We start from the raw sequence: 94225 nt of genomic DNA, 5'->3' as shown, positions 1-94225 counted from the left end.
CTGCTCCCGGCGGATCGGCCCGGACGGCCAGTCTACATCCAAAGGCCGCCACGACCCCCACAAGGGTACAGGGTGGGCAAAGCAACGAGACGCGCAAGGCGCGGCTCGTCGCGTGCCCACCATGCCAGCCGCGATCGTGGAGAGATGGTGGGCACGGCGCAAGGGCGCCTTTGCCCACCCTACGAGATCAGACATCGCGGCTACGAGCTACGGCGGACCGGTCGCTTTACCCACCCGACCCGCTCCGCGGCATGGTGACATCATGCCCCTGTTTTGCCCGACGAGTCAAACGGGCTTCGTAAAATCCGCATCGACAATGACGGACCTGCAAGCCATTGATTCCGCTAGGCTCGGCTACTGTGCATGGGGTTGTTTTCGCGTTTCTTGTCCATGGACGGCTCAGCCGCCTAGAGAAACATGTGCGCCAGGTCGACCGTCGAGGACTTTCCGATCTGGTCGAAGTTTCGCGCCAGCCAGCTTCGCGCCGCCTCGCGGCCCTCATCGCGCAGGCGGCACAACAGGCTCCATTCGGGGTGAAACTGCGTGGCCGTGCCGAGCTGCGACATCAAATCGTCGTTGCCGATCCAATGCATGTACATGCGGCTATGCCGGTCGCTGTCGAGTTCGCCGTCGTCGATCAGCCGGGTGGCGAAGGCGATCGCGCGCATCTCGCGCATCAATGACGAATTGAAGCTGATCTCGTTGATGCGGTGGAGGACATCGGCTGCACTGGTCGGCAGCTCGTTGCGCCGGATCGCCGTGACCTGCACGATGATGACGTCGTGACTGCCCTTGCGGTAGATCAGCGGATAGATCGCGGGATTGCCGAGATAGCCGCCATCCCAATAGTGCTCGCCGTCGATCTCGACGGCCTGGAAATAGGGCGGCAGGCAGGCCGAGGCGAGCACGGTATCCGCCGTGAGACGCGGGCTCTGGAACACCTTGATCTTGCCGGTGCGGACGTTGGTGGCGTTGAGAAACAGCTGCGGCGCCTCGGGCGAGGAGTTGAGCCGGTCGAAATCGACCACGCGCTGCAGCAGCGCGCGGAGCGGATTGAAATGAAAGGGATTGAGCAGGCCAGGCGGCAGCGTGTGCGTCAGCGTGTGGATGATGGCGTGGACCGGATGATATTCCGGCGGCAGCCTCATGGCCTGGATCCACTGGTTCAGCGGCGACATCAGATCGTACGCCACGTCCATGCGCGACACTTCGTACCAGAATGCGTACAGGCTTTCCCGCGCGGCCTCCGCGCCTCCATGCGCCATGCCGGAGGCCATCGCCACCGCATTCATGGCGCCGGCACTGGTGGCGCTGACCGCCTCGATCGCGAGCCTGCCGTCTTCGAGCACCTGGTCGAGCACGCCCCAGACGAAGGCGCCGTGCGCGCCGCCGCCCTGGAGCGCGAAGTTGACGGTCTTGCGGTCGGAGATCGGGTTGGCTGTCACGTTGCTTGCTTCTTGCCTCCCGTCCCCTCCTTCTCCAGCGCCTTGCGCACTTGCTCGAACTCCTCCAGCGAGGCCTTGTCGGCGCGGGGGAAGCGCAGGTCGAGCTTTTCGAGCGCTGCATTGATCACCGAGCCGATCACGACGCGGGCGAACCATTTGTGATCGGCGGGCACGACGTACCAGGGCGCATGGGAGGTCGCGGTGTGGCGGACGATGTCCTGGTAGACCGCCTGGTAGCGCGGCCACAGCGCGCGCTCCTTGATGTCGTCCATGGAGAACTTCCACTGCTTGGCCGGATCCTCCAGCCGCTCGAGAAAGCGCTCGCGCTGCTCTTCCTTGGACACGTTCAGGAAGAACTTCAGCACCACGGTGCCGTTGCGGCAGAGATAGCGCTCGAAGGCGGATATGTCCTCGAACCGCTCCTTCCAGATGTTCTTGGTCACGAGCTTTGGCGGCAGCTTCTCCTTGGCGAGAATCTCCGGGTGCACACGCGTCACCAGGCATTCCTCGTAGTGCGAGCGGTTGAAGATGCCGATACGCCCGCGCTCGGGCAGTGCGATCACGTGGCGCCAGAGAAAGTCGTGGTCGAGCTCCTTGCTACTCGGCGCCTTGAAGGCCGTGACTTCGCAGCCCTGCGGATTGATGCCCTCGAAGATCGCCTTGATCGCACTGTCCTTGCCGGCGGCGTCCATGGCCTGGAACACGATCAGGAGCGACCAGCGGTCCTGCGCGTAAAGCTTCTCCTGATACTCGATCAGCCGCTTCTTGTTGGCGTCGAGAATCGCCAGCGCTCTCTCCTTGTCGAGGTCGCCCTTCTCGTCGGTCTTATGGTCCTCGAGATGAAACTTGCCCGAGCCATCGTAGCGGAATGGCGTGATGTAGCGGTCAAGCTCCTGGGCGAGCGACTTGGACGGCTTCTTGTTCATGAGCGCGGGGCACCTTGCGTTGCGGCTTCAATCGGTCGAGCAAGCTACCAAGGATGCCCTTGGGAAGGAATATGATGAAAAGCACGAGCAGCACGCCGTAGACGAGGTTGTCCCAGCCGACCGCCTGGGTGCCGAAGCCGATGCGCAGCGTCTCGGCCAGCAGAATGGTGATGATCGCGCCGACAGTCGGGCCGAGCGAGACGAACAGGCCGCCGACGATGGCAGCGAACACCATCTGCAGCGACACCGCGATGCCGCTGACGGTGTCCGGCGTGATGAACATCTGGTACTGGCAATAGATCGCACCGGCCAGCGCCGTCATCAGCGCGCTGAGCAGCGTGATCTTCAGCTTCTCGGCGGTGACGTCGACACCGGCCGCGGCCGCGGCGTCCTCGTCCTCCGAGATCGCCTCCAGCGCATAGCGGGCCATGCTGCGGTCGACCCAGTGCCAGACCACGATGCCGAACAGCCAGACTCCGAGCGCGATCAGGTACCAGGTCGTCTTGTCATCGAATTGCAGCGCCAGCAGCTTGTTGCCCGAGGTCCGGTTCGGCGTGTAGCCGAGCGAGCCACCGGTATAGTCACGTGTCGCGGTGATGACCTGGAGCACGATGCCCGACAGCGCCAGCGTCACCAGCACGAAATAGTGCCCGGTGATGCGGAAGCGGAAGCAGGGATAGCCGACGATCAGCGCCAGCGCGCCGGCCGCCGCCATGCTGATGGGAATGCCGATCCAGGGCGACAGTCCCAGGTGATTCCACAACAGCGCGGTGACGTAGGCACCAATGCCCATGAAGCCGCCATGCCCGAGCGAGACGAGGCCAAACCGCCCCATCATCGACCAGGAGGTGTAGGCGAACGACCAGATCAGGATCAGCACCAAAATGTGCAGGTGATAGGGATCGCGATAGACGAAGGGCAGCGCAACCAGCGCCGCCAACCCCAGCCCCCATGCCGCAAGCCGTCCCCGCCCCATCATCGCCGCCTCGCGAGCAGGCCCGCGGGCCGGATGAACATCATGACGATGAAGAAGGCGAAGGCGAGCACATAGCCCCATTCGAGGTCGGAGAACAGGCCACCGAGCGAGATGATCTCCGCGAACACGAAGGCCGCGATGAAGCCGCCGATGAAATTGCCGAGACCCCCGAGCACGCAGATCAGGAAGGTGATCGGCCCGAAGGAGAGGCCGACGAAGGGATGCACGTCGTATTGCAGCACCAGCAGGCAGGCCGCGAGGCCGGCGAGTGCGCCGCCGAGCGCGGAGGTGATGAGGTAGATCCGCTTGGTATCGACCCCCATCAGCGCCATGATCTGCCGGTCCTGCGAGATGGCGCGGATCGCGGTGCCGGTGAAGGTGCGCGTCATGAACAGATAGACCGCGACCATGCCGACCAGCGCGGCGACGAACGAGAGCAGTCGCGCATAGCTGAAATTCATGTCGCCGAAGGCGAGCACCGGCAGGCGGATGCCGAGATTGCGGAAGTCGATGCCGAAGGCGACCGTGGCAAAGCTCTGCAGCACGAACAGCACCCCGCCGGTCGCGAGCAGCTGGTTGATCGGCGGCGCCGTGAGCAGCGGCGCGATCACGAGGTAGTGCAGCGCCGCGCCAAGCACGGCGACGAGCAGGATGGTGAGCGGGGCGGCAACGAAATAGCTGATGCCGTAATACTGCACCATGAAATACATGCCGTACATGCCGATCATCACGAGTTCGGCGTAGCAGATCCAGGTCACGTCGATGACGCCGAAGATCAGGTTGAGCCCGAGCGCCAGCAGCGCCAGCACGCCGCCGAGCAGGATGCCGTTGATCACGGCCTCCAGCAGGTAGATGTCGAAAACGTCCAGCAACGCCTGCATGCCCATCACACCCCGAGATAAGCTTCCTTGACCGTGTCGCTCGCCAGCATCTCGGCCGAGGTGCCGGACGCGCGGATCGTGCCCGCCTCGATCAGATAGGCGCGGTCGACCACCTTCAGCACCTGCTGCACGTTCTGCTCGACGATCAGCACCGTCAGCCCGCTGGCGCGGATCCGTTTCACCAGCTCGAACACCTGCTGCACGACCACGGGCGCCAGCCCCGCCGAGGGTTCGTCGAGCAGCAACAGTTTCGGATTGGACATCAGCGCGCGGCCGATGGCGCACATCTGCTGCTCGCCGCCGGACATGGTGCCGGCCATCTGGTGCCGCCGCTCCTTCAGGCGCGGAAACAGGTCGAACACGACGTCGAGCCGCTCGGCATAATGCCCGCGGGCCTCCTTCATGAAGGCACCCATCTTGAGATTGTCGTCCACCGTGAGCTGCGGGAACAGCCGCCGGTTCTCCGGCACATGCGCAATGCCGAGGCTGACGATCTTGTGCGGCGGGGTCGCGACGACATCGACGCCCTCCATCTTGATCGATCCGCGCGAGGGACGGATCAGGCCGGAGATGACGCGCATCAAGGTGGTCTTGCCGGCGCCGTTGGGACCGATGACGCCGACGGCTTCGCCGGCCCTCACGTCGAGATTGACGTCGAACAGTGCCTGGAAGGTGCCATAGCCGGCATTGACGCCGCGAAGCTCCAGCATCGCCTAGCCTCCCGCCCGGCGGCGCGCTTCGGCGGCCGCGGCCTGCGTGGTCTCGGCATCGGTGCCGAGATAGACCTCGATGACGCGCGGATCGCCCGCGACCGCGCTCGGCAGGCCTTCCGAGATCTTCTCGCCGTGATCGAGCACCATGACGCGATCGACGACGCGCATCAACACGCCCATGATGTGCTCGACCCAGATGATGGTGATGCCGAGCTCGTCGCGGATGTTGCGCAGCATGTCCGCGGCCTGGTCCATCTCGGCCTCGTCGAGACCGCCGAGGCTCTCGTCGGCGAGCAGCAGCTTCGGCGCGGTGGCGAGCGCTTTCGCAAGCTCCAGCTTCTTCAGCCCCGCTGCGCCGAGCCCATCGACGCTGGCATGGCGGTCGGTCGGCAGCCCGACCATCGCCAGCGAGCGCTCGGCCGCCTCCTCGGCCTTGGCGCGGCTGTGGCGGCCCTGGCCGTAGAAGCCGGCGAGCGCGACGTTCTCGAAGATGGTCAGGCGACGGAAGGGACGCGGAATCTGGAAGGTGCGGCCGATGCCGCGGTTGATGATCCGGTGCGGCGCAAGGCCTGCGATCTCGTGCCCGGCGAACAGGATCGATCCGGAGGTCGGCGCCAGCGTGCCGGAGAGCATGTTGAAGATCGTGCTCTTGCCCGAGCCGTTGGGGCCGATCAGGCCGAGGATCTCGCCCTGGTCGACCCGGAACGACACGTTGTTCACGGCGGTGAAGCCGCCAAACCGCTTCACCAGTCCGCTGACTTCCAACACCGGAGGACTCCGCTACTGGTTGCTGTAGGTGGTGCCCTTGGGCAGCGGCAGCACAGCCTCGCGCTGCGCCTGACTCTTGGGCCACACCACATAGGACTTGTCGTCGACGTACTGGATCACGACGGGGAACGAGCGCTCGTTCTGGCCGGCCATTGGCAAGCCCTCACCGTGGAATTTGACGCCGAAGCCGAGCATGGTGCCGCCTTCGGGTATGTCGGTGTCCAGTGCCGCCTTGCGCAGGGAGTCGGGATCTACGCCGCCATATTTCTTGATTGCTCGCGGCAGCACGTCGGTCAGGAACAAGTAGGTGTTGGACGCAGCCATGCCGACATGGGCCGAACGGATGGCGACGCCCGGCTTGCGCTTGTCGAACTCCTCGCCAACCGCCTTGATGACCGGCGGCAGCTTCGGATCCATGCTCTTCTGGTTGGCGAGCCAGATCGAGATCGGATCGGTGTTGAAGACGTAGTTGGCATCGGCGCCCAGGCCTTCCTTGAGCTTCTCATAGACCCCGTAGCCGGCGCCATGTCCTACCAGTGCGCCGAACTTCAGCCCCTGCTCGCGGGCTTGCCGGAGCAACAGGGTGATGTCGGGATTGTAGCCGGTGTGGAAGACCACATCCGGCTTGGCCCGCTTCAGCTTGGTGACCAGCGCAGACAAATCCGGGGCCGTCGCCGAATAGCCCTCTCTGAGCACGATGTTGAAACCGGCCTTCTTGGCGCCGGCCTCATTGCCTTTGGCAACGTCGACGCCGTAGGCGCCGTCCTCGTGGATGATGGCGACCCGCAGGTCCTTCGGGTCCTTGCCGAGCTTCTCCTTGGCATTCTGCGCGATGAAATCCATCGTCATCATGCCGAACTGGTCGCCGGAGGCCTGCGGCCGGAAGACGTATTTGTAGTTCTTGTTCTCCAGCACCGCGGACGAAATGCAGGTCGTGATCCACATGAACTTCTTCAGCTGCTCGACGCGCGCTGCCACCGGCACGCATTGCGCCGAGGAGAAGAAGCCGAGCAGCATGTCGACCTTTTCCTGCTCGATCAAACGGATCGCTTCATTGATGGCGACATCCGGCTTGCTCTGAGCATCGGCATAGATCGCCTCGATCTTGTAGCCTTCGACGCCTTTCGCGCTGTACTGATCCAGCATGATCCTTGCGCCGGTATATTGCAGCTCCGAACCGCCGCCGGCGAGCGGGCCCGTCAGATCATAGATGACCCCGATCTTGAGCTTCTTCTCTTGAGCCTTGTCTTGGGCCTCGGCCGCAGCCGTCAAGCCCGTCGCTGATATCGCGACCAACAGCCCACGTACCAAGCGGGCAGCCATGCGCAGGCGCATCTAAACCTCCCTGGACGATTGTGCATTGCATTCTTGTTGCTTTGCTTTTTTGCCCATCACATGGGCTGCGCGCGGCGATGTCAAGCCTCGCGCTCAGCGCGAGGCGAACTGCTGCGCAATAAAGGCCGTGACAAATCGCGGCATGGTCGGCGTAAGATCGCTCATCCCGCGCACGAGATGAATGGCCGACAATTCGGGCTCGGCCTCGCGCGCGAGATTGGCTTCGATCCGGACGCGGGCTTCATCGCCCGGCATGTCCAGATTGAGGACCTGAATCATCGCGATCGCGCGGCCGGAGACGACGCAATGCCAGTCCGACTCCGCCGCGTAGTCCTCGGCGGTCAGCCCGGTCTCTTCCGCGATCTCGCGGACGACGCTGCCGGGAACGTCGAGGGTACCATCTCTGACGTCGTCGAGGTCGGGCGTGCCCGAAGGGAAATAGATGCGGCCCGCATTGGCGGTGTGCTGCGCCATCTCGCCCATCACGAAGGCGCCGTCGGAGGTGCGCAGCGCGCCCATGCCGAAGCCGTTGAACACGGCCGGATCAGGAAAGCCCCAGTCGCGCCAGGCGAGGAAGCTGGCGAAATCGGTCTCGAAATAGGTCGCGGCGAGATGGCCGCCCGCGAACACGGCATCGCGCCCGAGCAGGACGGGGCCGTTCCAGATCTTCGGCAGCTCGCGCTGCTTCTCGGCGAAATGCGCCGCGATCTCGGCGCGGCGCTCCTCGGCGAACGGCCACGGGATCGGCCGCACGGCAAGATCAAGCGTCGTGACGCGATGAATGACCGGTGACGTCATGACGCCTGATTACTATGCCTTCGCGTCAGCTATTTGGCATTCCCCGTCGTCTTCTTGGCCTGGTCGACGAATTTGTTGGTGAAGGTCTTGCTGACGTCGATCTTGGCGTTCGCCACCTCGGGCGAACCGACGCTGAACACGGCGAGCACGGCGTCGGCGCCCTTCGGGTCCATCTTGCCGGTCTCGGAATACATCGGAATCGTGTTCTTCAGTGCGGCGAGATAGAGATCCTTGTTCTTGCCGACCGTCCCCTCCGGCATCTTGGCCATGATCTCCTCGGGCGAATGCGAATGGATCCAGGCGAGCGTGGCGAGGATCGCATTGGTGAGCGCCTGCGTTTCCTTCTCGTGGCCATTGACCCAGGCCGCCGTCGAATACAGCGCTCCGCCCGGATATTCGCCGCCAAATGTCTCGAGCGTATCCTTCTGGGTACGGGTATCGCTGAGGATGCGCAGATCCTTGTGGCTGCCCTGGAGCACGGTCACCGAAGGATCGAGCATCACGGCCGCGTCGATCTGCCCCTGCTCCATCGCGGCCACGGCGGTAGCGCCAAGGCCAACGCCGATCACGGCGGCGCTGGTGGGATCGAGCCCGTTCTTCTTGAGCATATATTTGAGGAAGAAGTCGGTGGAGGAGCCGGGCGCACTGACGCCGACCTTCTTGCCGGCAAGGTCCTTGACCGACTTGATGTCATTGGTGCGCGAGGGCGCGACCACCAGCACGAGGCCGGGATAGCGGTCATAGACCACGAAGGACTGCAGCTCCTGCTTCTTGGCCGCAAGATTGACGCAATGGTCGAAATAGCCGGAGACGACGTCGGCACTGCCGCCGAGCACGGCCTTGAGCGCGTCCGAGCCGCCCTTGAGGTCGACCAGCTCGACATTGAGGCCGGCCTTCTCGTATTCGCCGAGCTGCTTGGCCAGCACCGTTGGCAGATAGCACAGGCAGGAGCCGCCGCCGACCGCGATGGTGACCTTGCTTTGCGCCGCGGCAAGCGAGGTGGTGAGCATCAGCGCGAGCAGCGCGCCGGCGAGCCTGGCAATCGTGTTCTTCATTGGTTTCCTCCGTTCGGCCGGCGGCACCATAGAGCAGCAGGACTGGCTTGAGAAGCACCGCCTGGGTGGGCTGGCCATCGGCCTTTCGGCACAATAAACATGCCCAGAGGCACCTCGGATCGCATCGACGCAATCAAATCGACTTGCTTCCTAACCACGCCCGTCCGACGCGGTCGGCCGCCACACCAACAAGCGCCGCTCGACCAGCGTCACGCCATAGTCGATCAGGATGACGAAGGCCGACAGCACGAACATGCCGGCGAACACGCCGGCAACGTCGAACACGCCTTCGGCCTGCTGGATGAGATAACCGAGCCCCGCCGCCGATCCCAGATATTCGCCGACCACCGCGCCGACCACCGCGAAGCCGACCGACGTGTGCAGCGAGGAGAACATCCAGGACAGCGCCGATGGCCAATAGACGTGCTGCATCAACTGCCGCTCGCTCATGCCGAGCATGCGGCCGTTGTCGAGCACGGTGCGGCTGACCTCCTTCACACCCTGATAGACGTTGAAGAACACGATGAAGAACACCAGCGTCACGCCGAGCGCAACCTTGGACCAGATGCCAAGCCCGAGCCACAGCGCGAAGATCGGTGCCAGCACCACGCGCGGCAGCGCGTTGACCATTTTCACGTAAGGATCGAACACGGCGGCGACCAGCGGCTGGCGCGCGAACCAGAAGCCGACCAGCACGCCGCCGAGCGATCCGATCACGAAGGCCAGGATCGATTCGGCCAGCGTGATGCCGAGATGCTTCCAGATCACGCCGGAGGCGAACCACTTCACGATCTGGCTGAACACGTCGAACGGGTTGGAGAAGAAGAATGGCGGCAGCAGGATCTTGCCGAACACGGGGACGGTCGACAGCACTTGCCACAGCACGATGCAGACGACCGCGACCAGGACTTGCAGCGCAAACAGCGTCGGGCGCGACATCAGACCGCCTCCGCCGCGTGGGTGGACTGCGCGTATCCCTTCATCACCTCATCCTTGAGCACGCTCCAGATCTCGCGATGGAGCGCATGGAACTCCTTGTCGAGGCGCACCTCGAAGATGTCGCGCGGGCGCGGCAAGCTGACGCGCCAGTCGCCGATGATGCGCGAGGACGGTCCCGCGGACATGATCACCACGCGGTCCGCGAGCGCGATCGCCTCTTCCAGATCATGTGTCACGAACAGCACCGCTTTGCGGTCGGCGTTCCACAAGTCGAGCAGGAGGTTGCCCATGACCTGGCGCGTTTGTGCATCGAGCGGCCCGAATGGCTCGTCCATCAAGAGGATCTTGGGATCGCGGATCAATACCTGCGCCAGCGCCACGCGCTTGCGCTGGCCGCCGGAGAGCATGTGCGGGTAGCGGCCCGCGAAGGCGCCGAGGCCGACGGAGGTCAGCCATTTCTGCGCCTGCGGCAGCGCTTCGGTGCGCGGCGTGCCTTTGATCTCGAGTCCGATCGCGACGTTGTCGAGCGCGGTCTTCCAGGGGAACAGCGCGTCGGCCTGGAACAGATAGCCGGCATCCCGGTTCAGCCCCGCGAGCGGCCGGTCGAATATCCTGACGCCGCCCGCCGCCGGCTTCAGCAGGCCGGCCGCGACATTGAGCAGCGTCGATTTCCCACAGCCGGTCGGGCCGACGATGGCGACGAACTCGCCCTGCGCGACCGCAAGATGCGCCTTCTCCACCGCCGTATAGACCCGGCCGTCCCCCAGCCGGAACGCGACCTTGGCATCTTCCAGCGCCACTGCCGTGGGCGTCGTCATGTGCTTCCTCCGAACTCAGGCCGATGCCTTAGCCGCTCGCGCGGCCAAGTTCAATCAAGCCGCCAAGCGTGCTACGCATGGGGACACTTCCTTCACCCTCCCCTGGAGGGGGAGGGTCGGTGCGCATGAAGCGAAGCGGAATGCGGACCGGGGTGGGGTGACGGTCTCTCCGCGTCGAACACTGCCCGTGTTGAGAAATCACCCCACCCCGCCCGCGCTTCGCGCGAGCGACCCTCCCCCTCCAGGGGAGGGTAAGCAAGAGCGAGAGTCCGCAGCTAATGTCTTCAGCGATCAGCTACCAAGAGGTCACCAAGAGCTTCGGCTCCCTTAGGGCTGTGGACGATGTGTCGCTCGACATCGCCGAGGGCGAGTTTGTGGCGATCGTCGGCGGCTCGGGCTCAGGCAAGACCACATTGCTGCGGCTCGCCAACCGGCTGATCGAGGCCGATGGCGGCACCATCACGATCGAGGGCGAGGGCGTGAGAGATGTCGATCCGGTCGCGCTGCGGCGCCGGATCGGCTACGTCTTCCAAAGCGGCGGGCTGTTTCCGCATCTGAGCGTCGCCGACAATATCGGAATCACGCCAAAACTGCTGGGCGAACCGGCAGCGGCGATCGCGACGCGCGTCGATGAGCTGCTCGAGCTCGTGCAGCTCGACCGCGCCGCGCATCGCGATCGGCTTCCGCAGGCGCTCTCCGGCGGTCAGCGCCAGCGCGTCGGCGTGGCGCGGGCGCTCGCGGCAAAACCCCGCATCGTGCTGATGGACGAGCCCTTCGGCGCGCTCGATCCCCTCACCCGCGATGCGCTGGGTGACGACTATCGCACGCTGCACCGCAAGCTCGGCCTGACCACGGTGATGATCACCCATGACATGACGGAGGCGATTCTGCTCGCCGACCGCATCGCAGTGATGCGCAGCGGGAAGCTGCTCGCGCAGGGTACACCCGCGGAGCTCTCGAAGAGCAGCGACGCCTACGTGCTGGAGCTGCTGCGCACGCCGCGCCGCCAGGTGGAGCGATTGAGCACGCTGCTGCCGCAGAGCGGTGCGGCATGAGCCTCTTCACCGATCCGCGCTGGGGCGAGGCGCTGGCGCATCTGCCCGATTATCTCGGCAACCATGTGCGGGTAAGCCTCGCCGCGCTTGCGCTCGGCCTTGCCGTGAGCCTGCCGCTGGCGATCCTGACGCGCAACCGTCCGGCGCCGCGCGGCATCCTGCTCGCGTTCGCCAGCATCGTGCAGACCGTACCCGGGCTGGCGCTGCTTGCGCTGTTCTATCCGCTGCTGCTGCTGGCTGCTTCCGTCACGCTGGCCTGGTTCGGCCTTTCCTTCTCCGCGTTCGGCTTCCTGCCGGCGATGCTGGCGCTGGCGCTCTATTCGATGCTGCCGGTGCTGCGCAACGGCATCACCGGCCTCAACGGCATCGATCCCGCGCTGATCGAGGCTGCCAAGGGTGTCGGCATGACCGCACGGCAATCGCTGCTCATGGTCGAGCTGCCGCTGGCGCTGCCGGTGATGATGGCGGGCATCCGCACCGCCGCGGTGTGGGTGATCGGCACCGCGACGCTCTCGACGCCGATCGGGCAGACCAGCCTCGGCAATTACATCTTCGCCGGGCTCCAGACCCAGAACTGGGTGTTCGTGCTGTTCGGCTGCCTGGCCTCGGCCTTGCTGGCACTCGCCGTCGACCAGTTGCTCGGTCAGATCGAGGGCGGTCTGCGCCAGCGCAGCCGGGCGCGCGCTGGCCTCGGCGCGGTCGGAATCGCGGCGCTGGTCGCCGCTACGCTGGTGCCGACCATGGGACGCTCGTCGTCAGGCTATGTGGTCGGCGCAAAGACCTTCGCCGAGCAATATGTGCTGTCAGCGTTGATGAGGGACCGCCTCCAGGTGGCGGGCCTCTCGGCCACGGCGCGCTCCGGCCTCGGCTCCAGCGTGATCTTCGAGGCGCTGAAGGCGGGCGACATCGATCTCTATGTCGACTATTCCGGCACGCTCTGGGCCAACCAGCTCCATCGCACCGACATCAGGCCGCGCGCCGAGCTGGTCGCCGAGCTGAAGACGGCGCTCGCGAAGGACGATATCACCCTTCTCGGCGAGCTCGGTTTCGAGAACGCCTATGCGCTGGTGATGCCGAGACGGCGCGCCGAGGCGCTAGGCATCCGCACCATCGCCGACCTCAGCGCACATGCCTCGACACTGTCGATTGCCGGCGACTACGAATTCTTCTCCCGTCCCGAATGGGCGGCCCTGCAAAAGGCCTATGGACTCCAGTTCCGCGCCCAGCGCCAGATGCAGCCGGATTTCATGTATGCGGCGGTCGCCAGCGGCGAGGTCGACGTCATCGCGGGCTACACCAGCGACGGCCTGATCGCGAAATACGATCTCGTTGCGCTCGACGATCCCCGCCATGCGATCCCGCCCTATGATGCGATCCTGCTGCTGGCGCCGAAACGCGCCGGCGACGAGCGGCTCAAGACGGCGCTGAGGCCGCTGCTCGGCAAGATCGACATCGCCACCATGCGCGAGGCGAACCTGCGCGCCAGCGGCAATGATGCGAATTCATCGCCCGATGCTGTGGCGAAGTGGTTGTGGGAGAAGGTGGGCGGGCGATAAGGTGAGATTTCGTAGGGTGGGCAAAGGCGCGTAAGCGCCGTGCCCAGGGTCTCTGGATGCGTGTGAGAGGTGGTGGGCACGCTTCGCTTTGCCCACCCCACGGATCCTCAGGATGACGGTAAGGGCTACAGCCCCCGGATCATCCCCGCATCGATCAGCAGCCGGTTCAGCCGCCGTGCCTCGGCGCCGTCCTTGCAGCCGTAGAAGATGCCCTTGCAGCGGAGCATGATCGCCTTCTGCTCGGCGAAGGACGGGTCGAGCGGGATGCCGGCAGCTTCCTGGATCACCAGCGGCAGGTAGGGGCCGTCGATCGTGTCCATCACGGCCGCGCTTCTGACGGGTTCGAAGTTGACGGCGTCGATGGCGTAATAGGTCGCGTAGAGGCGCGGATCGTAGGCGTCGAGCTTCTTGCCGATCGCGCCTTCATCGAGCCCGGGCTCGAGCAGGTTCGGCGCAAATTCGGGCTGATGATCGCCATAGCGCACGATCAGGAAAGGCTCGCCGGGAAAGGTCTTCTTCAAGCCGGCAACGAACGTCTTGTACTGCTCGGCGCTCATGGCCTGCCGGCGCAGATATTCGTCGATCGACGGCACATTGCCCGGCGCGCGCCAGTTCGGCAGCAGGTCGGGACGGAAGCGAGTCTCCCAGGGGAAATGATTGGCTCCGAGATAGATGAAGGTGAACAGCGGCCTGTTCGGCGGCTGCTGCCCCATCAGCTGAAGCGCCTTGCCGTAGAAGAAGCTGTCGGGCTCCACATCCTTGGCGCCGAGATCCCTGGAGTCGAGGAAGCGCTCGATGCCGGTCGTCATCTGGAAGCTGCGCGCGCCCATGAAGCCGCCATGGGCGGGATAGAGCGACAGCGTGTCGTAGCCGCAGCGGCGCAGCGCCAGCGGCAGGCCACGCTCGACGCGGCTCGAGGCGATGCGCGTCACGAAATAGGCGAAGCGACCGAACGAGCGCGAGGAGAGCCCTGCGAGCACGTTGTATTCGGTGAACCAGCTCGGCCCGCCATTGCTCTCGGCGAGGAAGGTGCGCTGCTTGCCGTCCCACGATTTGAAATGATCGCCATAGCGCGGCGGCACCTTGATGCCCTGTGCGGCGCGGATATCGAAGCTGGATTCATCATGGATCATGATGATGTTCGGCCGGCGGCCCGCAGGGTGGCAGGCATCGACGAGAGGCATGTTGAGCCGCTCGTTGGTCGCCGCGGCCGATTCCATGAAGCCGTATTGCGCGAAGTCGGAGACGGCGGTGACGCCCGAGCGGAAGAACTTCGAAAGATAGCCGTCGTCGTAATAGCCGCGCCAGGCCTCGTCCGGATGATAGAGCGAATAGCCGACCAGGGCGGCAAGGCAGGCGAGCTTGCAGGCGAGCGCCGGCAGGCGGCGGATGCGGAACGGATCGAGCCACCATAGCGCGTACATCAGCGGCAGCGTGACGAGGCCGGCCAGAATCACCGACCAGCGCAGATTCGGAAAGATCGTGAACAGGAACGCGACGGTGTCGCGGTCGATCATCATCAGGTCGATGAAGTTGACCGTCATCTGCACGACATCGTGCTTCAGCCGCGACAGCAGCATCAGCACGACGACCATGGTCAGCGACAGCGCGCCTGACAGCGCCGGCCGCCGCAGCAGCGTGATCCAGAAGAAGTTGAGGATGCCCCAGGCCAGTGCGAAGGACAGGCGCGAGCCGAAATCGATCTCGGTCTCGTACATCAGGGCGAGCGCTGCCAGATGCGGCGCCGCAACGGCGAGCAGCCGCCAGATGCCGAGCGCGGCGACGCTCGCCAATACGGCGGTGGTGGCAGAAGGACCTGGATTGGGCGCGGACGCCATCGACGACACGCAACTCTGGTCCGGCGCGGTGATGCCAAGCCGTCTGGCCTGAAAACGGCCAGGGCGTCCGGGGCAGCCGGAAGCCTGCACCGTGTCATAAAACTGTAACGGAACGGTCAAGGACAGGCAACGCGCGGTGCGGTCCAACCTTCGCTTATTGTGAGTGGGCTGCGCCGCAAGGCATCGACCGGAGCCGCTCGCCCGCTAGGGCTTTGCGATCCCCGCGATGAACAGGTCGAGCACCCCTTCCGCCATCCGCTCGATCTCACCCTCCTCGACGCCCCAGCGCGGAAGGTGGCCGTCGAGATTCATCCGGGCGAAACCGTAGACCAGGGCGCGGCCGGCGATCTGGATGCGCTTGAGGTCGGCCGACCGCAGCAGGCCTTGCTCTGCCGCATCAACCAGCATCTGCTCCGTCAGCGCGATCAGCTCGGCATTGTCTCGTGTCAGCTCCGGCGAGCCGCCATGGGCGAAATAGCGCCCCGTCGAGATGATCTCGAAATGCGCGGGGTTGCGCAGGGCCCAGCGGAGATAGGCCAGGCCGAAGGCACGGAAGCGGGCGAGCGGGCCAGCGGCCGGAGACTCGCCTAGCGCCGCCTCGATCTCGGCACGAAAACGTCGCTGCGCCTCCTCTGCCACGGCCGCCATCAGGGCATCGCGGTTGGGGAAGTGCCGGAATGGCGCTCCCGGCGACACCGCGGCGCGGCGGGCGGCCTCACGGACAGAAACTTCGGCCCCCTCCGCCGCAAGTTGCAGCGCAGCGTCGATCAACACGCGGCGGAGGTCGCCGTGATGATACGGCCGGGCTTCGGCTGCGGGGCGACGGGTGCGCGGCTTGGACGGCTGGCGGACAGGCATGGAGCTTTCTAGCCTCACCCGAACGTGAATGTAAGCGATGATTACACCATTGACGATCGCGCCTGCCCCTAATGTAATCGATGATTACATAGAAGGGGGATCGCCCATGTCACAACGTCAAAGCTGGTTCGAAGGCTGGCGGCTGCTTGCCGCCCTCTGCCTGAGCCTGGTCGCGCTGAGCCTATGGATCGCCTCGATGCGGCAGTTCGAGGTCGAGGGTGTCCGCATGGTGATCCGCTTCACGGCGCGAAGCTCGCTCCTGTTGTTCTGCCTGGCCTTCAGCGCCGCGGCGCCGGCGCGGCTCTGGCCCAATGCCTGGACGCGCTGGCAGAAGCGCAACCGCCGCTATCTCGGCTTGAGCTTCGCGGTCTCCCACGCCATCCACGCGGTGGCGATCGTCACGTTTGCCAGGATGGATCCGGCCGGATTTGCCGAGGCGACCTCGGCGGCCTCCTACATCTTCGGCGGCATCGGCTATGGCTTCATCATTGCCATGAGCGCGACGTCGTTCGACCGCGCCGCCGCGCTGATCGGACCGCGCGCCTGGCGGGCGCTGCACCTTGTGGGCGGCTATTACCTCTGGCTCCAGTTCATGGTGTCGTTCGGCAAGCGTGTGCCGGCGATGCCGCTCTATGCCGCGTTCCTCCTTCCGCTCCTGATCGTGATGGCGCTGCGTATCATCGCGATGGCCCGCCACCCGCGTGGGCAGACCGTCCCGGCGGGCTGATGCGACGCCGTACTTGGCAGGAGCCGAGTCGCTCAACTGCTTCAGGTCGCGGAAAGAATGAGAGAGCAATGTCTCGCCGAGATGAAAAGAGCGAGACCGCGGTTTGCGATCTCGCTCGACCATAGTCGCCAAGGTCTAAGATTTGGCTTGGCGAGCGAAGCTTGAATTTCGCTCGTCATTCCGGGGCGCGCGTTAAGCGCGAACTCAGGTGCGCAATTGCGCACCCGAGAATCTCGATCAACAACCTCTGGATTCCGGGTTGCGCTTCGCGCCCCCGGAATGACGGCGCAGACGTCAGTTCTTGCTCTTGTCGACCAGCGCGCCCTTCTTGATCCAGGGCATCATGTCGCGGAGTTTCGCGCCGACTTCCTCGATCGGGTGCGCGGCGAGCTTGGCACGGGTCGCCTTGAACGAGGTCTGGTTGACCTTGTTCTCGAGCATCCAGTCGCGGGCGAACTTGCCGCCCTGGATGTCGGCCAGAACCTTGCGCATCTCCTTCTTGGTCTCGTCGGTGATGATGCGCGGACCGGTGACGTACTCGCCGTACTCGGCGGTGTTGGAGATCGAGTAGTTCATGTTGGCGATGCCGCCTTCATAGATCAGGTCGACGATCAGCTTCACTTCGTGCAGGCACTCGAAATAGGCCATCTCCGGCGCGTAGCCGGCTTCGACCAGGGTCTCGTAGCCGCCCTTGATCAGCTCGACCAGGCCGCCGCAGAGCACCACCTGCTCGCCGAACAGGTCGGTCTCGCACTCTTCCTTGAAGGTGGTCTCGATGATGCCGGCACGGCCGCCGCCGATGGCGGAGGCGTAGGACAGGCCGAGGTCATGGGCGTTGCCCGAGACGTCCTTGGCGATCGCGATCAGGCAGGGCACGCCGCCGCCGCGCTGATACTCCGAGCGCACGGTGTGGCCGGGGCCCTTCGGCGCGATCATCAGCACGTCGAGGTCGGCGCGCGGATCGAGCAGGTTGAAGTGGACGTTGAGGCCGTGCGCGAACACGAGGGCGGCGCCCTTCTTCATGTTGTCGTGCAGGTGCTCGCGATAGATGTCGCCCTGGAGCTCGTCCGGGGTCAGCATCATGACGAGGTCGGCCCATTTGGCGGCTTCGGCGACTTCCAGCACCTTGAAGCCGGCAGCTTCCGCCTTCTTGGCCGAGGCCGAACCCTTGCGCAGCGCAATGGCGACTTCCTTGACGCCGGAATCCTTCAGGTTGAGCGCATGGGCGTGGCCCTGGCTGCCGTAGCCGACGATGGCGACCTTCTTGCCCTTGATCAGGTTCAGGTCGGCGTCGCGATCGTAATAAACACGCATAGTCGTTTCCTCGTTCAGGGCCGAAAATCGGCCAATGGTCAGTGTCCGAAGGGTGAAATTTGCGGATTTCGGGGGCTGTCTAGAGCATTTTCAGCCCTGAGGGAAACCCGTTTCTGCATGGAAATCCGCGACATCATGCATCCATGAAAACGGGGTAGAGGGAAGCGAGCAGCAGGATCGCCATCAGAATGTTGAAGGCGCGCACCAGCCGCTCGGAGGTCAGCACCGGCCGTAGTGCAGTGCCGAACAGGGCCCAGACCACGGTCGAGACCGTGCCGACGATGAGGCTGATCACGGTCTGGATAGCGATGTTGAGCGGGAATTGGGCGATCGCAGCATAGGCGGTGATGGTACCGATCACGATCACCCAGCCCTTGGCATTGATCCACTGGAACATGGCCGCGCCCCAGAAGGTCATCGGGCCGCGGGCCTTCTCCTCGCCCGGCTGGGCCGGACCGGACATGGCGATCACGGCGGCCAGGTAAATCAGGTAGGCGGCGCCGGCATATTTCAAGACGGTCTGAAGGATCGGATAGGCCAGGAACACGGTGCCAAGCCCGAGGCCGACCGCAGCAACCATGAAGGCAAAGCCGATGACGATGCCGACGATGTGCGGGATGGTGCGGCGGAAGCCGTAGGTCAGGCCCGAGGACAACAGCATGATGTTGTTCGGCCCGGGCGTGAAGTACATCACGACCATGAAGGCGAGGAAGGCATAGAATAGCGAGTAGGTCATATCCACCTCACGCAGTCTTCGACAGAACTTGCGGGCGCTTCGCCAGCACCATCACGGCGATACCGCCGATCACGGTCAGCATGCCGGCAAGGCGAAGCGGTCCGAACCGCTCGCCGAACACGATGCTGGAGGCGGCCGAGCCGACGAACGGCACCAGCAGTGCGAACGGCACCACCTGGGCTACGGGATAGTCACGCAAGAGGCGGCCCCACAGCCAATAGGCGACGCTGGTGGAGACGCCGCCGAGCATCAGCATGCAGAGCGCCGATGCGAGCGACATGTGCGTCAGCGACGTCCAGGTCGGCGCCGGCCCGTTGGCGATCAGCGCCAGCACAAACAGCGGCACGGCCGAGGCGAAGCACAGCCAGGCGAACAGGTCGAACATCGGCACGCCGCGGGCGCCGCGCAGCAGAAGATTGCCGACGGCAAAGCTGACCGGTGAGATCATCAGCACCGCAAAGGCGGCAACGCTGAAATCATAGCCGACGGTGCCGCAGATCATCAAAAGGCCGGCCGCGGCGATAACGGTGCCCAGAGTCTGCATCGGCGTCGGCCGCTCGCCGAACGCAAGCGCGGCGAAGCCGATCGTGAACAGCGCCTGGCTCTGCACGACGACGCTGGTCAGGCCCACCGGCACCCCGTGGGCGATGCCGTAGGCTTGCGACAGGAACTGACCAAGGAACAACGTGAAGCTGATCGCGATCAGCAGCGACCAGGCGATCTTCGGCTTGGGAATGAACAGGCACGGCACCGCGGCGACCGTAAAGCGCAACGCCGTCATCAGTTCCGGCGAAAGCTCGTCGAGCGCGATCCGGCTCGCCACGAAGGCAAGCCCCCAGATGATCGCCACCATGACGGCGATGAGGATGTCGGCCGGCTTCATTGTTGTTTCCGGTCCTGCCCTGTCAGGCAGCCCTGTTGTTGTTCAGCCTTGCTCGCCGGCTTTCGGTTTCCGCAGCAGATAGGTGCCGTGCATCGGTGCGTGGTAGTCGGCCGAGACCAGCGTGAAGCCGACGTCGGTCAGCATCCGCTCCATCACCCAGCCGAAGGTGGAATATTCGTCGCGCATATGCGTCACCACGCCCTCGCGCGAGAAATCGTGGTTCTTGATCTGGAAGTCGGCCCATTGCTCGACGTCGCGCTCGATGGCGTCAGGCATCGACACATAGACGATGTCGCGCAAGTAAAAGCTCGCACCCGGCTTCAGGGCGCGATAGATCCGCGACATCGCCACCGCCTTCCAGAAATCGGGCAGATGGTGCAGCGTGAACTCGCTGACGATCAGGTCGTAGGATTCCGGCCGGTAGGCGAAGCTGAGCAGGCCGGCGGACTCGGTGCGAACCGGCGCCTTGCGGTCACGGGCGTAGATCTCGGCGAGCGCCAGCATCGCGGGCGAGATGTCGATGGCGTCGGCCTCGGCGCCCATCAGCGCCGCTTCGGTGGCGAGCACGCCGTTGCCGCAGCCGATGTCGGCGATGCGCCAGCCGCGCTGGACCCCGAGCATTTTCAGCGCGGCGCGCGCCCGCAGATCGGCATCGTCATGATTGTCGTAGATCGACGCCACCGCGGGCTCGATCCCCATCCGGTTCCGCTCGTTGTAGTACCAGTCGCGCGCCAGCATGGTTCACATTCCTTCAGGCCCGCGACCGATCGCGGCAACACCCGTGCGCGACACCTCGACAAGGCCGAGCGGGCGCATCAGATCGATATATTGATTGATCTTGTCCGTATTGCCTGTGATCTCGAACACAAAGCTCTCGGTGGTGGCGTCGATCACGCGGGCGCGGAACGCGTCCGCCAGCCTCAGCGCCTCGACCCGATGCTCGCCCTGCCCGCGCACCTTCACCATCGCCAGCTCGCGCTCGATCGAGCGCTTGGTCTGGGTCATGTCGACGACGCGGTAGACCGGGATCATGCGGTCGAGCTGGTGCTTGATCTGCTCGATCACCATCGGCGTGCCTGTCGTGACGATGGTGATGCGCGACAGATGCTTCTGGGCCTCGGTCTCCGAGACCGTGAGGCTCTCGATGTTGTAGCCGCGCCCCGAGAACAGGCCGATGACGCGCGCGAGCACGCCCGGCTCGTTCTGCACGAGCACCGCGAGCGTGTGCGTCTCGTTGGGATCGTGACGGTCCTCGATGAAATAGGCGGATGCGGGCTGGTTCATTGTCGTCCCCTCTATTCTTTGTTGTCATGCCCCGCGAAGGGGCATCCAGTAGTCACCGGCGTCGAGATTCCCACCAGGGCCGCGGCGTGCTGGATCGTCCGGTCCCGTCTACGCCAAGGCTTCGACGGGGTTTGCGGATTCAGGCGCGCCGAAGCTTTAGCGGAGGCGGCAAGCCGGACGATGACAGCGGTGTATTTGGCGGGCGCTCGCGCAATCATGCGACCACCCATCGCTTGAACAGATCGAAATCGATGTTGCCTCCGGACAGCACGAGACCGACGCGCTTGCCCTTCAGCTTGCTCTTTTCTTGCAGAGCCGCGGCGAGCGCGGCGGCGCCGGCGCCTTCGGCGAGGTTGTGCGTATCGGTCCAGTAGGCGCGGATCGCGGCCGCGACCTCGTGGTCGGTGACCTCCACGATGCGCGAGGCGCCCTTGCGGATCAGCGCGAACGCATCCGCGTCCGGAATGCGCGTCGCCATGCCGTCGGCGCGCGTGTTGCTGGTTTCGGTCGTCACGATCTTGCCGGCGGCGAACGACAGCGCGTAGGACGGCGCTTCCGTCGACTGCACGCCGACGATCTCGGTCTTCAGGCCGAGCAGGTCGCGCGCCATGATGCAGCCGCAGATGCCGGAGCCCTGCCCGATCGGCACGTAGAGGACGTCGAGATCGGGCGCCGACCTGAACAACTCGAGCGCATAGGTGGCGACGCCGAGCACGAGATCGGGATGGAACGACGGCACCATGTGCAGGCCGGTAAATTGGGCGCGCCGCCGGGCCTCTTCGGCTGCCGCCTGAAAGTCCTCGCCATGCTCGACCAGCTCGGCGCCGAAGGCCTTCATCGCGCGGTTCTTCTCGACCGAGTTGCCGCGCGGCACATAGATCACCGCCGGCACGCCGTGGCGTCCCGCGGCAAAGGCCAGGCTCTGACCGTGGTTGCCGCGCGTCGCCGAGATGATGCCTGATGTGCTCGGCCGCTCGCGCTTCAGCCGTTCGAGATAGACGAGCCCGCCGCGCACCTTGAAGGCGCCGATCGGGGTGTGGTTCTCGTGCTTGACTACGACCTCGGTGCCGAGACGCTCGGCGAGCAGCGGCCAGGCATGCGCCGGTGTTGCCGGCACCGCCTGCCCCACGATCGCATGTGCGCGCTCGAGCTCCTTCAGGTCGAACATTGTGGTCCTTCCATCGACCATCTCATGCAGCTGTCATCCCCGCCACCGGGTCTCGCCTTCGGCGAGCCCCATGACAGGCTCCGGCGGGGATCCAGTATTCCAGAGCCCCCTGAGATTGATCGAGAGGCCGCGGCGTACTGGATCGCCCGGTCAAGCCGGGCGATGACAGCGGAGTTTGTGACCATCGCGCTCACACCAGCGCCTTGCCGGCGGCGAACGCCTTGGCGGTGGCTTCGTCGTTGGCCTGCTCCGGCAGCAGCATCTCGTTGTGCGCCTTGCCGGAGGGGATCATCGGGAAGCAGTTTTCGAGCGCCGCGACGCGGCAGTCGAACAGCACCGGACGCTTGACCGAGATCATTTCCTTGATGGCGCCCTCGAGATCCGCAGGCTTGTACACCTGGAGACCGACGGCGCCATAGGCTTCCGCGAGCTTGACGAAGTCCGGCAGCGCCTCCGAGTAGGAATGCGACAAGCGGTTGCCGTGCAGCAGCTGCTGCCACTGCCGCACCATGCCCATGTACTGGTTGTTCAGGATGAAGATCTTGATCGGCAGCTCGTACTGCACGGCCGTCGACATCTCCTGCATCGTCATCTGCACCGAGGCATCGCCCGCAATGTCGATGACGAGGCTATCGGGATGGGCAACCTGCACGCCGACCGCGGCCGGCAGCCCATAACCCATGGTGCCGAGACCACCCGACGTCATCCAGCGATGCGGCTCCTCGAAGCCGTAGAACTGCGCCGCCCACATCTGATGCTGGCCGACCTCGGTCGTGATGTACGTATCCTTGCCGCGCGTCGCCTCGAACAGGCTCTGGATCGCGTGCTGCGGCAGGATGACGTCGTCGCTCTTCTTGTAGTAGAGCGAGTTGCGGGCGCGCCATTGCGCGATCTGCTGCCACCACGACTTGACGTCGGGCTTCTTCGCCTCCGCCTTGAACACCTGGAGGATGTCGCCGAGGATGTTGCCGCAATCGCCGATGATCGGCACGTCGACCCGGATGTTCTTGTTGATCGAGGACGGATCGATGTCGATGTGGATCTTCTTCGAGCCCGGGGAGAACGCATCGACGCGGCCGGTGATACGGTCGTCGAAGCGCGCGCCGACGCACAGCATGACGTCGCAATCATGCATGGTCATGTTGGCCTCGTAGGTGCCGTGCATGCCGAGCATGCCGAGCCAGTTCTTGCCAGACGCCGGATAAGCGCCGAGGCCCATCAGCGTCGAGGTGATCGGGAATCCGGTGACCTCGACCAGTTCGCGCAGCAGCTTGGTTGCCTCGGGGCCGGAATTGATCACGCCGCCGCCGCTGTAGATCACGGGGCGCTTGGCGTTCGCGAGCAGCGAGACGGCCTTGCGGATCTGCGTCGCATCGCCCTTCACGCGCGGCGCGTAGGACCGGTGCACGTCGGACTTGCGCGGCGGATGATAGGTGCCGGTCGCGAACTGCACGTCCTTGGGAACGTCGACCAGCACCGGCCCGGGACGGCCGGAGGTTGCGACGTAGAAGGCTTCGTGCAGCACCTTGGCGAGATCGTTGACGTCGCGCACCAGCCAATTGTGCTTGGTGCAGGGACGCGTGATGCCGACGGTGTCGCATTCCTGGAAGGCGTCGTTGCCGATCAGATGCGTCGGCACCTGGCCGGAGATGCAGACCAGCGGAATGGAGTCCATCAGCGCATCGGTGAGCGGCGTCACCATGTTGGTGGCGCCGGGGCCGGAGGTCACCAGCGCAACGCCGGGCTTGCCGGTCGAACGCGCATAACCCTCGGCGGCGTGGCCCGCGCCCTGCTCGTGGCGGACCAGGATGTGCTGGACCTCGCTCTGCTGGAAGATCTCGTCGTAGATCGGAAGCACGGCGCCGCCGGGATAGCCGAAAATGTCGGTCACGCCGTGATCGATGAGCGCGCGGACGATCATCGCGGCGCCGGTCATCTGGTTCGGATCGTGGCTCTTGTCGCTCATTGGCTTGCTCCGGATGCGCTGTTGCCAGCGGCTTCATTCGTGTCGGGTTCGGGAAATAAAAAAGGCCCCGAAGAGGGCCCATGCACACCGCCTGTCTTGTGGATGGCAGCTAGCCATCCCCGGCGGTGTGCCTGGGTACGACGGCGATAAGGAGTTTGGTAATAATGTTACGCATGGCAGGCGCTCGGCTTCCCAAAGGTTGCGCGAAACATAGCGGCCAAAGCCCGGATGTCAAGGCAATGCGGCCGCTTCCGCGCGATTTTGGCAGTGTAGCGGTGTTCCCGGGGTTCGGCGAGGGGTAAATTCCCGGAACCGCGCACAAAAGCGCGTCAACCCGGGTCCGCCGCATTCACGATCGCCGCGAGCCATCCCCTCGCCGCATCCGGCTTCACCCATTCGAACTCTGGCAATTGGTGCCGGAACCAGGTGAATTGCCGCTTGGCGTAATGGCGGGTGTCGGCGCACCCAATGCTGGCGGCCTCCTCCAGGCTGAACTCGCCGCGCAGATGGCGGATCAAGGCGGGCACGCCATGGGCTTTCATCGCCGGCAGCAGCGGATCGAGGTATCTGGCGGCGAGCCGCTCGACTTCCCTGAGCGCACCGGCACCCAGCATGGCATCGAAGCGGGCATCGATGCGGGCATACAGCTCGTCGCGTTCGGGGGCGAGAAACACCGCGCGAAAACTGTCCTTCGGCAGCAGCGGTGGCTGCCCCTCCCGGTGCCAGTCGAGCAGCGAACGCCCGGTTGCCTCGATCACCTCGAGCGCGCGCGCAATCCGGGTGCGGTCGCGCAGGTTCAATCGCTCGGCCGCGCGCGGATCGCGGCGCGCGAGTTCCGCGTGCAGCGCCTCGACGCCGTTCCGTTCCAGCCGCGCGCGCACATCGTCGCGCACCTCGGCAGGAATCGGCGGCACCACGGAGAGGCCGGCCGTCAGCGCCTTGAAATAAAGCCCGGTGCCGCCGATGAAGATCGGCAGACGGCCCTGGGTCCTTGCTTCATCGAGCGCCTTCGCCGCGTCACTTACCCAGGCTCCAGCCGAGAAGTTCACGGCGGCATCGACATGGCCATAGAGACGATGCGGCACGAGCGCCTCATCCGCCGCTGTCGGCCGCGCCGTGATGATGCGGAGGTCGCGGTAGACCTGCATGGAATCGGCATTGATGACGACACCGTTGGTGGCGAGCGCGAGCTCGAGCGCCAGTGCCGACTTGCCGCTGGCGGTCGGGCCTGCGATAAGCACGGCCTTGCCTGAATGCCCCTCGCTCACGAAAACCTCAAATGTCCCTCGTTGCCACGCTGATCTGCAACCCTGACAATCCCGCGCTCGACTCGACCATCGTCGACGGCGCCCGCGCCGTGCTGCCTCAGGCAGCTCCCGCGCGCTGGCTGTTCGACGGGGTTGCGGTCGACATTCCCTTCGGCGCCGACAGTAACCTCGAAGGCGACCGCCACGCCATCGAGCAGCGGTTGCGCGAGCTCCGCGGCGACCTGCCCATCGACATCGTCGTGCAGCCAGTCGGCTTCCGGCGCAAGAAGCTTTTTCTCGCCGACATGGATTCCACCATGATCGGCCAGGAATGCATCGACGAGCTCGCCGACCTGGTCGGGATGAAGGCCCATGTCGCAGGCATCACCGAACGCGCGATGCGCGGCGAGATCGAGTTCGAGCCGGCGCTGCGCGAGCGCGTCGCGCTGCTGAAGGATCTTCCCGCCAGCGTCGTCGACGAGGTGCTGGACAAGCGCATCACGCTGACGTCCGGCGGCCGTGAGCTGGTCGCGACCATGCGCGCGAACGGCGCCTATACCTGCCTCGTCTCCGGCGGTTTTACCGTGTTCACGAGCGCGGTCGCCGCCAAGATCGGCTTCCAGGAGAACCGCGCCAACGAGCTCGTCGTGCGCGACGGCAAGTTCACCGGCGAGGTGAAGGAGCCGATCCTCGGCCGCGCCGCGAAGCTGGCGACGCTGGTGGATTTGATGGAGTCGTTCGATCTCGACGACATCGACTCGGTCGTGGTCGGCGACGGCGCCAACGATCTCGCGATGATCCAGGCGGCGGGGCTGGGTGTGGCCTATCACGCCAAGCCGGCCGTTGCGGCCGCCGCTGCGGCGCGGATCGATCATGGCGATCTCACCGCGTTGCTCTATGCGCAGGGGTATCGGCGGGACGAGTTCGTGGAGGGGTAAAGCCTCCCCGTCATGCCACGCGAAGGCGGGGCATCCAGTACGCCGCGGCTTCTCCGTATCCCGCACTGGCTCTGGAATACTGGATCACCGCCCCTGTGCGCAATTGCGCACTAGGCGGGTGATGACAGTGAGTGTGGCGCGAACAGCTCCCCTTACTGCACGCTCAGCGCGACGAAGCGCAGCTCGCCCTCGCCGTTCGAGACCAGCAGCAGCACCGATTTCTTGCCGTCCTTCTTGAGCTGATCGACGCGCTTCTGGATGTCGGAGCCGCTCGACACCGCCTCCTGCGCCACCTCGACGATGACATCGCCGGCAGACAGGCGCTTCTCGGCGGCGTCCGAATTGGCGTCGACGTTGGTGACGACCACGCCTTTGACGCTGTCCTTGATCTTGTAGCGCGTGCGCAGATCCTTGCTCAGCGTTGCGAGATCGAGGCCAAGCGCCTTCTGAGTCACCGGCTTCTCGGGCGCCGGCTCGTCGGTCTTCACCGCGGCCTGCACCTTTTCCGGATCCTGCAGGCGGCCGAGCGTGACCTTCTTGGTCTCTTCCTGGCCCTTGCGGATGATGACGACATCGACCTCCTTGCCGACCGCCGTATCGGCGACGACGCGGGACAGGTCCTTCGGGTCCTTGACGTCCTTGCCGTCGAACTTGACGACGACGTCGCCGGGCTCGATGCCGGCGGGCTTGGCCGGGCCCTTGTCGTCGACGCCGGCGACCAGCGCACCGCGCGCGGGCTTGATGTTGAGGCTCTCGGCGATCTCGTCGGTGACGCTCTGGATACGCACGCCAAGCCAGCCGCGGCGCAGCTCGCCGAACTGGCGGAGCTGGTCGACGACGCCCACTACCGTCTTCGACGGCACGGCGAAGCCGATGCCGATGGAGCCGCCGGAGGGCGAGATGATCAGCGTGTTGACGCCGATGACGTCGCCGTCGAGGTTGAACAGCGGACCGCCGGAATTGCCGCGATTAATGGAGGCGTCGGTCTGGATGTAGCTGTCATACGGCCCTGAGGAGATGTCGCGGTTCTTGGCCGAGACGATGCCGGCGGTCACCGTGCCGCCCAGGCTGAAGGGGTTGCCGATCGCGACCACCCAGTCGCCGAGGCGCAGCTTGTCGCTATCGCCGAACTTCACCGCGACCAGCGGCTTCGGCGGCTTGATCTTGAGCACGGCGAGATCGGTCTTCTTGTCGACGCCGACCAGCTCGGCCTTGATCTTGGTTCCGTCGTTGAGGATGACGTGGATCTCGTCGGCATCCGCAATGACGTGGTTGTTGGTGACGACGACGCCTGACGTGTCGATGATGAAGCCGGAACCGAGCGAGTTGGTCTTGCGCGGCGGGTTGTTGTCGCCGCGCTCGCCGCCCTTGCTGCCGCCACCGGGACCCCGGCGGTTCTTGAAGAAGTCGTCGAAGAACTCCTCGAACGGCGAGCCGGGCGGCAGTTGCGGCATGGTGTTGCTGCCGCCGCCCTTGGTCTCGAGCGTCTGCGAGGTCGAGATGTTGACGACCGCGTCGATCACCTTCTCGGCGACGTCGGCGATGCCATCCGGTCCGCGCGCATGGGTCGGCGTGCCGAATGCGCTGAAAGCACCGACGGCGAGCGCGGCCAGCCCAATTCGCACACCAAGTCGCACGCAACGGCGCGAGCGGGACGGGGCAGTGGTGGCAGCGGTCATTGTGATCTCCAGACAAAGGGATTCGGCGCCAGACTGCGCTCGAACGGGGGCACGGCGCAAGCGCGGAGCTTAACGGGCCTCAAGAACCCGATAATAGGGCGAAAACCAGTCTGGCGCCTTCACTTTGGCGTTGGGCTCGATGCCTAAATCGGGCGCCGCATAACCCAGATCAGGACCAGACCGGCCACGGCCGAGCCGATCCCGACCGCCCGCAGGATGTTGTCCGGCGTGGCGATGGCGCTCTTCATCGCTTTGCGCATCCAGTTGGGACTGGCCGCGAACATCAAGCCTTCCAGCACGAACAGGATGCCCAGGCCGATGAGGAAGTCGGCGAACGCAATGGACCTCATCGGAATGGAACCTCCCGGTACACTGTTCTTGTCTGGACAAAGGGCGGCCAGACCGGCCGCCCTTGTCTGGCTTACGGCTTCGCCGGCGTCTCGGTCGCCATCTTGCCGGACGGATTACTGAAGTACCGGAAGAAATCCGAGTCCGGCCGCAGCAGGAAGCGGGTGTCGTTCGAACGCAGCCCGTTCTCATAGGCCGTCATCGACCGGTAGAAGGCGAAGAAGTCGGCGTCCTTGCTGTACGCTTCCGCAAACAGGCGGTTGCGCTCGGCATCGCCTGCACCGCGGGTCTGCTCGGCCTGCGAATTGGCCTCTGCGACGATGACGGTGGCCTCGCGGTCGGCCTTGGACTTGATCTCCTGCGCCTTCTGTCCACCCTGTGCACGGAACTCGGCGGCCTCGCGCTCACGCTCGGTCTTCATGCGCAGATAGACCGCCTGGCTGTTCTGCTCCGGCAGGTCGGCACGGCGGATCCGGACGTCGACGACCTCGATGCCGTAGCCGTCCGCCTCGCGATCCAGCTGGTCGCGGATGCGCAGCATCAGCTTCTCGCGGTCGTCGCGCACCACGTTGATGAAGGTGACCTCGCCGAGCACGCGGCGCAGCGCCGCGTTCAGGAGCGTGGTGAGCTGGATGTTGGCAGCCTGGATCGAGCCGATGCTTTGATAGAAGCGCAGCGCATCCTTGATGCGGTAGCGTGCGAAGGCGTCGACGACGAGCCGCTTCTGGTCGGACGCGATCGCTTCCTGCGACGGATTCTCCAGGTCGAGGATCCGCTTGTCGATGTTGATCACCGAATTCCACGGCGCCTTGAAATGCAGGCCGGGCGCGGTGACGACGTCGACGGGCCGGCCGAACTGGAGCACGATGGTCTGCTCGGTCTGCTGTACCGTGAACAGCGACATGTAGCCGACGATCAGGACCAGGAGCAGCCCGAGCAGCGTGACGAAACCTGTAACCGGAGACCTCATCGGCTGCCTCCGCTCGACTGCGGACCGGTGGTAGGCGGCCGCTTGGTCGTCAGTTCGGGAAGCGGCAGATAGGGCACGATGCCCTGCCCCGAGGCGCCGCCGTCATAGACGAGCTTGTCGGCGCCGCCGAGGACGCGCTCCATCGTCTCAAGATAGATCCGTTCACGCGTCACGTCGGGCGCCTTCTTGTATTCCTCGTAAACTTTCAGAAAGCGCGCGCTCTGGCCCTTGGCCTCGGCGACCGCCTGCTCCTTGTAGCCTTCGGCGGCCTGAAGGATCTGCGCTGCACGTCCGCGCGCTTGCGGCACCACCTGGTTGGCGTAGGTCTGCGCTTCGTTCTGCAGCTGCTCGAGATTGGCGCGCGCCGCCTGCACGTCGCGGAAGGCGTCGATCACCTGCGCCGGCGGATCCACCTTCTGCATCTGCACCTGGCTGATTTGAATGCCCGCGCCGTAGCTGTCCAGGGTCCTCTGGATCAGTTCATGCACGTTCTGCTCGGTGACGTTCCGCGCGCCGGTCAGGATCGGCTGGATCTGCGAGCGGCCGATCACCTCGCGCATCGCGCTCTCGGCGACCGCCTTCACGGTGCCTTCGGGATTCTGGATGTTGAAGAGGAAATCGCCGACGCCGTCCGGCTTGATGCGCCAGAGCACGGTGAAGTCGACGTCGACGATGTTCTCGTCGCCGGTCAGCATCAGGCTCTCTTCCGGCACGTCACGAACTGAGCGGCCGCGCCGCGCCGGATCGTCGATCAGCGTCATGCCGATGGAGATGGTGTTGACGCGCAGCGCCTTGGGCAGCAGCACTGTCTCGATCGGATAAGGCAGATGGTAGTTCAGGCCCGGCTGCACGGTGCGGACATGCTTGCCGAAGCGCAGCACGACGCCGAGCTCTTCGGACTGCACGCGGAAGAAGCCCGACAGCAGCCAGAATGCAACGATCAGCAGGATGATCAGCGTGATGCCGACACCGGAGAAATAGCCGCCCGGCATGATCTGCTGGAGGCGGTCCTGGCCGCGCCGCAGAAGGTCCTCCAGATCCGGCGGCCTCGGCCCGACCGGTTGCGGACCTGAGCCCCATGGTCCCTTTGGACCCGAGCCCCACGGGCCACCGCCCTGATTCTTCCACGGCATTCGACGCTCTCCTCGGCAGGGTGGAATTGCCCCCCGCCCGCTTTGTCCGGTCCGGCTTTATAGGGGACAGGCAGGTCCCTTACAACGCAGCCTGGGTCGTCTTCCGAGCTATGCTCGGGCACGAAAAAGTCAATGTAAACATTGACGAATGCGGTTAATGGCGGGGCCGCCGACGATATGTCACATAGGAGTAGTCAGCGCTGTCGCCGGGTCCGGCAGGATGGCGGATGCGCTCAATCTCGTCCCAATCAGCCTTGTCGATGTCGAAATGCGTGTCGCCTTCGGGCCGCGCATGCACTTCGGTGATCTCGAGGCGATCGGCACGATCGAGCCATTGCCGAAAGATCTCGGCGCCGCCGATCACCGCGATCTCAGTGACCGAACGCCGCAGGGCATCGCCGCGCGCAACCGCGTCCGCATCCACCGCCGACGTCGTGACGATGGCACCTGCGGCGCGATAGGCCGCATCGCGCGTGATGACGATGTTGGTGCGGCTCGGCAGCGGACGGCGGGGCAGGGATTCGAAGGTCCTGCGGCCCATGATCACCGGCTTGCCGATCGTGAGCGACTTGAAGCGGGCCATGTCGGATTTCAACCGCCACGGAATGGCGTTGCCGGCGCCGATGACGCCGTTCTCCGCGATGGCGACGACGAAGACGATCTCCATCAGGGCGCGCTCCCGGCAAGCCGCGTCAGCGCAGGCCCGGTGACGCGGCACAGCGTCCAGTCGTCCATCATGACCGCGCCGAGCGATTTGTAGAACGCGATCGACGGTGCGTTCCAGTCCAGCACCGCCCATTGCAGGCGCGACCAACCGTTCTCGACGCATTCCCGGGCGAGATAGACCAGCAGCGCCTTGCCGAGGCCCCTGCCCCGATGCGACGGCCGCACATAGAGATCTTCGAGATAGATGCCATGGCGGCCGCTGAAGGTGGAGAAATTCGCAAACCACACCGCGAAGCCGACCGGCTCGCCGTTCCACTCCGCGATCGCGCAATAGAGCTGCGGCCTCTCGCCGAACAGCGCGTCGGCGATGTCAGCCTCGGTCGCCTCGACCTCGTGCGAAAGCTTTTCGTACTCGGCGAGCTCACGGATGAAGGACAGAACGAGCCCGGCTTCTCCAGGCTGCGCACGACGGATGGTGAGCGACATAGGGCGCTAGACCGCGACTTCCGCCTTGATGTGCGGATGCGGATCGTAGCCGACGAGCTCGAAGTCCTCGTAGCGGAAGGAGAAGATGTCCTTTACCTCAGGGTTGATCCGCATCACCGGCAGCGCACGCGGCGCGCGGCTGAGCTGAAGCCGCGCCTGCTCCAGATGGTTGGAGTAGAGATGAGTGTCGCCGAGCGAGTGCACGAAGTCGCCGGGCTTCAGGCCTGTGACCTGCGCGACCATCATGGTGAGCAGCGCGTAGGAGGCGATGTTGAAGGGCACGCCGAGAAACACGTCGGCCGAGCGCTGATAGAGCTGGCACGACAGTTTGCCGTTCGCGACATAGAACTGGAACAGCAGGTGGCAGGGCGGCAGCGCCATCTTCTCGACGTCGGCCGGATTCCAGGCGGTGACGATCAGCCGGCGGGAATCGGGAGTGCGCTTGATCATGTCGATGACATTGGCGATCTGGTCGATGCTGCGCCCGTCGGCCGTGGGCCAGGAGCGCCATTGATGGCCGTACACCGGGCCGAGATCACCATTGGTGTCCGCCCATTCGTCCCAGATGGTGACGCCGTTGTCGCGCAGATATTTGATGTTGGTGTCGCCCTTCAGGAACCAGAGCAGCTCGTGCACGATCGCCTTCAGCGGCAGCCGCTTGGTGGTCAGCATCGGGAAGCCGGCGGACAGATTGAAGCGCATCTGATGGCCGAACACCGAGAGCGTGCCGGTGCCGGTCCGGTCGGTCTTCTCGGCGCCGTCTGAAAGAATCCGCTCGAGCAGGTCCTGATACTGGTGCATGTGCCAAAAACCTTAGGAAACGGCAGCCTTCGGGGAGGTGGCGAACTTAACGGCCACCTCTGCGCTCCGACAGCAGCGATTCGCTGCTCCCGTCGATTATACCCGGAAAAATGAGTGTTCCCGGCACAAACGACAAGGGCGGAACTGACGTCCCGCCCTTCTGCCTATCAGCTTGATTGCATTGCCTAAGTTGCCGGCTTGAGCACCGGGGTCCATTTCGCGATCTCGTTCTTGACCAGCGTGGCCAGCGATTCCGGCGTCCGCTCGGCGGGACCCGGGATGACGCTGCCGAGCTCGAGCAGGCGCTTCTTCACCGTCTCGTCGTCGAGCGCCTTGATGGCGGCGGCGTTCACGCTTGCCACGATCGCAGGCGAGGTGCCCTTGGGGGCGAATATCGCGTTCCAGGCCTGGGCCTGGAACTTCGGCAAACCCGCTTCCGCCGTGGTCGGCACGTTCGGCAGCGACGGGTTGCGCTCGGCCGTGGCGATCGCATAGGCCTTGATGGTGCCGGCATTGATCTGCGGGACGGCGTTGACGATCTGGTCGCACATGTAGTCGACCTGGCCCGCCACCAGCGCGTTCATCGCGGGGCCCGTGCCGTTGAAGGGCACGCCGACAGGCTTGATGTCGAGGATCGAGTGCAGAAGCTCGCATGAGACGTGCGAGACCGAGCCGACACCGGCATGCGCGGCGTTCACCTTCTCGGCATTCGCCTTCACATAGGTGACGAACTCCTTGAGGTCCTTCGGCGGAAAGTCCTTGCGCGCCAGGATCAGGATCGGCGTGCCGGCGAGCAGTGCGATCGGCTCGAAGTCTTTCTCGGGGTGATAGGCCAGCTTCGGATAGAGCGGCACGGAGGCGGCATGCGTGCCCATATGCCCGGTGATCAGCGTATAGCCGTCATTGGCCGCACGCGCTGCACGCGTCGTGGCGGTGGTGCCGCCGGCGCCGACCACGTTCTCGATGATGATGCTCTGCCCCAGTGTCTGCGCCATGTGCCCGGTGACTATGCGTGAGATCACGTCAGTCGGCCCGCCGGCCGCGAAGGGCACGATCATGGTAATGCTGCGCGTCGGATAAGTCTGCGCCTCGGCCATTGCGATGAAGGCGCCCAGCGATGCTACCGCTGCTGCGCATGCGCCTGTGAGCGCGCGAACGAACGTCATGGCGATCCCCCTTTGGACACAACAAAATGCCGGCCCAAAGGCCGGCATTTCCATTTCACGAAGCCGTAACACAAGTCGATTCGACTTCCGAATGCGGCGCGCCGACGCAGGACCGAGCCGACTCGGGCGCGGGCGACCTCAGTTCTCGGACTCGGTGAACACCTCGTCGCGCTTGGCGCGCAACACCGGTAGCACCGTAAGGACGAGCAGGCTCGCCGCGACCGCAAGCAGCACCGCCGACAACGGACGCGTCAGGAACACGCTCCAGTCGCCGCGCGAGATCAGCAGCGCCCGGCGCAGGTTCTCTTCCATCAGCGGTCCGAGCACCATGCCGAGCAGCAACGGCGCCGGCTCGAAATCGTGCTTGATGAGCCAATAGCCGACGAGGCCAAACACACCGGCGAGGATGACGTCGACCGGCGCGTTGTTCACCGAATAGATGCCGATCGCGCAGAAGATCACGATCGAAGGGAACATCAGCCGGTACGGCACGCGCAAGAGCCGCACCCAGATTCCGACCAGCGGCAGGTTGATGATGATCAGCATCAGATTGCCGATCCACATCGAAGCGATCATGCCCCAGACGAGATCCGGCTGCTTCTGCATCACCTGCGGACCGGGCACGATGCCATGGATGGTCATCGCGCCCACCATCAGCGCCATCACCGCGTTCGGCGGGATGCCGAGGGTGAGCAGCGGGATGAACGAGGTCTGGGCCGCGGCATTGTTGGCACTCTCCGGCCCCGCCACGCCCTCGATCGCGCCGCGGCCGAACCGCGACGGGTTCCTGGCGAGCTTCTTCTCGAGCGTATAGGCCGCGAACGACGCGATCACCGCGCCGCCGCCGGGCAGGATGCCGAGGATCGAGCCGAGCACGGTGCCGCGAAGGATCGGCGGCGTCGAGTCGGCGAGGTCCTTCCTGGTCGGCATCAGGCCGGTGATCTTCTGCTGCACGAGGTCGCGGTTCATCTCGGCGCCATGGTCGAGATTGCGGATGATCTCGGCGAAACCGAACACACCCATCGCCACGGTCGCAAAGCCGAGACCGTCGGCGAGTTCCGGAATGTTGAAGGCCATGCGCGAGGCGCCGGTCTCGATGTCCGAGCCGACCATCGACAGCAGCAGGCCGAACACGATCATCGCGATCGCCTTCAGCACCGAGCCCTTGGCCAGCACGACCGCGAAGATCAGGCCGAGCACCATCAGCGAGAAATACTCGGCCGGGCCGAACGCCAGCGCGAGCTTCGTCAGGGGTGCGCCGAGCAGAGCGATCAAGACGGTCGCGACGCAGCCGGCGAAGAACGAGCCAATCGCGGCGATCGCCAGCGCCGGGCCGGCGCGGCCCTGCTTGGCCATCTGGTGACCGTCGATGGCGGTAACGACCGAGGTCGCCTCACCGGGTATGTTGACCAGGATCGACGTGGTCGAGCCGCCATATTGGGCACCGTAATAGATGCCGGCGAGCATGATCAGCGCGCCGACTGGCGGTAGTCCGAAGGTGATCGGCAGCAGCATCGCGACGGTCGCGATGGTGCCGATGCCCGGGAGAACGCCGACCAGCGTGCCGACCAGGGCGCCGATCAGGCACATCAGGAGGTTGATGGGAGAGAACGCGACGGCGAAGCCGTGAGCGAGGTTGGCAAAGATATCCATCACGCCCTCACTGGTTCAGGAAACGCGGATACATCGGCATGGGCAGCCCGAGCACGTACGGGAACAGGATTGCGCAGCCGAGCGTCAGGCAGGCGCCGACGATGACCGCTTCCAGCCAGCGCGTCTCGTGCGAGCCCGTCGCCGCGATCATGAAGCTGGTGAAGGCCGTGACCACAAGGCCGAGCGACCGGATCGTAAGCGCGAAGAAGAGGATCGCCGCCATCACGAACAGCGGTCCGCGCCAGGAATAGTGGGCGAGCGCCGCTCCCTCCGTCATGAGGCCCGTCAACGCGATGCCGGCAGACAGGGCAACCAAGAGCCCACCGAACATGCGTGGCGCGGTGCCCGCACCGAAGGAGAAGCCACGCATGCCCTGCAGGTCGCTCGACGCCCACAGCGCGAACAGGGCAACAGCCATCAGGACAACGCCGCCGACATAATCTTGCGCCGACCGGATCGTCATGAACAGTGTGAGGATCGCCACCGCGAACAGCGGATAGGAATAGATCAGCGCCAGAAGCGCCTCGGACGACGCCTTCTTGGTGCCGCCGCCGAACGATCCGAATATGGCACTGGGCGCGCCGGCGAGCAGCGCCGTCGCGTGGCCGGTGACGACCGCCGCCGGGCCGCGGCCGGCGCCCCAGCCGAAGATCGTCCCGATCGACCAGATCAATTCGAAAATCTGCGGCGCAATCGCCAGCAGACAAAAGCCGAGCGCCACCTGGGTGTTTCGGGTGGCTGTCGCTGAGTGGCCCATCGTGTCGGCCATGCCTGTCTCCTCCGCGACCCGTAAGTCACGAGCACTGTTGTTCTAAATCGGCTGGATAGGGATCCCCGCCCGGATCACTGCCTAGCGATTTTCATCACACAATGCCAGCAAAACCCAACACGCCTCCGGCGAGGAGAAGCCAGAGTGGATCGATGCGCGCGGCCGTGGTGATCACCGCAACCGTTGGTCAGGAGCAGTGCAGCAATTGCGCGATCGGTTGATTGGGCCAGGATCAGGGCACTCGCCGCCATCAAACCGATCCAGAGCGGAACCAGTGCAGCCTGAATCAGGCCGGGCCAGCGCGATTGGCTGGGGCGGCTCAGGCGCCGGCTGACATAATAGGCAAGCAGCGCCGTCGGCAGGCACATCGCCGGCGTTGCGGCCAGCGCGCCGGGGATGCCCGCGACGGCATAGCCGATTAACGCCACGATAAGCACGTTCGGACCTGGCGAGAGCTGCGCGATCGCAGAGGCTGCCTGCCAGTGACCGCGATCCGGTGCATCTCGGGCGCCGCCGCCGCGGCTCCCCCGACGGCGACATCGGACCGCAGGTCGAGATCAGCGCCCGGACCGGGCTGTGGCCGGTCATGCTGCTACTTTCCGCCGCAGGAAATTAAGTGACGCCGACACTGGCGGGGATCGCGACCAGCAGCACCGCCTGGAGCGGCAGGCGAAACAAACCGATGGCGAGGAACAACGGTCCCGAACCTATCCAAAGGGAACCGCAGGATCGCCCTTCCAACCCTCTGTTTTTTGGGAGCTTTGCCCCCTATATTGGGGGTGCCGGTTCGCCGGCTATGGAAATAAACGGTCGTCGCAATAAACCATTCGGACCCGGGGGCGGTACCCGGCGCCTCCACCAAAGCCCAGTAGCGGGCGAGCTCTGAAGCTGAGCTTTGGCGGGGGCGAAATAGGATCGACGAGGGCGTAAAGGGCGTGCTTTTTCCCGGTATTGTTCCGCCGTTATCGGGCTACTGCAATAGTTGCCAACGACAACTTTGCTCCGGTTGCTCAGGCTGCGTAACGCAGTTTGAAAGACCACTCTAAAGTCCTAGCGGGTTAAGCTCCGCTAGGCGGGGTTCGGAGGCACCTGGCAACAGAAGCCTCCACTTCACTCTTTGATTTCTTCCCCCGCGGGGACTCCTGCTCACCCCTCAGGCGCGGTACTATTGCGGCTTGGCGAGTCGGGCCGGCAGGGTCCGGCTTCGGGGATGCAACAGGACCACCATGGCGACCGATCATATCCGATACGATGTGCTGGCCCGCGATGCGCTGCGCGGCGTGCTGCGGAAGGTGCTGACCGATGCCGCGGCCCATGGCCTGCCGGGCGAGCACCATTTCTTCATCACCTTCGTGTCGAAAGCCGAGGGCGTGAAGCTGTCGCCGCGGCTGCTGGCACAATATCCGGAAGAAATGACGATCATCCTGCAGCACCAGTTCTGGGACCTGACCGTGCACGAGGACCGCTTCGAGGTCGGCCTGTCCTTCGGCGGCATTCCGGAGCGGCTGGTGGTGCCGTTCGGCGCCATCAAGAGCTTCCTCGATCCGTCCGTGAAGTTCGGCCTCCAGTTCGACACCTCCGACGTCGCCGAGGTCGCGCCCGAGAACTTGCCGGCTGCGCCCGCGCCATCGGCCGTATCGGTCCCGGCCCCTGCCACGGAAAAGGCAGAAGCTGCCGACGAACCGCCTCCACCGAGCCAGGGCGGCGCCGAAGTCGTGCGGCTCGATCGTTTCCGCAAGAAATGATCTAGGTTGGGCCCGAGCCCGTCGCACACAGCCAAACTCTCTATATAGAGAAGCACATGAAAAGACCGTGCGGCGTTTCGCGCGGCAGAATGGATGTGCTCATGGCCAAGACGACCGCCAAGACGACCCGCCCCTCACGCTCCGCGACCCGCATCGAAACCGACAGCTTTGGTCCCATCGAAGTCCCAGCCGACCGCTATTGGGGGGCCCAGACCGAGCGCTCGCGGCAGAACTTTCGCATCGGCACCGACCGTATGCCGATTGCGCTGGTGCATGCGCTCGGCATCGTCAAGCTGGCGGCCGCACAGTCCAACCTCGAGCTCGGCCTGCTCGACCAGCGCCGCGCCAAGGCCATCATCCGCGCCGCGCGCGAGGTGATCGAGGGCAGACTGGACGACCATTTCCCGCTTGTCGTGTGGCAGACCGGCTCGGGCACGCAGAGCAACATGAACCTCAACGAGGTGATCGCCAACCGCGCCAATGAGCTGCTCGGCGGCGAGCTCGGCGCCAAGAAGCCGGTGCATCCCAACGATCACGTCAACATGAGCCAGTCGTCGAACGACTCGTTCCCGACCGCGATGCACATCGCGGCGGCGAGCCGCATCAATGCCGATCTCGTCCCTGCCCTCGGCGAACTGCTGCGCGCGCTGCGCAAGAAGGAGAAGGAGTTTTCGAAGATCGTGAAGATCGGCCGCACCCATACCCAGGATGCGACGCCGCTGACGTTGGGTCAGGAATTTTCCGGCTATGCCGCGCAGGTCGAAAGCGGCATCGCCCGGCTCAAGATCGCGGTGAAGGACCTCTATCCGCTGGCGCAGGGCGGCACCGCCGTCGGCACCGGCCTCAACTCGAAGCCGCGCTTTGCCAAGCTGTTCGCAAAGCACGTTGCCGGGATTACGAAGCTCCCCTTCACCAGCGCCGCCAACAAATTCGAGGCACTGGCCTCGAACGACGCCTATGTGCTCGCGCACGGCGCCATCAATTCGGTCGCGACCGGCCTGTTCAAGATCGCCAACGACATCCGCCTGCTAGGATCGGGTCCCCGCTCGGGGCTGGGCGAATTGATCCTGCCGGAGAACGAGCCGGGCTCCTCGATCATGCCGGGCAAGGTCAACCCGACGCAGTGCGAGGCCATGACCATGGTGTGCTGCCAGGTGTTCGGCAATCACACCGCGATCACGGTTGCCGGCAGCCAGGGCCATTTCGAGCTCAACGTCTACAAGCCCGTGCTGGCCTACAACATGCTGCACTCGATCCGCCTGATGGCGGATGCCGCGCGCTCCTTCACCGAACATTGCGTCAGCGGCATCCGCGCCGACCAAAAGCGCATCAAGGAGCTGATGGAGCGCTCGCTGATGCTGGTGACGGCGCTGGCCCCGAAGATCGGCTATGACAACGCTGCCAAGGTGGCCAAGACGGCGCATGCCAACGGCACCACGCTGAAGCAGGAGGCGCTGCGGCTCGGCTTCGTCTCGGCCGACGAGTTCGACCGGCTGGTACGCCCCGAGAAGATGACCAGCCCGGGATAAATTCCGAATTCCGATAGTCCTCCGTAATGATACGGACGCTCGGCGCCCAAAAATATGCGGCTTTGAGGGCGGGATTTGATTACCGTCAATGTTGCGGCGGGACGGCGTGTTACGCAGCTCTTCTGCCCTCGACGGGGCGAAATTCATCGTTTGATGGCCCAAGGGGCCGATTGACGAGGACGAGCGAATGGCGATCAAGTCTTGTAGGGCGCAATGCGGCACCCTGTTTCTGAATGTTTCATCCTGCCTGAAGAGGAGCGGATGATGGAGACGCGGCATGGGGAACGTCATCAACCTGAATCGTTTCAGGAAGCGCGCCGAGCGGGAAGCCTCGGCGAAGCAGGCCGACGTCAACCGGGCGAAGTTCGGTCGCACGAAGGCGGAACGGTCGGCGGAGGAGAAGCGGGCGGACCAGGCCAAGGAGCATCTGGACCAGCACCGGATCGATCGCGAGGAGCAGCCATGAAGTCGCCGGTCGTGAAACGGTCGATCGTCGTCGCCGGTCACAAGACCAGCGTCAGCCTGGAAGAGGCGTTCTGGAACGGCATGAAGGAAATCTCCGGCCTGCGCAACATGACGTTGTCCGAGCTGGTCGGCGAGATCGACAACAACCGCCAGCAGGGCAATCTGTCGTCGGCGATCCGTCTCTTCGTCCTGGACTACTTCAAGAGCCGCGCCATGGCAGCCCAGCCGGACAAGGTCCCGGCCCAATAGCCGTCGGGAACGCCCTCGACGGCGCCCCGGCCTGTGCACTTTAAAATCACTCTAAGGTGCACCTTCGGCGGGCGCGTGCGCTTGACCTCAATGCCCTGCGTTGAAAATACAGGGCATGACCGACACCACCGACACGCCTTCGCACATGCCGCTGGGTCTGGCCCAGCGTGGCTTTACCGGCGTCATCCAGCACCTTGCCGCCAACCGGGCGGGCTCGGCGCTCTCCGACGTCGAGCTCGAGAGCCGCCTGATCGAACTCGGCTTCGTCGAGGGCGCCCGGGTCGAGATCTTGCATGAGGGGCTGGTCGGGCGCGATCCGATCGCCGTGCGGGTCGACAGCATCACCATCGCGGTCCGCCGTCGCGAAGCCATGGCCATCATCGTCGCCTAGATTGCGACGGGACGCTTCATCACAAGCCGTTTGCCGGGCCCTTGATCACATGGAACTACCCCTGCTGCATCTCGCCCTGGTCGGCACGCCAAACAGCGGCAAGACCTCGCTGTTCAACGCCCTGACCGGCAGCCGGCAGAAGGTCGCGAACTATCCCGGCGTCACCGTCGAGCGCAAGGAAGGCTTCTTCGTCACCCCGGTGGGACGCCAGGTCTCGGTGGTCGACCTGCCCGGCACCTATTCGCTGCGCGGCCGCAGCCCGGACGAGGAGATCACCCGCGACTTCGTGCTCGGCAAGGCCACCGGCGAGACGGTGCCCGATCTCGTGCTGTGCGTCGCCGATTCCACCAATCTGCGCCTGACCATCCGCCTGCTGCTCGAGCTCAAGCGCACCGGACGGCCGATGATCCTCGTCCTCAACATGTTCGACATCGCGAACCGCCGCGGCATCACTGTCGACGTGGAGCGGCTCGCCAAGGAGCTCGGCGTGCCCGTGGTCACCTCGATCGCGGTGCGCAAGGGCGGCACCGCCGATCTGTTGGCACTGACCGACGAGATCTCGGCCAAGCTCGCCGCTGGGCCTCAGAAGAACAGCTGGCGTGCGCTCAGCGTCAGCGAATTGCGCGCCACCCAGCGCGAGGCCGACCGCATCATCGCCGACTGCGTCAGCCTGCCTGCGAGCCCCGACACCTGGACGGCTCGGATCGACGCGATCGTGCTGCACCCCGTAGGCGGCCTCATCGTGCTGGCGCTGATCCTGTTCGTGATGTTCCAGGCGGTGTTCGCCTGGGCGCAGCCGCTGATGGAGCTGCTCAACTCCGGCTTCGACGCGCTGGGCGAGCTCGTCCACAACACCCTGCCCGCCGGCCTGTTGCAGAGTTTCCTTCAGAACGGCGTGATCTCGGGCGTCGGCAGCGTCATCGTGTTCCTGCCGCAGATCATCATCATCTTCCTGTTCATCCTGCTCCTTGAAGATTTCGGCTACATGGCGCGCGCCGCGTTCCTGATGGACCGCATCATGGGCGGCGCCGGCCTGCACGGCCGCGCTTTCATTCCGCTGCTGTCGAGCTTTGCCTGTGCCATTCCCGGCATCATGGCGACGCGCGTCATCGACAACAAGCGCGACCGGCTGACCACGATCCTGATCGCGCCGCTGATGACCTGTTCGGCGCGCATTCCGGTCTACACGCTGATCATCTCCGCCTTCATTCCGGCCAGGGACGTCTGGGGCTTCATCAACCTCCAGGGCCTCGTGATGTTCGGCCTCTACGCCACCGGCATCGTCAGCGCGCTTGCCGTCTCGTTCCTGATCAAGTTCTTCATGCTGCGCGACTTTGCGCCGGCGCCGTTCATGCTGGAGCTGCCGGACTACAAGATGCCGCGGCTGAAGTCGATCGCGATCGGGGTCTATACGCGGGCCAAGATGTTCCTGCACCGCGCCGGCACCACGATCTTCTCGATGATGGTGCTGATCTGGTTCCTGGCCTCGTTCCCGCAGCCGCCGGCGGGCGCGACCGAGCCGGCGATCGATTTCAGCCTGGCGGCGATCATCGGCAAGGCGCTCGAGCCGCTGCTCGCCCCGGTCGGCTTCAACTGGCAGATCGCGGTCGCGCTGATCCCCGGCATGGCGGCCCGCGAGGTCGCGGTCGCAGCCCTCGGCACCGTCTATGCGATCGAAGGCGGCAAGGAAGCGGCCGAGCAGATCGGCCAGGTGCTGGCGACGAAATGGTCGCTCGCAACCGCCCTGTCGATGCTGGCCTGGTACATCTTCGCCCCGCAATGCGCCTCGACGCTCGCCGTGATCCGGCGCGAGACCGGGAGCTGGACCTGGATGGGCGTAACCTTCACCTACATGCTGGTGCTGGCCTATGCGGCGAGTTTCGTGACGTACAACGTCGCGGTGGCGCTCGGGGCGGGCTAGCCCTTCTCAAAACAAAAACTGCGAAAACAACCCCATGCACAGTAGACGGGGGTTGTGAAATCAATGGGTTACGCGAGCGCGAGTCCGTGGCCCGGATGGAGCGCAGCGAAATCCGGGATTCTCGCCCAAAGCACCACCGCCCGGGATTACGCTGCGCTCCATCCGATCTACGAGCCATGGCCGGTTGCGCCGTCGGGCAAAACACTGGCATGATGGTATGATCAGCCCGCGGCGATAGCAGCATGAACGACGACACGCCACAGAAGCGGCGATCGGTCTTCACGGATCACTTCAGCACCGACAGGCTGACCGCCGAGCGACTGAGCCAGGATCACCTCGCCGACCTCGTTGCATTGCATCTCGATGCCGAGGTCTCCCGCTATCTCGGCGGGGTGCGGACGCCCGAGGTCACGAGGGCCTATCTCGCGACCAACATGGCCCATTGGGACCAGCACGGCTTCGGACTCTGGACACTGCGAACGAAAGACGGGGCCTTCGCCGGACGGGCGGGCATCCGGCACATTCTCGTGGACGATGCCGACGAGATCGAGATTGCCTACGCGTTCCAACGCGAATTCTGGGGCCAGGGATTTGCAAGCGAGATCGCGACTGCGCTGACGGACATCGGGCTGTCACAGCTCGCGCTGCCGTCCCTCATCGGCATTGTGTATGTCGGGAACGGTGCATCGCGCCGCGTGCTGGAGAAATCGAACTATCTCCTCGAGCGGAGCACGATAAGTCGCGGCGAGGACGTCGTGATCTACCGCATCCGGCCGTGAGCGAGACAACCGTCCGTCATTGCGAGCGCGAAGGACGAGCCTTACCTGAAATATCCCAGCACGAGATCGAGATCCGAGCTGCCGGCGACCGTGCCGTTCAGCTCCGCGTCGATGACGCGGCGACAGGCTTCGATCGCGGCGTGGTCGCCGAGATCGTTGGCGGCCTCGAGCACGAGCCAGGCGGCGTCCACCGACGCCTTGTCCGGTGCTCCACCGCCGAGATCGGCGGTGACGGCATTGCTGAGATTCTTCTTGCGAACGGCGGTGCCGAATTGAGGCAACATTGAAAATACTCCCCTTCGGATTCCGGGATGATGCTCAGTGCACCCGACTAGTGGACCTGGAGCTCGGGCTGACGGCCCGTAACGGTCTCGACACCCGCGCTATTCTTGCGCGACTGGTAGAACTTCAAGATGCTGCGCGAGGTCGCGATCTTGAGCCGGCCGTACTCGCGCTCGTTGTCCTGGAGCTCGCGCGCCGTGATCAGATGATCCTTGGCGCCGAGGAACAGGAGCGACATCGTCGTGTCCCAGGAGAAGTCGAGCGCCTTGCACAAGACCAGGATCATCTCGCGATTGCGGTCCATCAGCGCGCGCTCGATCACGTCGACAGGCAGTGACGACAGCAGCGACAGGCCGATCTGCACCTCGTCGAAACGGTGCTGGCGCGCATAGTTCGAGATGGAGTCCTGATTGAGGTTGCCCTGCCGGTACTGCGTCGTGACCACGCGCTTGGCGACGAAATAGCTGCGCGAGGACGGGCCGAACTTGGACTGGAGATCGCCGGTGACCTCGGTCACCGAGCTCTGGATCTGCGCCATCATCTCGGGCCGCTCGGTCTCGAGGCGGCGGCGGACGTCTTCCGACGCCTTCGAAATGAGCTGCTGGAAGATGTGGCGCGGCACGTCCTTGCGCAGGCCGAGCTGTTCAGCGAGAATCGAATCGCCCTCGGCGCGGCGGACCATGTGCAACAGGCCCGATCCGGAGAAGCGCGCGCCCTCGTTCTTCGCAACCGACGTCACGACCTCCTGGTTGCCGCGCTTGACCAGCACGTCGGTCACGGCCTCGCCGAGCGACTGGCGCTGGGAAATCGCGAGCAGATGCGCCTGGCCCTTGGTCATGGCGCTCTCGACCAGCATCTTCTCGTCGATGCGATTGGAGTTGCGCAGCACCGGGCCTGCGACCTCGATCTCATCGGCGAGGGCGAGCTTTTCGATCACGTTGAGCGGGGCGTGATCGCACGCCGACATGACCTCAGAGAGCTGCGCGCGCGCAGCAACCTCGATCTCGTCGGCGAGCCGGCCGATGACCTCGCCGAACATGCTGATCTCGTCGTCGCTGTAGCGGCCGGTGATCAGAATATCGGTCGCATGCCACAACGCCTTTGCCCTGCTTTCGTCGGTGCCGCGCGCGATCGCGTCGTCCAGATCCTGTAGAAGCGATTTCGCCCCGTTCATCTCGATCACCCCAATTCTTGGTAGCCCTTTGGCGAACCGTCTCGCGCCGCTCGCGGCGAGACGCCAAATTCCTCTGGGAACCGATGCTAGAGATGAAACGCGAGAATTCAGTAAAACCGGCAAATCAGTTTTGCCGACGAAAATTCATTCAAATGCGAGGGAATGGGTTAAGAGGCGGGGCAGAGATCGCTCCGAACAGGCTTGAAGCACTGATGCCTCTCCGGCGTCATGGCCGGGCTTGTCCCGGCCATCCACGCCTTGCCACGAAGGAGAAAGAACGTGGATGCCCGGGACAAGCCCGGGCATGACGGGGCCCTTTACGGATTCTGCGGGGTCAGCACCAGCGGCGGCTTTGGCCTGGGCTTGGGAGGCGGCGGGCCCGGGGCGGGCTTCACCTCGATCGGCGGCGGCAGCGGCGCGGCCTGCTGGCTTGCGAGCGGCGGGCTCGGCGCGGCCGGAGCTGCTTGCGGAGCCTTCGGCGTCGGCGCAACCTTCGGCTTTGACGGCGCACGGCGCGGATCCTGGCCCGGCAGCGGCACATGGGCGGGCGCCTGCTCGGGCGCAGCATCCGGAGACACCAGCGTCGGCAGCGCGGCCGTTGCCGGCGGCGGCTCGCCGCGCTCGATGGCGTCTAACCGCCGCGTCTCGCGATCGATCGTGCGCACCGCAAGCCATGACGACAGCGGCGCGAGGTCGATGGTGCGGCTCAGCCTGTCGGGGGGGCCTGCCGCGAACAGCTGGATCTCCGGCGGGGCACCGGAGAGCCCCGTCATGATCGGCGTCAGGCTGGCGCGGATGTCGGCCTGGTCGGCGGGAATGTCGTAGCCGCCGGAGACGATGGCGCGGGCGTTCTTCGCTTCCAGCGGCGTTGCGCCGACCCGCAGGCGGCCGTCGCGGATCGTGAACGGGATCTGCGCCGAGGGCACCGCAATGCGACCCGCCGACAGCGCCGGCTCGACGAGCTGCCGCAGCCGGTTGTCGTCATTGACCTGGCCGCCGTCGCTGGCGCGGATGGCGATCTCGAACGCGCGGGGATTGAGGCCGGCGATCTCGGCGGATTCGAGCGTCACCGTCCCGTTGCCGGCGAGCGCACCGGTCAAGGCCGCGACGCTGCGGCCCTGGCTGGTCAGCGCCATCTGCACCGAGGCGCGCCCCTTGGGCAGCGCGAGGTCGCGATAGCGCAGTGCCGCCGCATCGACATTGCCGAGCTCGATGCGCGCGTTCAGCGCAAGACCACCCGCGCCATTGCGCGCGTCGAGGCTCGCAGACATCTCGCCGCCACCGACGCCGCCCTTGAGCGCATCGAGCGCGAGCGACTGGCCGTCGCTCCGGATCGTGCCGCCGAAGGGGCGCAGCTCGATGCCGCCGGGCAACGTCCCGCGCAAGGCCTGGAAGGCAATGCGGCCGCGCCAGCCGCTGACGAGTCCTGCAGCGAGCGGCTCGCCGGACTCATGTCCGGCCGCGCCGATGGCGATCGCGAGCGCCGGCGCCAGATCGAGCGAGTCGAGACCGACCTCGCCGTCGACGCTCTTCTCCTGATCGAGCGTGACCGCGAGACGCCCGCGCAGATGCGAGCCAGCCGCGCTGCCGTCGAGATCGTTGAAGGTCAGGCGGTTGCCGGAGAGCGTGAGGCGCGAGGACAGGCTAACGCCCTGCATGGACTTGTCGGCCGTGCCGGTCCCCAACAGCGGCGCGAGGTTGACGTTGCGCACGCGCAAATTCACGCTGCCTTTGGGCTCCGACAGTTCGACGCTGCCTTGCGCGTCCGCATCGAGCCCGCCGCCGCTGAGCTTTGCGTTCAATTGCACTGGACGGCGCCAGGCGCCGCTCAACCGGCCTTCGAATTGCGAAGCGCCCTCGCCCGCGGCCACCACGCGGTCGAGCCCCAGCAGCGCCAGCAGGGCGCCAGCCTGCGGCGCCGAGACTTTCGAGTCCAGCGTGAAGTCGCTGTTGCGGAGGCGGTCGAGGTCGATGCCGCCGATGGCGGCGGACGGCGTCTGCGCGACCAGCGTCGCGGTGGCCTTGAGCTGCGGTGCGTCGAGGTCGAGCACGATTCGGGCATTGCTGCGATCGGCATGCTCGGCGTTCTTGTCGAGGTTGAGATCGAGCTTCAGACGCGTCGCGCCTGATAATGACGGGAGGGCATCGAGGCGCGCGCGCACCGCGGGCGCAAGCGGCTCGATCAGCGCGGTGAGCTCACGCAGCGAGCTGCCTGCGGATTTCAGCGCGAGCTTGCCGGTGGCCTTGGTGCGGTCGAAGCTGCCGCTCGCCTCCGTGGTCACGCCGCCGGCCTGGCCGAAGCGCAACTGCTCCAGCGACAGCGATGCGGGGCTGTAGGCGAGCTTGGCCGCGAACGGCCGCAGCTCCTGGCCGGCGGAGATGGCGCGGCCGATATCGAGCGAGAGCTTTGCTTCCTCCGGCCATTCGCCCTGCGGCCCGGCAAGCGCGCGCACGAAACTTGCGGCGGCATCGAGGTCGAGCCGGTCGGCCCTGAGCTCCGCATCGATCCGCGAGCCCTTGCTCGCGCCTGATTGCACGAAGGCGATCCGGCCCTCCACCGCGCCGCCTTCGATGTCGGCCTTCAGCCTGTCGATGGCGAGATGATTGGCGGCGATCGTCACGTCACCGGCGAGGCGCAGCGGCCGCGTGCTGCGGCGGTTGATCTCGCTGCGGCCCTGCAGCCAGGCGACCAGCGTGTCGGGGTCCGAGGACTCGACGCTGAGCCGGCCGCTGAAACTGTCGGCGCCGGGAGCCGCGCCATTGAGCGAGAGCTGCGTCATGCCGGGCGCGCGCAGCTCGAGCCGCCGGAAGGTCCAGGATCGACCGTCGGTCGCAAGCTCGGTCGCGATGTTCTGGAGCGGACGGCCGCCGAGCATGATCTGATCGGCATTGAACTCGATCTGCGCCGGGATCGGCACCTGCGGGATCGCCGCCAGCCCTGCGCGTAGCGCCGGCAGGACGCGCTGCGGATCGGCATCGTCCCTGGCGGTCAGCCTGTCGGCATCGACCTGCCGCGCCGACAGCACCGCGCGCAGCAACGGCGAGGCGCCGAACCTGAGATCGCCGACGCCGCCGAGCTTCAGCGCGGCGTCCTCCGTGCCGAAGCTCGCATCGATCTGATCGAATTTCGCGCCGGCCGGATCCGCCTTGAGCCTGGTCGCGAGCTTCCAGGGCGTCGGCCCCGCCTCGCCCGCCTTCTTGGTCGCGGGCACGGCGAGCGTCAGCGCGCCGTCGAATTTCGGCTGGCGATTGTCGAAGGCGAGCACGCCTTCGAGATCGGCGAGGATGGCGCGCTCGCCGGGATCGATGTTGAGGTGGAGACGGGTCGCGCTGCCGTCGGCGCTGGGGCCGGAGGAGACGCGGAACGGGTAGCGCACTCCGCCAGCGGTGAAGCTGCCGTCGCCGCGCACCGAGCCTGCAAGCGAGCGCACGTCGCCGGAGAAGGCGATGTCGCTCAATTCCAGCGTCGAGCGGCTGGCAGCATCGTGCAAGGCGATGCGGCCGGTGAGGTTCAGCCGCTCGATGGCGAGGGACGCCAGGTTGAAGGTGCCGCTCGCGGTGGACGGCAAATCGACCCGCCCGCGCGCGTCCAGGCCAAGATCGACCGCCATGCCGCCCACCGAAAGCTCGGTGGCACGCCATTCGCCGCGCATCAGCGAGCCCAGGCTGAACTCGACGTCGAGCTTGTCGGCGCGCAGGCGGCCGAGATCGTTGTTGCCGCCGAAGGTGACCTGGCGCAGCCGCAGCGTCGGCGCCGGCAACAGCCGCGCATCGAGCTCGCCCGCCACCCGCACCGGCACGCCGATGATCTTGCCAGCCTCCGCCTCGAACTGGGGCCTGAACTGGTTCCAGTCGATGTAGTAAGGCCCGATCAGCGCGGCCAGCAGCGCAATGATGAAGGCAATCGCCAATCCGAGCAGCGTCGTCTGCACGGGTCTCCCCTCGGCCAAACCGGCCCGGGCCGAACCTGAGGGCCTCAGGCGCGCCGGAACAGCCCCTTATATAAGGGGAAGTGTGGCGAAGTCACAGCGACTGTTGCGCGCGGAGGTTAACGCGCGCCCCTCACCAGCTCGCCGGCAGCCGCTTCAGCCCGCGCAGCACGAAGGTCGGCCGCCATTCCGGGTTTGCGACGTCGTCGATGCGCAAATCCGGCAGCCGCCGCAGCAACGTGGCGATGGCGATCTCGGCCTCGATGCGCGCCAGCTGGGCACCCAGGCAGAAATGGATGCCGCCGCCGAACGACAGCGGCTTGACGTTCTGACGGGTGACGTCCAGCCGGTCGGGCCTGTCAGGGTAGACCGCGGGATCGCGGTTGGCCGAGCCGAGCAGGCACAGCACGGTCTCGCCCTTGGGAATTTTCACGCCGCCGAGATCGTCGATATCCTCCAGCGCGACACGCCCGGTCATCTGCACCGAGGAATCGTAGCGCAGGAATTCCTCGATCGCGTTCGTCATCAACTCCGGCCGCGCCTTGAGCAGCGCGAGCTGGTCCGGATTGCGGTGGAGCGCCAGGAGGCCGTTGCCGATCAGATTGACGGTGGTCTCGTGACCGGCCACGAAAAGCAACATGATGTTCGCGGTCAATTCCTCGTTGGTGAGCTTGTCGCCGTCCTCCTCGGCCAGCACGAGCTGGGTCGTGAGGTCGTCTCCCGGATTGCGGCGCCGCAGTTCGAACAACTGCTGGAAATACATCTGCGCCATCAGGTTGCGTGCGTTGCCCTGCTTGATCTCGTCCGGCGTCATGGGGACAGGATCCAAGATTCGCACGCCATCGCTCGAGCCCTTGTGGAACCCCTCGCGGTGCTCTTCCGGGATACCAAGCATATCGCAGATGATCGTGACCGGTAGACGGAACGCGAAATCCCCGATCAGGTCCATCTGACCGCGCTCGATCACGGCATCGATGGCCTGATCGACGACCTCCTGGATTCGCGGCCGCATGTCCTCCACGCGCCGCGCAGTAAAGGCCTTGACCACGAGGCCGCGCAAACGGGTGTGATCCGGCGGGTCGGCCTGCAGCATCGTGTGGCCCAAATTCCGAAAGACGGGCTCGTCCATGATCCTGTCGCTGTAGCGGCGCTTGGAGCGCTCGACGAAATCCTTGCCGAAGCGCTTGTCGCGCATCACGAGGCTGACATCGGCGTGGCGGCTGGCGACGAACTGGCCGAACGGCGTCACATGGATCGGATAGATCGCGCGCAGCCGGTCATAGTGCGGATAGGGATCGCGGATGAAGTCCGGCGACAGCGGATTGAACAGCGGATCAGCGCCGGCGCCGTGCACATGCTCATTCATGGTGACCTCGGATCGGTTGCCGCATGACACACGCAAGGCTGCCCCAAAGCCTGGCGTAACCATCCCTGAAATTATCAACTCGATACATTATTGTATCGAGTTGCAGTTTGCCCTAACCTGCGCCGATGTCAAGGGTGAGAACCAGACCGACCAGGGACGACACGCGCGACAAGCTGTTCGAGGCGGCCGCGCGCGTGTTCGAAGAGGACGGCATCGGCGGCGCCAGCATCGAGGCGATCGCGGCGGCGGCGGGCTTCACCCGCGGCGCATTCTATTCGAACTTCAAGAGCAAGGACGAATTGATCATCGCCATGATCGAGGACCATGTCGCGCAGTCGATCCGGCGCAACATGGACATCCTCGCGCAGCACGACAATCTCGACGATTTCATCGCGGCGCTGAAGGCGATGGATCGCAGCCGGCAGGATCCGCTGGGACGCTCGCCCCTGCTCCACATGGAGATGATCCTGTTCGTCGCGCGCGCCGAGAAGCGCCGCCCGGAGCTCGCCAAACGCCTGCGTGCGCGGCGCAAGCTGGTCGCCGACATCGTCGAGGCGACATCGAAGAGCAACGGGCGCAACGTCAATCTGAACCCGCCCTGGATAGCTTCCGTCGTGCTCGCGCTGGAGGACGGCTTTCGCCTGCACCGGCTGATCGATCCGGAGACGACGCCGGCCGACAGTTTTTTGCGCGCGATCACGGATCTCAGGCGCAGGACGGGGCTGGCCTCCGCCTAGCGAAGAGCGACCTGAGCCGCCGAGCTGCGGGATTTGTCGCAGGATCGGACAAGGCATGTCCGCTTTGGGAAAGACGCTTCGATCCGCGCCGCGCCACAAACGACCCCCATCGTTCGAAGCCAGGGTTCCGTCCTGCCAGAGTTCCGGAGCGGCGCAGCCACGCCGGTGTCCCTTGTCGAGGCCCTGAGGGCGGTTGCCGGCCTTCCGCCAAAGGCGCGGGCGAGCTTTTGCTGGGGCCGATGCGTTCGCGGCACCTACGCCCCCTCGGATCGGGCCAAGGAGATCACCAGGTCCCGCAACTTCACCATGCCGTCCCGGGTGCTGGCGCGCTTCTCGGCGGACTGCGACAGCCCGAACGCGGACGACACGCACGGGTGCTCGCTGCGCGGCTTCAGCTTCCGGCTCGGCCGCGGCCATCAGCGCTCCGAGATTCTCACCCAGAGCGCCCCGGTTCATTTCGCCAGAACGCCCGACCAGATGCTGGCTTTCCTGCAGGCACGCATGCCGGGACCGGACGGCAAGCCGGACATGGCGCAAGTCGCGGCATTCTCCGCCGCCAATCCCGAAACGCTGCGTCAGGCAAGCTACCTTGCCGCAAATCCGCCGCCCGCAAGCCTTGCCCGCACGACCTATTGGGGCGTGCACGCCTTTCCCGCAACGAACGCCGGGAGTGAGACACGGTTCATCAAGTTCAAGGTCGTGCCGGTCGGCCAGGAACGCAGGCCGGCCGAGGACGCGGCCAAGGACGCGGCCAAGTCCACCGGCTTGTTGCGCGATCTCGAATCCCGGATTGCGGCGCGCGATGTCAGGTTCAGCGTGATGGCGCTGCTGGACCGTCCCGGCGACCCCGTCATGGACGTGACCATCCGTTGGCCCGACGAGGATGGCCGCGAAGCGGTGCGCCTCGGAACGATCGTGATAACAGGCCCTGAATCAAGCGAGGCGTGCGACGCGGCCGCGTTCAATCCAGCCAATCTTGCCGAAGGCATCGGCCATCCGCCGGACGAGATGTTCGCGGCACGGTGCGCCGCCTACGTCATCTCCCAGGCCGGGCGACGCTGAGCGCAAAGCTCAGGTTTCGCTATCCAGCACGCCCTGCGCCTCACGGCGCCACATTCCCGGGCTGATGCCGACCACCGAGGAGAACACCCGGGTGAAGTGGCTTTGATTGGCGAACCCGGCCGATATCGCAATCTCCGCCAGCGACAGGTCGCGCACCGTCATCAACTGCTTGGCCGTGTCCACACGCTGGCGCAGCAGCCATTGGTGCGGCGGCAGGCCGGTCGAGACGCGAAATGCGCGCGAAAAATGACTGACGGAGAGATCGAACTCGGCTGCGATCCTCTCCAGCGAAAGCTTGCCGCGGAGATCGGACTCCAGCCTTTCGCAAGCCCGCTTGACCTGCCAGGGGGCAAGGCCGCCGCGCGCCGGCTCGGCGGCGCGCCGCAATCCGCCGTAGGTCGTCGCGACATGTGCGGTGAGCGCGAGCATCATGTGGTCGATGAAGAGCTGGTTGGCCTCTTCAGGCTGCCGCAACGCCGCCAGGAACGATGCGCCGAGATGGCGGATCGTCACATCGTCATGGCCGACGCCGGGCTGATAGGCGAGCTCACCGATCCGCGGCGCGCCGCTTTGTCTCGCCATGTCGTCCAGCGCCGAACGGGGCAGATGGAAGAACAGGGAATGGAAGGGCTTGTCGATCACGTAGCGCGGATCGCGTTTCAGATCGTACAGATATGTGGCGCCGGCGCGGATATCGCTCTTGACCACGCATCGGCCGCGCTCCCAGCACTCGCAATCGGCGAAATCGCGGAATTTGAGGCTGACGAGATAGGCGTCCTCCGCAGGCATCGACTCGGAAAGGCGCGCGATGGGATGGTCATCCCGGGTTTCGGTGACGGCGAGCTCGGCGCTGCGCAGCGAACGCGTGACCAGCGTCGGCGGCGCATCCTTCAAATGCAAAAATCGTTCGAGCTTCTGCGCGAAGGCGCCCGCCTGTGTCATGGGAGTGCATCTCGGACGTGAAAAAATGGAGAGCGAAGGCGCCACCGCCAAATCACGTGCCATTATCCGACATCGGCAAACGACGGTCCAGACTTGCGCGCTGGAACCGTAGCCGTGTGACCCCTCGCCGCATCCATTGTCACAGAACGTTTTCACAAGAGATCTCAACGGATTTTGACGCCTGTCACGCGATCTCGCTCAACATCTCCGCAACTCGTCGCCCGCCCATCGTGCGTTTGTGAAAACGCGCGCATGCATGGCGCATTCGCCTGCGCCCATCGCCGCTTCATGCCGAGCGACAGGAGCGATGCACGCGTCGACGTCGACTTGGGCCCTCTCACCGTCTGTTCGGTCTCGGCTGCTCGCTACTTCTTCTTTGCAGGTCCGAAGTCCGGCTGCCAGGCTGCTTCCTTGCGGGACGGGGCCGCGGCGATCACCTTGGCCTTGTCCTTCTTCGGCTTCTTGGCTTCGCGGTTGCCGCGTTGCTGGCCCTTTGCCATGTCGCTCTCCTTTGCCGGTTTGAGTTCGTCGAATTCATTCGGCTGCAGGACCCGGCCGCGCGGGGTGCAGACCCTGACGTCCATGTAGCCCTCGCGCAGCAGTTTTTCCGCAAGGCGTAGTGCGACCGTCGCAGTTCCGCGGCCGAGATTGGAGCTGCCGTATTCGTTGGTCCCGCTGACCAGATACGGCACGCGTGTTGTCCTAGCCATTGAGGACTGCGGCTCCGCATACGAGAAGCAGAAGAAACAGCGGAACGATCACCGGCGGCACGATCCATTCCGAAATGCGAACACGCGACATCGAACGCTCCTGCGCAGCCGTCGGCGGGAGCACACGTGCCCTCAGTCACCGATCGAAGCCGTCGAGACGCGCGGTGATGGCAACGAGCCTACGCTCGCGCCGAACCAATAGCGAGCGTTAAGTGCCTCTTGCCGCCGCACCGCGACATTATCGTTTGCCGGTACGGAGAGGATAGTGCTGGCTATTGCCGTGCCAAGGGCGCATGCTCGCGGCAGCCGGCACCGGTTGGGGCTTCACTTGCGAAAGGCAGGCGTGCATGACCATCCGCTCGCGGCGAAAATCCGTCTCTTGCGAATGCGCAAGCTGCAGACGCGAGCATCGCCGATGACTGACCAGCCGGTCGATCTCGACAGGCACCGTGGCATGGCCGCGCAGAAGGCCACCGATCTGCGCCGCGCGCTGGCCGAGGTCGAGGCCCATGTCAGGGAGCTGCGCGAGCGCGAGGCCGATCTCGAGCACCGCATGATGACGGTGCCCGCTGCATCCTGGCCGGAGGCCGCGGTGAAGGCGCGCCATCTGCTCAACCTCTATGCTGCGAGTCTTCCGGCAGAGGACACGCGCCACCGCGCGCTTGTGTCGGCGCTGTTCGACGATTTCGCGCGGCTGTCCGGGGACGGCTGAGGCGAGCGACGGCCGCCTGCATTCTCGACACGTGCATGCTCGGCACGAGCCGGGAAGCGGGCGCGCGGTCCCGGTCAATGATTGGATGGCGCGAACTCGCCGGGAAGCGAACACGTAACGGAGTGAGCCATGACCCTGACCAGCGGCCGCTTTATTGGCCACGAATACGACCGGATGATCGTCCGGTTCTCGATGCATGACGGCGCCAAGGAGATTCCTTGTGCGATCTCGACCTCCGCGATGGACGCTCTCGAGCAGGGCCCGCAAGTCAGGCCCGAGCAGCGGGAAGCCCAATTCGTCCGTCTACGGGATCGCATCGAAGCATGCGCTGCGGGCAAGTATCGCGCCACGGAATTCGAAGGCACTCCGCCGGGCATCGTGCTGCGAGGCATCGATTTCAGGCCATAGGATTTCAGCCCATAAGGAAGACAGCTCGCGACGGTTTGGCCAGGCTTTTCTGCGGCGTCACGGGTGACGCAGCATGGCGCAAGATCCGGAAGCAGATCGTTTCTACTCCGACCTTGCTTTGATCTCCGGCAAAGGCGGCTTGCGCTCGAAAGGCTTCTTTTTCGGTGGCGCGGGCAGCAATCCCTCCCTGATCGCCTGCTTCCGGGCGAGCTTGCGGGCGCGGCGAATGGCCTCGGATTTCTCGCGGGTCTTTCTCTCGGACGGCTTTTCGTAGGACCGGCGCTGCTTCATTTCCCGGAAGACGCCCTCGCGCTGCATCTTCTTCTTGAGAACGCGAAGTGCCTGCTCAACATTGTTGTCTCTGACGAGTACGTGCAAATGATCCTCCTGGCTCGGGCTGCGAATGCGAGACGTCCTGCAGGGCAGCCAATTGCGCAGGAGCTTCATTGCGATTGTTGAGGATAGCAGCGGCGACATTCGTCGCGGCTTCGGACGAGCCGATCTGCTTGTCAAAGCGAGCAGCTTGGTGGCGTCAACGTGACCATTGTCGCGCTGCACTGTCAATCGATAACGTCCTGCCTGCAGGTCGACGGACACACGCAAGGCGCCTCGATCGGAACACAAGACCTGCCTCGCGGAAAACAAACTGGCCTCGCTCCTTGCAAAAACGTGAAAGTCATATATATTGAACTCGTTCGATTAGCCGCTGTGCCTTGTTGAATGCGCCCGCGGGCTCCTTTTCCAAAGACATGGACGAAGTTGAAGATAGCCGCGTGATTGTCGCGCGGGATGCGCTTGCGCGCTTTGGAGAAGAAAATGACGACAGGTACAGTCAAGTGGTTCAATGGCCAAAAGGGCTTCGGTTTCATCCAGCCGAGCGACGGCGGCAACGACGTGTTCGTTCACATCAGCGCCGTTGAAAGGGCTGGTCTTGCAGGTCTCGCAGAGGGCCAAAAGGTCAATTTCGAGATCAAGACCGACAAGATGCGAGGCAAAGTCAGCGCTGAGAACCTCTCGCTGGCTTGATATCGTGGCGCCGTTTCACGGATGTACTGAAACGGTTGCTTTGCCCGCTCAATCCCGGGATTGAGCGGGTTTAGTCGTTGTGGATCCGGGTGAACGATGAGCACCAAGAAACCCGCAGAGCCGTCACCCGAAAGCATCGCGCGTTCCGATCGCAGGCGCCTGGCCGCTGAAGAGGGCGCGCGGGCATTGGCCGACGTCGAAAGGCAAGCCATCGAGGTTCGCAAGAACATGGCGCGGCTCCGAGAGGTACGCGAGGCGAAGGAAGCGGCTGATGAAGCCGTTCGGGCAGATTTGCCAGCGCCTGCGCTCAGGAAGCGTTCAAGGAAGCCGGCGCGATAGTCGTCTTCAACGCCGCCGGCGAAATCTGAAGTGCCGATCACATGCCGGAGAGTGCAGATCGTGCCTAAAATCAAGCCAGACCAAGGGACCATCACCTTCTTTCTCGCGTCCGGCTCGGATCGGCAGATGTGCCGGCTTGCCACGACCTTCAACACGCAGAAGCAGGCCTTCAGCTATCTCCAGAAGCATCGAACGGAGTTCGAGCGTATGGCGCGGGCGCGCCTGGCTTCAGGCGAGCTCGAGGACGGCATTGTCGTGCTTTCGATGCTCAGTGCGGAGACATGAGCGAGAGCACTTTTGGCGGTCTCAATCGGCCCGTCGAACTCTTTGGTCGACGAATGTCGCTCTCAAGACCGGGCCGCTCGCATCCCGAACATTGATGGCGATGCCATCGCTGCTGGCGAACGGCTCGAGCTGTTTGGCAATGTCGGCAAGCGACAGCGCCGCCTCGACCTCCGCTGCTCGCCGGCTGGCCAAATCCAGGCCTTCTTCGTCTACGACGAGCGCTTCACCATCCCAGATGTCAAAGTAGAATTGCGACACTAGGTCTTCCTCTCTGACTGGCCTCGTCGTTCAGCCTCCCTCGCCAGCCGTTCAGCCTTCAGTCGCTCCCGATTGGCGTGGAAAGCCTGCTCTGCTTTCTCGTAATCGGTCACCGGTTTCGTCGCGGTCTTCCTGAAGAGGTTGTTCGCCTCCTTCTCTGCGTGCGATTGGGAATGCCGTCTCATTGCTTGTCCTCCCTGTCTCCGGCGATTCGAAGTCCGCCGGTGTCTGCGGCTTCCTGGCGTTCGGCAGGACATGGCGCGGTGCCCCTCCGGCGGACGTCGAAGACCAAACCGCCAGTTGCCGATGCGTTCCTACCGGCCGGGAATATCGCTCAAAGGCGGCTACGCCGACCGCTTCACCGCAACTCTACCCGCCGCCACAAGGTCGAGCCGCCCCAGCATCGCCCTCGCCTGCTCGGCGCAATGCTCGATCAGCCAGCGCTCGAAGGCAACCGGAGGCAGCGCGGGTGCGTAAAGGAAGCCCTGGACGATGTCGCAGCCGAGCGCGGCCAGCGTCCTGCACTGGCCCTCGGTCTCGACGCCCTCGGCGACCACGCTCATGCCGAGGCCGTGGCCGACGCGGACCACCGCGGTGGCGATCGCGAGCGCGCCTGCGTCTTTCTCGATGTCGCGCATGAAGCTGCGGTCGATCTTGAGTTCGCGGATCGGCAGATGCGCGAGCCGGCTGAGGCTGGAATAGCCGGTGCCGAAATCGTCCACCGAGAGCCCGACGCCGAGCTCGCGGATCGCATTCATCGTCTCCAGCGCGGCGACGCCGTCCTGCATGAACGCGCCTTCGGTAATCTCCAGCATCAGCGCGTGCGGCGGCAGATCGTATTCGGCCAGGATGTCCTTGAGCCGCGCCGCCAGCGTGACGTTGCGGAAATTGATCGGCGACAGGTTCACCGAGACGGAGGGAATGTTGAGCCCGGCGCGGCGCCAGCTCGCCATCTGCCGGCAGGCCACGCGCACGGACCAGAGGCCGATCTGCTCGATCAGGCCGCATTCCTCGGCGAGCGGGATGAATTTTGCCGGCGAGACGTCGCCGAGCACGGCATCACGCCAGCGCGCCAGCGCTTCGACGCCGTGGATCGCGCCATCGCAGCTGCGGATCTGCGGCTGGTAGCTGAGGCTCAGTGCGCCCTCCGCGACCGCGCGGCGCAACGCCGCGATCAGCGCCAACCGCTGCTCGGCGAGCACGTTCATCTCGGCACTGAAGATGCGATGGGTCGAGCGTCCGGCCTGCTTGGCCATGTACATGGCAGCGTCCGCCTGCTGCATCAAGGTGTCGATGTCGGTGGCGTGATCGGGATAGAGGCTGATACCGATGCTGGCGGACATCGGCATCAGCTTCGATCCGAGCCGGAGCGGCCGCGCCAGCGCTTCGGTGATTTCAGCTGCGACGCGTTCTGCGCTCTCGGCGTTACGTTGCGGCAGCAGAATGACGAATTCGTCGCCGCCGAGCCGCCCCAGCATGTCCCCGGGGCCGATATGCTCGCGCAGGCGCTGCGCGAGCTGGACCAGGAGCTCGTCGCCGGCGGCGTGACCGAGCGTGTCGTTGACGTCCTTGAAATGATCGACGTCGAGGAAGGCCAGTGCGACATGGCTGCCGGTCGGGCAGGCATCGATGGCCGTGGTGATCAGGTGCCGCAGCTGGGCGCGGTTCGGCAGGCCGGTAAGGATGTCGTGATAGGCGAGCCGCGCGATCTCGGCGCGCGCCTCCTTGCGCTCGATCGCAAAGGCGCCGAGATTGACGCAGGCCTCGACGATGCGCCGGTGCCAATTGCTCGGTGCGCGCGGTTCCCGATAGTAGAAGGCGAAGGTCGCGATGACGCGGCCGTCCTTGGCCTTGACCGGGGTCGACCAGCAGGCGCGCAGGCCAATTGCGAGCGGCATCGCCTTGTAAGGCTGCCAGCGCGGATCGGTGTCGAGATCCTCGGCCAGAACCGGCGCGCCGTAGAAGGCTGCGGTGCCGCAGGAGCCGACATCGGGGCCGATCGCAATGCCGTCCAACGCGCGGGAATAGTCCTCGGGCAGGCTGGGACCGCCGAGCGGATGGATCAATCCGGCGGCATCGACGTGAAGCAGCGAACAGACGACGTCGGGCGCAATCTCCTCGACGCGGCGGCAGAGCCGGTCGGCGATCTCGCCGATCGGCACCTCGTCGGCGAGCGCGCTCATGATGAGTTGCTGAAGCGAGCGCAGCTGCCTGGTCTCGGTGATGTCCTCGAACAGCGCGAGGATGTGCTTGACCCGGCCCTTGCCGTCGCGGAAGGCATCGATCCGGGCGGAGACCCAGATCTCCTCGCCGTCCTTGTCGTAGACGAGCACCTCGACCTCGCCGCGGTGGCCACCACGCATCAGGCGCTTGACGAGCTTGGCGACCGCCTTGCGATCGGTGTGGCGACCGGCAACGAGCTCGCCGGCGCGGCGGCCTTCGGCCTCCTCGCTGGTATAGCCGAACAGCGCCGTGAACGCCGAATTGACGAAGACGATGTTCTGCTCGATGTCGGTGACGATCACCGCGCGGTTGGTCTGGTCGGCGACGGCGTGGAGCAGCCCGGTCCTGACGCGGCGCTCCGCATCAAGGCTGACGTCGCGTGCGAACACGATGCGATGGGTCGCGCCGTCGACCGTCGCCGACGACATCGCGACCTGCGCCTTGATACGGCTGCCGTCGCGCCGCACGAGGCTGATCTCCTCGCGGAGACCCGCGGTCGCACCGGCCTTAAGACATTTGAGGGTGAGGACGGCGGCATCGCGGCCGAGCACCTCGGCGGCGGCGAGCTTCCAGATCCGCTCCGCGGCGGGGTTGAAATGGGTAATGCGATGCGCCTCATCGACGATGACGATGCCGTCGTCGGCGCGTTCGAGCGCGGCGCGCAGCACGTCAGGAATTTCTGTCACAAGGCGATCGGAGGCGGGCATCGTCTGAACCAGCGGCATCGGGAAATGCGGCAATCGGCGAGAGGTTAACGCTCCGATGGTGTCCAAGGCGTTCTTGCACTTCTCTCGCGCTGCGCCAAAACGCGACATGCTTAACGTTCGGCGAAAGCCGAAGGTATCTCGATGCGTACGAGACCTATTCGGATCCCGCTTTGAGCTTGTGCAGCCGGCCAGCCACGGCCCGCACCTTGCCCGGCGCGGCCTGCCAGATCGCGAGCGCCGACAATCCGCTCACGATCATTGCGACGGTGAAAGCCAGCGTGTAGTCCCCGGCGCGATCATAGAGGAAGCCGGTTACCCACGGTCCGGCCGCACCACCCGCCAGCGCCGCCAGCATGATCGTGCCGAAGATGCTGCCCTGGTGCCTGCCCTGGAAAATCTCGAACACCACCGCGCCCATGATCGAGGTGAGGCCGTAGCCGAGCGCACCTTGCGTGAACACCATGAGATAAACCAGCCAGAGCGACGATTGATACTTCAGCGCGATCAGCGCGGCGAAGCAGACGACAAAACCTGCGCAGCTGATCGCCCAGACCCACTCCCGGCCAATGCGGTCGGAGACATGCCCCAGCACGATCTGGCCGGGAATGCCGAGCAGGCTGACGATGCCGAGTGCCCACACCGCAACGCTGGGGCTGAAGCCGATGTCGAGCAGGAATTTGGTCTGGTGCACCTGCACCGCGTACCAGATGTAAAGGCCGCAGAAATAGCCCAGCGCGATCCACCAGAAACGCGCTGTCGCGACGGCGCGTCGCAGCGTCCATTCGGTGCCGACCCAGGCGGGATCGACGATGTTGGAGACGGATTTCGCGGCGCCTGCGGCCGGCGCGGCATCGCCGTCCGGCTGAAGGCCGATGTCCTCGGGGCGCTTGCGCAGCAACAGATTGATCGGCGCCAGCGCGATCAGGACGAGCAGTCCCATCGCGGTGCAGGCGGTGCGCCACCCGGTTTGCTCGATCAGGTGCTGCACCCACGGCAGCAGCGTCACCGAGCCGATGCCGACGCCGGCGAAGGCGATGCCGATGGCGAAGCCGCGCTTGCGGATGAACCAGTTCGGCAGGAACAGCGATTGGCCGGAATAGCCGAGACAGACGCTGCCGGCACCGACCATGACGCCGATGGTCACATAGAGATGCCAGGGCGCGCTGGTCAGCGGTGCCAGCAGCAGCCCGCCGCCCATCAGCACGACACCGAGCTCCATCACCGCGCGCGGACCGGCGCGATCCATCAGGCGGCCGATCAACGGGCTGACCACGCCCGACACCACGAAGCCGAAGGAGAAGGCGCCCGCGGTGACGCCGCGCTCCCAGCCGAACTCGGAGATGATGGGCGGAAAGAACAATGAAAAGGCGGTGCGCGCGTTGACGCCGATGGCCATGGTGACGAAGGTCACGGCGACCACGACCCAGCCGTAGAAGAACGGAAGCCGCATGTTTGTTTGTTTCATCCCTGGACGGGTCCTAACGACCATCCGGGGATGACCGGGTCAAGCGCTTTTCGCGCATGCCCCTTCGGCGCGCTCAGGCGGCGTCGAGCTCCGAGGAGTTGACCGGCGCGTCGAACAGGATCCGCTCGATCGGCTGCGGCCGGCCGAACAGATAGCCTTGCGCAAAATTGACGCCGAGCGCCTTCAGCCGCTCGAATTCCTCGCGGGTCTCGACGCCCTCGGCGGTGACCGACATGTCCAGCCCGCGCGCCAGCGTCACGATCGAGGAGATGATGGCGGATGAGCGCGGCTGATGCGTGAGGTTGCGGATGAACGACTTGTCGATCTTGATCTTGTCGAACGGAAACGCGGTCAGGTAGCTGAGCGACGAATAGCCGGTGCCGAAATCGTCGAGCGCGAGCTCGATGCCGAGGTGCTTCAGCCGCTCCATGAAGGCGTGGTTCTCGACGGCGCGCTCCAGCAGCACGGATTCCGTGATCTCGATCTCCAGCCGCTGCGGCGGCAGGCCGGCATCGGCGAGCGCCGCGCAGATCATTTCGAACAGCTCGGCTTCCTTGAACTGGATCGGCGACAAATTGACGGCGACCATGAGACCGGAAGGCCAGCCGGCGGCGTCCGCGCAGGCGCGCCGCAGCACGAATTCGCCGAGCGGCACGATCAGCCCGGTCTCCTCCGCGAGCGCAATGAACTGGTCCGGCGGGATCAGTCCGCGCGCCGGATGTCGCCAGCGCACCAACGCCTCGAAGCCGCGTCGCTCGCCGCTGAGGGCGTCGACGAACGGCTGGTAGTGCACCTCCAGCTGGCAGCGCGCGATGGCGTCGCGCAGATCTCCTTCCAGCGTGTTGCGGGCCTCCAGCTCGGCCGACATCGCCTCGTCGTAGATGGTGAAGCAGTTGCGGCCGGCCGATTTCGAACGATAGAGCGCGAGATCCGCCTTCTTCAGGAGCTGCTCTTGATCGCTGCCGTGATCCGGGGCGATCGCAATCCCGATGCTGGTGCCGATCTCGACGCGGTGTCCGGGCAGCAGGAACGGTTCGCTCACGAGCTTGGCGATCCGCGCCGCCAGCTCGGTCGAGCAGGCGCGCTGATCCTCGCCGGCTTCCTGGATGATGGCGAATTCGTCGCCGCCGAGCCGCGCCAGCACGTCGTTGGCGCGCACTGCGGATTTCAGCCGCTGCGCCACCTGGCGCAGCAGCGCATCGCCGGCTGCATGACCGAGGGAGTCGTTGACGTTCTTGAAGCGGTCGAGGTCGAGCATCAGGATCGAGAAGGGCAGGCCCCTCACGCTCAACTGGTTGTTCATCTCGTCGAGCCGGGTGAGGAAGAAGGCGCGGTTCGGCAATCCGGTGAGGATGTCGGTCTGGGCAAGCTCGAGCACCCGCCGGTTCGCCAGCGACAGCCGCCGCGAATTGCGGCTTGCAAGCGTCAGATAGGTCGATAGCGATAGCGTCAGCAGCATGCCGACGATGAGCACCGCAACCGCGCGATCGTAAGTCGTCGCCAGCGGACCGCCGGCGGTAGGAACCGCCCGCACCTGCCAATCGGTGTCCCCGATCCTGAGACTGCCCGACCAGTGCACGACCCGTGCGATGTCGCGCATCGACCGCAGCGCGGAGGCGGCCGACGAATAATCCGGCAGCGTTTCCTCCAGGCTGACGATCTGCGCCGTGAAGGGCGGGAAGACGTTCATGCTGACCGCGGGGCTTGCTCCGGTGGTCACGCGAATGGACTGGATCAGCAGCGGCAGGTCGAAGATGCCGACCACGAAGCCGGCGAGATTGCGGCGCCGGTCCGCGATCTCCTCGCGCGAGGTTCCCTTGGCGTAGACGGGAATGGCGACGAGGACGTCGGGCGGCCGGCCGCCCTCCTTCGGCTCGACCAGGCGCGTGCGAATGGCCGCGACGCGATCGTTGTCGCGCGCGCGGTCCAGCACCGCATGGCGCTCCGGAACCGTCGTGTAGTCCATGCCATAGACCGACGAGGTCTTCGGCTGAGTCGAGTAGAACACCGGAAAATATTCGTCGCTCTGCGGCGCGGTGACGAAGTTCTCGCCCTGCAGCGACTTGATGCGATAGCTGGCAACGCCGTCCCTGATCGCGGCGCTCTCGTATTCGGCGCGCTCCTTGCGGTTGACGCGCGGCAACCAGGCAATGCGCAGCATGCCGGGATGGCGCTCGAACAGGCGGGCGCTGAAGGTCTCGAATTCGCTGCGGGTGACTTCGTCGCTGGTCGATTCGAACAGCGTGCGCAACGCGAGAAGCCTCGATATGTACTCGTTCATGCCGTTCTGCATGACGATCGCCTGGGTCTCGGCCGCGTTCTCGAACTCGATCCTGTTGACGCGATCTTCCCATCGCGCCACGGCGGCAGCGCCCACGACCGAGAACAGGAGGCCGACGCCGACGGCGACGAGCGCAGGGCGATAGAGCCCGAGCAGCGGCGCGGCACGCCACCATCCGGTCATGCGCTTCCGATCCTGATCGTTCTGATCGCGACCGCCCATCTCGAAGCCGCCGTCCCTATTCCCACGAACCGAACCTCTGGTTGAGGTACCGGCGCCGCTATCGGAACAAGACGGCGGTTAAGAACTGCACAATTTCGGAACCCGATCGTTTTGCAATGCGGAAATTAGTTAACGAAGTCTGCGAACGAGCCGGCATTGTGGAAACAAGTTGCCGGTTCTACCCGGAGTACTACGGTCCTTCGACACGGTGCCGCTTAGCGAGCTGTTCAGGCTCGCGACGGTATTTTGCTTGAGATTTCTTCCAACGATCCGGCAAAACCTCCCGATGCATCGATTTCGAGCAGCGAGCTCCGTCGTCCTGACCGTCGTGCTCCTCGCCGCGACCACGCTCGCAGCCAGCGGCGACGAGGCCGGCGTCAGCGAGGATGCGATCCTGTTCGGCCAGGCCGCCGCGCTGGAAGGCCCCTCCTCCGCGCTCGGACAGCGCATGCGGCAAGGCATCGTCGCGGCGTTCACCGAGATCAACGCCAAGGGCGGCGTCCACGGCCGCAAGCTCCAGCTCGTCAGCCGCGACGACGGCTACGACCCGGACCGTTCCGTGGCGCAGACGCTGCGCCTGATCGGGGACGACAAGGTGTTCGCGCTGATCGGCGCGGTGGGCACGCCGACCGCCATGGCGACGATTCCGATCACCAGTGCCAAGAACATTCCTTTCATCGGCCCCTTCAGCGGCGCCGAGTTCCTGCGCGACCTCGAGCTTCCGAACGTCGTCAACATCCGCGCGAGCTACGGCGCGGAGGCGGAGGCCTGGATCAAGCATCTCACCGAGGATCGCAAGTTCACCCGCATCGGCATCTTCTACCAGGACGATTCCTTCGGCCGCGACGGTCTCCTTGGCGTGAAGCGTGCGCTTGCCAGGCGCGGCCTCGAGCTTGCCGCCGAAGGCACCTTCGAGCGCAACACCCGCGCGGTCGCCGCGGCCTGGCGGGCGATCAAGCGCGCCGAACCAGAGGCCATCGTGATGGTCGGGACCTACGGACCCTGTGCGGAGTTCATCAAGCTCGCGCACCGCAGCGGCTTCTATCCGACCTTCGTCAACATCTCCTTCGTCGGCGCCAATGCGCTCGCCACCGAGCTCGGCCCTGAGGGCGAAGGCGTCGTCGTCTCGCAGGTCGTGCCGTTTCCCTGGGACCGCTCGCTCAAGCTCGTCGCCGACTACCAGGCGGCGCAGACGGCGTTCGATCCGGCGCTGACGCCGGATTTCGTGTCGCTGGAAGGCTATCTCTCCGGCCGCCTCGCGGCCGCGGCGCTGGAAAAGGCAGGCCCCAACCCGACGCGCGCGAGCCTGCTGCGCGCCATCAACGACATCGGCCGTTTCGACATCAGCGGCAGCACCGTCACCGTCGGCACGCGGATGATCGACACGCCGCCGAAGGTGTTCTTGACGGTGATCCAGAAGGACGGGACGTTCAAGGCGGTGGACCGGCTCTAGGGCCGCCGTACCGGGCGCCCGGCATTGACTGGGCCTGCCCCATTTTGCCGCGGGCTGCGTGATCCAGCGCACAGACGGCCTCATGGCGCGGGCCTAGAAAAAGTGACATCATCGCGCGCATTGCCGATGGAGGTGACATCATGCGCCGTCCAACCTTATCCAATTTTCTGATTGCTTCCGGCCTTCTCGCACTCACCCAACTGACGACGCCAACGGAGGCCGCCGCGGAAGCGCGGCTTGCGCTGGTGATCGGCCAATCGGCCTATCGCACCGTGCCGGAGCTGCCCAACGCCGCCAACGACGCCAAGGGCATGACCGAGCTGCTCGGCAGTGCCGGCTTCACCGTCACCACGGCGGCCAATTTGGCGCAGACCGAGATGCGCGCGGCGATCTCGGACTTCGCCGGCAAGGTCGGCGCCAGCGGTGCCGACACCGTCGCGCTGGTGTTCTATGCCGGCCACGGCCTTCAGATCGACGGCGAGAACTATCTGGTGCCTGTCGATCTCGACCCCAAGCGCGAGGCCGACATTCCGCTGCAGGGCGTGCGGCTGAACGATCTGCTCAACACGCTCGGCGCGCTGCCGACGCGGGCGCGCATCTTCATGCTCGATGCCTGCCGCAACAATCCGTTCCCGGCGCTCAGCGGCGCCGGCCACGGACTTGCGATCGTCGACACCAAGGCCGGCGCGCCCGGCTCCTTCATCTCCTATTCGACCTCGCCCGGCGCCGAGGCCGAGGACGGCAACGGCATCGACAGCCCCTACACCACGGCTGCACTGACCATCGCCAAGCAGCCCAATCTGCCGATCGAGGAAGTCTTCAAGCGCATCCGCGTCGCCGTGGCGCAATCGACCGACGGGCGGCAGATCCCCTGGGAAAGCTCCTCGCTGACCACCGACTTCAAGTTCTTCGGCGAGAGCAGCGGCAGCACGCCCGCTCTTCCCGGCGCATCCGCGATGGCGCTCGCCGGCGGCACGCGCAGCGTCGAGGAATGGCGCAAGACGTTGCAGGGCAAGCCGGCCATGGCCGCCTATGAGCTCGTGATCACCGAGGACAGCGTGGAGGCGTATCAGGCCTATATCGAGCTGTACGCTCAGGACACCCGTACGCCGCGCCTGCGCACGGTGCTGGAGCGGCGTCGCCAGATGCTGGCGTGGGAGCGTGCCACCGCCATCAACACCCGCGCCTCGTTCGAGGCTTATCTCGCGAACTGGGACAACAGCGATCTCGCGGCAACCGCGCGCCGGCTGCTGCTGCGCGTGCAGAACCGCAACTACGCCCTGCCCGTGGCCGCCGCGGCGACGCCCGTCGCGGTCGCGATGGCTCCGACCTGCCCGTGCTCGGCGCCCGCGACACCGGCAACGCCGGTCAACCCATCGGTCTCGCCCGTGATCAAGAAGCGCGTCGACGAGGCCCCGCCGAAGCGCAAGGTGGTCGAGACGCCGCCCAAGCGACGACCGCCGTCCGACCAGGTGGTCTACGAGCGCGCGCCGCCGCCGGACCGCGGCCCGCCGCCCGAGGCTGTGATGCAGGGCATCGGCATCGGCGTTGGGATCGGCCTCGGCATGGGAATGGGCGGCCGCGGCGGAGACAATTATGGGGGCGGGCACCGCAGATACTGAGCCAGTCCGGCACAAGCACGACATCCGCGCTCGCGCCAACCGCGCGAGCCGGATCTACTGCGACAGAGTCGGATAGTCCCGCTGGACAGCCTCCCGGATCCAGGCTGCCTGGATTGCACGTGACAATATCTGGGCGGTCTTGATGTCGTCGGCCTTCATGCAGAGATCGACGATGCGGCGGACGGCGTCGTCGCGGATCAGATCGTCGGAGATCTTCATCGCGATCTCCATCGCGGTGCGGGCCGCGCGTTCATAGCGCTCGCGCGTGCCGGTCTGCGCTGAAGCTCCGGCGGCTTCGGCGATCGCCCGCGCAGCCTGGCAGATATTGCGAATTCGGTCGGCTGCTTCGATATCGCCGATCGGCCGCCCGATTGGCTCGTCCCAGATGTCGGCCGGTGCCGGCCTTGCGAACCATTTCATTGCCCACCCGTGGTCTTCGATTGCTCGCGGCGTTCAGGAGATGCGGCGCGGGCCGATCGCCTCGAACTGCGCCTTCTGCTCGTCGTTCAGCGTGGCGTAGAAATCGTCGAGCGCCGCGCGCACCGACTTGATCCCGTCCAGCATCACGTCGAGCCGCTTGCGGATCGCGGCCATGCGCGCCGGCGGCGTCATCACCTCATTGGGCTCGCAGGCCGCCTTGAGCGATGCGCTGACTTTGGCGCTGGTGTCCTGGAGCACCTGGAGCGCCGCGCGCTGGGTGTCGTTGGGACGAAGTCTTTCTTCGATCGTGGCGGAAGGCCAATCGAACGCGGCGGACGCGCTGCAATTCTGCACCGACGATCCGCCCGCATTGTTCGATGCCGTGGCACGACGCTGATCGTCGGCCAGCGCATTGAAGCGCGCCTTCTGCTCGTCGTTAAGCGAACCATAGAACGTGTCGAGCGCGGGCTGGACCAGATCGACGGCCTTCTGCATGGCTTCGACACGCTGCTGCATCGCCGCGAGCCGCCCCGGGGCGGTCGCTGCGGCTTGCGTCGGACAGGATGTGCGGATCAAAGCTGCCGCGTCGATCGAGGCGTTGCCGAGCGCATCGAGAGCGGCGCCTTGCGCATCCGTCGGCTGCACCGCGGCTGCGATCTGATCGATCGGCAGGCCGACAATGGCGCGGCGGTCGCTGCCGCAGAGCTGATCGAGCGGCGCGCTGCGCGCCCGCCTTCGTCCTTGCGGCTGCTGCGGCAGATAGGCTGACAGGCGATCATAGCCATAGGGGCCGAAAATGCCGGCATAGATGTCCGGATAGCCATAGCCCCAGAAGCCGAGCCCGTCGCCCCAGATCGCGTAATCGTAGAGATCGTTATAGGCGAACGGCCAGAACAGCGGTCCGACCCAGCCATAGCCGCCACCCGGATGTTGCCACCATCCGCTGCTTGCGCCGCTCCAGCCGGCGAGTGCGGCCGCCGCGGCGATCTGCGCGCGCGCCGCCGGGTTGCTGATCAGACGGCCGTTGCGCAATGCGCTGGCGTTCAGCGCATTGCGGAAGTTCGCCGGCCGTATCGCGGCATTGCGGATCTGACCGAAATTCGGACCGCCACGCCGGGCGCCGGTTGTGAACCGCATTCCGCGATGATGCCCGCCGCCATGCGCTTGCCCGCCGCCGTGCCCACGGAAATGGCCGCCGCCGTGATGACCACCGCCGTGCCCGCCTCCATGGCCACCGCCATGGCCACCTCCGTGTCCGCCCTTCGCCAGCGCCGCACCCGCCAGCATGCAGGCAAAGGCCACCGCGGCAATTCCAACGACCGGTCGCACCATCGCACCCTCCCGCGCACAGCCCTGCCATTGAGGCATCGGAGCTTGGCGGGAATTGGAACCGGCAAGATTGCCTAAAGTTCCGGATTCCTGGCTGCGCAGGCCTTAAGCCTCCGGCACGATCTTGCCGGGGTTGAAGATGTTGAGCGGATCGAGCGCCTGCTTCAGGGCCCGCATCGCATCGAGCGCTTCGGGGCCGAGCTCGGCCTTGAGATATTTCTGCTTGCCCTGGCCGATGCCGTGCTCGCCGGTACAGGTGCCGTCCATCGCCTGCGCGCGCTCGACCAGGCGATGCATGAACTCCTCGCCGCGCGCCATCTCCTCGGCATCGTTGGTGTCGCAGACCAGCGAGCAGTGGAAATTGCCGTCGCCGACATGACCGACGATCGGCGACAGCAAATTGAGGCGCTTGAGATCCTCCTCGGTCTCGCTGACGCAGTCGGCGAGCCGCGAGATCGGCACGCAGACGTCGGTCGCGACCACGCCGATGCTGTCGCCGGGCCGCAGCGCCTTCACCGACCAATAGGCGTCGTGCCGCGCCTGCCACAGCTTGGTGCGGTCCTCCGGCTTGGTGGTCCAGGAGAAATCGCCGCCGCCGCACTCCTTTGCGATCTCGCCGAAGGCCTTCGACTGCTCGGCGACCTCGATCTCGCTGCCGTGGAATTCCAGCAGCAGCAGCGGCGTTTCCGGCAGCGTCAGCTTCGAGTAGGCATTGCAGGCCTTCACCTGTGCCGCATTGAGCAGCTCGATGCGCGCGACGGGAATGCCGGTCTGGATCGCCAGGATGACGGCCTGACAGGCGCCGTGCACGGTCTCGAACGAGACCGCGCCGGCCGCGATGGTCTCGGGAATGCCGCGCAGGCGGATGGTCAATTCCGAGATGATGCCGAGCGTGCCTTCGGCGCCGACGAACAGATGCGTCAGGTCGTAGCCCGCCGCGGATTTCTTTGCGCGCGTGCCTGTGGTAATGATCTCGCCGTCGCCGCGCACCACCTTGAGCGCCAGCACGCTGTCGCGCATGGTGCCGTAGCGCACCGCGTTGGTGCCGGAGGCGCGGGTCGAGGCCATGCCGCCGAGCGAGGCATCCGCGCCGGGATCGATCGGGAAGAACAGGCCCTGGTCGCGCAGATGCTCGTTCAGCGCCTTGCGGGTGACGCCGGGCTGGATCACGCAGTCGAGGTCCTCGGCATGCACCGCGAGCACCTTGTTCATGTCGCGCAGGTCGATCGAGATGCCGCCGGCGGGCGCGTTGACCTGGCCCTCCAGCGAGGTGCCGGTGCCGAAGGCGATGACGGGCACGCGGTTCTTCGCGCAGATCCGCACCACGTCCTGGATGTCGGCGGTCTCCTGCGCCATCACCACGCCATCAGGCGGCTGGTTGGGGATCCATGTGGTGGTATGGCCGTGCTGCTCGCGGACGGCCTGCGAGGTGATGAGGCGGTTGCCGAAGCGTGCGGCAAGCTGCTCCAGTGCGCTTGCGAGGGCTTTCGGCGCCGGCCGCGGCGGATTATTGGTGATGGTCGTACCCACGGAATTCCTCCCGACAGAACAACCGTGGCAAAGGACATATAACCGGTCAAGTCAAGGGACCGGACGCATAGCTTGGGAAGGACACATGCCGGAGACTGCCGCCACAGCGCCCATCGCAGGGCCGTTCCGCTCCTCGATCATGCAGGTCGAGCCGCAATGGATCGACTATAACGGCCATCTCAACATGGCCTATTACAACGTCATGTTCGACCGGGCCATCGACGAGTTCTGGCTCGAGCTCGGGATGGGGCCGGCCTACATGAAGGAGCGAGGCGGCTCGAGCTTCACCGCCGAATGCCATGTGCGGTATCTGCGCGAGATCCATCTCGGCGATCCCGTGCAGATCCTGGTCTGGTTGCTGGAGGCCGACGACAAGCGGCTGCACACGTTCGAGGAGATGCGGCACGGCGCCGAGGGCTGGCTGTCGGCGACGTCCGAAAACATGTCGCTGCACATGGACATGAACGCGCGGCGCGTTGCGCCGCTTCCGCCCGACATCCAGCAGCGCATTGCTGGCATCGCCAGAGCACACAGCGCCCTGGTGCGCCCCGAAGGCATCGGCCGCAGCGTGGCGATGCCCGCGAAGCGGTAAGTTCAGCGAGATCGCTTACGGCGTTAGTTAGCAGCAGCTGAGCGCGCGCCTCGTCCTTCGAGACGACCGCGGAGCCTGTCATCGGGCCGCGCTTTGCGCGGACCCGGTGGCGGTCCCTCAAGATGAGGCTAAGCGGCATCTGTGCCCGTTGAAACTGCTGTCCCACACTCCGCCCTCATCCTGAGGGCCCGCCGGAGGCGGGCGTCTCGAAGGATGGCCGCAGGGAAGCACCTACACCCTGGTGCGGCCGCGGGCGAGGCCGACCACGGCCGAGACCAGGAACAGGACAACGGCGATGAAGAAGATGATCTTGGCGATCTCGATCGAAGCGCCGGCGACGCCGCCGAAGCCCAGGATGCCGGCGATCAGTGCGATAACCAGAAACGTCACAACCCAGCCTAGCATGGTCAAACCCTCGTCTTGATGTTGTCTGCGTCGACGCGGCTGGCCGCGCCACCTGCCCTGACAATCTCGACGCGGGAACGATGGTTCCGGCCCGCGCGGGGCCGAAATTCGCGGCCTTCGCAGGAACAAATCGGCCTGCCGCGCACGTGGAAAACCTGTCCCGGCGCCCCATATAGGCACCAATCCCTGTTATGAAGGCTCCCTTCCGTCACCCCGCGGTGCCATCGTGGGGCCAATGATTCGCATGACCGAGCCGAGCAAGATCACAGGCGTACCCAACCACCAGCCCGCAGCCGGCGGCATCGCCGCGCGTGCGCGCGCCTCGGTGGGCCCAAAATACCTCTCCGGGCTCAATCCGGAGCAGCGCGACGCCGTGGAGACATTGGACGGCCCGGTCCTGGTGCTGGCCGGCGCCGGCACCGGCAAGACACGGGTGCTGACCACGCGCATCGCCCATATCCTGAGTCAGGGCCGCGCCCGCCCCGCCGAGATCCTGTCGGTGACCTTCACCAACAAGGCCGCGCGCGAGATGAAGCACCGGCTCGGACAGATGCTCGGCCACGCGGTCGAAGGCATGCCGTGGCTCGGCACCTTCCACTCCATCGGCGGCCGCATCCTGCGTTTCCATGCCGAGCTGGCGCAGCTCAAGTCGAACTTCACCGTGCTCGATGTCGACGACCAGGTCCGGCTGCTCAAGCAGCTGCTGCAGGCCGAGAACATCGACGACAAGCGCTGGCCGGCGCGCATGCTGGCCGGCCTGATCGACGGCTGGAAGAACCGCGGCCTGAGCCCAGCGCAGGTGCCATCGGGCGAGGCTGCTGTCTTCGCCAATGGCAAAGGCGGCAAGCTCTATGCGAGCTACCAGGAGCGGCTGAAGATTCTGAACGCGGCCGATTTCGGCGATCTCCTGCTGGAGAACATCCGGATCTTCCGCGAGCATCCTGACATCCTCAGGCAGTACCAGCAGCGCTTCAAGTTCATCCTGGTGGACGAGTACCAAGACACCAACGTCGCGCAATATCTGTGGCTGCGGCTGCTGTCGCAGGCGCCGTCGTCTCCGTCCTTCGCCTCTCCCCGCTTGCGGGGAGAGGCCGACGCGCAAAGCGCGGCGGGTGAGGGGGACTCTCCGCAGACCGCGCTCTTGGAGAGAGCCTCTCACCCCGACCCTCTCCCCGTGAAGGACGGGGAGATGGAGAAGAACCACGTCAAAAACATCTGCTGCGTCGGCGACGACGACCAGTCGATCTATGGCTGGCGCGGCGCCGAGGTCGACAACATCCTGCGCTTCGACCATGATTTCCCCGGCGCCAAGGTCATTCGCCTCGAGCGCAATTACCGCTCGACCGGCCACATCCTCGCCGCCGCCTCGCATCTGATCGCGCACAATGAAGGCCGGCTCGGCAAGACGCTGCGCACCGAGGACCAGGACGGCGAGAAGGTCACGGTCACGGGCTCCTGGGATTCGGAAGAGGAAGCGCGCGGCATCGGCGAGGAGATCGAGCAGCTGCAGCGCCAGGGCGAGAAGCTCAACGAGATCGCCATTCTCGTGCGCGCCTCCTACCAGATGCGCGAGTTCGAAGACCGCTTCGTCACGCTCGGCCTGCCCTACCGCGTCATCGGCGGCCCGCGCTTCTACGAGCGCGCCGAGATCCGCGACGCGCTGGCTTATCTGCGCGTCATCAATTCGCCGGCCGACGATCTCGCCTTCGAGCGCATCGTCAATACGCCCAAGCGCGGGCTTGGCGATGCCACCGTGCAGATGCTGCACGACCACGCCCGCAAGCGCCGCATTCCCTTGTTCGAGGCGGCGCGCGCCGTGGTCGAGACCGACGAGCTGAAGCCGAAGGCGCGCGGTTCCTTGCGCGACCTCGTCGCCCAGTTCGACCGCTGGCGCGCCCAGCGCGAGGTCACCGCGCATACCGACCTCGCCCAGATCGTGCTCGACGAGAGCGGCTATACCGAGATGTGGCAGAAGGACCGTTCGGCGGACGCCGCGGGCCGGCTGGAGAACCTGAAAGAGCTCGTGCGCTCGATGGAGGAGTTCGAGAACCTGCAAGGGTTTTTGGAGCACATCTCGCTGGTGATGGACCGCGAGGGCGGCGCCGAGGACGACGCCGTGTCGCTGATGACGCTGCATTCGGCCAAGGGGCTCGAATTCGACAACGTGTTCCTGCCGGGCTGGGAGGAAGGCCTGTTCCCGAGCCAGCGCACGCTGGACGAACAGGGCCGCGCCGGCCTGGAAGAAGAGCGCCGGCTCGGCCATGTCGGCCTGACCCGGGCGCGCCGCCGCGCAAAAATCTATTTTGCCACCAACCGCCGGATTCACGGCACCTGGTCGACCACGATCCCGTCGCGCTTCCTCGATGAATTGCCGGCAGCCAATGTCGAGATCACGGAATCCAAGGGCGGCTCGGCCTGGGGCGGCACCGGCGGCTACGGCGCCTCGCGCTTCGACGACATGGAAGCCTTCGGCTCCAGCTATTCGACGCCGGGCTGGCAGCGCGCGCAGGCTAACCGAAATCGTGGCGGCGGCAGAAGCGGCGGCTTCGAGGAAGAAGCCGCGACGTTCTCATCCTCCTCATCATCAGGCCCCGATTTCGGCAGCTTCTCCTCGCGCCGCCGCGGTCCCCTGACCATCGAGGGCGAGCTGGTCGCCAAATCGACCGGCACCACCTCGGAGTTCTCACTGTCCGACCGCGTGTTCCATCAGAAATTCGGCTACGGCCGCGTCACCAAGATCGACGGCAACAAGCTCACCATCGCCTTCGACAAGGCCGGCGAGAAGAAGGTCGTGGACAGTTTCGTGCAGCGGGCGTGAGGCGCGATATGGCTCAGTACGTTGCCGTCATCGAGGACGCCGGCCCGGACGAGGCCGTCGGCTTGTGGTTTCCCGACCTGCCGGGTTGCATCTCCGGTGGCGACGATTTCGACGAAGCCCTGGAGAACGCGTCCGAGGCACTTGCGCTCTACGCGCAGGACCTGATCGCGGACGGTCGCCAGCTTCCCCCGCCACGGACATTGGACCAGCTCAAGGCCGACCCTGATGTGGCCGACGACCTCAGGAACCATACCGTCGCCCTGATCGACTGGCCGCCCCTCACTGAGACCGAGTGAGGACTGTTCGCCGCACTCGCCGGACTCTCGACAGTTCTCCCCCGAACGCCCCTTGACCACCGCGAACTTCCCCGTATCAGATAATCCCATGGTCCGGGGCTCCATCACATTGATCGTGCTTGCATTGGGGATGCCGTCGCTCGCGGCGGCGGAGACCATGAGCTTTGGCGATTCGATCGGAAAACTGGCGGCGAGCTGCGGCGCGGAAATCGTCGCCAATTGCCGCGGCGTCAACCCGGACTCGACCCGCCTGAAGGAGTGCCTGTCGCGCAACCGCGATGTGCTGTCGCCGCAATGCGCGAGCGACTATTTCGGCGTCTTCGACGCCATCCAGAAGCGCGTCGCCGCGCGCGTAACCGTGGCGAACGCCTGCCAGCGCGAGATCGTCAAGGTCTGCGGCGGCTCGACCAAGGAGACCAGCAAGTCGGTCCCCTGCCTGGTCTCGACACCCAAGGGCATCAGCAACAACTGCCTCAAGGCCGTCGACGACGCGGGGTATCGCTGATGCGCGCGAAGGGGCTCTTCACCGCAGGACTAGGCATCGCGCTCGGTCTCGCCCTGCTCGCGGGCGCCGCACGCGCACAGACGGCAGCGCCGACCCGCGACGACATCGTCGGCAAGCTGAACCATTTCGAAGAAGCCGCCGAGATCGATCTGCCCGCGCTGAAGCAGCAGGTGATGGAGCGCGCCAAGACCAGGATCAAGAACGATCCGGGCCCCGTGAACCGGCCGCTGATCGCGCCTGAGCTTGCCAAGCTGCCGGCCTTCAACGCGCAGATCCAGTTCGATGCCGACACGCCGATCATCCAGCCGGCCTCCTATCAGACCGTCGGCCGTATCGCCGACGCGCTGGTGCATTCCTCGCTGCTGCCCTACACCTTCCTGATCGTCGGCCACATCGAATCCAATTCGAAGACGCGCGAGGCCAACGCGATCCTGAGCCAGCGCCGGGCAGATGCGATCCGCGACGTGCTGGTGAACACCTTCAAGATCTCGACCAAGCGGCTGCATCCGATCGGCCTCGGCGAGGAGCAGCTGCTCGACCGGGCCAAGCCGACCTCCGCCGTCAACGGCCAGCTGCAGATCCTGACCTATGCCAAGCTGCCGGAGGAGGCGCCGCGTCAGGCTGCGGCACCTGCGCCCGCGGCGAAAAAGCCCGCCAAGAAGCGGTAAGCAGACGCTCCTCGGCGTGCGACGGAACCCTTTGAAGTCCTGACCGTTTTGTGATCTGTCCCACAGCGCGACGGTATGGCCTTGCGCGACAATAGTGCCGGTTTGTGCACCGCTCTATCCGGTGCTATAGGCTTTTTTCGTCCTTCCCCGACCCTGTGCTGCACGAGACCAAGATGGGTGGCTTTTTTCAACGCCAACTTGCCGTTTATGTCGAGTACCATCGCGATCCCCGGAACACGGCGATGCATGTGGTGGGCATCCTTCTGCTGTTCACGGGCGCGGTGCTGCCGCTGACGCTGGTGAAGGTCCCGCTGTTCGGGTTCGAGTTCAGCCTGGCGGTGATCCTTGCCTTGCCGGTTCTGATCTACTGGCTGCTGCTCGATGTGGCGCTCGGGGCCGGCATTCTGGCCGTCTCCATCGTGCTGTTCTCGATCGCGTCGACCATTGCGGCGCAGGTCAGCACCATGACGATGTGGGCGATTTTCGCCGCGCTGGTCGTGCTCGGCCTCGCCGCACAGACCATCGGCCACAAGGTTTTCGAGGGCCGCGAGGCCTCGTTGTTCACGTTCCCCTCGCATCTTTTGCTGGGACCGATGTTCGTGATGGCAAAATTATTCATTGCACTGGGCTTCCGTCGCGACCTTGCCGCGATTCTGGCGCCTCTTCCGGCCAATTCCCTTTCGACCCGATAACTCCAAAAGCGAAACAGCAACCTTCTGCATGGCTCTCGTCCTGGTTACCGGTGGCAGTGGCTTCATCGGACATCACCTCGTAGAAGCGCTCCGCGCCCGTGGGCAGCGGGTCCGTGTTCTCGATGTCCGTGCGCCGACCGCGGCGAACGCGGACGTCGAGCACGTCCACGGCTCGGTGCTGGACGGCGCCGCGGTCGATGCAGCGATCGCCGGCGTCGATCAGGTCTATCACCTCGCGGGCCTGCCCGGCATGTGGGTCGCCAACAAGCAGGACTTCCACGACGTCAATTGCCGCGGCACCGAAATCGTGCTCGCGGCGGCAATGAAGCGCGGCGTATCGCGCTTCCTGCACTGCTCGACCGAATCGATCCTGTTCCCCTATTGCGACCTCAAGGGCGTTCCCGCCGAAGAGGCGCTGCAGCCGGCCGACGCGATGCCCGGCGCCTATACCCGATCGAAATCGCTCGCCGAGCATCATGCCGCCAAGGCGGCGGCCGCGGGCTTCCCTCTCGTGATCGGCACGCCGACCATGCCGATCGGCGCTGCCGACCACAATCTGACGCCGCCGACCGCGATGCTCTGGTACTTCCTCCAGAAGAAAGTGCAGCCGCATCTCGACTTCCTGGTCAATCTCGTCGACGTCCGCGACGTCGCCATGGGCCTCGTGCTGACCATGGAACGCGGCCGCCTCGGCCAGCGCTACATCCTCGGCGGCGACTGCGTCCCGCTCGGGCGCATCCTGCGCATGATGTCGGCGATGAGCGGCCGCCGGCAATTTCCGGTCGTCGTGCCCGGCAAGATCGCCGAGCTCTCCGCCATCATGCTCGAATTCATCGCCGATCACGTCACGCGCCGGCCGCCCAACGGCACCGCCGAGGGCGTGCGCATCGCGCTCGCCGCGAGCGACCTCTCGATCGCCAAGGCGCGCACCGAGCTCGGCTATGCGCCGCGTCCGATCGAGCCGGTGTTGCGCGAAACCATCACCCATCTGCTCGCCCGCAACGGCCAGCAGCCCTCCGGCGCCATCGAGCATCACGCGCTCTCCTCGCGCGCGGGCTAAAGCCGCCGCCTAACGCAAAGAACCTTCATGTCCTTCGATTTCAGCAAGATTCTCTCTGTCGCCTGGGGTGGCTGGACCACGACCTGGCCGACGCAGCTGCTCGCCCTGATCTGGCTCGCCTGGCTCGCCAGCTGGGTCGGCGCCTCGTTCTGGCAGGGGCGCACGCAAAAGCAGGTGATGACGCTGGAGTCCGGCCGCTATCGCATCCCGATCCTGGTCGGCGGCATCCTGTTCACGCCGTGGACCGCGGAGATCCTGAACGAGAAGCCGCTCTGGGTGTTCAGCAACCTCGGTGTCTACATCACCGCGCTGATCGTGCTGGCCGGCATCTCCTTCACCTGGTGGGGCCGGCTGCATCTCGGCAAGTTCTGGTCCAACACCATCACCCACAAGGAAGACCATCGCGTCATCGATACCGGCCCCTACGGGATCGTGCGCCATCCGATCTACACCGGCCTGATCGCGGGCATGCTCGCGACCGGCATCGCGGTCGGCACGGTGACGGCGATCCTCGGCGCCATCCTGATCTCGCTCGGCATGTGGCAGAAGGGCCGGATGGAAGAGGTGTTCCTGTCGAAAGAGCTCGGCGAGGACGCCTACGGCGCCTATTGCCGCCGCGTGCCGATGATCATTCCGTTCACGTCGCCGCGGTGAGGCGTAGCATCTCGCCTCACCCTCGTGTCCCGGACGCGCTGCAGCGTGCAACGCTGCTGCGCAGAGCCGGGACCCATAGCGACTTATGCGTGCCGGTGAGATGGGCCCCGGCCCTGCAGCGCACCGCGAAGACGCGCTGCGCTGCGTCCGGGGCACGAGCGTACGGCTGGAGCGGCAGATCGGTCGCTGATCACCGAGCTAAGCTCATCGGCGTTCGTCCCATGCAAATTCGATCGGCTGCCATTCCACGGGAATAGGCCCCGGCGGCGTGCCGCACAGGTTGACGTGTGCTCCGTCAGCCAGTTGGATGCGCGCGCAAACAGGGGCTTCTCATGACCTTTTCCAGCATGTTCGCGCAGTTCGTCGCATTCATCGGCGGCATCGCGCTGCAATGGCGCAAGCTCTCGGGCACCGAGCCCGCGCCCGCGTGGGGAGAGAAGCCGGCCATTCCCGAGGCAAAGCCGCAAGGCGCGATTCCGACGCTGAAGATGCCGAGCGCGCGCGGCTGGAGCGAGGGCCAGAAGCCGATGGTCGCGCCCGGGCTCAAGGTCAATGCGTTCGCGACCGGCCTCGACCATCCGCGCTGGATCGAGGTGCTGCCCAATGGCGACGTGCTGATCGCGGAAGCGACGCAGATCGCAGGCCCCCCGCGCACCGTGTTCCACTACGCGATGCAGGCGACGATGCGGCGCGCCGCGGCGCTCGGCGTCTCCGCCAACCGCATCACCCTGCTGCGCGACAAGGACGGCGACGGCGCCGCCGAAGTGCGTGGCGCCTTCATGGAGAACCTCAGCCAGCCGTTCGGCATGGCGCTGGTCGGCGACACCTTCTATGTCGGCAACACCGACGGCGTGATGGCGTTTCCTTACGCCGCGGGTGCCGACCGCATCACCGCCCCGGGCAAGCGGCTCACGACGTTCAAGCCGGGCGGACACTGGACGCGCAGCCTGCTCGCCAGCCCCGATGGCAAGAAGCTCTATGCCGGCGTCGGCTCACTCAGCAACATCGCCGAGATGGGCATGGAGGTCGAGCAAGGCCGCGCCGCGGTCTACGAGCTCGATCTCGTCGCCGGCACGCATCGCATCTTCGGTGCCGGCCTGCGCAACCCGGTCGGCCTCGCCTGGGAGCCGAACACAAACGTGCTCTGGACCGTCGTCAACGAGCGCGACGGCCTCGGCGACGAGACGCCACCGGACTATCTCACCTCGGTGCGCGATGGCGGCTTCTATGGCTGGCCCTATTGCTACTGGGGCAAGACGGTGGACGATCGCGTGCCGCAGGATCCGGCGATGGTCGCCAAGGCGATTCAACCGGACTACGCGCTCGGCGGCCACACCGCCTCGCTCGGCCTGTGCTGGATGCCCGCAGGGACCCTGCCCGGCTTCGGAGACGGCATGGTGATCGGCCAGCACGGCTCGTGGAATCGCAGCAAGCTGTCCGGCTACAAGCTGGTGTTCATCCCGTTCGAGAACGGCAAGCCCTCCGGCCCCGGCCGCGACATCCTGTCGGGCTTCCTGTCGCCGGACGAGAAGGAATCCTACGGCCGTCCGGTCGGCGTCGTGATCGGCCCCGACAAGAAGTCGCTGCTGATGGCCGACGACGTCGGCAACGTGATCTGGCGCGTGACGGGGGCGTAAAGCGCGACGCCATCGGGTTCGCGTAACCTCTCCCGCTTGCGGGAGAGGGAGCGCACCGCCCTCTGGGCTAATGCAATCTCACCCCATCACGTCCCCATGCAGAGCGTGGCGCGCTGCTTGCGGAGCAGCGCGATCACCGACAGTGCGGTGATCAGGCCCGTCTTGGGATTTTCGGACGGGATGTTCTCGATGCCCATCGAGAACCGCGCCGAATCCGCCTCGACCTCGATGCGATGAACATTACGCGTCACGGTGGGGTCGGCCCAAACCTGAATCTGGGTGCGATCGGGTCCGATGCCCGCCAGCGACAGCGCAACAGCGACATTGACGTTGGCCGGAAAGCCTTTCGCCGCTTCGCGCGCGCTGCCCTCGAACAGTTTCAGCGGCTCGCGCAGATTGTCGATGTCGATGTTGTTCTGGACGATGAACGGCGCGCCCTTCAGCCCGTCGATCGGCTTGCGCGTGACCATCTTCACGGAATGAATAGTGCCGACCGCGGCGGCGTTGACGGCATCGAGGCCGATCAGCGCGCCGGTCGGCACGAGGATGCGGCCGCCATTGGCGCGGGCGAGATCGACGAGATCGAAATTGTCGAGCAGCCCGCCGACGCTGACCACGACCGCGGACTTGCCGCGCCTCACCGCAGGCTCGACGATCGCGCGCAGCTGGCTGCTCGGCGCGCATTCGACCACGATGTCGGCGGCCTCGCCAAGCTGGTCGATCGGCAGGATTTGCGGCGGGCGGCGCAGGCCGGCGAGAAAGGCCTGATGCTTGGCAGGATCGCGCACCGCGACGGCGGACAGCGCCAGACCTTCGATGCCCTGGTCGAGCGCAGTCGCGATCTTGGTGCCGATCGAGCCCAGCCCTGCAATGGCTACCCGCAATGCGTTCGAAGCCTTCTGATCCGTCATCGCCATCCCTCTGTCCTGGCCGATGTCATAGCCGCTCACGCCTCCCGCGCATAGCTGCGCAGCCGGGCCTCCAGCACGGCCAGCATGGCGTCGCGGGCCGGATCGCGCGAGCCGCGCAGCCAGACGGCGGCGAGCGGCAGGCGGCCGGGGCCGGTCTGCTTCGGTCGGAGCGGCACGAAGCGCACGCCCGAGACTGCCATCCGCGCGGTCCAGCGCGGCACGATCGCGACCCCGAGCTTGGTTGCCACCAGATTGATGATGGTCTGCTTCTCGTCGGCGACCTGCACGATACGCGGTGTCAGGCCGGCCTGCTCGAACAGCTTGACCGTGAGGTCATGGCTATGCGGCCGCGAGCGGCGGTCCGGCACCAGCATCGCCTCGTCGGCGATCTCGGCCAGCGTGACCGATTTGCGCCCGGCCAGCGCGTGCCGCCGCGGGAACGCCACGATGGCGGTCTCCTGGAGCAGGTCGCGAAATTCGAGCCTCTTGTCGGCGCGACCGGGCGGGCGGACGAAGGCGAGATCGAGCGCGCCGGTCAAGATCTTCGGCAGCAGCCGGACGGTCTTGTCCTCGAGGAGCTGCACCGCAATCTCAGGGTGCCTGGCGCGGAAATCGCGCAGGAGCGGCGGCAGCAGCCCCGCTGCCGCGCTGTCGATGGCACCGACACGCAGCCGCCGTGCAGCCCCCGCGCGCGAGCGGTTGCGAAGGTTACTCTCGACCGCCTCGACCTTGGCGAGGATGGCGCGGGCATCGCGCAGCAGCGTCGCGCCGTCCTCGGTGAGCGACACCGCGCGCGTGGTCCGCGCAAACAGCCGCGTGCCCAGGTCTTCCTCCAGCAGCCGGATCTGCCGGCCGAGCGCAGAGGGCAGCATCTGGAGATGCTGCGCCGCGCGGCCGAAATGCAGCTGCTCGGCCGCCGCCACGAAGCATCGGAGCTGATGCAACTCCATCCCGCAAATCCTTTCGTCTCGCCGAGACGATTATATCATTTTTTTGTATAAACCAGCGCCGATTGAATTCGGCCTGCACTCCCATCTAGATTCGCCGCCGACGCAGACGGTCAGACAGGCCGGCGCGATCTCTCACACGGAGCCTTCCCCATGCGCACCCATTCGATCGCAGCCATTCCCGCCGACGGCATCGGCCCCGAGGTGATCTCGGCCGGTCTCCGCGTGCTGGAGGCGCTCGCAAAGCGCAGCGGCGATCTCGCCTTCAACGTCAAGACGTTCGACTGGGGCTCGGACTATTACAGGAAGCACGGCGTGATGATGCCGGCCGACGGCCTCAGCGAACTGAAAAAGTTCGACGCGATCTATTTCGGCGCGGTCGGCGCCCCCGATGTGCCCGACCACATCACGCTGTGGGGCCTGCGGCTGCCGATCTGCCAGGGCTTCGACCAATACGCCAATGTGCGGCCGACGAAGATCCTGCCGGGCGTGGCCTCGCCGCTGCGCAATGTCGGCGTCGGCGATCTCGACTGGGTGATCGTGCGCGAGAATTCGGAAGGCGAATATGCCGGCATGGGCGGCCGCGCCCATAGGGGCCTGCCGGAGGAGGTCGGCACCGAAGTCGCCGTCTTCACCCGCGTCGGCGTCACCCGCATCATGCGCTACGCGTTCCAGCTCGCGCAGTCGCGCCCGCGCAAGCTGCTGACCGTCGTGACCAAGTCGAACGCACAGCGCCACGGCATGGTGATGTGGGACGAGATTGCGGCCGAGGTCGCCGGTGAATTCCCTGATGTCAGCTGGGACAAGATGCTGGTCGACGCCATGACGGTGCGCATGACGCTGCATCCGAAGAGCCTCGACACCATCGTCGCGACCAACCTCCATGCCGACATTCTCTCCGATCTCGCCGGCGCGCTGGCGGGAAGCCTCGGCGTCGCGCCGACCGGCAACATCGATCCGCAGCGCCGCTTTCCCTCGATGTTCGAGCCGATCCACGGCTCGGCCTTCGACATCACCGGCAAGGGCATCGCCAACCCGGTCGCGACGTTCTGGACCGGCGCGCAGATGCTCGAGCATCTCGGCGAGAAGGACGCGGCCTCGCGGCTCATGGCCGCCGTCGAGCGCGTCTGCGCGGCCGGCGTGCTGACGCCGGATGTCGGCGGCAAGGCGACGACGAAGGACGTGACCGATGCCGTGATCGATGCGATCCAGGGGTCGAATGTTTGATCACGGCTCTACGTCATGGCCGGGCTTGTCCCGGCCATCCACGATCTTTCGTCCCGTACCAAGAACGTGGATGCCCGGGACAAGCCCGGGCATGACGAGTTTGCGGAACGACCGCCCACTCAACAAGCGCTGCGTTCTCGGCGAAAGGACCTTTTATTTTCGTCCACCCGTCGGCGGTGCCGCCGGCGGCGGCACCGCCATCGCGGCGGCCGGCTCGGGCGGGGTCAGATGGCGGGGGACGATGATGGTCTGGCCCGGGGTGAGCTGAGCGTTCTCCGGCAATGAATTGCTCTGCGCGAGCGTCCACAGCGGCACGCGGTTGGCTGCGGCGATGCTCTCCATGGTGTCGCCGCGGCGCACCGGTACCCGCACGCCGCTGTCCCACAATTCGACCAGCGTATCCGCCGGCACGAGATAGCGCAGCGGCACGGCATCGGCCTGGGCCTGCGGGGGAATGCGCGGCAGCTGCGTCACCATCTCGACGATCTGGCGGTGGATGTCGTCGGATTTCTCGATGTTGATGTGCGAGACGCGGCTGTTTTCCTTCAGGTCGTAACTCGCATAATGGCCGCGATAGCCGGGTACCACCACGACGTCGCCGCCGCCGAGCACGCTGTCGGACAGGAAGATGTTGATGAAGCGCTCGACATTGAGCGGCACGTCGCCGGTCGCGTGTGCGGGATCGATGGCGATGACGAGGCTGATCGGGATGTTCTCCTTGGCCGCCATCTCGGAGATGACGATCGAGCACAGCCCGCCCATCGAGTGGCCGACCAGCACGATCGGCGCCGCCTTCTCCTTGTAGCTGGCGATGACGCGGTTGCCGATCAGCCGGCACAGGGTGAATTCATAGACGTCGGCCGAGAAGCCGGCCTGTGTCAGCTTCTCGCCGAGCCGGTCCATGCCGGTCGAGAAGATCGGGCCCATGGCGCCGCGAAACAGGTAGACCTTCGGCGGCGGCAACGGCTCGAACGGCGGGGGCGGCGGCGCGGCGGGGGCGGCCGCAGCGGTCTTGGACTTGGCCGGAGAAGCAGCGGCCATGCCGCTGCTCAAGGCGAGCAGCACGACTGCTGCCAGCGCGAGGAGTCGCCTCGAGTGAATCATCAGTCCAGCAGTCCCACCACGGGAGGCAATGGCCTCCCCTGACGGGCTTAGTGACCACCGATTGGGTGGATTTTGGGGCACGGGAACCGGGGCGCGACGCACCGCCGCGCTCATCAAGGCTCCGTGACCGGGTGGGACCGCTTTCGGCCCGTCACTGCCTGTTCTTGAGCCGGCTGCGATGCGCGGCCTGCTTGGCGCGATTGCCGCAGATCGCCATGGAGCACCATCGCCTTGCGCGCCTGCGGGTGTGGTCGGCGAACAGCATCGTGCAGTTATGGCCCTCGCACGCCTTCACGTTGGTAAAGTCTTCCTCGCAGACGAATTTCGCCAGCGCCTCGCCGATGGGCAGCAACAGGGACTCCGGTGATCGCCAGCGCCGCATCCTTTGCAGCGCAAGACCGTCCTCACCGTGCCGAGATGCGATTTGCAGGAATGCCTCATCGCGCTCCAGGGTGCTGTTCAACGGGCCTAGCTCGTGCAGCGCCTTCGCAGACAGCGGCCGGCCCGCATGCCCCAGAACAAAGCTCCTGAACCACTCACGCAAGTCGCGGGCCTGACCAGCGACCTTGTCGAGCTCACCCGGCCTCGCGCGCGCCTTCAGCGCATCCAGCTCCTCCGTCGGCACCAGCTTCGCCTGGGAAAGCCAGTCGATCAGGCCGTCGCCATCGTCGATCCAGTCGACAGGCGTATCGACCGGTGTTGCGACCGAGTTGAGGAAATCGAGGCCGAGCGAGTCGGCGATGAACATCGCGGGCGGTCTGTCCATGAACGGGTCCTTAGCCTGCCTGGAAAAGGCTACCCATAAGTAACCAGTAAAATGCCTATTGACAAGTTACGATCTGTGTTCATAACCTCTTTACTCGCACTTAAACGGTTACATCAGCTGGAGACGGCCATGACCCCGACCAACTACCGCACCGCAGACGTCGATGGATTCAAGGTGTTCTATCGCGAGGCCGGCCCCAGGCGAGCGCCGAAGCTGCTGCTGCTGCACGGCTTCCCCAGCGCCGGCCACATGTTCCGCGACCTGATCCCGCTGCTCGCCGACAAATTCCACATCGTCGCGCCGGACCTGCCCGGCTTCGGACAGTCCGACATGCCAGCGCGCGAAACCTTCCGCTACACCTTCGACAACGTCGCGCAGGTGATCGAGCGCTTCACCGAAGTGATCGGCTTCGATCGCTTCGCGATCTACGTCTTCGATTACGGCGCGCCGACCGGCTTCCGGCTCGCGCTGCGTCACCCCGAACGGATCACCGCGATCATCTCGCAGAACGGCAACGCCTATGAGGACGGACTCGGCGACGGCTGGACCCCGATCAAGGCCTATTGGCGGGATCCCTCGCCCGCCAATCGCGAGGCGCTACGCGCCTTCCTCACACCGGAGGCGACGCGCTGGCAGTACACCCATGGCGTTCCTGATCCGACGACCGTGTCGCCGGACGGACAGAACCTCGACAATTTCTATCTGGCGCGTCCGGGCTCGGACGACGTGCAGCTCGACCTGTTCGGCGACTACAAGAGCAACGTCGCGCTCTATCCGTCATTCCAGGACTACTTTCGCACCCACAAGCCGCCATTCCTCGCGGTCTGGGGCAAGAACGATCCGTTCTTCATTCCGCCCGGCGCCGAAGCGTTCAAGCGCGACAATCCCAATGCGGTCGTGCAGTTCTTCGACACCGGCCATTTCGCGCTGGAGACGCATGCGAGGGAGATCGCGCAGAGCATTCGCGCGTTCTTGAAGTGACGTGGGCTGTGGCGATCGTCGATTGCCACATTGCGTGCCGGCCTAAAGCGGCAGCATCCGGTTCAATAGGTCGAGCAGCGTGCGCTGCTCGGCCTCGGTGAGCGCGGCCAGCATCTTCCGATTATACGGCTCCGTCAGGCTTGCCCCGTCGTGAATGAGCTTTGCACCCTTCGGCGTGAGCATCAGCTCGACGGCGCGGCGATCGGACTTCGATCGGTTGCGCTTGATGAAGCCGGACGATTCGAGCTCGTTCAGGATCTTGATCAGGTTCGGCAGGCGCAGCCGGAGCAGGCTGGCAAGGCTGCTGGGGGGAACGCCCGGATTGTCGCGAATGACGACGAAGATCGCATAAGTCGCGGGCGTCAGGCCCAAGGCGGCGAACTCCTCGTAGAAGCCTTCGAAGAACTTGAGCTGCGCGAGGCGCAGCATGAAGCCGGGCGTGCGTTGCAATGCGCGCAGGTCCAGCGAATTTTCCGGCTGCGATGCGGACTTTGCGCCGGGTCTTGTGGTTCTCGAGCTCATGATCCTCGCTCCGCGGCGGTCGCAGGCCGGCCGAATTGACACTCTCAAAAATAGCTATAAAATATAACTATTATTCAGCGGCACCAAGACCGCGCATGGGGGGGACACAATGAACAGCAAATTCCTGCATAAATTATGCATGTTGGCGGCGGTGCTGACGGCCGCGCCGGCATTCGCCCAGGACGTCGTGAAGATCGGCATCCTGAACGACCAATCGGGTCCGTTCGCGAGCTATCAGGGCATCGGCTCGGTCGTCGCCGCCAAAATGGCGGTCGAAGACTATGGCGGAAAGGCTGCCGGCAAGCCGGTCGAAGTCGTCGCGGCCGATCACCAGAACAAGACCGACATCGGGATCGGCATCGCGCGGCGCTGGTACGAGAACGAGAGCGTCGACGCGATCTTCGACATTCCGAACTCATCGATCGCGCTCGCGGTGGCAGGCATGAGCGCCGACAAGAACAAGGTCTTCGTCGGATCCGGCGCCGGCACGGTGCTGCTGACCGGCGAGAAGTGCACGCCGAACACCGTGCACTGGACCTACGACACCTATGCTTACGGGCGCGGCCTCGGCAAAGCGATCGTGCAGCAGGGCGGCAAGAAGTGGTTCTTCATCACCGCCGACTACGCCTTCGGTCACGACCTGGAGAAGCAGGCCGCGGAGGCCGTGAAAGCGTCGGGCGGCGAGGTGCTCGGCAGCGTGCGGCATCCGCTGGGAACGGCCGATTACGCCTCGTTCCTGCTCCAGGCCCAGGCGTCAGGCGCGAACGTCATCGGCTTCGCCAATGCCGGGGACGACACCATCACCTCGATGAAACAGGCCGCCGAGTTCGGGCTGACCAAGGATCGCAAGTTGGTCGGATTGATCCTGGGCATGAACGGCCTGCCCGCGCTCGGCCTGAAGTTTGCGCAAGGCGCGCAGATCATGAACCCGTTCTACTGGGACCTGAACGACGGCACGCGTGCCTTCGCCAAGCGCTTCGCCGAGCGCATTCCCTCGAAAGCCTATCCGAATGACATGCAGGCCGGCGTCTATGCCTCGGTCATTCACTATCTCAAGGCCGTCGACAAGGCTGGTAGTGCCAAGGACGGCAAGGTCGTCGTCGCTGCGATGAAGGCGATGCCGACTGACGATCCGCTGTTCGGCAAGGGCTATATCCGCAAGGATGGGCGCAAGATTCATCCGCTCTATCTCTTGCAGGTCAAGGCTCCCGACGAGTCGACCTCCAGCTGGGATTTGCTGAAGGTCGTCGCCACCATCAAGGGCGAGGACGCATTCCGCGCCGAGAGCGAAGGCCAGTGCCCGCTTAGCAAGCAATAGAGGCGGAGCGGACCATGAGCGGCATTGCATCCAGCCCGGTCGACCCGTTTGCGCCTGACTTCCTGATCGATCCCTATCCTGCCTATGCGGCGCTACGCGCACTCGGGCCCGCATTCGCATTGGAGCGTTACGGTGTGTGGGCGATGGCCGGCTATGCCGAGGTCGAGCCGGCCCTGAAAGACTGGAAGACGTTCATCAGCGGCGAAGGCGTCGGGCTCCACGGCATGAACCCGGCGCTGCCAAAACCGCTGACGCTGCAGATCGATCCGCCCGACCATGACAAGGGCCGCCGGGTGCTCGGCCGCACGCTGTCGCCGGGCGTCGCGAGGAAGCTGCGCGAGACGTTCCAGCGCGAGGCGGAGAAGAAGGTTGCGGAGCTGATCGACAGAGGCACGTTCGATGCCGTGACCGATCTTGCGGAGGCCTATCCGATGAAGGTGTTTCCGGATGCGATCGGCATCCGGCCGGACGGCCGCGAGAAGCTGCTGGCGTGGAGCACGTTCGTGTTCAACAGCTTCGGCCCGGAGAACGAGATACTCGCGGCTTCACGGAAGGAAGGTCTCGCGGCGCAGAGCTGGATCATGGAATGCTGTGCGCGTGATGCGCTACGGCCCGACAGCCTCGGCATGATGATCTACCAGGCGGCCGACGAGGGCGAGATCACCGAGCACGAAGCAACCCACCTGGTGCGGCCGTTCCTCACCGCCGGGATCGACACCACCGTCAACGGCATCGGCAATACCCTGCTCGCGCTCGCCACCCATCCGGACGAGTACCGCAAGCTGCACCACAAGCCGGAGCTGGCGCGCAACGCCTTCGAGGAAGGCCTGCGCTACGATTCACCGGTGCAGACGTTCTTTCGCACCACCTCGCGCGATGTCGAGATCGGCGGCGGCGTGATCCCGGCGCATCGCAAGGTGCTGCTGCTCATGGCCTCCGCCAACCGCGATCCCGCGCGCTGGGACAGGCCGGACCGGTTCGAGGTGGAGCGGGTTGCGACCGGGCATGTCGGCTTCGGTGCAGGCATCCATGCATGCGTCGGTCAGATGATCGCGCGCCTGGAAGGTGAATTGATCTTCGGCGAGCTCGCAAGGCGCGTGAAGACGATCGAGCTCACGGGAGAGCCGAAGCGCAGGCTCAACAATTCGCTGCGCGGGCTGGAGAGCATGCCGGTGCGCGTGACGGCCGCTTAGGCTGCATCACGCGATCCGGGTATGAGCGACGTGCTCAGTTCCTCGCCGGCGTAGCGGCGGCCGCCGCGCGCGCGGGCCGCGGTGCGCCGGGCTCGGCGACGGGAGCGGCCGGGGCGCGCGAGCGCATGATCGCGGCGTCGATCTCGGCGATGACGCGGCGCTGGATCGCCTCGTTCTTGTCGATCGAGATGTGACCGACGCCGGTGCCGCGCACGTCGACATTGTCGAGCTTGCCGCGGAAACCCGCTGCCGCCCGCACCGGCTCGCCGGGGCCGTCGCCGATATAGATGTTGATGTAGCGTTCGGCGCCGGTCGAGAGCTTGGTCTTGAAGACGGAGTCGAGGCCGATCGCGAGCTTCACGGGCACGCCGAGCTGATTGAGCTTGGCGATCATGTCCGGCAGCGCGGTCGCACCGGAGGAATGGCCGACCAGGACGATGGTCTTGATGCGGCCGGCCCTGTAGGCGGTCGCCGCTTCATCGGCGAGTGAGGACCAGGAGACGAAGTTGGCGACCGTCACCGGGATGCCCTGCGCCTGGAGCCGGGCGCCGATCGTGTCGAGCCCGAGCGAGAAGATGTTGAGCACGCCGCGGAGCAGGTAGACATGCGTGGTCGCCGCGGCGGCCTGGCTCGGCGCGGCCTTGGCGGCGGTCGGGCTGATGGCAACAGCTGACAGCAGGAGCAGGCCCATCGCGCATGCACGAAGGGCGGACAACTGGCTGGCGCCGGCGGTGTGACGGCCGTTCGGTCTCATCGATCTTTATCCCTGGAGACAATACGCTTCGCGATTGGCCGGAATCGTAGCCACGGCCCGCTCGCAGACGCAACAAAGAGCCGCGTGAGCGACAATCTTAGCCGCAAGCCGTGACCATCGCGCAACACTTGCCCGGAACATGCCACTGAAGCGCCTGTTTTGAGACCATTTTTCTCCGGGGAATTGCGGGTCGACAACAGCGTTCCTATCTCAGGGCTCCGCTGACCCGCCCTTCCCGGATGGGTCCAGCCCCTCCCCTCCCCAGCCTTTACCCCAAGCCTTTCGGCCATCATGTCTTCCATCATTTCCGTCGCCAACCTGTCGAAGACCTATGGGTCCGGCTTCAAGGCGCTCAAGAACGTCAATCTCGACATCAAGCGCGGCGAAATCTTCGCGCTGCTCGGCCCCAACGGTGCCGGCAAGACCACGCTGATCTCGATCATCTGCGGCATCGCCAATCCGAGCGCGGGCCGCGTCCTCGTCGGCGGCGAGGACATCCAGACCTCCTACCGCAAGGCACGCTCGCTGATCGGCCTCGTGCCGCAGGAATTGCACACCGACGCCTTCGAGAGCGTGTGGGCGACCGTGAGCTTCTCCCGCGGCCTGTTCGGCAAGCCGAAGAATCCTGATCACATCGAGAAGGTGCTGAAGGACCTCTCGCTGTGGGACAAGAAGGACAACAAGATCATCACGCTCTCCGGCGGCATGAAGCGCCGCGTGATGATCGCCAAAGCACTGTCGCACGAGCCGCAGATCCTGTTCCTGGACGAGCCGACCGCCGGCGTCGACGTCGAGCTGCGCAAGGGCATGTGGGAGGTGGTGCGCGGCCTGCAGCAGTCCGGCGTCACCATCATCCTCACCACGCACTACATCGAGGAAGCCGAGGAGATGGCCGACCGCATCGGCGTCATCAACAAGGGCGAGATCGTGCTGGTCGAGGACAAGGCGACCTTGATGCAGAAGCTCGGCAAAAAGCGGCTGACGCTGCATTTGCAGGGCAAGATCGCTTCGCTGCCGGAGAGCCTCGCTCATTACGAGCTCGAGCTCTGCGATAGCGGAGCGACCCTGGTCTACGATTACGACACCAAGGGCGAGCGCACCGGCATCACCAGCCTGCTCGGCGATCTCCGCACCGCCGGCATCCGCTTCAACGATCTCGACACGACGCAATCGTCGCTCGAGGACATCTTCGTCGACCTCGTGAGGACGTCATGAATCACCGCGCCATCCGCGCCATCTATCTGTTCGAAATGGCGCGCACCTGGCGCACGCTGCTGCAAAGCATCGTCTCGCCGGTGGTCTCCACTTCGCTCTATTTCGTGGTGTTCGGCGCCGCGATCGGCTCGCGCATCAGCCAGGTCGAGGGCGTCAGCTACGGCACCTTCATCGTGCCGGGCCTGATCATGCTCTCGGTGCTGACGCAGAGCATCGCCAATGCCTCGTTCGGCATCTACTTCCCGAAATTCACCGGCACGATCTACGAAATCCTGTCGGCGCCGATTTCCTATTTCGAGATCGTGCTCGGCTATGTCGGCGCAGCCGCAACCAAGTCGATCATTTTGGGCCTCATCATCCTGGCGACCGCCGGGCTCTTCGTTCCATTGCATATCCAGCATCCGGTCTGGATGCTGGCCTTCCTGGTGCTGACGGCAGTGACGTTCAGCCTGTTCGGCTTCATCATCGGCATCTGGGCCGACGGCTTCGAGAAGCTGCAGATGATCCCGATGCTGGTGGTGACGCCGCTGACCTTCCTCGGCGGCAGCTTCTACTCCATCGACATGCTGCCGGCGGGCTGGCGCACGGTCGCGCTGCTCAACCCGGTCGTCTATCTGATCTCGGGCTTCCGCTGGAGCTTCTACGAGATCGCCGACGTCAGCGTATCCGTCAGCATCGGCATGACGCTGGCGTTCCTGGTGATCTGCCTGGTCGTGATCTGGTGGATTTTCCGGACCGGATACCGGCTGAAGAATTGAGCTGTCATTCCGGGGCGCGACGACGTCGCGAGCTATGATGCGCAATTGCGCATCTGAGAATCCATTCATCCACCAACTCTGTTGCCCGATGGATTCCGGGCTCGCGCTGCGCGCGCCCCGGAATGACGGCGGCGGCCTCACCGATAGCAATGGAAGCGGTGATAGCCGTCGTAATGCCCGCGGCAGCGGTGACGGTAGTGGCGGCTGGGAATGCCGAACACGCCCTCGACTGCACCGACGGCCCGACCGACGCCGACGCCCACGACGCCGCCGACCGCGCCGCGCGGCAGAATGGTTGCGCCTTTGTGACGAATTGTCGGCGTTGTGAACGCGCCTCGGCTCGCGAAAATGTCAGCGTTGCCGTGGCCTTCGCGGCACAAAGCGGCCTTGCTTACATCAGGCATCGCGTTAACGATGGGCTGGCAGCCCGCTGGAACGAAAGCCGGATTGCAGGCATATTGCACGCCGGGGACGGAGAGCCGCGGCGACTAGTGTGAACAGGCCGGAGGCCAAGATTCAAATGCGTTTCCAGATGCGTTCGTTTTTCATTGCTTTCACCTCATTGCTGCTCTTCAGCGCGGGCACCGCGCAGGCCAAGGTCGAGATCACCGTCGACAAGGACAATCAGCAGATGACCGTCGCCGTCGACGGCGTCGCGCGCTATCACTGGCCGGTGTCGACAGGCATTCCCTCGCGCGAGACGCCGAACGGCGGATTCCGCGCCTTCCGCATGGAAGAGGATCACTACTCCAAGGAATTCGACGACGCGCCGATGCCGCACGCGATCTTCTTCACCAAAGTCGGCCACGCCATCCACGGCACGGACTCGGTCGGCCGGCTCGGCTCGCCGGCCTCGCATGGCTGCGTGCGGCTGTCGCGCCAGAACGCCTCGACGCTCTATGCACTGGTGCAACAGCAGGGCGTGCTCAACACCACGGTGACGCTGACCGGCTCGGCGCAGGTGGCGCTGGCGCGCAATCCGCGCGGCCGCAATGCCAATGCGGTGGCCCGCGCACCGCAGCCGGCTGAAGAGCAATACGCGACCACAGGCGATCCCGTGAACCTGACGCCACCGGCGCAGCCGGCGCGCCGCTACATGCCGCAGGACGACAACTACATCTATCCGGCCGACGGCAGCGACACCGGCGCGCGCTACCCCGCGCCGCGCTCGGCCACCCGCCCGCTTTATGACGCGCAGGTCTATCAGCAGCAGCAGCCGCGGCCCTCTTACGACCAGGGCTACGGCCAGCAGGGCTACTACTATCAGCCGCAGCCCCGGCAATATTATCAGCCGCGCGGCTATTACTATCAGAACTGACGCGGCTGCCATCAACTGCCCTCGCCGGTCGAGGCGCCATGCTGTCACGAAGCAAGACCATCCTGACCGTGCTCTCGGTTCTCGCCGCGGGACAAGCCATTGCAGGACAAGCCATGGCCTTCGATCTCGAGGCGCATCGCGGCGGGCGGGCGCTGCTGCCGGAAAACACCCTGCCCGCCTTCGCCAATTCGCTGACGATGGGCGTGGACACGCTGGAGCTCGACGTTGGCGTCACCGCCGACGGCGAAGTCATCGCGTCGCATGAGCGCGGGCTCAATCCCGATCTCGCACGCAGGGCCGATGGCGCCTACATCACTCCGCCCGGCACGCCTTTCGTCAAACTGCGGCTCGACGAGGTCAGGACCTACGACGTCGGCCAGATCCGGCCGGACAGCGCCTACGCTAAACAATTCCCCGACCAGCGTGCGCTGCCGGGGACGCGCATTCCCACCTTGCGGGAGCTGTTCGCGCTGGTGCGCAAGTCCGGCAACATGCAGGTGCGCTTCAACATCGAGACCAAGATCGATCCGCACCATCCGGATGAAGCGCCAGATCCGCAGGCCTTCGTCGCGAAGCTGCTTGGAGTGATCGAGGCCGAAAAACTCTCCGATCGCGTCATGATCCAGTCGTTCGACTGGCGAACCCTGCTTCTCGTGCAGCAGCAGGCGCCCAACATCCCGACCGTGTACCTGACGCTCCAGCGCGGCTCGGCTCCGACGGTGGCGCTCGATAAGGCGACGAGCTGGACGGCGGGTTTCAGCCCGGCCGATCACGGCGGCTCGCTGCCGCGGACGATCAAGGCTGCGGGCGGCGCGATCTGGTCGCCTCATTTCGGCGACGTGACCGCGGCGCTCGTCTCGGAGGCTCACGCGCTCGGGCTGCGCGTCGTGGTCTGGACGGTGAACAAGCGAGACGACATGGCGCGGATGTTCGAGATCGGCGTCGACGGCATCATCTCGGACAGGCCGGACCTGTTGCGGCAGATCGCCGGCGAGAAGGGAATTGCACTGCCGGCGGGGACTCCGGTGGCGCCGTAGGACCGGTCTCGTGTCCCGGACGCGGTGCAGCGTGCAACGCTGCTCCGCAGAGCCGGGACCCAGCAAGCCGCGCGATGGGCCCCGGCTCTGCAGCGCACCGCTGAAGAAGCGCTGCGCTGCGTCCGGGGCACGAGACCTCGTGGCGCGAAGCCTACTCCCCGTCCTTCCAACGCCGATACAGCGCGCCCAGGATATTTGAATAGTCGTCGGTCCAGACCCGCACCCTGTCATCGGCTTCGGTCTGTTCCCATTGCTTGGAGGACGCGAGCCTGCCGATGTCGGCCTCCTCGCGCGCGGAGATGACGACGTCGGTCGAGAAGATGTAGTCGGAATCGCGCCCCGAATCCTCGTTGAAGACCCAGCTCTTGAGATCGTTGGCATCCGCAATGCCGACCACGACGGTCTCGAGATCCAGATGCCGGTTGGAGACGTGCATCACCACGGCGCCGTGAGGCGCGAGCTTGTCCTTGTAGATCTTCATCGCCTCTTCGGTCGCAAGGTGGATCGGAATCGCATCGGACGAATAGGCATCGACGATGATGAGATCATAGGCGCCATCGGGTTCCTTGGCGAAGGTGAGGCGCGCATCGCCGATGACGGGCTTCATGTCCGGCATGCAGCTCGAGATGTAGCGGAAATTCCTGGGGTCGCGCGCCGCGTCCACCATCGACTGGTCGATCTCGAAGAATTTCCAGTCCTCGCCCGGCTCGGCGGCGCAGGCGAGCGTGCCGGAGCCGACCCCGATCGCGGCGACCTTGAGCGGCGCGCCCTTGCGCTCGCGGATCGCGCTGACGGCCTGACCGATGCCGCCGTCCTCGTGATAATAGGTGATCGGCTCGGGCCGGCCGGTAACAGGCGTGCCGTCATTGTTGCGGAAGCGCTCGGCGCCGTGGATGGTGGTGCCGTGCATCAGCACGTGGAAATAGCCGCCCGGCGTCACCACGATCTTGTGCACGCCGAAGAAGCTGCGCACCGTCGTGACGCGGCCCTCGTCTGCGGGATAGATCCGGATCAACGCCAGCGCGAGCGCGACGGTGGCAAAAATCTTCCAGCGTCCGGCATTGAGGATCAGCGCAAGCAGCGCGGCGAGCACGCCGACGGCGCCCGCGACCCAGACGCGATGATCCTCGAACCAGGTCGAGAGGTCCCCCGTCGTATAGGACGGTGCGATCAGCGCTACCGCGAGCGCGGCGAGCGCCAGCCAGTACCATTTAACGACGCCGGCCAGCCGCTCGTTCCCGGACGGACGGCACAGCACGGCGAGCGCGATCAGGATCGGATATTCGGCGATCCATGTGAAGGTGAAGGGCGCAACGAGCCCGGCGAACAGCCCGCCGACCATGCCGCCGAACGACAGCGCGACATAGAATCCGGTGAGATATTTGGCGGCC

Annotated in this window: 91 protein-coding genes, 1 other RNA gene and 1 pseudogene (1 of these 93 running past the window's edge); 38 read left to right on the top strand and 55 right to left on the bottom strand. The window is 65.3% G+C overall.

The features are described 5' to 3' along the window. Positions 1–407: 407 nt before the first annotated feature. The 11 genes from JQ566_RS23865 to JQ566_RS23815 form a co-directional block, all read right to left on the bottom strand. Complete coding sequence (locus JQ566_RS23865; RefSeq protein WP_212376397.1) at positions 408–1445, bottom strand: patatin-like phospholipase family protein; 1038 nt, start codon at positions 1443–1445, stop codon at positions 408–410. Continuing rightward, positions 1442–2371, bottom strand: a complete 930-nt coding sequence (locus JQ566_RS23860) for a polyphosphate kinase 2 family protein (protein WP_212376394.1) — start codon at positions 2369–2371, stop codon at positions 1442–1444. The genes JQ566_RS23865 and JQ566_RS23860 overlap by 4 nt, the downstream gene beginning before the upstream one ends. Continuing rightward, on the bottom strand, positions 2331–3350 hold the full coding sequence (locus JQ566_RS23855; RefSeq protein WP_212376391.1) for a branched-chain amino acid ABC transporter permease: 1020 nt from the start codon (positions 3348–3350) through the stop codon (positions 2331–2333). Before JQ566_RS23855 ends, JQ566_RS23860 begins: the two co-directional genes overlap by 41 nt. Beyond that, a complete protein-coding gene (locus JQ566_RS23850; protein WP_025038007.1) occupies positions 3347–4228 on the bottom strand; it encodes a branched-chain amino acid ABC transporter permease in 882 nt (293 codons plus the stop codon). Before JQ566_RS23850 ends, JQ566_RS23855 begins: the two co-directional genes overlap by 4 nt. Positions 4229–4233: 5 nt before the next feature. Continuing rightward, positions 4234–4938, bottom strand: a complete 705-nt coding sequence (locus tag JQ566_RS23845; protein WP_212376388.1) for an ABC transporter ATP-binding protein — start codon at positions 4936–4938, stop codon at positions 4234–4236. Positions 4939–4941: 3 nt separating this feature from the next. Then, the gene (locus JQ566_RS23840; RefSeq protein WP_212376385.1) at positions 4942–5709 is read right to left on the bottom strand and encodes an ABC transporter ATP-binding protein; all 768 of its coding nucleotides are present in this window, start codon (positions 5707–5709) and stop codon (positions 4942–4944) included. Between the two features lie 12 nt (positions 5710–5721). Next, entirely contained in the window at positions 5722–7044 is a 1323-nt protein-coding gene (locus tag JQ566_RS23835; protein WP_212376383.1) for an ABC transporter substrate-binding protein, read from the bottom strand. A gap of 93 nt (positions 7045–7137) precedes the next feature. Then, on the bottom strand, positions 7138–7842 hold the full coding sequence (locus tag JQ566_RS23830; RefSeq protein ID WP_212376380.1) for an NUDIX hydrolase: 705 nt from the start codon (positions 7840–7842) through the stop codon (positions 7138–7140). 29 nt (positions 7843–7871) lie between these two features. Continuing rightward, entirely contained in the window at positions 7872–8897 is a 1026-nt protein-coding gene (locus JQ566_RS23825) for an ABC transporter substrate-binding protein (protein WP_212376377.1), read from the bottom strand. 150 nt (positions 8898–9047) lie between these two features. Beyond that, positions 9048–9836: an ABC transporter permease gene (locus JQ566_RS23820; protein WP_212376374.1), complete on the bottom strand. Its 789-nt coding sequence runs from the start codon at positions 9834–9836 to the stop codon at positions 9048–9050. Further along, positions 9836–10654: an ABC transporter ATP-binding protein gene (locus JQ566_RS23815; protein WP_212376371.1), complete on the bottom strand. Its 819-nt coding sequence runs from the start codon at positions 10652–10654 to the stop codon at positions 9836–9838. Before JQ566_RS23815 ends, JQ566_RS23820 begins: the two co-directional genes overlap by 1 nt. 278 nt (positions 10655–10932) lie before the next feature. On the opposite strand from JQ566_RS23815, the gene JQ566_RS23810 reads away from it, so the two are divergent. Both JQ566_RS23810 and JQ566_RS23805 read left to right on the top strand, forming a co-directional pair. Further along, the gene (locus tag JQ566_RS23810; protein ID WP_212376368.1) at positions 10933–11709 is read left to right on the top strand and encodes an ATP-binding cassette domain-containing protein; all 777 of its coding nucleotides are present in this window, start codon (positions 10933–10935) and stop codon (positions 11707–11709) included. After that, the gene (locus tag JQ566_RS23805) at positions 11706–13265 is read left to right on the top strand and encodes a glycine betaine ABC transporter substrate-binding protein (protein WP_212376365.1); all 1560 of its coding nucleotides are present in this window, start codon (positions 11706–11708) and stop codon (positions 13263–13265) included. The genes JQ566_RS23810 and JQ566_RS23805 overlap by 4 nt, the downstream gene beginning before the upstream one ends. A gap of 125 nt (positions 13266–13390) precedes the next feature. Here the strand turns inward: JQ566_RS23805 and JQ566_RS23800 are convergent, their stop codons facing one another. Continuing rightward, positions 13391–15103: a sulfatase-like hydrolase/transferase gene (locus JQ566_RS23800; protein ID WP_212376362.1), complete on the bottom strand. Its 1713-nt coding sequence runs from the start codon at positions 15101–15103 to the stop codon at positions 13391–13393. 204 nt (positions 15104–15307) lie between these two features. Then, on the bottom strand, positions 15308–15961 hold the full coding sequence (locus JQ566_RS23795) for a TetR/AcrR family transcriptional regulator (RefSeq protein ID WP_249139759.1): 654 nt from the start codon (positions 15959–15961) through the stop codon (positions 15308–15310). A gap of 106 nt (positions 15962–16067) precedes the next feature. Here JQ566_RS23795 and JQ566_RS23790 point away from each other — a divergent pair, with 106 nt between their 5' ends. Then, on the top strand, positions 16068–16688 hold the full coding sequence (locus tag JQ566_RS23790; RefSeq protein WP_212376356.1) for a hypothetical protein: 621 nt from the start codon (positions 16068–16070) through the stop codon (positions 16686–16688). 294 nt (positions 16689–16982) lie between these two features. On the opposite strand, the gene ilvC is transcribed toward JQ566_RS23790, so the two are convergent. From ilvC to miaA, 8 genes are all read right to left on the bottom strand, one after another. Further along, the gene (gene ilvC / locus JQ566_RS23785) at positions 16983–18002 is read right to left on the bottom strand and encodes a ketol-acid reductoisomerase (RefSeq protein WP_027577255.1); all 1020 of its coding nucleotides are present in this window, start codon (positions 18000–18002) and stop codon (positions 16983–16985) included. A 133-nt stretch (positions 18003–18135) separates the two neighbouring features. Further along, positions 18136–18738 carry a LysE family translocator gene (locus JQ566_RS23780; RefSeq protein WP_212376353.1) on the bottom strand — a complete coding sequence of 201 codons (603 nt, stop codon included), beginning with the start codon at positions 18736–18738 and terminating at the stop codon, positions 18136–18138. 7 nt (positions 18739–18745) lie between these two features. Then, positions 18746–19621: an EamA family transporter gene (locus tag JQ566_RS23775; protein WP_212376350.1), complete on the bottom strand. Its 876-nt coding sequence runs from the start codon at positions 19619–19621 to the stop codon at positions 18746–18748. A 42-nt stretch (positions 19622–19663) separates the two neighbouring features. Next, a complete protein-coding gene (locus tag JQ566_RS23770; RefSeq protein WP_212376348.1) occupies positions 19664–20359 on the bottom strand; it encodes a class I SAM-dependent methyltransferase in 696 nt (231 codons plus the stop codon). 3 nt (positions 20360–20362) lie between these two features. Further along, positions 20363–20905 (bottom strand): acetolactate synthase small subunit, encoded by a 543-nt coding sequence (ilvN, locus tag JQ566_RS23765; RefSeq protein WP_130216172.1) that lies wholly within the window; start codon positions 20903–20905, stop codon positions 20363–20365. Between the two features lie 214 nt (positions 20906–21119). After that, positions 21120–22073: a threonine dehydratase gene (locus JQ566_RS23760; RefSeq protein ID WP_212376345.1), complete on the bottom strand. Its 954-nt coding sequence runs from the start codon at positions 22071–22073 to the stop codon at positions 21120–21122. Positions 22074–22263: 190 nt separating this feature from the next. Next, a complete protein-coding gene (locus JQ566_RS23755; RefSeq protein WP_212376341.1) occupies positions 22264–24039 on the bottom strand; it encodes an acetolactate synthase 3 large subunit in 1776 nt (591 codons plus the stop codon). A gap of 329 nt (positions 24040–24368) precedes the next feature. After that, positions 24369–25307 carry a tRNA (adenosine(37)-N6)-dimethylallyltransferase MiaA gene (gene miaA / locus JQ566_RS23750; protein WP_212376338.1) on the bottom strand — a complete coding sequence of 313 codons (939 nt, stop codon included), beginning with the start codon at positions 25305–25307 and terminating at the stop codon, positions 24369–24371. 11 nt (positions 25308–25318) lie between these two features. On the opposite strand from miaA, the gene serB reads away from it, so the two are divergent. Further along, on the top strand, positions 25319–26224 hold the full coding sequence (gene serB, locus JQ566_RS23745) for a phosphoserine phosphatase SerB (protein ID WP_212376335.1): 906 nt from the start codon (positions 25319–25321) through the stop codon (positions 26222–26224). A 152-nt stretch (positions 26225–26376) separates the two neighbouring features. On the opposite strand, the gene JQ566_RS23740 is transcribed toward serB, so the two are convergent. The 11 genes and pseudogenes from JQ566_RS23740 to JQ566_RS23690 all read right to left on the bottom strand — a co-directional run bounded on the left by JQ566_RS23740 (position 26377) and on the right by JQ566_RS23690 (position 36483). Continuing rightward, positions 26377–27903 (bottom strand): Do family serine endopeptidase, encoded by a 1527-nt coding sequence (locus JQ566_RS23740; protein ID WP_212376332.1) that lies wholly within the window; start codon positions 27901–27903, stop codon positions 26377–26379. Between the two features lie 143 nt (positions 27904–28046). Further along, positions 28047–28253 carry a DUF2065 domain-containing protein gene (locus JQ566_RS23735; RefSeq protein ID WP_025038031.1) on the bottom strand — a complete coding sequence of 69 codons (207 nt, stop codon included), beginning with the start codon at positions 28251–28253 and terminating at the stop codon, positions 28047–28049. Positions 28254–28324: 71 nt separating this feature from the next. Then, a complete protein-coding gene (gene hflC / locus JQ566_RS23730) occupies positions 28325–29221 on the bottom strand; it encodes a protease modulator HflC (protein WP_212376328.1) in 897 nt (298 codons plus the stop codon). Further along, complete coding sequence (hflK, locus tag JQ566_RS23725; RefSeq protein ID WP_212376320.1) at positions 29218–30354, bottom strand: FtsH protease activity modulator HflK; 1137 nt, start codon at positions 30352–30354, stop codon at positions 29218–29220. Before hflK ends, hflC begins: the two co-directional genes overlap by 4 nt. Before the next feature lie 154 nt (positions 30355–30508). Continuing rightward, a complete protein-coding gene (locus JQ566_RS23720; protein WP_212376316.1) occupies positions 30509–31021 on the bottom strand; it encodes a dihydrofolate reductase in 513 nt (170 codons plus the stop codon). After that, positions 31021–31506: a GNAT family N-acetyltransferase gene (locus JQ566_RS23715; RefSeq protein ID WP_212376313.1), complete on the bottom strand. Its 486-nt coding sequence runs from the start codon at positions 31504–31506 to the stop codon at positions 31021–31023. The genes JQ566_RS23720 and JQ566_RS23715 overlap by 1 nt, the downstream gene beginning before the upstream one ends. 6 nt (positions 31507–31512) lie before the next feature. After that, positions 31513–32307 (bottom strand): thymidylate synthase, encoded by a 795-nt coding sequence (locus tag JQ566_RS23710; protein ID WP_212376310.1) that lies wholly within the window; start codon positions 32305–32307, stop codon positions 31513–31515. A 185-nt stretch (positions 32308–32492) separates the two neighbouring features. Further along, the gene (locus JQ566_RS23705; RefSeq protein WP_212376308.1) at positions 32493–33473 is read right to left on the bottom strand and encodes a tripartite tricarboxylate transporter substrate binding protein BugD; all 981 of its coding nucleotides are present in this window, start codon (positions 33471–33473) and stop codon (positions 32493–32495) included. A gap of 138 nt (positions 33474–33611) precedes the next feature. After that, on the bottom strand, positions 33612–35126 hold the full coding sequence (locus tag JQ566_RS23700) for a tripartite tricarboxylate transporter permease (RefSeq protein ID WP_212376305.1): 1515 nt from the start codon (positions 35124–35126) through the stop codon (positions 33612–33614). A gap of 7 nt (positions 35127–35133) precedes the next feature. Next, a complete protein-coding gene (locus tag JQ566_RS23695) occupies positions 35134–35895 on the bottom strand; it encodes a tripartite tricarboxylate transporter TctB family protein (RefSeq protein WP_212376304.1) in 762 nt (253 codons plus the stop codon). A gap of 94 nt (positions 35896–35989) precedes the next feature. After that, a pseudogene (locus JQ566_RS23690) lies at positions 35990–36483 on the bottom strand (chromate transporter). A 154-nt stretch (positions 36484–36637) separates the two neighbouring features. Here JQ566_RS23690 and ssrA point away from each other — a divergent pair. The 8 genes from ssrA (at position 36638) to JQ566_RS23650 (ending at position 42974) form a co-directional block, all read left to right on the top strand. Continuing rightward, positions 36638–37005, top strand: a transfer-messenger RNA (tmRNA) gene (gene ssrA, locus JQ566_RS23685). Between the two features lie 116 nt (positions 37006–37121). Continuing rightward, entirely contained in the window at positions 37122–37640 is a 519-nt protein-coding gene (locus JQ566_RS23680; RefSeq protein WP_212376301.1) for an SspB family protein, read from the top strand. A gap of 89 nt (positions 37641–37729) precedes the next feature. Further along, on the top strand, positions 37730–39169 hold the full coding sequence (fumC, locus tag JQ566_RS23675; RefSeq protein WP_212376298.1) for a class II fumarate hydratase: 1440 nt from the start codon (positions 37730–37732) through the stop codon (positions 39167–39169). Between the two features lie 277 nt (positions 39170–39446). Then, complete coding sequence (locus JQ566_RS23670; RefSeq protein WP_212376295.1) at positions 39447–39635, top strand: DUF4169 family protein; 189 nt, start codon at positions 39447–39449, stop codon at positions 39633–39635. After that, positions 39632–39883: a ribbon-helix-helix domain-containing protein gene (locus JQ566_RS23665; protein ID WP_025038043.1), complete on the top strand. Its 252-nt coding sequence runs from the start codon at positions 39632–39634 to the stop codon at positions 39881–39883. The genes JQ566_RS23670 and JQ566_RS23665 overlap by 4 nt, the downstream gene beginning before the upstream one ends. A gap of 115 nt (positions 39884–39998) precedes the next feature. After that, positions 39999–40274 (top strand): FeoA family protein, encoded by a 276-nt coding sequence (locus JQ566_RS23660; protein ID WP_212376293.1) that lies wholly within the window; start codon positions 39999–40001, stop codon positions 40272–40274. Positions 40275–40323: 49 nt separating this feature from the next. Further along, positions 40324–42195 (top strand): ferrous iron transporter B, encoded by a 1872-nt coding sequence (gene feoB / locus JQ566_RS23655; protein ID WP_212376290.1) that lies wholly within the window; start codon positions 40324–40326, stop codon positions 42193–42195. Positions 42196–42437: 242 nt separating this feature from the next. Continuing rightward, entirely contained in the window at positions 42438–42974 is a 537-nt protein-coding gene (locus tag JQ566_RS23650) for a GNAT family N-acetyltransferase (protein WP_212376287.1), read from the top strand. A 41-nt stretch (positions 42975–43015) separates the two neighbouring features. Here the strand turns inward: JQ566_RS23650 and JQ566_RS23645 are convergent, their stop codons facing one another. The 4 genes from JQ566_RS23645 to JQ566_RS23630 form a co-directional block, all read right to left on the bottom strand. Continuing rightward, on the bottom strand, positions 43016–43258 hold the full coding sequence (locus JQ566_RS23645; RefSeq protein WP_212376285.1) for a hypothetical protein: 243 nt from the start codon (positions 43256–43258) through the stop codon (positions 43016–43018). A gap of 47 nt (positions 43259–43305) precedes the next feature. Beyond that, positions 43306–44430, bottom strand: coding sequence for a DUF2336 domain-containing protein (locus tag JQ566_RS23640; RefSeq protein ID WP_212376282.1), 1125 nt, complete (start codon positions 44428–44430; stop codon positions 43306–43308). 317 nt (positions 44431–44747) lie between these two features. After that, complete coding sequence (locus tag JQ566_RS23635) at positions 44748–48362, bottom strand: AsmA family protein (protein WP_212376279.1); 3615 nt, start codon at positions 48360–48362, stop codon at positions 44748–44750. Positions 48363–48492: 130 nt separating this feature from the next. Further along, the gene (locus JQ566_RS23630) at positions 48493–49725 is read right to left on the bottom strand and encodes a cytochrome P450 (RefSeq protein ID WP_212376274.1); all 1233 of its coding nucleotides are present in this window, start codon (positions 49723–49725) and stop codon (positions 48493–48495) included. 125 nt (positions 49726–49850) lie between these two features. On the opposite strand from JQ566_RS23630, the gene JQ566_RS23625 reads away from it, so the two are divergent. Both JQ566_RS23625 and JQ566_RS23620 read left to right on the top strand, forming a co-directional pair. After that, positions 49851–50462: a TetR/AcrR family transcriptional regulator gene (locus JQ566_RS23625; RefSeq protein ID WP_212376271.1), complete on the top strand. Its 612-nt coding sequence runs from the start codon at positions 49851–49853 to the stop codon at positions 50460–50462. Positions 50463–50627: 165 nt separating this feature from the next. Next, positions 50628–51524 (top strand): catalase, encoded by an 897-nt coding sequence (locus JQ566_RS23620; protein WP_434057838.1) that lies wholly within the window; start codon positions 50628–50630, stop codon positions 51522–51524. A gap of 9 nt (positions 51525–51533) precedes the next feature. On the opposite strand, the gene JQ566_RS23615 is transcribed toward JQ566_RS23620, so the two are convergent. After that, positions 51534–52466: a helix-turn-helix domain-containing protein gene (locus JQ566_RS23615; RefSeq protein ID WP_212376268.1), complete on the bottom strand. Its 933-nt coding sequence runs from the start codon at positions 52464–52466 to the stop codon at positions 51534–51536. A gap of 365 nt (positions 52467–52831) precedes the next feature. Beyond that, the gene (locus JQ566_RS23610; RefSeq protein ID WP_208639247.1) at positions 52832–53176 is read right to left on the bottom strand and encodes a hypothetical protein; all 345 of its coding nucleotides are present in this window, start codon (positions 53174–53176) and stop codon (positions 52832–52834) included. A gap of 415 nt (positions 53177–53591) precedes the next feature. Between JQ566_RS23610 and JQ566_RS23605 the strand changes: the two genes are divergently transcribed. After that, positions 53592–53888, top strand: coding sequence for a hypothetical protein (locus JQ566_RS23605; protein ID WP_212376265.1), 297 nt, complete (start codon positions 53592–53594; stop codon positions 53886–53888). A 129-nt stretch (positions 53889–54017) separates the two neighbouring features. After that, positions 54018–54296 carry a DUF1488 family protein gene (locus JQ566_RS23600; protein ID WP_212376263.1) on the top strand — a complete coding sequence of 93 codons (279 nt, stop codon included), beginning with the start codon at positions 54018–54020 and terminating at the stop codon, positions 54294–54296. 102 nt (positions 54297–54398) lie between these two features. On the opposite strand, the gene rpsU is transcribed toward JQ566_RS23600, so the two are convergent. Further along, on the bottom strand, positions 54399–54674 hold the full coding sequence (gene rpsU / locus JQ566_RS23595; protein WP_100234872.1) for a 30S ribosomal protein S21: 276 nt from the start codon (positions 54672–54674) through the stop codon (positions 54399–54401). A 438-nt stretch (positions 54675–55112) separates the two neighbouring features. Between rpsU and JQ566_RS23590 the strand changes: the two genes are divergently transcribed. From JQ566_RS23590 to JQ566_RS23580, 3 genes are all read left to right on the top strand, one after another. Then, positions 55113–55322 carry a cold-shock protein gene (locus JQ566_RS23590; RefSeq protein ID WP_100234873.1) on the top strand — a complete coding sequence of 70 codons (210 nt, stop codon included), beginning with the start codon at positions 55113–55115 and terminating at the stop codon, positions 55320–55322. 96 nt (positions 55323–55418) lie between these two features. Continuing rightward, complete coding sequence (locus tag JQ566_RS23585; RefSeq protein ID WP_212376260.1) at positions 55419–55661, top strand: transcriptional regulator; 243 nt, start codon at positions 55419–55421, stop codon at positions 55659–55661. A 51-nt stretch (positions 55662–55712) separates the two neighbouring features. Beyond that, positions 55713–55946, top strand: coding sequence for a hypothetical protein (locus JQ566_RS23580; RefSeq protein ID WP_212376419.1), 234 nt, complete (start codon positions 55713–55715; stop codon positions 55944–55946). Between the two features lie 21 nt (positions 55947–55967). Here JQ566_RS23580 and JQ566_RS23575 read toward each other — a convergent pair whose 3' ends face one another. The 4 genes from JQ566_RS23575 to JQ566_RS23560 form a co-directional block, all read right to left on the bottom strand. Further along, positions 55968–56204: a DUF6894 family protein gene (locus JQ566_RS23575; RefSeq protein WP_212376257.1), complete on the bottom strand. Its 237-nt coding sequence runs from the start codon at positions 56202–56204 to the stop codon at positions 55968–55970. A gap of 344 nt (positions 56205–56548) precedes the next feature. Beyond that, positions 56549–59134 carry an EAL domain-containing protein gene (locus tag JQ566_RS23570; RefSeq protein ID WP_212376416.1) on the bottom strand — a complete coding sequence of 862 codons (2586 nt, stop codon included), beginning with the start codon at positions 59132–59134 and terminating at the stop codon, positions 56549–56551. Positions 59135–59288: 154 nt separating this feature from the next. Next, a complete protein-coding gene (locus JQ566_RS23565; protein ID WP_212376413.1) occupies positions 59289–60584 on the bottom strand; it encodes an MFS transporter in 1296 nt (431 codons plus the stop codon). Between the two features lie 88 nt (positions 60585–60672). Further along, positions 60673–63063, bottom strand: coding sequence for a bifunctional diguanylate cyclase/phosphodiesterase (locus JQ566_RS23560; protein WP_249139756.1), 2391 nt, complete (start codon positions 63061–63063; stop codon positions 60673–60675). 325 nt (positions 63064–63388) lie between these two features. Between JQ566_RS23560 and JQ566_RS23555 the strand changes: the two genes are divergently transcribed. Both JQ566_RS23555 and JQ566_RS23550 read left to right on the top strand, forming a co-directional pair. Beyond that, entirely contained in the window at positions 63389–64555 is a 1167-nt protein-coding gene (locus JQ566_RS23555; protein ID WP_212376251.1) for an ABC transporter substrate-binding protein, read from the top strand. Between the two features lie 140 nt (positions 64556–64695). Further along, complete coding sequence (locus JQ566_RS23550; protein ID WP_212376248.1) at positions 64696–66177, top strand: caspase family protein; 1482 nt, start codon at positions 64696–64698, stop codon at positions 66175–66177. A 54-nt stretch (positions 66178–66231) separates the two neighbouring features. Here the strand turns inward: JQ566_RS23550 and JQ566_RS23545 are convergent, their stop codons facing one another. The 3 genes from JQ566_RS23545 to JQ566_RS23535 all read right to left on the bottom strand — a co-directional run bounded on the left by JQ566_RS23545 (position 66232) and on the right by JQ566_RS23535 (position 69456). Next, complete coding sequence (locus tag JQ566_RS23545; RefSeq protein WP_212376244.1) at positions 66232–66597, bottom strand: hypothetical protein; 366 nt, start codon at positions 66595–66597, stop codon at positions 66232–66234. 33 nt (positions 66598–66630) lie between these two features. Beyond that, positions 66631–67929 carry a Spy/CpxP family protein refolding chaperone gene (locus JQ566_RS23540; RefSeq protein ID WP_212376241.1) on the bottom strand — a complete coding sequence of 433 codons (1299 nt, stop codon included), beginning with the start codon at positions 67927–67929 and terminating at the stop codon, positions 66631–66633. Between the two features lie 102 nt (positions 67930–68031). Further along, a complete protein-coding gene (locus tag JQ566_RS23535) occupies positions 68032–69456 on the bottom strand; it encodes an FAD-binding oxidoreductase (protein WP_212376238.1) in 1425 nt (474 codons plus the stop codon). Between the two features lie 85 nt (positions 69457–69541). Here JQ566_RS23535 and JQ566_RS23530 point away from each other — a divergent pair, with 85 nt between their 5' ends. Next, positions 69542–70048, top strand: coding sequence for a thioesterase family protein (locus tag JQ566_RS23530; RefSeq protein WP_212376235.1), 507 nt, complete (start codon positions 69542–69544; stop codon positions 70046–70048). A 231-nt stretch (positions 70049–70279) separates the two neighbouring features. Here the strand turns inward: JQ566_RS23530 and JQ566_RS23525 are convergent, their stop codons facing one another. Then, positions 70280–70453: a DUF1328 domain-containing protein gene (locus JQ566_RS23525; protein WP_212376232.1), complete on the bottom strand. Its 174-nt coding sequence runs from the start codon at positions 70451–70453 to the stop codon at positions 70280–70282. Between the two features lie 235 nt (positions 70454–70688). On the opposite strand from JQ566_RS23525, the gene JQ566_RS23520 reads away from it, so the two are divergent. The 8 genes from JQ566_RS23520 (at position 70689) to JQ566_RS23485 (ending at position 78783) form a co-directional block, all read left to right on the top strand. Further along, on the top strand, positions 70689–73271 hold the full coding sequence (locus JQ566_RS23520) for an ATP-dependent helicase (RefSeq protein ID WP_212376229.1): 2583 nt from the start codon (positions 70689–70691) through the stop codon (positions 73269–73271). A gap of 8 nt (positions 73272–73279) precedes the next feature. After that, the gene (locus JQ566_RS23515) at positions 73280–73567 is read left to right on the top strand and encodes a type II toxin-antitoxin system HicB family antitoxin (protein ID WP_212376226.1); all 288 of its coding nucleotides are present in this window, start codon (positions 73280–73282) and stop codon (positions 73565–73567) included. A gap of 88 nt (positions 73568–73655) precedes the next feature. Then, a complete protein-coding gene (locus JQ566_RS23510) occupies positions 73656–74072 on the top strand; it encodes a hypothetical protein (RefSeq protein ID WP_212376223.1) in 417 nt (138 codons plus the stop codon). After that, positions 74072–74740 carry an OmpA family protein gene (locus JQ566_RS23505; protein ID WP_212376221.1) on the top strand — a complete coding sequence of 223 codons (669 nt, stop codon included), beginning with the start codon at positions 74072–74074 and terminating at the stop codon, positions 74738–74740. The genes JQ566_RS23510 and JQ566_RS23505 overlap by 1 nt, the downstream gene beginning before the upstream one ends. Before the next feature lie 173 nt (positions 74741–74913). Further along, on the top strand, positions 74914–75432 hold the full coding sequence (locus tag JQ566_RS23500) for an Mpo1 family 2-hydroxy fatty acid dioxygenase (RefSeq protein WP_212376410.1): 519 nt from the start codon (positions 74914–74916) through the stop codon (positions 75430–75432). A 28-nt stretch (positions 75433–75460) separates the two neighbouring features. Continuing rightward, positions 75461–76492 (top strand): NAD-dependent epimerase/dehydratase family protein, encoded by a 1032-nt coding sequence (locus JQ566_RS23495; RefSeq protein WP_212376218.1) that lies wholly within the window; start codon positions 75461–75463, stop codon positions 76490–76492. Between the two features lie 27 nt (positions 76493–76519). After that, the gene (locus tag JQ566_RS23490) at positions 76520–77146 is read left to right on the top strand and encodes a methyltransferase family protein (RefSeq protein WP_212376214.1); all 627 of its coding nucleotides are present in this window, start codon (positions 76520–76522) and stop codon (positions 77144–77146) included. Positions 77147–77478: 332 nt separating this feature from the next. Further along, entirely contained in the window at positions 77479–78783 is a 1305-nt protein-coding gene (locus tag JQ566_RS23485; protein WP_212376212.1) for a PQQ-dependent sugar dehydrogenase, read from the top strand. 86 nt (positions 78784–78869) lie between these two features. Here the strand turns inward: JQ566_RS23485 and JQ566_RS23480 are convergent, their stop codons facing one another. Then, positions 78870–79694 (bottom strand): aspartate dehydrogenase, encoded by an 825-nt coding sequence (locus tag JQ566_RS23480; protein WP_212376407.1) that lies wholly within the window; start codon positions 79692–79694, stop codon positions 78870–78872. Positions 79695–79729: 35 nt separating this feature from the next. Further along, entirely contained in the window at positions 79730–80644 is a 915-nt protein-coding gene (locus tag JQ566_RS23475; RefSeq protein ID WP_212376209.1) for a LysR family transcriptional regulator, read from the bottom strand. Positions 80645–80794: 150 nt separating this feature from the next. On the opposite strand from JQ566_RS23475, the gene JQ566_RS23470 reads away from it, so the two are divergent. After that, positions 80795–81868 carry a tartrate dehydrogenase gene (locus JQ566_RS23470; RefSeq protein WP_212376206.1) on the top strand — a complete coding sequence of 358 codons (1074 nt, stop codon included), beginning with the start codon at positions 80795–80797 and terminating at the stop codon, positions 81866–81868. Between the two features lie 153 nt (positions 81869–82021). Here the strand turns inward: JQ566_RS23470 and JQ566_RS23465 are convergent, their stop codons facing one another. Beyond that, positions 82022–82972: a LysM peptidoglycan-binding domain-containing protein gene (locus JQ566_RS23465; RefSeq protein ID WP_212376203.1), complete on the bottom strand. Its 951-nt coding sequence runs from the start codon at positions 82970–82972 to the stop codon at positions 82022–82024. Between the two features lie 151 nt (positions 82973–83123). Then, complete coding sequence (locus JQ566_RS23460) at positions 83124–83738, bottom strand: CGNR zinc finger domain-containing protein (RefSeq protein WP_212376200.1); 615 nt, start codon at positions 83736–83738, stop codon at positions 83124–83126. A 129-nt stretch (positions 83739–83867) separates the two neighbouring features. Between JQ566_RS23460 and JQ566_RS23455 the strand changes: the two genes are divergently transcribed. Further along, entirely contained in the window at positions 83868–84719 is an 852-nt protein-coding gene (locus JQ566_RS23455) for an alpha/beta fold hydrolase (protein WP_212376197.1), read from the top strand. Between the two features lie 42 nt (positions 84720–84761). On the opposite strand, the gene JQ566_RS23450 is transcribed toward JQ566_RS23455, so the two are convergent. After that, complete coding sequence (locus JQ566_RS23450; RefSeq protein WP_212376193.1) at positions 84762–85241, bottom strand: MarR family winged helix-turn-helix transcriptional regulator; 480 nt, start codon at positions 85239–85241, stop codon at positions 84762–84764. A gap of 109 nt (positions 85242–85350) precedes the next feature. Between JQ566_RS23450 and JQ566_RS23445 the strand changes: the two genes are divergently transcribed. Together JQ566_RS23445 and JQ566_RS23440 are read left to right on the top strand one after the other, a co-directional pair. Next, positions 85351–86559: an ABC transporter substrate-binding protein gene (locus JQ566_RS23445; protein WP_212376190.1), complete on the top strand. Its 1209-nt coding sequence runs from the start codon at positions 85351–85353 to the stop codon at positions 86557–86559. A 14-nt stretch (positions 86560–86573) separates the two neighbouring features. Then, on the top strand, positions 86574–87752 hold the full coding sequence (locus JQ566_RS23440; protein WP_212376185.1) for a cytochrome P450: 1179 nt from the start codon (positions 86574–86576) through the stop codon (positions 87750–87752). 34 nt (positions 87753–87786) lie between these two features. On the opposite strand, the gene JQ566_RS23435 is transcribed toward JQ566_RS23440, so the two are convergent. After that, positions 87787–88506 (bottom strand): hypothetical protein, encoded by a 720-nt coding sequence (locus JQ566_RS23435; protein WP_212376182.1) that lies wholly within the window; start codon positions 88504–88506, stop codon positions 87787–87789. A 291-nt stretch (positions 88507–88797) separates the two neighbouring features. On the opposite strand from JQ566_RS23435, the gene JQ566_RS23430 reads away from it, so the two are divergent. Both JQ566_RS23430 and JQ566_RS23425 read left to right on the top strand, forming a co-directional pair. Next, the gene (locus JQ566_RS23430) at positions 88798–89721 is read left to right on the top strand and encodes an ABC transporter ATP-binding protein (protein ID WP_212376179.1); all 924 of its coding nucleotides are present in this window, start codon (positions 88798–88800) and stop codon (positions 89719–89721) included. Next, on the top strand, positions 89718–90479 hold the full coding sequence (locus JQ566_RS23425) for an ABC transporter permease (protein ID WP_212376174.1): 762 nt from the start codon (positions 89718–89720) through the stop codon (positions 90477–90479). Before JQ566_RS23430 ends, JQ566_RS23425 begins: the two co-directional genes overlap by 4 nt. Positions 90480–90616: 137 nt before the next feature. Here JQ566_RS23425 and JQ566_RS23420 read toward each other — a convergent pair whose 3' ends face one another. Beyond that, positions 90617–90883: a hypothetical protein gene (locus tag JQ566_RS23420; RefSeq protein WP_212376425.1), complete on the bottom strand. Its 267-nt coding sequence runs from the start codon at positions 90881–90883 to the stop codon at positions 90617–90619. 116 nt (positions 90884–90999) lie between these two features. Between JQ566_RS23420 and JQ566_RS23415 the strand changes: the two genes are divergently transcribed. Both JQ566_RS23415 and JQ566_RS23410 read left to right on the top strand, forming a co-directional pair. Continuing rightward, positions 91000–91797 carry a L,D-transpeptidase gene (locus JQ566_RS23415; protein ID WP_212376171.1) on the top strand — a complete coding sequence of 266 codons (798 nt, stop codon included), beginning with the start codon at positions 91000–91002 and terminating at the stop codon, positions 91795–91797. A 38-nt stretch (positions 91798–91835) separates the two neighbouring features. Continuing rightward, positions 91836–92834, top strand: coding sequence for a glycerophosphodiester phosphodiesterase (locus JQ566_RS23410; RefSeq protein ID WP_212376169.1), 999 nt, complete (start codon positions 91836–91838; stop codon positions 92832–92834). Positions 92835–92985: 151 nt separating this feature from the next. Here JQ566_RS23410 and JQ566_RS23405 read toward each other — a convergent pair whose 3' ends face one another. Beyond that, a protein-coding gene (locus JQ566_RS23405) for a fused MFS/spermidine synthase (protein WP_212376166.1) crosses the window boundary here: on the bottom strand, positions 92986–94225 show its 3' portion. It continues 1040 nt past the right edge of the window; only the last 1240 of its 2280 coding nucleotides appear in the window; its start codon lies beyond the right edge, outside the window; the stop codon is at positions 92986–92988.

The sequence above is a fragment of the Bradyrhizobium sp. SZCCT0231 genome, assembly GCF_018130245.1.
Taxonomy (GTDB): Bacteria; Pseudomonadota; Alphaproteobacteria; order Rhizobiales; family Xanthobacteraceae; genus Bradyrhizobium; species Bradyrhizobium japonicum_F.
This window is presented reverse-complemented; position numbering and strand designations above follow the sequence as displayed.

Bases quoted from the DNA above. Each gene is read 5' to 3' on its own strand.
- JQ566_RS23710 (WP_212376310.1), bottom strand. From the start codon at position 32,307: ATGCACCAGTATCAGGACCTGCTCGAGCGGATTCTTTCAGACGGCGCC.
- JQ566_RS23835 (WP_212376383.1), bottom strand. From the start codon at position 7,044: ATGCGCCTGCGCATGGCTGCCCGCTTGGTACGTGGGCTGTTGGTCGCG.
- JQ566_RS23505 (WP_212376221.1), top strand. From the start codon at position 74,072: ATGCGCGCGAAGGGGCTCTTCACCGCAGGACTAGGCATCGCGCTCGGT.
- feoB (WP_212376290.1), top strand. From the start codon at position 40,324: ATGGAACTACCCCTGCTGCATCTCGCCCTGGTCGGCACGCCAAACAGC.
- JQ566_RS23810 (WP_212376368.1), top strand. From the start codon at position 10,933: ATGTCTTCAGCGATCAGCTACCAAGAGGTCACCAAGAGCTTCGGCTCC.
- JQ566_RS23565 (WP_212376413.1), bottom strand. From the start codon at position 60,584: ATGCGGCTTCCGTTCTTCTACGGCTGGGTCGTGGTCGCCGTGACCTTC.
- hflC (WP_212376328.1), bottom strand. From the start codon at position 29,221: ATGAGGTCTCCGGTTACAGGTTTCGTCACGCTGCTCGGGCTGCTCCTG.
- JQ566_RS23545 (WP_212376244.1), bottom strand. From the start codon at position 66,597: ATGAAATGGTTCGCAAGGCCGGCACCGGCCGACATCTGGGACGAGCCA.
- JQ566_RS23665 (WP_025038043.1), top strand. From the start codon at position 39,632: ATGAAGTCGCCGGTCGTGAAACGGTCGATCGTCGTCGCCGGTCACAAG.
- JQ566_RS23450 (WP_212376193.1), bottom strand. From the start codon at position 85,241: ATGAGCTCGAGAACCACAAGACCCGGCGCAAAGTCCGCATCGCAGCCG.
- JQ566_RS23630 (WP_212376274.1), bottom strand. From the start codon at position 49,725: ATGAATGAGCATGTGCACGGCGCCGGCGCTGATCCGCTGTTCAATCCG.
- JQ566_RS23670 (WP_212376295.1), top strand. From the start codon at position 39,447: ATGGGGAACGTCATCAACCTGAATCGTTTCAGGAAGCGCGCCGAGCGG.
- JQ566_RS23790 (WP_212376356.1), top strand. From the start codon at position 16,068: ATGTCACAACGTCAAAGCTGGTTCGAAGGCTGGCGGCTGCTTGCCGCC.
- JQ566_RS23760 (WP_212376345.1), bottom strand. From the start codon at position 22,073: ATGTTCGACCTGAAGGAGCTCGAGCGCGCACATGCGATCGTGGGGCAG.
- JQ566_RS23770 (WP_212376348.1), bottom strand. From the start codon at position 20,359: ATGCTGGCGCGCGACTGGTACTACAACGAGCGGAACCGGATGGGGATC.
- JQ566_RS23680 (WP_212376301.1), top strand. From the start codon at position 37,122: ATGGCGACCGATCATATCCGATACGATGTGCTGGCCCGCGATGCGCTG.
- JQ566_RS23815 (WP_212376371.1), bottom strand. From the start codon at position 10,654: ATGACGACGCCCACGGCAGTGGCGCTGGAAGATGCCAAGGTCGCGTTC.
- JQ566_RS23775 (WP_212376350.1), bottom strand. From the start codon at position 19,621: ATGAAGCCGGCCGACATCCTCATCGCCGTCATGGTGGCGATCATCTGG.
- JQ566_RS23410 (WP_212376169.1), top strand. From the start codon at position 91,836: ATGCTGTCACGAAGCAAGACCATCCTGACCGTGCTCTCGGTTCTCGCC.
- JQ566_RS23805 (WP_212376365.1), top strand. From the start codon at position 11,706: ATGAGCCTCTTCACCGATCCGCGCTGGGGCGAGGCGCTGGCGCATCTG.
- JQ566_RS23470 (WP_212376206.1), top strand. From the start codon at position 80,795: ATGCGCACCCATTCGATCGCAGCCATTCCCGCCGACGGCATCGGCCCC.
- JQ566_RS23530 (WP_212376235.1), top strand. From the start codon at position 69,542: ATGCCGGAGACTGCCGCCACAGCGCCCATCGCAGGGCCGTTCCGCTCC.
- JQ566_RS23660 (WP_212376293.1), top strand. From the start codon at position 39,999: ATGACCGACACCACCGACACGCCTTCGCACATGCCGCTGGGTCTGGCC.
- JQ566_RS23700 (WP_212376305.1), bottom strand. From the start codon at position 35,126: ATGGATATCTTTGCCAACCTCGCTCACGGCTTCGCCGTCGCGTTCTCT.
- JQ566_RS23740 (WP_212376332.1), bottom strand. From the start codon at position 27,903: ATGACCGCTGCCACCACTGCCCCGTCCCGCTCGCGCCGTTGCGTGCGA.
- JQ566_RS23795 (WP_249139759.1), bottom strand. From the start codon at position 15,961: ATGCCTGTCCGCCAGCCGTCCAAGCCGCGCACCCGTCGCCCCGCAGCC.
- JQ566_RS23550 (WP_212376248.1), top strand. From the start codon at position 64,696: ATGCGCCGTCCAACCTTATCCAATTTTCTGATTGCTTCCGGCCTTCTC.
- serB (WP_212376335.1), top strand. From the start codon at position 25,319: ATGTCCCTCGTTGCCACGCTGATCTGCAACCCTGACAATCCCGCGCTC.
- JQ566_RS23540 (WP_212376241.1), bottom strand. From the start codon at position 67,929: ATGGTGCGACCGGTCGTTGGAATTGCCGCGGTGGCCTTTGCCTGCATG.
- JQ566_RS23495 (WP_212376218.1), top strand. From the start codon at position 75,461: ATGGCTCTCGTCCTGGTTACCGGTGGCAGTGGCTTCATCGGACATCAC.
- JQ566_RS23605 (WP_212376265.1), top strand. From the start codon at position 53,592: ATGACTGACCAGCCGGTCGATCTCGACAGGCACCGTGGCATGGCCGCG.
- JQ566_RS23480 (WP_212376407.1), bottom strand. From the start codon at position 79,694: ATGACGGATCAGAAGGCTTCGAACGCATTGCGGGTAGCCATTGCAGGG.
- JQ566_RS23610 (WP_208639247.1), bottom strand. From the start codon at position 53,176: ATGGCTAGGACAACACGCGTGCCGTATCTGGTCAGCGGGACCAACGAA.
- JQ566_RS23825 (WP_212376377.1), bottom strand. From the start codon at position 8,897: ATGAAGAACACGATTGCCAGGCTCGCCGGCGCGCTGCTCGCGCTGATG.
- JQ566_RS23475 (WP_212376209.1), bottom strand. From the start codon at position 80,644: ATGGAGTTGCATCAGCTCCGATGCTTCGTGGCGGCGGCCGAGCAGCTG.
- JQ566_RS23445 (WP_212376190.1), top strand. From the start codon at position 85,351: ATGAACAGCAAATTCCTGCATAAATTATGCATGTTGGCGGCGGTGCTG.
- JQ566_RS23720 (WP_212376316.1), bottom strand. From the start codon at position 31,021: ATGGAGATCGTCTTCGTCGTCGCCATCGCGGAGAACGGCGTCATCGGC.
- JQ566_RS23515 (WP_212376226.1), top strand. From the start codon at position 73,280: ATGGCTCAGTACGTTGCCGTCATCGAGGACGCCGGCCCGGACGAGGCC.
- JQ566_RS23800 (WP_212376362.1), bottom strand. From the start codon at position 15,103: ATGGCGTCCGCGCCCAATCCAGGTCCTTCTGCCACCACCGCCGTATTG.
- JQ566_RS23735 (WP_025038031.1), bottom strand. From the start codon at position 28,253: ATGAGGTCCATTGCGTTCGCCGACTTCCTCATCGGCCTGGGCATCCTG.
- ilvN (WP_130216172.1), bottom strand. From the start codon at position 20,905: ATGAACCAGCCCGCATCCGCCTATTTCATCGAGGACCGTCACGATCCC.
- fumC (WP_212376298.1), top strand. From the start codon at position 37,730: ATGGATGTGCTCATGGCCAAGACGACCGCCAAGACGACCCGCCCCTCA.
- JQ566_RS23510 (WP_212376223.1), top strand. From the start codon at position 73,656: ATGGTCCGGGGCTCCATCACATTGATCGTGCTTGCATTGGGGATGCCG.
- JQ566_RS23600 (WP_212376263.1), top strand. From the start codon at position 54,018: ATGACCCTGACCAGCGGCCGCTTTATTGGCCACGAATACGACCGGATG.
- JQ566_RS23820 (WP_212376374.1), bottom strand. From the start codon at position 9,836: ATGTCGCGCCCGACGCTGTTTGCGCTGCAAGTCCTGGTCGCGGTCGTC.
- JQ566_RS23465 (WP_212376203.1), bottom strand. From the start codon at position 82,972: ATGATTCACTCGAGGCGACTCCTCGCGCTGGCAGCAGTCGTGCTGCTC.
- JQ566_RS23485 (WP_212376212.1), top strand. From the start codon at position 77,479: ATGACCTTTTCCAGCATGTTCGCGCAGTTCGTCGCATTCATCGGCGGC.
- JQ566_RS23695 (WP_212376304.1), bottom strand. From the start codon at position 35,895: ATGGCCGACACGATGGGCCACTCAGCGACAGCCACCCGAAACACCCAG.
- hflK (WP_212376320.1), bottom strand. From the start codon at position 30,354: ATGCCGTGGAAGAATCAGGGCGGTGGCCCGTGGGGCTCGGGTCCAAAG.
- JQ566_RS23640 (WP_212376282.1), bottom strand. From the start codon at position 44,430: ATGAACGGGGCGAAATCGCTTCTACAGGATCTGGACGACGCGATCGCG.
- JQ566_RS23715 (WP_212376313.1), bottom strand. From the start codon at position 31,506: ATGTCGCTCACCATCCGTCGTGCGCAGCCTGGAGAAGCCGGGCTCGTT.
- JQ566_RS23860 (WP_212376394.1), bottom strand. From the start codon at position 2,371: ATGAACAAGAAGCCGTCCAAGTCGCTCGCCCAGGAGCTTGACCGCTAC.
- JQ566_RS23500 (WP_212376410.1), top strand. From the start codon at position 74,914: ATGGGTGGCTTTTTTCAACGCCAACTTGCCGTTTATGTCGAGTACCAT.
- JQ566_RS23705 (WP_212376308.1), bottom strand. From the start codon at position 33,473: ATGACGTTCGTTCGCGCGCTCACAGGCGCATGCGCAGCAGCGGTAGCA.
- JQ566_RS23430 (WP_212376179.1), top strand. From the start codon at position 88,798: ATGTCTTCCATCATTTCCGTCGCCAACCTGTCGAAGACCTATGGGTCC.
- JQ566_RS23845 (WP_212376388.1), bottom strand. From the start codon at position 4,938: ATGCTGGAGCTTCGCGGCGTCAATGCCGGCTATGGCACCTTCCAGGCA.
- JQ566_RS23415 (WP_212376171.1), top strand. From the start codon at position 91,000: ATGCGTTTCCAGATGCGTTCGTTTTTCATTGCTTTCACCTCATTGCTG.
- JQ566_RS23555 (WP_212376251.1), top strand. From the start codon at position 63,389: ATGCATCGATTTCGAGCAGCGAGCTCCGTCGTCCTGACCGTCGTGCTC.
- JQ566_RS23520 (WP_212376229.1), top strand. From the start codon at position 70,689: ATGATTCGCATGACCGAGCCGAGCAAGATCACAGGCGTACCCAACCAC.
- JQ566_RS23440 (WP_212376185.1), top strand. From the start codon at position 86,574: ATGAGCGGCATTGCATCCAGCCCGGTCGACCCGTTTGCGCCTGACTTC.
- JQ566_RS23425 (WP_212376174.1), top strand. From the start codon at position 89,718: ATGAATCACCGCGCCATCCGCGCCATCTATCTGTTCGAAATGGCGCGC.
- ilvC (WP_027577255.1), bottom strand. From the start codon at position 18,002: ATGCGTGTTTATTACGATCGCGACGCCGACCTGAACCTGATCAAGGGC.
- JQ566_RS23435 (WP_212376182.1), bottom strand. From the start codon at position 88,506: ATGAGACCGAACGGCCGTCACACCGCCGGCGCCAGCCAGTTGTCCGCC.
- JQ566_RS23855 (WP_212376391.1), bottom strand. From the start codon at position 3,350: ATGATGGGGCGGGGACGGCTTGCGGCATGGGGGCTGGGGTTGGCGGCG.
- JQ566_RS23625 (WP_212376271.1), top strand. From the start codon at position 49,851: ATGTCAAGGGTGAGAACCAGACCGACCAGGGACGACACGCGCGACAAG.
- JQ566_RS23455 (WP_212376197.1), top strand. From the start codon at position 83,868: ATGACCCCGACCAACTACCGCACCGCAGACGTCGATGGATTCAAGGTG.
- JQ566_RS23420 (WP_212376425.1), bottom strand. From the start codon at position 90,883: ATGCCTGATGTAAGCAAGGCCGCTTTGTGCCGCGAAGGCCACGGCAAC.
- JQ566_RS23615 (WP_212376268.1), bottom strand. From the start codon at position 52,466: ATGACACAGGCGGGCGCCTTCGCGCAGAAGCTCGAACGATTTTTGCAT.
- JQ566_RS23460 (WP_212376200.1), bottom strand. From the start codon at position 83,738: ATGGACAGACCGCCCGCGATGTTCATCGCCGACTCGCTCGGCCTCGAT.
- JQ566_RS23830 (WP_212376380.1), bottom strand. From the start codon at position 7,842: ATGACGTCACCGGTCATTCATCGCGTCACGACGCTTGATCTTGCCGTG.
- JQ566_RS23490 (WP_212376214.1), top strand. From the start codon at position 76,520: ATGTCCTTCGATTTCAGCAAGATTCTCTCTGTCGCCTGGGGTGGCTGG.
- JQ566_RS23650 (WP_212376287.1), top strand. From the start codon at position 42,438: ATGAACGACGACACGCCACAGAAGCGGCGATCGGTCTTCACGGATCAC.
- JQ566_RS23560 (WP_249139756.1), bottom strand. From the start codon at position 63,063: ATGACCGGATGGTGGCGTGCCGCGCCGCTGCTCGGGCTCTATCGCCCT.
- JQ566_RS23645 (WP_212376285.1), bottom strand. From the start codon at position 43,258: ATGTTGCCTCAATTCGGCACCGCCGTTCGCAAGAAGAATCTCAGCAAT.
- JQ566_RS23570 (WP_212376416.1), bottom strand. From the start codon at position 59,134: ATGCCCGCCTCCGATCGCCTTGTGACAGAAATTCCTGACGTGCTGCGC.
- JQ566_RS23755 (WP_212376341.1), bottom strand. From the start codon at position 24,039: ATGAGCGACAAGAGCCACGATCCGAACCAGATGACCGGCGCCGCGATG.
- JQ566_RS23525 (WP_212376232.1), bottom strand. From the start codon at position 70,453: ATGCTAGGCTGGGTTGTGACGTTTCTGGTTATCGCACTGATCGCCGGC.
- JQ566_RS23780 (WP_212376353.1), bottom strand. From the start codon at position 18,738: ATGACCTACTCGCTATTCTATGCCTTCCTCGCCTTCATGGTCGTGATG.
- JQ566_RS23585 (WP_212376260.1), top strand. From the start codon at position 55,419: ATGAGCACCAAGAAACCCGCAGAGCCGTCACCCGAAAGCATCGCGCGT.
- JQ566_RS23590 (WP_100234873.1), top strand. From the start codon at position 55,113: ATGACGACAGGTACAGTCAAGTGGTTCAATGGCCAAAAGGGCTTCGGT.
- JQ566_RS23850 (WP_025038007.1), bottom strand. From the start codon at position 4,228: ATGCAGGCGTTGCTGGACGTTTTCGACATCTACCTGCTGGAGGCCGTG.